The sequence below is a fragment of the Lentzea pudingi genome (genome assembly GCF_014646255.1).
Taxonomy (GTDB): Bacteria; Actinomycetota; Actinomycetes; order Mycobacteriales; family Pseudonocardiaceae; genus Lentzea; species Lentzea pudingi.
Genome location: NZ_BMNC01000006.1, coordinates 509,839 through 622,856 on the forward strand (window position 1 = coordinate 509,839; position 113,018 = coordinate 622,856).

Below are 113,018 nucleotides of genomic sequence, written 5' to 3' on the forward strand. Positions count from 1 at the left end.
GGCCGCCGTGCCTGCCCAGCAGGACGTCACCGACCTCGGTCACCTGGTCGGCGGTGAGCAGTCCCTCGGCGATCGGCGCACCCACGTCCGCGGACTCGGCGAGCGCGGACTCCAAGCTGTCCACGAACACCGCCGCCCGTGCGACCGCGCCGGACGGCAGCTCGCGGGCGTCCTTCGTGGACGCGCCGATCGCGTTGACGTGCACGCCGTCGGCGAGGTCCGCGGCGTCCAGCACCGGTTCCCCGCTGGAGGTGGTCGTGCAGACCAGGTCGGCACCGCGCACGGCCTCGGCGGACGAGCGGGTGACCTCCACGTCGATCCCGAACTGCTGGGACGCGTGCTTGGCGAACAGCTCGGCCCGATCCCGCGTCCGGCTGAACACCCGCACCCGGCGCAGCTCCCGGACCAGGTGCATGGCCTCCAGGTGGCCGCGGGCCTGCGCACCGGCACCGATGATCGCGAGGTCACCCGCGTCCGGGCGGGCCAGAGCCCTGGTGGCGGCCGCGGAGACGGCCGCGGTGCGGATGCCCGTCAGCGCCGCACCGTCCACAGTGGCCAGCGGATAGCCGGTCTCCTGGTCGAACACCACGACCACGCCCACGTGCACCGGCAGCCCGCGGGCGGCGTTGTCCGGCTTCAGCATGATCGCCTTGAGGCCGAAGCCGTACCCGGCGACGTGGCTGGGCATGCTCGCGAAGATCTCGTTGCCCGACTGCGGGCGCAGGATCGCCCGCAGCGGCTGGGTCACCACGCCCTCGCTGTACCGGCGCAGGACGTCGGCCATCGCCGGGATGGCATCGGCCATCGTGAGCGCCTTGCGCACCGCGGCGCCGTCCAGGATCAACAACATCGGTCAGACCTCTCCCTCTCCGGTCCCGCCGGTCAGTCCGGCGAGGCCACCCCCGCCGGCCACGAACACCGACCACACCATCCGGATCGGCCGGGTGGCGGACACGAACTCCAGCCCGTGGTTGCGCGCGGCCACCTCGGTGGTGAGCGCCAGGTCCACGAGGCGGTTGCGGGCGGCCTGCGCGGCGGCACTGGTGGACGACATCACCTCGATGTCACCGACGTTCAGGCCGACCGGCATCAGCTGGTGGATCAACGGCACCGGCGAGCGGTGGCTCGCGACCGTGGGCCGCGCGGGGATGTCCTGAACGCCGGGACGGCGCGCCAGTCCGTACAACGGGGTGTCCATGATGAACACCGAGGCCAGCGACAGCCGCAGGTCCATGTAGAACTCGTGCGCGTCCCGGTAGGCGTTCGCCACCACGAAGTGGCTGACGTGCCCGTCGCGGACGGCGTCGGCGCCCTGTTCGTAGGAGTTGAACAGCCGCACCACCGGCGGCCCCTCACCCAGTTCGCCCCACAGCAGACCGGCGGCCTGCTCGCTGCTGGTTCCGGCGGGCCCCAGCGTGCCGACCGAGGTCAGCCGGACAGCGGGTGCGGTGCCGACCGTCATCCAGCCCAGCGCCCGAGGCGTGGTCGTCATCGTGCTCATCGCAGTGCCTCCTCCAGCGCAAAGGTGGTGAGCCAGCCGCGGGTGCCGGGCCGGCGCCCGCGGACGGTCTCGTCATAGGTGTCGCGCAGAACGGTGCTCACCGGTCCGGGCCTGCCGTCGCCGACCGGCCGGCCGGCGATCCCGATCACCGGGCTGACGCCGCATCCGGTGCCCGTGAGGAACACCTCGTCCGCGCGCAGCAGATCGGTGCCGTCCAGTTCCGCCTCCGCGGTGGGCACGCCGAGATCGGCGGCCAGGGTCAGCACCGTGTCCCTGGTGATCCCCGGCAGCCGGTCGCCGTCCGCGGGCGGGGTGACGACCCGGCCGTCGCGCACCACGAACACGTTGGCGGTGCTCGCCTCCGCCACCCGTCCGCGGTCGTCGAGCAGGATCGCGTCGTCGAACCCGGCGGAGCGGGCCTCGTCGAGGGCGAGCGCGTTGTTCACGTACCCGCCGGTGATCTTCGCCCTGACCGGGATCGCGGAACGGGCAGGTCGTCGCCACGAGCTGACCAGGCAGCGAATGCCCTGTTCCGGCTGGTAGTTCCCCAGCGCGGAGACCACGATCGACAGCGCGTCGGAGACTCCGCTGAGCCCGACGCCCGGCCGGGTGCCCGGCAGCAGGCCCAGCTTGTACGCCACCGGCCGCAGGTAGACGTCGGTGGCGAGACCGTTGCGCCGCAACAGCTCGCCGACCACCTCCGTCAGCTCGTGCCGCGTCGCCCCGACGTCGATGCGCAGGAGCCGTGCCCCGGCGAGCAGCCTCTCCAGGTGGTCGTCCAGCCGGAAGACGGCGAGCTCGCCGGTGTCGAGCAGATGAGCCCGGATGCCTTCGAACACACCGGTTCCGTAGTGCAGACCCTGCGTGCTCAACGGCAGTTGCGCGGTCGCGGCGTCGACGAACGCCCCGCGGTGGTAGGCCACCGGCCCTGGCCGGGGAGTGCTCGTCACTGCGTCCTCCGCGACGCGATCTCCCGCGCGGCAACGGATTCAGCGGTGACCAGGACCCTGCGGTCGACGACCCTGGCGGCCTTCCAGCTGACCATGGCTCCGGTGGCGGTGACCGCGCCCGGCTCGCCGAAGCTCACGGTGAGCGTCGCGCCGAGACGTTCGCGGCAGGCACGGGCGGCCGCTGCCAGGCCGGGGTCGCCCGCGGTGAGCGTGCGCGGCTGGAACAGCAGGTGCAGCACGTCCCGGCCGGCCTCGCGGTCGATGGTGATCTGGTAGTCGACGAACCCACCGACATCTCGGAGCAGCAGGTCCTCCAGGTCGTAGCCGGAGATCACGTGACCGTTGATCTCGAGCTGGTCGCGGACCCGGCCGAGGACCTCCACGCGGGGCGCGGGAACGGTGGCGTCCCGGCCGGGCGGCCGTTCCCTGACCAGGTCGCCGGTGCGGTAGCGGACCAGCGGCTTCACCCCCTGGTAGAGGTTCGTGACGACGAGCTCGCCCTGGCGGACCCCCTCGGCGTCCGGCCGGGCCGGTTCGAGGGTCTCCGGGTCGATCACCTCGTAGAAGTTGACGAGTGGCGCCTGGTAGAGCGCGCCGTCCGCCCCGGACGCGGCCAGGATCGAGGCCTCCTGCGAGGCGTACAGGCAGTTGTAGGCCTTGGCGCCCCACAGGTCGCCGATGACCCGCAGCAGGCTGGGTGACACCAGTTCGCCGGTCATCATCAGCGTGCGCAGCTCGAAGTCCCTCGCCGGGTCCAGACCGTCGCGCAGCGCGGCCTTCGCGAGCGACAGCGCCATGCCGGGCGTGCAGAACAGGCCGGTGATCGGCAGCATCCGCATGACCTCGAGCGCCCGCGGGAAGCCGATCACCGGGGAGTGCGGCCACATCTTGGCGACCGCCAGCCCGAGGTTCCGGCACACGTCACCGAACGTGTCCCCGGTGGCGTGCAACTCCGTCGGGCCGGACACGCCGATGACCTGGTCGTCACCGAACTGCCGGAACACCGTCTCGTAGTACGCGGTGAGCACGGCGTTGTTGTGCAGGGTGTCGACGTTGTCGCGCGGGCACGGGGTGGCCGCGCCGGTCGTGCCGGTGGTCTCGTAGAAGATCCAGCCGTCGCTGACCTTCTTGGACAGCATGCCGAACTGCTCTCGCCGCAGATCGTCCTTGGTGGTGAACGGGATGTGCGAGATCGAGGCGCCGTCCAGCGCGACGATCGCGTCCGGGTCCACTTCGGACAGATGACGCCGGTAGAACGGCGAACGCTCGCGGGTGTAGCGGACGGTCTCGCGGAACGCGGCCAACTGGTGCGCGCGCAGCCGGCCCGCGTCCCAGTCGCCGGCCAGGAACCCGGTGAAGTCGCCGGCCAGTCGCGCGGTCAGCGCGGCGAGCTCCGGGTGGAAGACGGTGTACAAGGTTCCCCCATCACGCGGTGTGGTCTGAGCTCACGGTTGGTTGCGAGCTCACGGGTTCTACGACGTCGGCGATCACCCACGTGCTGATCTCCCGCCACAGGGCGGCCGATCTCCGGTGGAAGTCGTTCGTCAGGTAGCGGTGCAGGTCCGCCTCGTCCCGGAGCAGGCCGATCGCCACGAAGTCGCACGCGATGTCCCTTGTGGACACGTTGCGTCCCGCGCGCCACTCCACGAGCTCCGGGACGTGCACACCCACCTGGTGCGTGGACCACTCCGCCTCGACGGCCCGCTGGTCGTCCCAGGAGCAGCCGGGCTTGAACGTGAACAGGACGATGTGCCGGATCATCAGTAGATGACCCTCGACGCGGCGGTCAGCCGGGCGTGCCGCGACTTGCGCAGGTCCCTCGTGATGTTGAGGCGGCGCAGCCAGCGGTCGGTGCCGTCGTAGCGCGCCTTGAACGGCTTGCGGCCGTGCACCATCCGGTAGTTGTCGATGAACAGGATGTCGCCCGGTTCGAGCACGACTCCGCCCATCGCCTCGTCGATGGCCTCGCCGATCTTGTCGAGGGCGGCCTGCTCCTGCTCGCCCTGGACGCCCTGCATGTAGTGCGGGTCAAGGCAGACGTACGGGTCGTCCTCGGCACCGAACAGCACCGCGACGGGCTTCGGGCTGGCGAGAGCGCTCTCCACCCGTTCCCTGCTCCGGGCGAGGAGCCGGCCGAGCCTCGGGTCCTGCTGCTCCTCCCCTGCCCAGGACTGCGGCCGGTGCGAGTCGTCCGGGAGGATGAAGTAGCGCTCCAGGGCCAGGCTCTCCCTGGTCTCCTCGTCGAGCTTGACGTCCGCGATGTCCGCGGCGGTGGTCTCGACGCCGTCCGGGTTCCGCAGGCACATCAGGGCCAGGTAGTCGGCGCGCAGCGGGTGGAAGGCGTCCTCGGTGTGCCAGACGAGCGGCTGCTCGGAGCCCCAGCCGATCTGGTCGTCGCGGAAGCCCTTGATCGGGAACACGTCGTGCATGAGCAGGCCGTCCTGCTGCGTGCCCCAGCCGACCGGCTCGCCGAGCAGGCATCCGACGAGGTAGAACACCAGGTCGTACCTGGTGGTGGCGGTGGGGTTCGGCTTGTCGCGCCAGTCGGCGGGGGTGTCGCCCAGCGAGGAGTCGTCCACCGGGAGTCCGGAGAGGACGAAACTCCCGGACACCTCACCCGTGCGGTAGTCGATGATGGCGCGTCGCAGCCGACGAGGCAGTTCCTGGGCGTACACCAGGGCCTCGGCATGAAAACGTTCGTCTTCCACGGTGGCGTAGCGCAGTGCGAGGTCGTCCGCCACGCGCTGGATGTCCGCGACCTCTGTGCCGGTCAGCTGGAACCTGAGCACGAATTCCCCCTTGTTCACGACTTGTTCCGCAAACGAAAACAGGTCGAGCCTGGCATGGTGCCCTGCCAGGCTCGACCTGTTTAGCCGGAGAACTAAATTACTTGGTCATCGCCTCGACGAGGCTCGCAGGACGCAAGTCCGTCCAGTTCTCGGAAACGTAGGCCAGCGCGGTCTCCCGGTCCGTCACCTCGTGGACCACGGTCCACCCGGCGGGAACGCCGATGAATTCCGGCCACAGGCTGTGCTGGCCCTCGGCGTTCACCAGGACGAGGTAGCGGCCGTCTGGATCGTCAAAAGGGTTGGTGGTCATGAGGCAAACCTTTCCGTCCGCGTCAGCAGTGCGCCTTCCTGCTTGTGCAGTAGCGCTCGGCCGAGGGACGTGAGTGTGTGCAGGGCGGTATTGCGGTTTCGTGCGGTGGTGATGAGACCGGCTTTGCGCAACACGGTCGCGTGCTTGCTGGCGCCTGCCAGCGAAATTCCCAGTCGCTCGGAAAGCGCGCTGGTGGTGCAGCTCTCGGTGAGCACCCGCAGGGCCGCCGCACGGGTGGTGCCCACCAGCGCGCCCAGCGCCTGTTCACCCGCGTCCCAGGAGTCGTTCAGGCCCTCGACCCCGACCTCCGCGGCGCCCACCGAGAAGGCGAGCGTGGTCATCCCGCTCTCCTTCTCGTTCTCGATCAGCGCGTGCCGGCGGGCCTGCAGGAAGATCGCCGGACTGAGCAGCAGGCCCCTGCCACCGAGGTGAACGTCCCGGTCAGCGGCGTCGGCGATCACCAGAACCGGAGGGTTCCAGTAGAACCGGGGATGCAGGGACCCGAGCAGACCCTCCACCCCGCCACTGATCGTGATGCGCGCCTGAGCCTCCCGTTCGACCTCCAGCCGGTCACGCAGCTGCCCCCAGGAGGGCAGCACGACACTGCGGCAGAAGTCGAACACGGTCGCCGCGACCTGCTGGGCGTTGCGGTCTCCCGCGCCACCGGCGGACGCGGCCGCCGGTGTCCGCCGGTTGAGCATCCAGAGCAGTTCGGGAATCGGCTGGTACTCCTGGCTGAACTGCTGCATGTCCGCCAGCTTGTCCCCCAGCTTTCGCTGGAAGTGTTTGCGCAGTTCATGAAAAAGATGACCGCGCTGCCCGGACAACAGATCCAGGGCGAATATGCTTTCCGCAACCGGCCCCAATCCGGCCGTCATGCGTGTTCGTGCCAGATCATCAGCTGTGAAGTGAATACGCAGAACCACATTGCCCCCAACGTGTGCACTACTATGGGGTCTTCGTGCGGACTACCGGCGAGTAGCTATTACATCGCCCCCCGACCCCCCAAGGATCCTTACCCCGCAAGAACGCTATCACAGCCAGCCAGGAATCACATCGAAGCAACGATGCCCAACTCGCACGGTTCTAATACTATCGACCGTAGCGATATTCGACATTTTCGACCAATGCGATTTCCTCCTGAGTCAAGGGACCGCCGTTCGACGAAGCCGACTCCGCCGAACGGGCGATCGGCGTTGCGCTCGGGGGTGGAGCGCACGCCGACCGCCGCTCGCCGGTTGGAATCATTCCTTGGTTGTGACCAGGGACACAGGACGGTCTTTTGTCGCGATCGTGGCCGTGATTGCACTCGTCACCGCCACGATGCCAATGGAGCCAATTGCGACAATTGTCAACAGCGTCCAGGGGATGAACACGACGGTCGTGCCGATCGCCTTGTGCACGGCGCCTCCGATACCGACCAGCCCCGCTCCCGCGACCACACATCCGAGCACCAGGCCGATGACCGCCACGGCGACCGCCTCGACGACGGCCGTCCTGACCACCTGGCGCTGGGTCATGCCGGTCACCCTGGAGACGGCGAACTCGCGCCGCCGTTCGGTGCCGGCGATGACCACCGAGTTCACGACGGCCATCAGCGCGTACAGCCCGGCGAGCCCCATCAGGACGGTCAGGATCTTGACGTTGCCGTCCTGGGCGGTCTCCGCGCGCGCCGTCGCCCAGTCGGACACGGCCCGCACCTCGGCGAAGCCCGCCGCCCTGATCCGGTCGGCCACGTCGTCGGGGTCCTGCCCCTGCGCGACCTGGACGACGGTCTCGGTTGGCGCGCCCGCCCACACCTGCTTCGGCAGGGCCTGGCGCGGCACCAGGAAGCTGTCCCCCATCTCGAGCGTCTCCGGCAGGCCGCCGACCACGGTCAGCTGCAGCGGTTGCCCGGCGGCGTCCCCCGCGAGCACCCGGCCGGGGGCGATCCGGTCGGCGTTCCGGGCGGGGCCGGTGAACACCGTGCTGCCGGTCAGCGCGCCCAGGTCGCCGGACGACGGCGGAAGGGTGTGCGTGCGCGCGTAGTCCGCGGCGTCGACCGCGATGATCCCGCTGTAGAAGTTCCTCGTGATCACCCGCTTGTTCTGCGTCTTCTCCACGGTGATCGTGATGTCCACGGCGTTCTGCCGGGAGGCGACGGCCACGCCCTCGACGCCCGCGAGCCGTTCCGCCTCCTCGCCCGTGGACGACACGACCAGTTGGGCGTTCACCGACTTCTGCGCCTCCGCGCCACCCGCGGCGGCGAGCGAGCCGAACGTGCCCGCCAGCCCGAGCAGGAGCGCGACCAGCACGATCAGCGGGGAGGCGGTCGCGGCACTGCGGCGCACCCCGTCCCGCAGGTTGGCCTGCGCCAGGCCGACCAGGGTGCTGCCGGGCACGAGAACACCGAACAGCCAGGCCATGAACGGCACGACCAGAGGGCTCAGCATGCTCATGGCCACCGCGCCGAACATGGCGATGCCGAGCGCGGCCATCATCGCGCCGATCAGGTTGGCGCCCTGCGCCCACAGCACCATGGCGATCGTGCAGGCCGCGAAGGACAGTCCGAAGAACCACCGCGACATCGTCATCACCCTGGCGGCCTGACCCGTCTCCCGCAGCGCCTCCAACGGCCGGATCTTCGCCGCCCGCAGGGACGCCGTGAACACGCCGGCCAGCGAGACACCGATGCCGATGCAGCCCGCGACGATCACCGCCCACATCTCCCACGGGGCGGAGAACCCCTCGGGGAGCAGGCCGATCTCGACGAGCAGCCACGTCTGCGCGGCCTTCGCGATCACCCCGAACGGCACGCCGAGCAGGGCACCGACCACACCGAGCAGCAGCGACTCGGACAACAGCAACGCCCGCAGCTGACCGCGGCTGCCACCGGTGAGACGCAGCAGGGCGAGGTCACGTCGTCGCTGTGCGACGGTGAAGCTGAACGTGGAGCTCACGATGAAGACCGCGAGGAACATGGCGAGGAACGCCGTCATGCCCATGACCGTCGCGGCGGCCACGTAGCCCTCGCGGATCTTGTCCTCGGCCTGGCGCGGCAGTCCTGGCGGGACCTGCGGAGTTCCGGTGGCCACCAGGATCAGCATCGAGGCCTGCACCAGCGCGACACCGACGCCGACGCTGAGGATCGCGCCGACGAACAGCTCCCACCGTTCGCGGAACGTGCTGAACGACATCTGGAACATGGCTCAGCTCTCCAGCCGCGCGAGTCGCTCGGCGACGTCGTGGATGGTCGGCATGTGCACGCGGTCCACGATCTGGCCGTCCGCCAAGAAGATCACCGTGTCGGCGCTGGCCGCGACCGCCGGGTCGTGCGTCACCATGACGATGCTCTGGCCCACGGTCTGCACCATGGTGCGCAGCAGTTCCAGGACGATCTTGGCGGAGTGCGAGTCCAGCGCGCCGGTGGGTTCGTCGGCGAACAGCACGGCGGGACGGGAGATCATCGCGCGGGCGATGGCGACGCGTTGCTGCTGGCCGCCGGAGAGCTCACGCGGCCGGTGGCTCGCACGGTCGGCGAGCCCGACGCTCGCGAGGGTCTGGCGGACGTCGCTCTTCGACACCCTCACCCCGGCGAGCTTCGACGGGAACGCGACGTTCTGCTCGGCGGTCAGCGAGCTGATCAGGTTGAAGCTCTGGAACACGAAGCCGATCGTGCGGCGGCGCAGCTCGGTGAGCACGCTGTCCGGCGCCATGGTGATGTCGCGGCCGGAGAGCACGACGCGCCCGCTCGTCACCTGGTCCAGGCCTGCCGCGCAGTGCAGCAGCGTGGACTTGCCGGAGCCGGAGGGCCCCATGATGGCGGTCCAGGTCCCCGCCGGGCAGCTCAGGCTGACGTTGTCGAGCGCGGCGACACCGGTGTTCTTCGACCCGTACATCCGCGTGACCTGCTGCAGCTCCACAGCCGGATGACCCGCGTTCGGCACCCCCTGCCGCAGACCGGCGGAGAGGTGCTGGTTCCAAGACATGAAAACCCCCGTGTTCGGTGCAACGTTTGCAGCCAACCGCATCCAGGGGGTCGGGGTCACTGTCCTTAACTTCCGAGTTGGGGGTAGTAGAACCTCTACCCCCGAACGGGGAAGTCGATGTTGACTACGGTGGTCGTCGTGTCGGTACGCAGCGCTCGCACGATCTGGGAGTCGGTGGGACTTCGCCAGTTCCTCATCACCACGTGGCCCTGGCGCGGCCTGTCGTACGTGCTGACCACACCGGTGGTGTCGCTGCTCGCCGCGGGCCCGGTCGCCGCGCTGGGCCTGCCGTGGTCGTACCTGGTCTTCCGCTTCATCAGCCCGGACCCGGCCACACTGGGCGAGGTGGTGCTGGCGACCCTCGCCGGCCTGCTGCTCATCGTGCTCGCCGGCCCGCTGGTGGCGCTGCCCGTGGCCCAGGTGGAACGCCTGCGGCTGCGCCTGGTCCGCCTGGACCCGGCACCCTCGCCGCACAGCTCGTCCAAGGACGGCTGGCTCGGCTGGCTGCGCCGCCGCTACACCGAGGCTGCGACCTGGCGAGAACTCGCCTACCTGGTCGTCGTGACCCTGGCCGTCGCACCGAGCGCGATGTTGCTCCTGATCCTGTCGATGGTCGTCGCGCTCATCACGAGCCCGTTGCTGGTCACCCCGAACGCTCCGCTGGCCCTCGGTTTCGGCCGGGCGAGCACGGTGCCGGAAACGCTGCCGTACGCCCTGGCGGGCCTGGTGCTGCTCCCGGTGACGCTGTACCTCTTCGCCGGCCTGGCCTCACTCCACGCGACGATCGCCAGGGCACTGCTGTCCGGCGCGGCGGACGAACGCCTGCGGTCCGAACTGGTCGAGGTCTCCCAGTCCCGCGAACGCCTGGTGACCGCCTTCGAGGCGGAACGACGCCGGATCGAGCGCGACCTGCACGACGGCGCACAGCAGCGCGTCGTCAGCCTCATCCTGCAACTGGGCCTCGCGAAGCTGGAGATCCCACCGGGCTCCCCCGGCGCGGAACCCGTTGCCAACGCCCACGACCAGGCGAAGCAACTCCTGACCGAACTGCGCGAGTTCATCCACGGCATCCACCCGCAGGCCCTGTCGGACCTGGGTCTACCGGCCGCACTGCAAGAACTGGCCGACCGCTCGACCACCCCGGTGACGGTGGACTGCGCGGTCCCGAAACGACCACCGGGCGCGGTGGAGGGCGCGGGCTACTTCGTGGTGGCCGAAGCACTGAGCAACGCGAGCAAACACAGCGGTGCCACCGAAATCCAGGTGGCCGCCCACGTCCACCGCGACGTCCTCACCGTCGAGGTGACCGACAACGGCCGAGGCGGCGCAGACGCGGGCCGCGGCACGGGCCTCACCGGCCTGGCAGACCGAGCCGCGGCCCTGGGCGGCACCCTGTTCCTGTCCAGCCCGATCGGCGGGCCCACCACCGTGCGAGCGGAGTTCCCATGCAACACCAGATGATTCGCACCGTCCTGGCCGAGGACGGCGCACTACTACGTGAAGGCCTGGCAGCCCTGCTGGACAGGTTCGGCTTCCAGGTGGTGGCCGCAGTGGGCGACGCGGAAGCCCTGATGGCCGCAGTGGCCGAACACGACCCGGACCTCGTCGTCACCGACATCCGAATGCCGCCGGGTTTCTCCGACGAAGGCCTGCGCGCCACCGTACGACTCCGCCAGGAACGACCAGACCTGCGAGTGGTCGCCCTGAGCCAGTTCGTGGAAACCAGCTACGCCTCAGACCTCCTCGACTCCGGCGGAGGCGTAGGAGTCGGCTACCTCCTGAAGGACAGGATCGGCGATGTGCAGGAGTTCATCGCCATCCTCCACCGGGTAGCGGCCGGCGAAACCGTCGTGGACCCACAGGTGGTCCGCAAACTGCTCAAGCGCAGCAGCACCCCGCTGGCCACCCTCTCGAACAGGGAACGGGAGGTCCTCGGCCTGATAGCCGAGGGCTACTCCAACGCCGGCATCGCGGAGACCCTCGTCATCTCCGAAGCGGCCGTGAACAAGCACGTGGGCAACATCTTCACCAAGCTGGGCTTCACCCCGGGCGACGACCGCAACCGCCGCGTGCTCGCGACCCTCACGTACCTGCGTGACGGAGCACAGCCGAACCGCCCGTGACCACATGCCTCACGTCGTGGTCGCAACTTCGGTCTTCGTGCCGGCACGCCGTCGAAGCTCGTCGCGTTCAGCGTCCGGAATCGTCATCGACTCGGCGAGCACGGCGGCGAGCGCGTCCACCTGAGCGCTGTCGACGTCCGGGTGGAAGATCCACCGGATGTTCTCGTCACGCGTGATGAGGTCGACCACCGACCGTGAACCGCTATCCGGTGCCGCCGGCACTCGAACGTAGCGAACCTGGTCGAGCGGGATCTCCTGCTGGATCTCGGCTTGCTCGAGAAAGGTGTTCGTCGTCGCGAGGATGACACGGCGATCCGTGACAGCGACCAGTGTCCGGTCCGCGGCCTGGTCCATCACCGCCGCCAACACCCCCATCGCTCCGCCGACGATCGCGGAAATAGGACCGCCGTCGTCACCCTGCTCGGGAAAACCGAGGGCGCGGAGAACCTCACCGTCCTCGAAGAGCCACCGCAGGATGCGAAGGTAGGGCGCCGAATCCAGCGAATCGGGTCCACAAAGGACTTCCGGGACCGCGACCGGCGGCACCGGCGGATGGAGCGAATCCGCAAGAGGCTCGATCACCTCCAGAAGCCGGGCGGAAACCTCGCGGGCCGCCTTCGCGTCCTTCCGCTTGCCCGACAACGGCCAGGAGTCGGGACCGCGCAGCTCGGCCGTGATCCGAAGCTCCCGAGCCACCGCGTCGACGAGGCCAGTCATCTCGGCGAGCGTCGAGTCGAACTCCGCGCGGGTGTCGCGGGCGATGACCTCCGCGTACTGCGCCTCGGCGGCGTCTTCACATCCAGCCGCTCTCGCCCTCGCGGCACGCAGCGCGTGATACCCCGTCCACGCGTTGAGGGAGGACAACAGAGCGCGAACGTCGAAAGCAATGACCTCGGCGTTCGTCTGCAAGTACTCGCGATGGCTGCGCACGCCAACCCGACCGATCCGCCCGACGTGGTCGCGGACGTTTCCCTGGTAGAGCTCGAGCTGCTTGCGCAGCAGCGCGCCACTGCCCGCAACGTCATCCCACAACGACGCAGGGACCGACTCGATCTCCCGGGCCTGCTCGACCGCACGATCAACAGCAGCGACAAGCCCCGTCAGTTCGGCCCACTGCTCCTTGCGAATGGAGGTGAGGACCTGGTTCGTCACCGCGAGGTTGGTCCTGACGAGGCCCGACACCTCGCTCAACATCATCTCCAACGCCACCATGGCCAGCGCCGGCCCGACCGAGGCCACCACCGGCATCTTGCTCACCGCAGCCACGGGGTAGAAGCGGGCCTGGCTCATACTGCCGCCGGGACCCAGCACCGTTCCGAGGAACCCGCCGTCCTTGCCGGCGAGCTTCGCGCCGGCGTTCAGCAGAACCTGTGTCTTCTCGCCGATCCTGTAAAGACCTTGCACACTGGCGAACGCGTTCCCGAGATTGCCCGCCACGGTCGCCGCATTCCCAACCGAGGCAAGGATCGCTGAGATCTGCCTGCGGTCGGCAGCCGGCACGATCCCGAAGTCGATCAGATCGGGCTTCAGCTCCGGCGGGACCTCCCCGGCGAAGACCGCCACCCCGGGAAGCACCTCCACCAAGACCGTCGACGTCGTCGAGTCGATGTCCGAGCCAGACGAAGGATCGCCCCCGGCAGACGGGTCGGCGGTATCGCTCCGGCCGTCCTCCTCAGGCTCGGTGATCTCCATCGAGTCCGAAGGATCAGGCATGCGATCTCCTCCCACACGGGCACCTCGTCAGCGTTGACCGCCGAAGTCTACGGCTCAACGCTGTTACAAAACTGGACACTCTTAGGGCACGAGACAACAGAATTCGAACCGGCGAACCTTGACCCCGGACTGAGGGATCGCGATCTCCTGTACCGCTTGTCAGCCAACAAGTCTGTAGCGGGCAGGACCAACCCGCTCGAGGTCGGCGTACACGGTCGCATGGTGATCAGGGGCATTGACGCACATACGAGAAACGACGTGCGTACGCACGGTGCCTTCGGCGTAGCGGCTGCCACGTCGCCGGATCTCCGCGATGATCTCGGTCAGCGTGAACGTCCCGTCATGAGCATGCGCGGCAAGCATCTTCGCCGCCTCCAGAATCTCCTCCCGCGCATTGGCACCGGCGAGTAGCAGACCCAGCCGCGGATCAGCCTCGGCAACGGTGGCGTTCGTCCGGGAATCCACGGCCTGCTCACCCTCTGTGCCGGCAACGGCAAGGCAGAGGTAACGGAATGCGGCCTCACGCCCGCGTGCGTCCGTGACCGTCGAGTAGTCGCGCCAGAGACATTCGTACGTTCCAGTCAATGCGAGCGGCAAGTCTCGCTTGTGCGTGGTGCCCGAGCCGGCGTGCGCGGCCCAGCCGAGCGTGCCGGACAGCAAGCGGCCCTCGTGAAGGCGGAAGGAGGCGTCGATCGGGTCGAGTTTGCGTCCCGGCCGCCAGTAGCCGGAGTCGTTGGTCAACGTCACCGACCAACCCACGTCCGCCCATCCCTCAGCGACCAGCCGTTCCAGCCGCACCACGTCCTTGACCACGTCGTGGCGGCTGATGTCCTGCGCCGCCTGACTCGGCAGCTCGTACTTCTCGCCCGCGACCACACCGTTGAACCCCGCGAGGAGATACTTCAGCTCGATGGCAATCCTCACCCCGTCGACGTGCACGAGCAGATCCAGCCGGACGCCCCGAAACGGGCGAGTTTCCAACCTGATCGACGAGTCAGGGTTCATGCATCGAAACTGCCAGGCCAGGCCGTGTTGAAAGTCAGCCTCTGAATGGAAGATCGGTCTCTGCTCAGCCAGGCAGGACAACACCTGGTCCATCTGAACAGCCATGATCACCTCGGTCCGTCGCAGACACATCACCGCCGGCCGCGCCCACTGGACACGCTGTACCCGGCACTGCCTGCATCGCGCTGAGCCAGACCACCGTTATCACCACGTCTCAACACCTGCTCGTCAAGCGAACCACCAGCCCGACCGGATGCCGACCGATCAACGGCCGGACCAAGGTGTGGGCCGTCAGTGCACCACCGACCGACTACGTGATGCACCCCGATCGGCGAATGACCGTCAACGTCGTGCGCACCCTCACCGCGCTCGCCGCGTCCCTGCTCGACATCGCGATTGCCGCCCCCCGCATCACGTGCGGCGCGACCGCCCTACCAACCCACGAGCAACTGACCGAGCACCGCGGCGGGCACGGCGAGCAGGTACAGCGCGATCGGCCTGCGCGGTGCCCGTTCGATCGGGCGGGCCACGTCGCCGACCGAGCGGCCACGCTCCAGCGCCTCGGTGAGCAGAGCCGCACGGCGTCCCTTGCGCGCCTCGTAGGACTTGGAGATCTTGCCCCACAACCAGGCCTGGTCGAACTCCCAGACCTCCTCGGTGCCGTCGTCGAGGACGATGTGCATCCGGTTGAACTCCTCGTGCACGCGGGCGATCGCGTGCCAGCGATAGACCGACATCGTGAACCACCGCACCACGGTCAGTCCGCCGTCGGTCCACATGAGACGGGGGCGCAGGCCGGAGCGCCAGATCAGTTCCAGCAATGGCAGCGCCACCACGATGACGACCACCCAGGCGGGCAACCAGGCCGGGATTCGCACGATCTCCGATGCGGGCACGATCGCCGCCATGGCCGCGAGCATCACGGCGGCGAAGTAGTTGATCAGCTTGCTGCGGCGGATCTCGTTCACGAACAAACTCCCACCAGGTCAGCGGAGGCCGGCGAGTTCATCGCCGGCCTCCGGCCGACTCAACTCAACACTTCACTTCGATCAACGGTAACGGCCCCTGAACTTGGCCTGCCCCTTGGACCTGAAGATGCGCTTGCCGGCCCAGAGCAACGACGGCTGGAACCGGCTCTTCGCCTGGCCGTACCTCGTCAGGAACTTGAACCCGAACAGGCCGCGCTTGTGGGTCACCGCGGCGGGGAACCTCTTGGCCACGAGCTTCGCCGCACCGAACGCCTTCAGCGCGCCGAGCCCGCCCCAGATGCCGCCGCGGATCACGTGGCCCCACGGGTTCTCGTTGCGGCGGTTGACGTACCAGTTCGCCGCTCCGAGGCCCGCACCGACGGCCACACCGACACCGACCGCGCACCCGACGCCCGCCGTGCCGACGCACACGCCGGCGACCACGATTCCGGTGGCGATGCCCCGGACCCACTTGTTGTCCAGGCCCTTCTTCACCAGGTTCTTGGCGCCGTTCCAGGCCCTGCTGCACCAGCCGCACGACCACTTGCCGTCCAGATCGGTCTCGTTGATCGGGTTGGCGTTGGTGTAGTCGTAGTCGTTGGCGCTGCCGCCCTCCTCCGGGTCGACGGAGAGGAAGCGGCCGAGCAGCGGGCTGTACGGCCGGGCGCCCATCTGCACGATGGCCAGCGAACCGGAGTGCTCGTAAGGACGCTGGTGCTGACCGAGCCAGCCGTAGTCCATGTCGCCCGGCTGGTTGTCCGGCACGTCCGCGAGCGGCTCGCCGAACGGGCTGTACGTGCGCAGCCCGCCCACTTGCAGACCGCCGTCGTCGGTGGTCAGGCTGAGGTCGCCCCGGATGCTCGGGTGATCCCACTTGCGGGTGTCGGACTTGACCGTGAGCAGCACGCCGCCGGGCAACGAGATCGACCGGGACACGATCTTCTTCGTGGCGTCCATGGCGAAGTCGGCGGTGTCGCCGCTGCCCGTGAAGCCGTAGATCGTGTCGGTGTTCTCGGCGCCGGCGCTGGACACGCGGCGGACGATCCGGTCGAGCACGTCGCGGGTGTACGACACGTCGGCCGGTTCGGCACCGGTGGTGCGGGCGTGGATGTTGCGGTCACCGCCGTCCCACGACAGGTACGTGGTGGCGCCACCCGACTTGTACTCGGTGACCGCGCCGCGGTCGTTGTACCTGAGGTCGGTGACACCGGCCGCGCCGGTCGTGGTGAGCAGCCGGTCCGCCGCGTCGTAGCAGTAGCCGGTCTCCGCGACACCCGACGCCGTCTCGTCCAGCAACCGCACGCGGTTGGTGTTGAGGCCGGCGTTGGCCTGCGTGCCCGCGGGGCAGCCCGCGGGAGCGCTCGACGTGAAGTCGTAGGTGTAGTGGTGTCCCTGCACCCACGCCTCGACCATCCTGCCGGAGGTGTCGTACACGTAGTTCGGCAGACCGGGCCGTGCGTCCACGCCGCCGAGCGTCTCGTCGACGATCGTGCCCGCACGCGAACGGCCGACGGTGGACACGATGTCCTTGCCGTCCCTCGTCCGCCACTTCTGCGACACCGTCTTGCCCGCGCCGTCCAGCTGGATGTCGGACAGCGTGGTGCCGTTGGCGTAGGTCACCGAAGCGGTCTCGCCGGCGGCGTTGTACGTCGTCGTCGAGAGGACCTGCGCGTTGAGGCTGACGGTCAGCACCCGGCCGGCGTCGTCGTACGTGCTCGCCATGATCTGCGGCACGTCCGCCGGGTTCGGCGGGATGACCTTCTCCGCGCTGACGCGGCCGGCGAGGTCGTACGTCGTCTCCGTGCGCATGCCCGTGACGTCGGTGTAGGCCACGGTCCTGCCGAGCAGGTCGATCTCCGTGGTGACCGTGCCGTTGGCGTCGCTGATCGAGCTGACCAGCGGGTTGCCGTTGACGGCGTGGTTCGTGGTGATCACCCGCTCCGGCGCCGAGGCGTTGCTCGGCACCTTCTGCGTCACCACGCGGTCACGCGCGTCCAGCGTGTAGCAGAACCACGCGCCGGACGTCCCCTTCGCCACGACGCGGCCGGAGGCGTCGTAGATCTGCTCGTCGACCCTGGCGGTGCCGGAGGCGGGAGCGACCGAGGTGGTCTTCTCGGGCATGCCGCCCTGGTTGATCGCCTCGACCTCCGGGGTGCACGGGTTGTCCCTGGTTTCGGTGTCCCCGTAGAACTCGTAGGTCGTCTTCGCCCCGGTCGGCATGGTCTTCCCGGTCTTGCGCAGGTACCCGGTACCGGGAGCCTCGTGCGTGGCCTTCGAGACCAGACCGGCGGACTCGGTGCTGGTGGCGATGCCGTACGTCGGGTCGAGCCCGTCCTCGCCGTACCTCGTGACCGAGGACTGGTTCGGCACGCCGTGGGACTCGGAGGTGGTCTCCGAGGTCTTCAGGCCGTACAACGGCTTCAGGTTCGCGCCGGGCACGACCTGCTGCGCCCCGCCGGGCGTCGTCCAGTGCAGCTCGAACAGCGCGGTCGCCGCGCCGTCGTAGTACTCGATCCGCACCTTCTTCGTCGAACCGGCACCGGTGCTCTTCACCGTGCTCTCGCGCCACTTCGGCCCGGTGGCGATCCAGTCGTCGACGACGAGCTGGTCGTCGACCCACATCCGGACGCCGTCGTCGGCCTGCAGGCGGAGCTTGTAGTCGCCTGCCTCCGGGAACACGATCTCGCCGGTCGCCCGCATCGAGAAGTTGTCCACCGGAATGCCGGTGGCCGGCGCGTTGGAGCTGAAGTCGCGCGCCATCGTGCCGTCGGCGTTGCCCAGACCGGTCTGGTGGACCTTGGGCATGCCGGACAGGTTCGCGTTGTCGTAGAACGACGTGGCGAGGCCGTTGATGCCCTCGTCGTACGCGGTCCTGGTGTGCGGCACGGTGGTCGCGCACGCGGCGGTCGGCACCTGTCCGCTGAAGCAGGACGCGGGAGCCGGACCGTAGGAGTCGACCGGCCGGTCGTGGTTGTTGTAGACCGTGGTCGTCCTGCGGCCGGCCGAGTCGGTCGACGACAGCAGGAGGTCCTTCGGGCTCCAGGTCTTCGTCGCCGTCTTCCCGGTCGCGTCTGTTGTGGACAGTTCCCGGAAGGCCTCGTCGTAGGTCACCTTCTGGAAGAAGCCGATCGCGGGCGAGAGTCCTTCGACGTCCACGTAGCTGGTGCGGTTCGCGGTGTCGTAGCGGTACTTGTGCCTCGGCCGCTGTTTGCCCGGCGCGGGCACCTGGGCCACCACGTCGTTGGCGTACGGCTTGCCGTTGATCGTCGTGTAACCGAACGCGGCCGCGGCCTCGTGGTCAGGGCGGTTGGCGGGATCCGCCGCCACCCAGTCGTTGCCCAGCGCGTCCCGGGCGCCGGTGAGCAGACCGTCGGCGTTGTAGCCGTAGTCGTTGTTCTCCGCACCCGGATCCTCGATCCGCGCGAGCCTGCCCTGGTAGTACCAGAGCTTGGTCTCGGTGCCGTCCCAGTAGACGATGCGGCACAGCATCTGCGTCGGCGGCAACGCGTCCACGTGCGGCGGCTTCTGCGCGCCGCCGTAGCAGTCGTCACCGGCGCGGTTGTAGTGCAGCCGGTGCGAACGCTGGGAGACCGGGTCCTTGATCTCCTTCAGCCGTGACGGGAACCCGTCGTAGATGTTCTGCAGAGCGGAGGGCTTGCGGCTGTCCTGCACCGAGGACATCGACTCCAGCTTGCCGTCGGAGCGGAAGACGAAGATCTCCGCCCCTTCGGTCAGCGTGATGCGGCCAGCGGTGTCGAGCGACAGCACGCCGTCCTCGCCCTCGGGTGCCGTGTAGCCGCCCGCGCTCTTCTTGACGTACGTGTGCTTCGCGCCGCTGCCGTCGGTCAGCACGACGTTCTGGTCGGTGACCTTCGCCTCGGTGTAGGTCGACCCGTCGCCGTCGAGGTCGGCCGAGAGGGTCCAGCCCTTCGGCAGCGTCGGCAGGTCCGAGGTGTACAGCCAGTCGGCGGGCACGATCTGCGGCGAGACGTTGCCCTCGGTCGTGCGCACGAACAGGCGCAGGTACGCCCAGTGGGTGGCCTCCGCGAGCTCGACCTTGATCGGCACGCGCTGGCCCGCGGTCAGCGAGACGCTGCCGGCCACACCCCAGTTGACGTCACTGCAACAACCCTGGTCGTACACGGAGTTTCCGTTGACCCACACGCGCAACCGGTCGTCGTGCACACCGGCGAACTGGTAGGTGCCGGTCGCGGGTGCCTGGAAGAAGCCCTCCCAGCGGGCGACGAACCAGTCCTGCGGCAGGGCGGGTGCGAACGGGGACTTGTCGCCCCAGTCCACGTTCACCTGCGGCTCGGTGCGCACCAGCACGGGCTGCTGCTGCGGGTTGATCTCACCGTTGTGCGACAGGTCGGGGAAGTACGACGCACGCAGCCCCTTGGCGTCCTGCTGCTGCGAGTTGTACGTCATGGTGATGCCCGCCGAGCCACCCACGGTGTTGAACGTGGGCGACGACTGCTGGGCGGTCAGATTGCCGTTGGCCAGGTTCACCGTGACCGGGCCGAACGTGTCGGCGGGAGCGGGACCGCGGTCGCCGATCCGCTGGTCGATCTTGAAGTGGCGCACCGGGCTGGGCACCATCGCCACACCGCTGTAGGCGTGCGCCTGCCAGGTGTAGGACACACCGTCCTGCAGCACCGCCTGCGGGACCGTCCACGTCGGACTGTCGAGGCAGCCGGAGTCGACCACGACACCGGACTTGGCGTCCGGTCCGGTGGCGACCTTGAAGCAGTACTTGACCGGATCACCGTCCGAATCGGACACCGGGGTGACCGACAGCGTCGGCGCGAGGGTCGTGATCGCCTCGTGGTCGGCCGGCCCGACCGGCTGCGGCGCGGGAGGCGCGTTGCCGGTGTCGACCGTCATGGTCGCGGTCAGGTCCTTGTAGGTCCACGTGCCCGCCGCCTCGTGGCCGACGATGAGGAACGTCGCCATGTGGCGGATGTCGGCCACGTGCTGGAGGAACGAGCGCAGACCTTCTGCTTGGAAGGTGCCGACCTGCCCGAGCATCGTGGTGGCCATGTGCCCGCCGACACCGTTGAAGTCCATCGCGGAGGCGTGGTAGAGGTGCGCGGCCCACGTCTTGTCCGGGCTCATCGGCGACCGCTGGTTCGCGACGTCGACCTTCGCGCCCACGATCTTCTTGCCGTACATGGACTCGTAGTTGAACCGCATGGCGCTGCGCCAGTACTTGTCACCGTGGTCGAGCACGTTGCCGACCTTGATGCCGCAGTTGACGCACTTGTAGCCGTCCGACTTGTACGCCTCGGAATAGGTCACGCCGTAGGTGAACGTCGGGTCGACGCTGACCGGGTAGACCCGCTTGGGATCCTTCAGCCACGCCTCGTCCACGGAGACCGTGAGGATCCACTTGTCGCCGGACTTCTCCACCGCGTAACCGCCGCCGGTCCGCGCGGGCGGCCTGGTGTCGTTGTCGCCGGAGGAGTCCCAGGTGACCACGGGCGGCATCACGATCTTCGCCGTGCCCGCCGCGTCACGGAGCTCGACCGTGCCCTGCTCGGTCACGGCCGGCGTGAGCGTGCCGGTCCTGAGGGTGAACCGCCACTTGTTGGTGGCCGGTGGCTTCTTGAGCTTGATGGTCTCCTTGACCGACCCCGGCGTCACCTCGTACTGCAGGTCGGTGTCCGGTGTGACGTCCGCGTACTCCGCCGACTCACCGGAGACCTTGATCTCGGTGCCCCTGGCGGGCTTCTCCACGCCCAGCGCGACCTTGTTGCCCTCGAACTCGACCGTCACGAGCGACGGGTCGTCGGCCTTGGCGCCGAAGGTGGGCTTGAGCGGGTGCTGCCTGGCCTTGATCCGCCTGGTGGGCACGTCCGCCTGCAGGGTCGTGTCGACCTCGTGCCAGCGCCCGCCCGCGTCCTGGACGTTGCGCGGTTCGGTCGACTGCTTGATCGTCCGCGTGCCGTCCGGGTTCTCGTACTCGGTCTCGAACAACGACTGCCGCACGATCTTCGACCGCTCGGGGTCGAAGTGCGAGCCGGAAGTGCCCGCGGCCTTGCCCAGCGGCGTGAAGTCCGCCTTGGGCGTGGCAGGCGCCACGGGCTCGGCCTTCGGTGGTTCGCTGCGCAGGACCGGAACGTCTCGCACGTTGATCGACTTGTTCTTCTCCGGCGCCGCCGCCACCGAGGTGACCGGTGTCACGGCTGACGCGAGCAATGCCGTGACGACCACCGCGGTGATCGTGCGGGCAGCACGAATTGGACGCGCGCGAAGGCGCGCGCCTCTGAGAGGCGAGTGCAAGGTGACCCCCAGGTCGATGTCCCTCTTCTGGACGCCATGCGTCCATCCCGGATGAAGGGTGGAGCCTCGCCGGGTTTCCCGGCAATAGGCCGATCAGGGCATTCGGGGCCAGGGGGCTGTGCGCGGAGTGTGCGAGGCAACCGCAGGTGAATACGTGTGTGCGCAAGCATCAAGGCGCGGGAACGGAGCTGATCCACGACGGGCCGCCGGCAATGTTCTTCAACCGTCGTTCTTCAACCGTCCAGGTCATCGGCTGCGCATCGGATAACGCACGAGCATGGGGAAGTGGCATTGGCCTGGTCCGGCGGGGCACGCCGAGACTGGCGGCACCCTGCCACCGTCCCGAGAGGTTTCCCCGATGGCTGTGCGGATTCGGCGGACGTTCTCGTCGGCCACCCTGCTGTTGTGCGGCCTGTCCCTGTGTCCGGCCGTAGCGCACGCGGACGACACGATCGGCTCCGACGGCTACGTGCACGTCGCACCCAACGGTGTCGTGCTCGGCGTCGATCCCTACTACCCCACCGATGGCAACGGCGGTTATGACGTCGCCGGCTACACCGTCGACCTGTCCTACGATCCCGCCGCCCGGTTCCTCAACGCCAGGACCGTCGTCTCGGCCACGACGACGCAGCGGCTCAGCCGGTTCAACTTGGACCTGCGCGGGCTCACCGTGACGTCGGTGAGGGTGGACGGCGTGCGCGCGTCGTTCGTCCGCCGAGGCGAGCACGAACTGGTGATCACGCCCGCCGGCACGCTGGCGGCGGACACCTCGTTCACCGTCGAGGTGCTCTACTGCGGCCGTCCGCAACCGGAACACGCGCCCCGCGGTGTGACCGGGTGGCGCACCACGTGGTCGGGCGGCGTGCTCGCAGCCGGGGCGCCTCACTCGGCGTCCACGTGGTTCCCGGTGAACGAGACTTCAGCCGACAAGGCGACGTTCCACCTCAACGCGCGAGTTCCGGCTGGGTGGAGCGTGGTGTCGAACGGCGTGCGCAAGTCCGTCCACGAAGGACTCCACGCCTGGGAGGAGGACGTCCCGATCACACCGTCCGCCACGATGATCGCCATCGATCGGTTCAGCATCCGGGAATCCACCCTGCCTGGCGGCATCGCGGTGCTGGACGCGTTCGCGCCCGGTGCCGGCACCGCGCCGGCCAGGCACCTGCCCGAAATGCTGGAATTCCTGAACGGCAAGCTGGGTCCGTACCCCCTGCCGGTGACGGGTGGCGTGTACCTGCCTGACCGGCTCGCCTACTCGCATCCTTCACAGGGGCGCCCGGTGCACGGTGCTGCCGCGGGCCAGTCGGCGCTGGTGCAGGCCCTGGCATCGCAGTGGTGGGGAAACCAGCTCGCCATCAAGATGGGGAAAGACCAGCCGATGGTCGAGTCGTTCGCCCGGTACGTGGCGTGGTTGTGGGAGGAGAGCCGCGGCGGGCCCTCCGTCGAGCAGCGCTACCAGGACGCGTTGCGCCAGGCAGGGACGGACATTCGGTTCTGGGGGCGCAAACTGGCGGATCCGGGTGTGGGCCGGGAGTTCTCGGTCACGGACAAGGGTGTGTTGATGGTGCACGCGCTGCGCAAGCACATTGGTGACGAGAAGTTCTTCACGGTGCTGCGGGAGTACCCGGCGATCGCGGTGCTGCTCAACCAGGGCTGGTACGACTGGGAGCTCTACACGGCGGCGGTGGCGGATCAGGACCTCACAGCGTTCCACGAGGCCTGGGTTCACGGGACGACTCTGCCACCGGCGGAGCTCCGCTGACGTTACCTGGCATGACGGTGTGCCCTCCACGTCTGTGGAGGGCACACCGTCATGCCAGGTAACGGGAGTAGACCGGTGACGACTCGCACTCCAGCCGGTAGGCCAGCGCGGTCTCGGTGAGCACCTCGCGCGCGAAGCCGGCGAACTCGCTCTCCCTGTGCCACACCAACAGGAACCTCCGTGACAACGCGTCGTCGGCGAGCAGCCGGGCGGCGACTTGCTGATGCCCCTCGCACGCCGCCTGGGACAGTCCGACGGCGCCGTTGCGCACTGCGGCGACAGTCGTGCCGTACGACTCTGACACGTACCGCACGTGGGGCGTGAAACCCTTGCGCCGGCACGACCTGTGGAAGTACTCGTGGAAGCGGGAGGAGTCGGGCGGAGGGAGCACCCACTGCTCGTCCGCCAGTTGCTCGAGGCTGATCACCTTGTGCCGGGCCAGCGGATGGTCCTCGCGCAGCAGCACGAGCGTCCGGTCGTGAGCCACCACCGCCAGGTCCACGGACGCTGGCGCGACCGCTTCAAAGCCGGGGTAGTCCTTGACGACGCCCACTTCCAGCCGCCGCTGCGCCACCATCTCCACGACGAGGTCCCGGCACTCGCTGTCGAACAGCGATGCGCCGGGACCGTGCGGACGGTGGCTGTCGAGGATGGCGGGCAGGTGGCACAGCACGGGTGAGCAGACCCCGCCGACCCGCACCGGTTCGGCGGGGCTGGAACGGACCCCGATGTCCCGCACCAGACCTTCCATCATCGGCAGTACCGCGCTGATCCGGTCGAGCAGCAGTTCTCCGGTGGGGGTCGGCGTGACCGACGTGGTGTGGGAACCGCGATCGAACAACCGTTGTCCCAGGGCGTTTTCCAGCCGTTTGAGGTTGCCGCTGACGGCGGGTTGACTGGTGCCGAGCCGCACCGCGGCCTCGGACAAACTGCCGGTTTCACCGATCGCCCGCACGAGCCGCAGGTGGTGGACGTCGAGTTCCATGCCGTCACTTCCCCGTCAGCGGTGAGTGTCGACCCGGGATCCGGGCACCTGCCGGACGATTCCGGCTGTTTTGCCGATCGCAGCGTACAGCGCGAAAGCGACCACCACGGAGTTGATCGTCGGGATGCCGACCGGCACCAGGAAACCGACAGCCGTTCCCGCCGCCCAGCACACCAGCGCCGCCGGGACCCAGTCCGGCGGGTCTGCCGGCAGCTCTCCCCCGGACCGCGACTCGTCCAGTTCCGCACGCCAGGTGCGCACGACGAAGTACTCGGCGATCATGACGCCCGCGACCGGCGGCGTGATCACCCCGATCCACGTGAGGAACACCGTGAAGTGGTCGAGAATGCCCAGCGCGGACAGCAGGGTGCCCAGTGCCCCCAGCCACAACGTCGCGGTCGACCGGCTGATCTTCTTGCGCAGCAGCACGTCCACGGTGTTCACCAGGCCGAGCGAGGCCGAGTAGAGGTTCCAGTCGTTGATCTTCAGGATGGCCGTCACCATGATCAGCATGCCGATCACACCCGAACTGGACATCACGATGCCGACCACGTCCGCGCTGCGCGCCGCATGCGCCAGCAGCACCCCGGTCAGGCCGATCAGGTACTCGCCGAGCGTGACGCTGATCAGCGTCTGCTTCACGACGTCGGAGGTGCTCCGGTTGAACCTGGTCATGTCCGGAGTCATGACAGCACCCATGATGAACGCGCCGGCGACCAGCGTGGTGCCCTGGGCGAGGGTCAGTGCCGGGCCGGGCGCCGGCATGCCGACCAGGTCGCCGAGGTCGTGCTTGCGCAGCTCGGTGACGATCGTCCACGTGGTCAGCAGCAGGAAAGCGGGCACCGTGAGGTACGCCGTCCACGCCATGGTGTGAAAGCCCGCCACGACGATCGCGGTCACCGCGATGCCGCCGAGCACGGCCCACGCCCAGACCGGCGGACCACCGGCGAGGCGGTGCAGACCGTGCGCGAAGACGTCGTTCTGCACTCCGAACCAGCCGGCGAGGCTGAGCGTCACCAGCAGGCCCACCAGCGCGGAACCCCGTGCGCCGAACCCGGCCCAACGAGCCAGTACCGACGTCGACAGGTTCTCGCGCACGCCCGCGATCCCCATGAGGATGGTGACGACCTCGAGCATCACCGACCCGAGGGTGATGGCGAGTACCGCGTCCCAGAACGTCATCCCGAGTCCGAGGGTGGCGCCGAGGAGGAACTGGTGAAACGCGGACACCTGTCCGAACCGCTGCACCGCGACGGAGAACCAGGACCGCCTGGCCTCGTCCGGCAGCCGGCGCAACGAGTAGTCGTCGTGGGCCACGGTCACGTCACCTCGTCGCCGGCGCGCAGCAGGACGAAACCCTGCGCGGGGTTCGGCTGCCAGGCCAGTTCCCTCGCGTAGAGCCGTTCCAGGAACGCGACCCGCTGGTGGTAGGCGAACACCGAGCTGTCGACGCCCGCGATCGCCGGGGTGTCGATGAACATCGGCAACTCCGCCAAGAAGTAGCGGACGGCGCAGCGCAGCTGGTCGTCAGTGGGCGACTGCCCATCGGGCAACCGGCGGTCGAGCACCCAGCGGGTGGCCTCGAGGCAGTCCGCGGCGAAGGCGTCGTCGGTCAGGAACCACGCCCCCGCGTCACGCAGCAGTTCCCGGTACGAATCGTTGCGGGCGAGCGTCGTGCCGTCGAGCAGGTGCTCCTCGGGGTCCGGCACACCGGCGTCGCGCAGGGCCCGGAAGATCTTGTTCACCACGTACTGGCCCTGCCGCCCGGCCTTGCGCTGGGCCCGGCCGGGTTCATAGCCGAGGGCCTCCAAGGTGTACGCGGCCGCATGATCGGGCACGAAAAAATGGAAACGCTCGAATTCCCGCATCGCCCACCGGGCAAGTGCGGTAATACGATCCACCGTGAAGTAACTGTTGAACGGGCTCACCCCGACGCACACGTGCCGACCACTTCGCAGAGGGGCGGAACAGTGCTCGGTCAGCGGAGTTGTCAGCAACACCGTCGACTCCGAAAATGGTATTCACAGGGACAGGGAAATCCGGATTCGACCACTATCGGCAGAATCAGAACCGGTGGGTACTGCCGGACGGCCATGTCATCGGCTTATGCGCGATCCGTTCGGCCCCAACGGATGACAGCACGCGATCAGCCGTGTCTGATGGGTGACATGGAACTCCAAGTCCGGCACCTGCGGGTGCTGGTCGCCATCGCACGCGCCGGCAGCCTCAACCGGGCCGCGGGCGAGTTGCGGCTGGCCCAGCCCGCGCTCAGTCATCAGCTGCGCCGGATCGAGCAGATGGTGGGCGACCGGCTGTTCGACCGCGGTACGCGAGGCGTGCGCCCCACCCGGATCGGCGAACTGCTGCTCGCCCGCGCCGAGGCGATCATTCCGGCGTTCGACGAACTGGACCGCGACTTCCGCCGCCAGCAGCCGTCCGGTGGTGGTCTGCGGATCGGCTGGAACGACAGTGGGCTCCTGTCCGGTCTTTTCGACTGCGTCGAGCGCCTTTTTCCGGACCTGGAGCTCACGAGCCGCGCCGACCTGTCGCACGGCAGGCTGGTGTCCCAGGTCGCGAGCGGGTGCGTCGACCTCGCGCTGGCGATGATCTGCGGACCGCGGACGCTGGCCGTGCCCGATGGAGTACGTGCCGAAAGGGTGGCCACCGAGCCGTCCTTCGTGGCACTGCCGGCGCAGCACCGGCTGGCCGCGTCGCCGGTCGTCGACCTGAGCGATCTCGCGCGGGAGCGGTGGATCGTCTCCAGCTGTGGTGACGGTTGCCGCATCGTCTTCCGCGAGATGTGCCTGGCACACGGCTTCACCCCGCGCATCGCGCACGACGTGGACGCGTTGCGGCACCGGCTGGTGTCCGGGGCGCGTGGGGTGTGCCTGGTGCAGCCGACCACCTCGGAACTTCCCGGGGTGGCGATCCGGCCGCTGGCCGGAGATCCGATAACGGTGCAACACGTCCTGCTGTGGCGGGCGGACCACCTGCTCGACGACCGGTTCACCGAGCTGCACCACGCCGTCACCAGCGCCTACGAACAGCTCATGGCGCAAACCGACCGCTATCGCGAGTGGATGGATAACGGCACGACATAGCCCTCTGGCAGTGGGAGGGAATCTCGTACCCGGTCACACTCGAAATCGACGCGGACATCGCGCGAATCGTGCCGGGAAAGGGATCCTTCTATGTTGTCGTTGATCTCGCGAGAGGAACTGAAAAAAGGTATCGACGCGGGCACGCTGGTGGTTGTCGACACCATGCCCGCAGCCTATTACGAGGTGGAACACCTGCCCGGCGCGGTGAACATCCCCGGTTTTCCCTACGAGCAGGCGGCCGAGCTCACCGACCGGTACGCACCCGACGTGCTGCCGGACAAGACCGCCGAGATCGTCGTCTACTGCGCCAACGTGCCCTGTCGCAACAGCGAACTCGTGGGATCCCGGCTGCTTCGCCTCGGTTACTCGAACGTGCGCAAATACCGGGAGGGCATCGAGGACTGGGTCGGTGCCGGCCTCGCCACCACCACCGGTTGAGCACTCGCACTTCCCTGCCATCAAGGAGTTCTCATGTCCCTGCTCAAGAACTGGCTGCGCGCGAGCGTCGCCGCCGTGGCCGTCGTGGCCGCGGTGCTGGTGCCCCCACCCGCCCAGGCCACGCCGATGGCCGACGCCAACATCCAGGTCAGCGCGGAGAACGTCGTCAAGGTGACGTCCGCGAACCACAACCAGGTGATGGAGGCATCCAGGACCAAGCTCGTCGTCCTGGACTTCGGAGCCACCTGGTGCCCGCCGTGCCGCCAGCTCAAGCCGGTGATCGAGAAGCTGGCCGCGGAGTACGGCGGCCGGTTCCTGCTCGGCGAGGTCGACGCGGACATCAGCCGTGACCTCATGTCCCGCTACCGCATCCAGTACCTGCCCACGCTGGTGCCGATGCGCAACGCGGCCGAGCTGCCCGGCTCCCGCATGATCGGTTTCCGGGGCGAGACCGCGCTGCGGGCGTGGATCGACGCCCAGCTGGCCAAGGGCTGATCTCCCTCTTCCGCCCCGGCACGAGATCCTGCTGACCGTGCCGGGGCGGTTCCCACGTGAGAGGAACCCTTTGTCCCAGAACACGTTGCCTTGGCGTGCGCTGCTCGCACTGACGCTCACGGTGCTGCTCGGCTGTCTCACCGAGGTGCTGCCCGCGGGGTTGCTCCTGGCCATGTCGGAAGATCTCCGGGTGTCGCCGTCCGCCGCCGGGCAACTCGTCACCGTCTACGCCGTCACCACAGCGGCCACCGCTGTCCCCCTGACCGCACTCACCTCCCGGCTGCCCCGCAAACACGTACTGGTGGCACTCGTGCTCGGTTTCATCGCCACGAACCTCGTGATAGCCCTGTCCCCCAGCTACGGCGTCATCCTGTGTGCACGGGTGGCATCCGGCGCCATCACCGGCGTGATGTGGTCACTGGTCGCGGTGTACGCGATGCGGATCGCACCACCACGACAAGCCGGACGTGCACTCGCGGTCGCGATGGCGGGAACACCCGTGGGTTTCGCGGTCGGAGTGCCCGCCGGCACGGCGCTCGGCGACCTCGTCGGCTGGCGCTGGTCGTTCGCGGCCATGGGTCTGATCGCGGTGCCGTTGCTGTGCTGGATCCTGACCGTGCTGCCGGCGATCACCACCGAACGCGCCCGTCCCACGCGAGCCGCCCTCCCGATGCTGCGACCCGTCCTGGCAATGGTGTTCGTGTACGCCTTGGGACACAACATGCTCTACACCTACCTCGGCCCCACACTGGCCAGACTGGCACAGGAAAAGCTGTTGAGCACAGCTCTGCTGGTGTTCGGTGTCGCCGCCGTGTGCGGCATCCTGGCTGTCGGATCCACAATGGACCGCAATCCGCGCGCGGTGCTGGGCTGGTGCCCATTGCTGACCGCGGCCGGAATCGTGGTGCTGGCCGTGTCAGACGACGCCGCCACGACCCTGATGGCGTGCGCGGTGTGGGGCCTGGCCTTCGGCGGCGCTCCAACAGCGTTTCAATCGGTCACGGCTCTGATCGCGGGACGGGACGCGGACCGGGCCCAGTCGCTGACCATCGCGGCCTGGAACGGCGCGGTGGCAGGGGGTGCCGCGGTGGGAGGAGTGGTGCTGGACACCGCGGCACCCGCACTGACGTGGACGGCGGCCGCGCTGATGACCGTGCCGTTCTGGATGGCGACCAGACTTCCCTCCCCGACGGGAAACGCAGCGGACGTCCGCGGCTGACCAACTCGCACAAGGTGCGGCCGGCACCGACAGCACATCCTGCAAGCAGCGCATGGCCGAGTTTGTTGTGCCTCGGCGGACGTGATGCCGTTGTCCGGCGCGTCCGCGACCTTCAGGTGCAGTGTGCGTGCCCTGCTCGTGTGTAGTGCAGGTCTCAACCGCCGTCACCAGATACGCGTTGACGAACCGCTCACTGTGACGGTGATCGGATGCGGTTCGCCGTCTGTGCCATTACCCGCCGAGTGGCGGACTCCGCTGCGACACAGCAACTTAATGGATAGGGACTTCACAACTTCGACGTGACCGCCTCCTACGCCGGTCGCCCTCTGTCCAGTCACGGCCCGCTGACCGGAGATGAAGGCGGAACAGGGCCGGTTAACGCCAGGTCAGCGTCGTTCGACTAAGCCCACCCGTTCATGGTGACCCCATTTGATTTAGTCAAAACGAAGGAGCCAGTGCCTTCTGTCTGACTCCTTCATCAGCCTGTTGATCGTACAACGGATGATCGGCTGGAGATCGTTTCGAGCGCACGAAAAAGCCCGCCGAACTGGGCTTTCACCCAGAATCAGCGGGCTGATTCAAACCGTCGGGACGACAGAATTTGTGCCTCCGACCCCTTGACCCCCAGGCAAGTTCGCCACCGGGTGCTCCGATTTGGCCGACAACTCACCGAGCCCCGCGGAGACTCGACATCCACGAACCCCTGACCGGCACAAGGCTGCAGCAGCCTACAACCTCTGCCCTCTCAGCCGTCTGCGGCCGCCGTGCTGGCTACGCCCTCCGCACCGCGTCCGAGGTGCAAATACTCGAGACCCTTAAGCTGTGCGAGTGTCACTTGGAGCCCCAGATGTGCAGAACTACGGCGAGGTGTTCACTCTCCCCTGGGTGGTCGAGGTACTTCTCGACCTGACGGGGTACACCGAAGAGAGCGATCTCGGCTCGAAACGCCTGGTCGAGCCGTCTTGCGGCTCCGGGGCGTTTCTCGGCCTGATCGTGCAACGCCTCGTCAAGAGTGCTCAAGCCTGTGACCGCGACCTCTCGTCACTAGGTGACGCGATCCGCGCCTACGACCTCCAGTCAGAGCACGTGCAGGCTTCCCGTCAGCTGTGCCGCGGCCTCTTGGCTGAGGCAGGCGCGTCGGCACCTGTGGCGCATGCCCTGTCCGAGACATGGGTGCGGCATGCCGACTTCCTGCTCGCCGATCTGGACGACTACGCGCCGAATGTTGTCGTCGGCAACCCGCCGTACATCCGGTATGACGATCTCCCGGATCAACTCGCGGCCCGGTATCGCCGCACCTGGGCGACGATGCGTGGGAGGGGCGACATCTATGTGGGGTTCATCGAGCGCTCCCTTCGACTGCTCGCACCTGACGGCAAGGTCGGATTCATCTGCGCAGACCGGTGGATGCGGAACCAGTACGGTGCCGACCTGCGGGCGTTCGTCGCCAGCGGCTATGCGGTTGAACACGTCTGGACGATGCACGACGTGGAAGCGTTCGAACGGTCTGTCTCGGCGTATCCGGCTATCACGGTTCTTGGCAACCACGTCCAGGGTTCAGCCGTAGTCGCCGATACGACTGGCGAGTTCACGGATGCCAGTGCCAAGGAGCTGGTCGAAGCGACCAGCTTGAAGGACTTCCAAGAGTTCTCTGGCAACGGAGTGAAGGCTCATCGGCTTGACAGCTGGTTCGACGGTGGCGAGCTGTGGCCGACGGGCACACCCGCACGCCTGGCGCTGATCGAACATCTTCAGCACTTCGAGCCGTTGCACTCCGAGGACACTCAGACGAAAGTCTCGATCGGAATCGCGACAGGCGCGGACAAGGTCTACATCGTCAAAGACCCGAGCCTGGTAGAGGAAGATCGCGCGCTACCGCTCGCGATGCGCCGCGATCTCATGACCGGCGAGTTCAAGTGGCAGGGCAACTACCTCATCAACCCGTGGGATGACGACGGAAACCTCGTTGATCTCGCGGACTATCCACGGATGCACGACTACCTGTCAAGGCATCCTGTCCTGCTGGATCGATTCGTGGCGAAGAAGGATCCACAGAAGTGGCACCGCACGATCGACAAGGTGCACTCTGCCCTGATCCGCAAGCCGAAACTGCTTCTTCAGGACATGAAAACCACCATTCACCCCGTCTTGGAGAGGGGTGACCACTACCCTCATCACAACCTGTACTACATCGTCTCTGACCAGTGGGATATGGAGGTGCTCGGCGGCATTCTGCTGTCGCGGATCGCCCAGGCGTTCATCGAGGCATACTGTGTGCGCATGCGAGGCGGCACGCTTCGCTTCCAGGCTCAGTATCTCAAGCGCATCCGGGTTCCGCTGCCAGACCAGATCGACCCTGATACCCAGGACGAACTCCGCAGCGCTTTTCAGAATCGCGATGTCGAAGCAGCAACCCGAGCAGCGGCTTATGCCTATGACATTGACCTGAGGAACTACGACATCGAGCTGCAGAACGATGCTCTCATCACAATAGAAGACGACGACGAAAGCAGTAAATTGACACCGACGCACGACGACTACGATACCGCCGTAAAAGCGTTTTGGACTGGGCGCAGCCTCCAGGCGCAGAAGCAGCGCGACTCCGGAAAGCTCGACGCCGGCACCCGAGGATCGGTGACAGGCGGGCAACATCTGCTCCCACTACAGGAAGTGATCGCCCGGGAATTTGCTCCACTGAATGCTATCGACGGAGTCGAAGTACGCTACCAGGGAAGCCTGTCGATTCCAGGATACCTTCGGCGGACGAAAGACTGGGACATCGTTGTGAAGTACAACGACATCCTGGTGGCTGCCATCGAACTGAAGTCACAGGTCGGTTCTGTCGGAAACAACTTCAACAACCGCACAGAGGAGATGATCGGCAACGCGGTGGATCTGAGGCTCGCCTACGACGAGGGACTATTGGGCGCCCATCGAATCCAGCCCTGGCTCGGTATCTTCTTCGTGTTCGAGCAGCTCACTGACGCGCCACCCATCGTTCGAGACAAGGGCGCGACGCTGTACAGGCCAGACCAGGCCTTCGACAATTCCTCTTACATGAAGCGCTATCAGTTGCTCCTTCAACGGCTCGTCGACAAAAATTTCTACGACGCCGCGTGTCTTGTCAGCACAAGGCGTGACGAAGGGATCTACGACGAGCCGGTGTGCGAGGTGTCCGTCAAATCCTTCAGCACCGCCATTGCGAACCGAGTCGCTGAGATCCAGGAGTACGCCAGCCGACAGGCGCCAGAAGAACGCCAGTTCTGAGCCAAATACTTGACATTCGTCGTTCTGGCGTTGTCCCACTTGTAGCGTTCCGCCGTCCACGGCAGGCACGCTCGGAGACCATCTCCGAGACACCTGGCGGGACAGAAGGAGCGTTGCACCATGTCCAAGTTCTTTTCTTCTGTGGTCGAATTCGACACGGCCAGTGCGGACGAACTCGTGTGGGCCAGCTGGCGACGAGCCGGCTTCGTCGTCGAACACGCGAAGTTCGGTGAGCAGATCGACACCAAGGCTGTCGGCAACCGACTTGCCGAGATCTTCAAAACGCGACACGTCATCAAAGACCGCAAGCAGCTGAAGTCCGATCCTGACCGTGCGGCGTGGCGTGAAGACATCGTCGAGGAGTTCTTCGGCGACGAGCCTCTGCTGTACTCGGCGAGCAGTCCCGAGGAGGAGGCAGCTCGCGACCAGCTGGTCAAAATGGTGTGGGAGTACGCGAGCACGAGCCTTTCCAGCCCTCTCAACGTCGCGCTGGCAGAGCTCCACGGGTACGTTCTGCTGCAGGCGAAGGTTGCCAAGAGGCGTGCTCGTCCGGGTATGAAGGGTGTACCTGTGCCCAGTGAAGCCCGCTTCCTCACCGAGGACTTCGAGCTCATTCGCGACTACGGGATCACTCGCGGTCTGGAGAGCTGGCGTCGTGCGACCGAGCGCTTCGAGGCGTTGCTCAAGGAGTTCGGCAACCGTCAGCCCGAGCTCAGGCTCGCAATCGCCAAGACGGTGGCCAAAGAGATGCCGTCGGTCACCGGCGTCCTAGTGCACGCCGATCCGAAGGCGATCACTGCCGAGCACGGCACCGGCGAGGGCAAGGCTGAGGACTAAGCCCAGTGCCGACTCCGAACGCAGAATGGGTCGAGAAGGTGCGATCGATCATGAGCACTCCTCTCGACCCTGCCAGTGAACGCCGCGGCGTGCGCAAGTGGAGGCTGGGTGACGCGATGCTCGAGGTGCCCGCAGAACATCGCGATGCCGTCGCAGAGGCAATCGGTCTGGCGAAGGGGAATGCGCGGTCTTACTGGCGTACTGCGGAGGCCTGGCCACCAGACGCCCGCGGAACGTCTGCCGCCTGGACCGTCTACCGCGACCTAGCGAAGGACGATGACCGATTTGACCTGATAAAGCCAGGCATGACGGTGCGCAGCTTGTATGAAGCCAAGACTGGCCGTCAGATCGATCGACGTGCGACGCACAACTTGCCTGACGACGACCTCATAGACGAGGTGGTCAAGCTCATGCTTTCCCCACGTCGCGCGAGTCTTGTGCCGAGAATCCTGTCCCGCCTCAACACCTCCAAGGAGGGGCGGAAGGCGGCGAGGGACCGTCGATCGACTCATGCGCTCCGCCGTCTAGATGACGAGATCAGGCAGGTGCAGAAGGAGATCCGCAGGCTCCAGTCGGACAAGTCGCCGAGAACCCGATTCGTAGAGGTGCGCAAGCGCCTGCTCGAAACCGAGGTCAACGTCGAAGAGATCGGTTTGCTCGCCAACGACCCCGACGACCGCCAGTTCGCGGACGACGAGGACTGGCGTGATCTCGCCACACGTGTTTCCGAGCTCGCCGACACCGCCAGCCGGGTCGCGGCATCGATCCTCGATCGCACCGAAGCAGTGGAGGCGGACGGCTGGCTCGCGGCCGACGACCTGTGGTCGGTCAGAGAACTCTCGAGCAGTCACGCGTATGCCGTCGACGCCGAGATCGTGGACGCGGACTGAGGTGAGCCGCTAAGCAGTTCACACAGCCTGACCCACGAAATGGAGGTGGAAGCCGGCACCCGGCTTCCACCTCCGCAGCTGTCGACACACACGAGTCCTCGGACCGTCACAGAAGATCGCTGCGTGCGAGCCCGTATGCGTCCAGTGCCGCTGCGGTGGCCGCGTGTCCGTCGCGCATGAGAAAGGCTTCCCTCAGTGCTTGCTTGGTGCGATCCGTCAGTTCTGAGTGAGCAGGTACGCGAATCTGTTTGAGGTACTGCGACTGGAAGCGCAGCGTGCCTCCTCGCATGCGGACGGAGTAAGCCTCGATGAACATCTGAGCCACCTGCGACAGCAACAGTCCACCCAGCACTTGCATATCCCACTGATCTGACACGATGTAGTAGAGGCTGTGGTGCGGGTAGTAGCCACCCTCCTCCAAGATAGGACTGAGCGAGGGCTGCAAGTCCTGCACCAGGAGCTTCTCCCGGACGACAAGATCATGGTTGACCTTGTCGATGGTGCGATACCAGCCCCTCGGATGAGCTTTGGCCGTGTGACGGGCCGTGAGCCGCGCCCGATGGCGGGTCAGGTACGCCTCAAGCCCAGGAAATCCAGCGAGGTCGATCAGCTGACCGTCATGGCGCCAAGGATTGACCAGGCACCTCCGGCTCCACCGGAAGGCACCTGCATGGTTGTCGTGCGCAGTCGCCAACCGCAGCAACCGATCGGGTTCGATTCCGTCCAGCTCAGGATCGCCCTCCCTCAACACGTAGATGCTGTCGGCGCCGGTCGTGACGCCAATGCCAACACGTGTTCCTGACTCAGGATCGTGCAGCGGCGCGAAGTTGTTGTTGAGGTGTTTGATCAACGATGTGCGGCGGGATCTCCGGCCGGCCACATCTCATCACCGGGGAACCACCCTGGGAACCTGAACGCCCGGTACCCGACGCCTTTCGTCTCCGCGCTGCTTGGGCGCAGCGTCCACGCTGTCAACTCTTGCGCACCGGCCTCTGTGAACTGCCGGGTGGTCTCCGCGACGACCGCCTCGCCCTGCGCTCCACGGCTCAGAATCGTGATCGCCGGGTAGGCGGAAACCGACTTCTCAAAAGCATTCACGTCGTGCATGCTCCACACGGCCTCCACCCGGTAGTCGCGAGCAACGAGCTTTCTCAACTCCCCGCCATACTGATTTCGCATCCACCGATCGGAGCAGATGAAGGCAAGACGCCCGCCATCAGGCTTGAGTGACCGCAGCGCACGTTCATAAAAACCGACATACACGTCGGCTCGCCCCTTCATAGTTGGCCATCTCGAACGATATTGCAGCCGAAACTCGTCTTCCACACTCTCGAACCGGATGTAGGGAGGATTTCCGACGATCACGTCGACATCGGCTTCCTCCTGACCTTCGATCAGATCGGCGTTGGCACGCGCGGACAACAGGTAGTCGCGGCGACGTACCCAGTGATGCGCGAGCTCGCGCGCTACTGCCTCTCTGACGCCGAATCGCCGAAGCACAGCGATCAGCGCGGCACGACATCGCTCGACATGGACGTCTTGCACGTCAAAGGCCTGCACGGCCGATCTCGCGGAGTCGTCGAGGACACGCCCCCGGTCAACCACGCTCGCCGCCAGCCGTTCTACAGCTGGAACCAGGAACGCGCCGGCTCCACACGCAGGCTCCACCAACTTGAGCCCAACCAGTTCCCGGTCAGCGGTGTACCCGACGAGGTCGAGCATCACCTCGGCAACCCAACGTCGGGTGAAGACCTCCCCGTGCTCGATCGCCCCAGCGGAACGAATGTCGACCGACCGCGCATCTCCTGCCGAGAACTTCTTGATCCGAGCCGGACTGATTGCACGGAACTTCACACCCACACCATGCTCCCTTGATCGAATGAAACGTCCTAGCCGCCTCGCGAAGTCGCGTTGCGCCATCAATCCATGAGAGCACGGGCCACCGACAGTGCCGCTGCTCCAGACTGCTTTCGACACCAAGACAGCGCGGACATGACGCAACCAGTAGTCATAGCTTGGAAGAAATTTCGCACAGGATCACACGAAAGAGTGACGCAAGAGCTCGCCATCACCGCGCTCCGGCTTGTGTCCGAACACCTTTTCTCGCACGACCTCTTCCTCCTGCGACTTCCCGAAAACAGATCGCATCGCTGGGACGACCTGGCTTCTAGCGGACGACGCCCGGTCTGGAAACGACCGCTCTCGATCGTCCCGTTGAACGACGTGATCACCGCTGTCGTCCCGAACTGCGTCGCGGCCGCCAGCACCCGGCCCCGGTGTGGCACGCGTAGCCCGGCAGCAACGGCTGGGCCCTGATGCCCGGCCGCAAAACAGCGGACGACATGTACAAGCCGCTCTACGACCCCGGACCCGACAAGGCCGAACCTCGATTCCACGTGGATCAGCGGAAGCACTCGGAACCTGTCGGTCTGGGTGAACGGTGGCACCGACTACTGGTGCACCAGTGACCCCGGTACCGGGTGGACCGAGGTCTGGCGGGACTGCTGACCCGGACCACACGCGCTGCGGGACCAACGCGACATTCGGTCCCGCAGCACTTCGACCGCGGCCGTAGCACCGAAGACCTCGCCGCCGAGCTGGTGCTGCGCGCCCAACTGGGCTTCGGCTCGACCATGACCGCGTGGCGGCGGTCGCGTGACCGGCACCGAGCCGAGGCCTGGCAGCTGCTGCACGAGAATCTGCTCGCCGAGCTTAACGCCGCGGACTCGCTGGACTGGTCGCGGGCGGTGATCGACAGCTCGCACGTCCGTGCCCTCAAAGGCGGCCCAAAACCGGGGGAGCCCGGTCGACCGCGCCAGAACGGGCTCGAAGCACCACCTGATCCCCGGTGGACATGCCATCTCACTGACCGGCGGAAACCGCAACGACGTCACCGAACTGATCCCGCTGATCGACCAGATCCCGCCGGTACGCAGCAAATGCGGCCGGCCACGGTTCCGGCCAGACGTGGCAGCAGCAGCCGGGGACTTCGGCGGACCGCTCCGCGTCACCATTCCCAATCGCTGGTGTGCACCCGCTCCACCCATTCGACGGGGTCCAGCCACGTAACACTCCACGTGCCGATGCCCGCGTTCAGCACCGGCGGCTGGGTCTTGCCGAGCGGGACCGCGCTCAGCGAGTCGGTGACGGCGCGTGCGGCCCAGCCGATGTCGAGCCAGTGCTCGGTGCGGTCGACGACGTGCCGCCGGCCGATGGCGCAGTTGACCCCATCGCGGCCATGCCGCGATGGGGTCAATGCAGTGCAGCACGCGAACCAGCCGCGCGCCGTCTAACAGCCCGCAGGCCTGCATCACGATCTCCGGGCCGAGGGGTTTCAGCGCCCGCGCGTACTCGTCGATCAGCCGTTCCAACACACTGCCGGTCTGGTGCAACGCGAACTGCACGCGCATCGCGTCGTCCGTCCTGCCCGCCAAAGCGTTGCGGTGCCCGACCATCCTCCTGGCGAACTGGAGTGCGATCGCCCGTGTGTCCACGTCATCCTCACCCGAGTTCGTCGGCGATCGCGTCGTCCTGCGCGCGATAGGGCCGTGCTAGGCGCGCGGTCGACCGCGCCAGTCTCCGCGTTGCGGCCGGCCCCGTCGACCTGCCGGTGCAGCGCAGAACCGAACGTCTTTAGCCCGAAGGCGAATCCGGTCTCCTCGCCGATCAGACGGCCGCGAGACTCAGGGCCGGAGCCAGGATGCGGGAAGTAGATGTCACCGTCCCGGCCGAAGTCGTGCCCAACCTCGACCGCGGACAGCCCTGGATAAAGCGGATGCAGCGGAGAACATGCCGCACGCTCGAACTCTCCCGGTGACGTCCTCGGGTCATCCAGCGCTCGATTGATCTGGGCAATGAGATCCACCGCACAAGGGTAGGCGGGATACCGGCTCGTTGATTGCAAGACCTCATTGACAGCGACGAGTCGCCTCAGCAGCGATTTCGCAGCCAGCAGCCTCGACGATCAGACCAGACAACCTGTGTTTAGGAGGAACACTGCAACAGGGGTCGGAACGAAGACGTTTGAGCAGGTTCACGGCTTCGACCTGACCTCATCCGCTACTCGCTGACGCGAAGCCCGTCACAGCTCGTTCGCCGAAGGTGGAGTCAGTTCGGACCGGGTTGACGCCTGTTCAGCAAGTTCACCCGTTCGTGGTGACCCCATCTGACGTTAGCCAAAACGAAGGAGGCGGCGCCTTCTCCTTGGCTCCCTCATCGGCCTTTTGATCACGAAAATGATGATCAAGCAAAGCTCGTTTCGAGCGCACGAAAAAGCCCGCTGACCTGGGCTTTCACCCAGAATCAGCGGGCTGATTCAGACCGTCGGGACGACAGGATTTGAACCTGCGACCCCTTGACCCCCAGGAAGATCATGCGCCCTGACCTGCAAAAACAGCGGACTCCAGAATCAAGTGACTGATCCGGTCTCGCTGTTTTCTCCGGTGTCGCTGGGGTTGTGGTCCACAGGTGGTCCACACGGAAGCTGCCGCGCCACACCAAGTCGCAGATGCCTGGTTCAACACCGGGGGCACAGACATCGATGCGTCAGCTAGGTCCTGCGAGACCATCGCTAAGCCAGCACGAAAATGGACGAACATCGGATGGATGGCTCAAATTAGAGATCGTCTTCATCCTCCCCTGGATACCCACCGTGACTCTCGATTTCCGGCGGACTGGCGCTCGGCGACGCATCATCGATATTTTCCGACAGCTCTTCATTGAGATTTGTTACCGCTTTTTCTAGCGCCTTCCTGGCAGCTGCTCGCTTATCATCAGAGGTTGCCTCATCCACAGCCTCGGTGTAGCGGATAACCGCAGTTAACGCCTCAATTATGCGATGAGTAAATGAGCTCTCCAACTTTCGGGCGCGCTCAGCGAAATTCTCCTCCATCTCCGAAAGTCGGCGATAATGTTGCTCTTCACCGTGACGAACGACGTCCCGATACTCCGACACAAAACGGCTGGAAACCGCTTCAATCTCTCTATCTATGACCGAAAATCGTCCATCAAAAGCCGCAGTCCTTTCACGAAGGTCCGCCACGTCGCGAACAAGCCTGTTCACACTTTCATCTAATCGCTGAATGGACCCAGCCGACCTTTCGGATGACTCTTCAATTCGCTTGCCCAAAAGTCCAGCGATAACATAGAATGCACCGGCCACCAACGCGGACGCGCTAGCAACCACCGTGATTAAAACAGATGCCGGAATCAATTCCTCCCCTTCCGCGTCGTCCAAAAACGGGAACAACCTGCACCTATATCGCCTACCAATGTCTCCTGTTACCACACACCTAGGATCACCAGGTAGAGCGAAGATCCACAGCTGATCGACGTGTGTCAACGAGTTGGCTCACGCTTGCTGCAACATCGGGGATGATCACAACTCGATCGCCCTGAGAGGCCCCGTGCCGGTCGCGCAGAGTCGAGGCAGCCGACAACCGGCGCTCCATTCATGCGGCGCCACAGGATGACTCAGAGCCCGCTCAGATCCACGCTCGCGCGCTACGCCCACGTAGCCGGGTAGTCGGCGCCGGTCGCGTCATCGGCCGCCCGGCCGACGGCGACCCGGTCGCGGCCGATCAGCGAAAACACCTGTAGCGCAAGGCGTCTGGCCAAGGTTGCAGCTACTCCGCTCCGCCCATGTTGCAGCAAGACGAAGTCGGCTCGGTCGTCACGTCGGTCGCCGGATATCCCGCAGCTGCGCGAGGTACTCCTCCGCGGCTTCCTCACCCGTGAACTGGTGGGCCAGCACGTCGGCGAGATCCTGCGAGACCATCGCCAACGAGGGCAATGACTTCCGGTCGCCAGAAAGCGCGCGGCGACCGTGATCGAGGGCCTCCTCAAGGTCCCCTTCGCGTGCTGCCGCAACACCGAGCGTGATGCGCGCTTCAGCGATGCGCATCGGCGCTCGCGCCCGGCCGGTGTAGTCGGTCGCCCCTCGGATCACTTCATCAGCCAGAGCCCTTGCCAGCCGATCGTTTCCGGTGTGGCGATAGCAATCCATTGCGTAGAAGTCGAACTTCAGCGGATCGACCACGAAGTGGTTGTCGGTGTTCTCGGGGTAGGGCATGCCGTCCAGGAGCACACGACCGCGTTCAAGCGTCGCGGTCATCTCGTCCTCGCGCCCCATGCGCGCAAGGGCCTTCGCCTGCTGAGCAACGAGTTGGACGGCCACACTGTGGTTGCCCGCAGCGGCGATGCCGGCGTCGGCAGCGGCAAGCACGCTTCGATAGTCGTTTGACGTCAGGGCAAACCAGGCTCGCATTTCGTGAGCCCACCCGAGGATGCCAGGACTGCCAACGTCCTTGCCGAGGCTAAGCGCCACCTGGCGAGTCGCTTCAGCAGCACGCCGGTCCCCCAGGTCATACTCAAGGCAGCCGACAAGCAGCGCCAGCCAGCCCGCAAGTTCCAGGGTGTCGCGGCGCTGCCTGAAACTCAGTCGCTGCTCTTGCATCTCCACAATGCGGCGTAGCCACTGCCGCCCCTCAACGATCAACTCCGAAGCGGGCTGGCTGGCGTACTCCGAACACAGCTTGTCGACCGTAATGCGCAAGCCGTCCATCGTGGCTTCGTTGAGGTCCGACACCTGCAACCGGCTGACAATCTCCAGCGTGTCCATGCCCGTGACGGTGAGCAGGTCAGTGACCGCCGGCTGACCCTCTGGAGGGAAGATCGCGGCGGTTACCGTGCCGAGAGCGCCCGCAATAAGCGGGGCATAGCCGTCCTTGCGTGGCTTGTTGTCGCCGCGCTCCCAAGCCTTCCAGCGCCGTTCAAGGTGTTCAGATGCGGGCAGCTGCCGATCGGCGTGGCGACGCATGGCCTCAGCCGCGGCTACCTGAGACATGCCGCGTGCCTCGCGGAGTGCACGAATGCGCCTCGCCCACTCTGGCAGCTGCTCACCCATGCCCGCTCCCCTGCGATCGAGTGCCGTCTCCTCCGAGTGTGGCACCTGCGGGAGGGGACACGACCAGTGTCACGAGGTGACACGGCTGCATCACCACGTTACGGAAGCGACCCCGCTCATGACACTGTGAAGTCGTTTGGTTTCGATGGAACGTAGTCAACGTGACCACAGCAACTACAGCTCACACCAGCACGCGGGAGCAGAGTGCGCTAGCTCTCCCCCAGCTTGCGCTCGACAGCCTCAACGCGGGCGGTCAGTGCCTCAACGGCGCGCTGAAGGTTCGCGATCACGGAATCGTCGGCAGCCTCAGGAAGTGGCTTAGTGCGCACGAACGCACCCTGTCCCTGCCTCGTCACGATCAGGCCTTCGCTTTGCAGCAAGGAAAATGCGTGCTTGACGGTGCCGACAGCCACACCGACTTCAACAGCGATCTTGCCGTGACTCGGCAGTTTGTCACCAGGAGCCAGGCCCCCTGCCGCGATGACACGGCGAAAGTGATCAGCGATCTGCTGGAACGGCGCACGCGAGTCGTTCGGGTCGAGTTTCAGCACGTCAGCAAGGCTACAACCTAGCCAACGATGATGACCATGCAACACCTAGTTGACTAAGTTGTCTACGTTGGCTAAGTTCGCTCTTGTCGCGGTCGTCTCAGGCCGCAGAACTCCAGAAAGCCCCGACCGGTGCGGGAACACCAGCCGGGGCGCACATCGGACACGTTGGAGCGCGACGATGCAGGTTGAGGCTACCCGGCTGTACCGGGTCAAGGCAGTGGCAGACATGTTGGACGTCTCTCAGGCGACGATCTACCGCGCAGTGGAATCGGGCAAGCTCCGCGCAGTTCGGATGGGTGAAGGCGCAGGCGCCGTGCGCATCTCCGGTGACGCCATCAACGAGTACGTGGAGGCGTGCACCATCCGCCCCGTGATCACGGCGGAGGTGGCCTGAAATGGCGCAGTCGACGGTGGGGCGCATCATCCAAGAGCGTCGCCAGCAGCTGGGCATGACGCAGGTCGAGCTGGCCGCGCGGTTGCTCCGAGACCAGACGTGGGTGTCGAAGGTGGAGACGGGCGCCCGCCAGATTCAGCGCCTGGACGATCTGCGGTACGTGGCTGAGCAGCTGGACATTGCGCCGGAGCGGTTCGGTCTGCTCCCGATCACGGCGGAGGTGGCCTGAGATGGCATCCACTTCGATCACCCGTGAGGACTGCCGCGCGTTGCGCGAGGGCCTGGACGCTCTGGGGGCGTCGATCGACCGTTTGATGGTGCTCCGGCGCCGTGAGCTTGCCGAGCGTCGTCGGCGGTTCACGGCGACACGAGAGCTGGTGACCGCATGAGCGCCGCTGTGGCCCGCCTGGCGCCCGCTGCGGTGACGTGCCGCACCGCGAAGCGGACGCCGCTGAGGCGCGTGTTCTCGCCGTGTTCGTTCCGGTTCTCCGACGCCAACGCCACGACCGGCCGATCCTTTGCCCAGTCGCGGTTTCACGAGCTGCCGCAGCAAGTGGCCAGCGTCGTCACCGACCGCCTGCACCTGACGCTGGATGTGTGGGATGCGCTGGTCCAGGACGGTGAGGTGCACGGGTTCGTCGGTGCGGAGGCGGTGTTCGAGGTGTGGCAGACCCGCGAGGGCTGGCGGTCTCGGCAGTTCGCGCGGCCGGGTACCGAGGTGCTGGACGTCGAGGACGACGGGGTGTGGTTCTGATGGCTGCCAACGCTTCTGAGTTCGTGCCGGAGATCGAGCTGTCCGCCTACGAGCGGGAACGCCCGGTGTTCGAGGCGGACATGGCCGAGGTGCGGCGGGTGCGGTTCTACGCGCCCGGTCACCGGTGGCCGCTGGTGCTGGACGGCGCCGAGATCGCCGCCGCGCTGCACAAGGCGGTCGGGCCGCTGCCGCAGGACGTGGACGAGCTGGCGGAGATCGCGTTCTGGAGCGTGCAGCACTACGGCCTTGACGCCGTGGCGGGGTTCGCCCAGGCCACGCGGGACATGCTGGCGCGCACGGAGTCCGGGCAGCTGTCCGGCACCGATCACGCCGTGTTCCTGGTGTGGTGGAACAGCGTCGACCGGTATCGGGCCTGTGTGCGGGCGGCCGGGCGGTTGTGCGCCTACGCGCCGCGTTCGCCGCGTGTGCTCCCGCCCGTGGACGATGAGAAGCCGTGGGAGTTGGCGTGATGGCCATGGTGGGGCTGGACCGGGAGACGCTGGTGGCAGTGCTGTATGTGGCGCCGTTCGACCCGGCCGCCTACACGGCGACGCAGCTGCGTAGGTACGCCGAACTCGTCATCGCTGACCCGGGCTGTGAGATCGGCATGCTCACCGAGGGCCTGCGCCAGGCCAGCCAGGTGGGCAGTGTCTGGCTGGACGCCGGCCGGTTGCGGGTGTGCGAGGCGGTGGCCGACACGGTGCTGTCTACCGGCCAGCAGCGGGCGACGGGTGCGTCGCACGGCCAGGCGGGGGTGGCGTGACGCGCGCGCACCTGGGCAAAGAGGGTGTCGAGCTGTCGGCCAGGTTCCGTGTCGGCAGGCGCGGGCCGACGGTGATCGCGGCGCGGTTCAACATCCCGTTGCGGTTCGAGGACCTGGTCTCGATCCTCTACTCCGCGCCGCTGACCGGTGAGCAGCTGGCCGACGCCGACCGCATCCGCGAGACGGTGCTAGACGTCCTGCTCAACCAGGGGGCGAACAAGGTCGCCGCCGACAAGGCCCGGTTGGAACGGGCGATCGAGAGGCGCGCTGCCGACGTCGACCAGCCCCGGCTGATCACGTGCAAGCGGCGGGTCACCGAGCTGTTCCTCACCGCGGACAACGGGTTGCGGGACTCGCGTGAGCGGTCGGCGATCCTGCGCCGCACGGGCTGACGCGTCGCTCACGCTTCGTGATCACTCGTAGGCCCGACGTCAATTGACGTCAGACGCGCGGATTCTCGCGCACTCGCGTCCTACGCGTGCGTGTGTGTGCGTACGTGCGTCGCGCGCGCGCCAGACGTTGCCTGACAACGGTTCTGACGAACTTCCGTCCCCTCGGGACGATCACCCTCGGTCACCTTTGGAGAGGTCTACGCGCATGGCACCGGACCCCGCACTGGACGGGACACCAGCCCCCGAGCCGCCCGCCGGCCGATGGCTGCGTCCCGTCCGGGACACCGGCACCGACGCAGCACCCGACTTGGACGAGCTGGAACAGCTGGCCGCCCACGCCCGCGAACGCGTTGCCCAGGTGCGGCTGTGGCTGCCGCAGATCGAGGAGGCGGTGTTCGACTGCTACCTCGGCAACCTGGCCGCCCAGCTCGACCCGCACACCGAAGCCGACCAGATCGGCGTCCTGGCGACGCTGCTCGGTGCCGCCGGGGCGCACCTTGGTCCCGGCCCGCACCTGCAACTGGGCTACGAGCGGCACCCGCTGCTGATTTGGCCAATGCTCATCGGGCAGACCGGCGTGGGCAAGAAGGGCACCGCCTACAACGCCGCGAAAGCCCTGCTGTCGTTCACCGACAACGACTTCGTGGCCCAGAACATCCACTCCGGACTGTCCAGCGGCGAAGGTCTGGCGTCGGTGTTCGCCGCCGACACCGAGCCCGGCAAGGCAGGCCGCAAGCCGCGGTTGCTGCCCGACGGGGACTGCCGCCTGCTGGCCTACGAACCCGAGTGGGGAACCGTCATGGCCCGCATGCGCCGCGAGGGCAACACGTTGTCCGCGACGCTGCGCGCGGCCTGGGAAGGCGGCAACCTCTCCACCCTCAACGTGGACGCCCGCGTGGCCCGCCAGTCGCACATCAGCATCAGCGCCCACATCACCCCGAAAGAGTTCCGCGAGAAGGTCTCCGCCGCCGACATGGCGGGCGGCACCTACAACAGGTTCCTACCCATCGCGGTCGCGCAGTCCAAGCTGCTCGACACACCCACGCCGGCCGATCCGACGCTGATGCTCCAACTCGGAGCCTCACTGTTCGACCGGCTCCGGCACGCGGGCAACGTCGGCCCGGTCGGCTTCACCGACGCCGGAGCGCTGGCCTGGCGACGGCTCTACATCGAGTTCGCCAGCCGCGACGGCGACACCGAGACACCCGTCGAGGAGTTCGTCTCACGCGCCGCACCGCACTGCCTGCGCATCGCCGCCATCTACGCCCTGCTCGACCGCGCCGACCGCATCGGCCCGGCCCACCTGGCCGCCGCCTCCGCGCTGGTGCGGTACTCGATCGCGTCCGCTCAGGCCGTTCTCTGTCCTGACGAGGCGATAGCTGCTCTGGCCGCGTTCATCGCTGAGGCCGGACCAAACGGCCGCACCAAGCGCGACATCACCACCAAGTTCAGCAAGAACAGGGCCGCCACGGAGCGATACCGCCGTGCCCTCGATGCCCTCACCGAGGCCGGGCGGGTCAAGGTCATCAAGCGGCCTCGGGCAGACGGTCGGCCCGGCCGTGGCACTGAGGTCTACCTCATCGAGCCAGCAACCCCCGGAACTTTGGGAACTTAGGAAGTTTGGCCTGTGACCAGCGCAAACGCAGATACCTAAGTTCCGCAGGCGGGAACTTAGGTCCACACAAAACCGCAGGTCAGCCCCCAAAGTTCCTAAGTTCCCAAAGTTCCCGCCAATTCACCTCGAAGGGATCACCATGGCCGCCAAGCGACCACCGATCGGCGTCAAGCTGTCGGTCGACATCGAGCACTTGCCTGACCGCCCGACGCCGTACCGCGCTCGCGTGCGGTGGACCGATCCGGTGACCGCCCAACGTTCCTCGCGTTCCCACTCATGTGGGACCGAGGACGAGGCTGTGGCGTGGATCGAGGGCATGCAGCGCGCCGCGGCCGGTGGCGTCGACCCGAACGCGGCGATGATGACGCTGGCGGAGTACGGCACGCCGGACGTTCTGAAGCTCGCGTTGCGAGGCCTGGAGGACAAGACGCTGCCGCCGTACGTGTCCGGCTGGAAGCTCCGCATCGTGCCAGCGCTGGGACACCTCCCGGTTCGGATGATCACGGCGGGCGCGGTGGACCGCGCCGTGATGGATCCGGAGACGGGCTGGATCGCGGAGGAGTGCAGCGTGTCCGTCGTCAAGAACACGCTGGCCATGCTCGTTCGGATCATGGAGCAGGCAGTTCGGGACGGCATCATCGATCGCAACCCGGCGCGGATCAAGGGCTGGCAGAAGCAGTACGCGCGCGTGGAAGACGAGCTGGACGACCCGCGCTCACTCGCGCTGCCAGACTGGCCGACTCTGCTACGTCTTGCCGACGCGCTGGCCGCTCGTTCGGCCGGCGAGTACGACGGCTGGCGCGACGTCGTGCTGTTCGCGGCGTGCACGGCCGCGCGCATCGGTGAGGTGTCGGGCTGCCGGGCGCGGGACATCAACCGGGACGACTGGACATGGACGGTCCGGCGCCAGACGACCACGGCGCCCGGCGGCCTGGTCGACAAGGGCACCAAGGGAAAGCGCGCCCGGTTCGTGCCGCTGATCGAGGAGATTCGCGAGATGGTGGAGCGTCGGATCGCGGCGACGGATGGCACGAAGGACGCGCGGCTATTCGTCGGCCCGCGCGGTGGCCGAATCACCACGGCCGTCCTGCGCGACGCAACACACTGGGACGAGGTCGTGACGAAGCTCGGGTTCGACCACCTCAAGCGGCACAGCCTGCGGCACACCGGCCTGACGTGGATGGCCGACGCGGGCGTGCCGGTCCATCACCTTCAGAAGATCGCTGGGCACGGCTCGATCACGACCACACAGCGATACCTGCACCCGAACCACAACGCGGTCACTGACGCGAGCAAGCTGCTGTCTGCACACCTTCAAAAAACGACCGTGAAGCCGCAACTTCGTGTCGTATAGCGCTCGAATCGCCTATACCACTAGCTTGGCGAAGAGTTCCTCGAAGCGATCCAACGTGTCGGCATCAACCTGCCCGAAGAATGAATCCAGGTCCTTGGTTAGCTGGTGCGCTGGCCAAGCGTGATCAAACTTTCCCCGAGTAAGTTCAATGCGCCGCAAGATCGGCTCAGGAGTCTGCGGAAGATCCGATTCATCGACGGGCGCAAGCGTTCGATTGTAAAGCCACAGGTAATCTTTAACCGTGAACAAATCTTCGATGTCGGCAGTGCCCGGAAGTTCGGGAATTTCACCGAGAATCACAATCTTCCTACGATCAACACCAACCGATTTTGCAACCCGATGAATCCGATCAGAAACTTTGTTGGTCTCCGCCCCATCAACGAGTGCACGCACATCGAGACGCCGCCCAAACAGGGCAATAAATGCTGGCATGTTGGTGACACCACCGATTGGGATGATCGAGATACGAGGATCCAAACCGGCTCGCCCAAGCGACGTCAAGTGGGCAGACATCCTCATGAGATAGACGAAGTCACTGCTTCCCTCAACAACGAGGTGTGGACCTCGACCAAGAAAAAGATGTTGAGCCACCGTATAGCCGATCGCAGCCTCGACAGGCAGGACCGTGCCTCGATCCGCCGATAGGTCAACCGGCGTGATGACGACACCGAGTTCGGGTTCTTCAGTCGTCGCCCGGTCGTGCACAGCACGCATCGTCTCGTACTTGGTTGGATCAAGCATGTGCTGCGAGTGCGTGGTGTAGAGCACCTGCTGATGAGTACCTAGTTCATCAAAGATGTACGACACGAAGTCCCGCTGAGCCTCGCCATGCAAACTGGTACCTGGCTCATCCAGAAGAACCACGACACGCTTATCTGAGTCCTGGTAGACACTGAACGCGGCAAGGAATGAGAAGAACCACTGAAACCCGGCGGAGCGGGTGGCGAAGTTTGTATCGACGTCGTGCCGGGCATCGTGCAGTTCTACCTTGAGGAAGCGGTGACGAATATCCCTGCCGTCCGCAAACTTGCCAACGATTGGCATATCAGTGTCGAATCGAACCGAAAGGGCAGGGTTCTGCTTCCAATACTTCATCACCTGGCGAGTTAGGTCAGAACTAGCCGCCTGCAGCTCAGCCTTGCGAGTAACGTACTGTTCGTCGAGAAAACTCTTGGGGTCCTGCCCTGCCAACTCCAACAAGGCAATCATGGTCTCGTCGCCCTGCTGGATATTATCGTTTTCGACACGCCCTGCCAGCTCCTCCAAGTCAGTTTCACCCTGAAGAAGCTCATAATTCGAAAAGTAAAAGAACTTTGGCAGCAGAGCAGTGATCTCCACGATCTGGGCGTTGGACAACTCCCAGTCGTCAAGCAAAACCTTGTACTTTCCCAGCTCGTCAGCGAGATGCTCCAGCGCGGTGCCCCGCGGGATGTTTCCACTCTGGCGGTACGACGCGCTCAACTCTGCGGCACGAGCGCGCACAGCCTTGATGTCCGGGGAAGCAGCCAGGTCGGCGATATCCTCATGATCGACACCGACCGCACCGCCAGCCGTCTCCACGACCTTCGACAACGGGCACGTGACATCCACCCAGAGGTCGTTGCCATAAGTCCGCCCCGCGCGCACTTCTGTACCTGCCGGCGGCTCGAACCCAAGGATGCCCGCAACTTGCGAGACCTCGCCGCCTTCCAGGGAGAACCAAGCAACGATGGGCTCGACCTCATCGAGATTGTCTCGACGACGATCGCGCGCAAGGCGACGACGCGGGTACTCGACAGCAAGATCAAAGCCGTCGGGGCTGTTGGCTGGATTGAGCCGGTGCAGCGCTTTGAGGACTGTGGTCTTACCGGACTCGTTCTTGCCGACAAGGCAAGTCACGTGGGGCTCCACCTGCATCGTCTGCGCGTCGGTGAAGTTGCGAAATCGCTCAACTTTGATCTTTTCCAAGCGCATGTGATGCGTCCTCGTCCTGGATAGCGGCAGCAGGGCGGATACGCTACCCGCCGGCCGCGACACGAGCGATCGGATTGGTACAGCGACACGAGCACCAAGATGACGCTGATGAACATGCAACAACCGCGCGGCGAACCAGCTTCAGGTCCACAACTGGTCCACAAACGACCTGCACGGCAGATCCTGGCAAGATCAAATATTCGAATGACAAAAGCCCGTCTGATCAGGCCATATGCCTTGATCAGACGGGCTTCCGTCGACCGTCGGGACGACAGGATTTGAACCTGCGACCCCTTGACCCCCAGTCAAGTGCGCTACCAAACTGCGCCACGTCCCGGCCACACTCCCGGTTTCCCGGCGTGCATGAGAAATCCTACAACACCGGGGACAGAGATCAAAAACGACCCCCGCAACCGCCCGCTAGCTGCGGAAATACGGCGGGGACCCGAAGTTCGGGTCCCCGCGTCCCTCGGTCCGACCGATCCCCCGATCCTCGACCGACACCCCGAACTATGCGGTGGCGGCGTCTCGGGTGCTACCTCCGAAAGTCGAGTCTCGTCCGTCAACCTTCGGCTTACCGGGCGGTAGGACCGCGCTGACGCTGAAGCCTCCGTCTGCCCTGTAGGAGGTGGTCAGGGTGCCGCCGGCCAGGCGTACTCGTTCTGACAGGCCGTGCAGGCCGGCGCCTCCGCCTTCTGCCAGTGCTGGTAGGTCGCCTGGGCCGTTCACCACTGAGACTCGGACTGGGGTGGATCGGTCCACCGTCACTGTCACCGAGGCGCCTGGGGCGTGTTTCGTCACGTTGGTGAGGGACTCTTGGACCACTCGGAAGAGAGCTCTGGAGACGGCTGGCGACAGGGCTGTGTCGCCTGTTTCCGACAGGGTCACGGTGACGCCTGCTGTTCGGGCTCTGTCGATGAGTTCTTGTAGCGACGGGTAGGTCGTGTCGGAGTTGAGGAGGCCCAGGGCTGCTCGCATTTCGGAGAGGGATTCCTTTGCCAGCGCACGTAGTCGTAGTGCTGTCTCGCGGACTGTCTGGTCGGTGGCGGTGGCGGCCAGGGCTGCGGACTCCACTGCGATGAGGGTGGCGTGGTGGCCTACCGCGTCGTGGATCTCGCGGGCTATCCGGGCTCGTTCCGCGGCACGAGCCGAGGTCTCTTGGGCCTCTAGTTCTGCTGCTCTTGCTCTGCGGGTTTCGTAGAGGGACTGGGTCAGTTCCTTGCGGGTGGTGAGGAGGGCGCCGAGGGCGGTGGGGGCTGCTGCCAGGCCGAAGGCGAAGGCTGTGGCGAGGAGCAGGGGGCCTGGGGGGATCGTCTCGGTCAGCAGGACCGGGGCTATCGAGGCCGCTGTCAGCAGGAGGACCCAGAAGACTTGGACCGGGATCGACTTCTCCCTGCTGCCCAGGCGGTACTGGGCCACGAGGGTGGGGACCCAGCCCAGGCCGCCTGCCACCGCTGGGACGCAGACGAGGGACGCGAGCCACGGCCAGCGCAGGCGGAGAGGGAGGAGCAACGCGGCGGCCACCGCTGCCCAGAGGGACCACGCGAACGGGCGGTCTTGGGTCAGGAGGACTACGCCTGTGGTCGTGCCTACGGTGAGGAGCTCGCGCGCCACTGGTTTCACCAGACACCGACCTGGTGGGCGACGAGGGCCGCCTGCACCCGGTTCTCCACGCCCAGTTTGGTCAGGACGGTGGAGACGTAGCTCTTCACCGTCGCCTCGGAGAGGCAGAGGTTCTCGGCTATCGAGTGGTTCGAGCGGCCGGCGGCCACGAGTTCCAGGACCTGGCGTTCGCGGGCCGACAGCGAGTCCAGCTGCCGGTTGGCGCGGAAGCCGCGGAGTCTGGGGAGCAGGCGCGCGGTTATTCGCGGGTCCAGGACGGCTCCGCCTGCTGCCAGGTCCATCACGGCGCGGACCAGGGCTTCGGGTTCTGCGTCCTTCAAAAGGAAGCCCTGTGCGCCCAGGTCCAGTGCGGTGGCGACGTAGTCGTCGAGGTCGAACGTGGTCAGTACGGCTATCGCGGGCGGGGTGGCCCAGGTTCGCAGTCGGCGGACTGCTTCCAGGCCGTCCACGCCGGGCATCTGGACGTCGACCAGCACCACGTCCGGCAGGTGGGTCAGGGTCGCTTCCACGAGTTCGGCGCCGTCGGCTGCCTCGCCCACGACCTCCACTCGTCCGTCGGCTTCGAGGAGGACCTTGAGGCCCCGCCGCAGCAGGGCCTCGTCGTCGGCTAGCACCACTCGTACGGCCACGAACCCAACCAACCGCACCCCGTCACAAAGGGCAACCAGCCGGTCGGGTCGTCATCCGGAAACCAGGGAAACCAGAGAAACTAGGAACTACGGAGAACTACTTCTTGGAAGCGCCGGCCTTCTTCTTCTCGCGCACGCGCACGGAGATGCGGACCGGGCTGCCCTCGAAGCCGAACTCCTCGCGCAGGCGGCGTTCGATGAACCGGCGGTACGACGCCTCGAGGAAGCCCGTCGTGAACAGCACGAACGTCGGCGGGCGGGTCGAGGCCTGCGTCGCGAACAGGACCTTCGGCTGCTTGCCGCCGCGGACAGGCGGCGGGGTCGCGGAGATCAGTTCGGTCAGCCACTGGTTCAGGCGGCCGGTCGGGACTCGGGTGTCCCACGAGTTCAGCGCGGTGCGCAGGGCCGGGGCGAGCTTGTGCACGGCGCGGCCGGTCAGGGCCGAGATGTTGACCTTGTCCGCCCACGGCACGCGGACGAGGCCGCGCTCGAGTTCGCGGACCATCTCGTTGCGGCGGTCCTCGTCGACGAGGTCCCACTTGTTGAACGCCAGCACGCACGCGCGGCCGGACTCGACGACCATCGTCAGGACGCGCAGGTCCTGCTCCGCCAACGGTTCGTGCGCGTCCAGCAGCACGACCGCGACCTCGGCGGTCTCGATCGCGGACTTGGTGCGCAGCGAGGCGTAGTACTCGGCGCCGCCGGAGAACTTGACCCGCTTGCGCAGGCCGGCGGTGTCGACGAAGCGCCAGATCTCGCCGTCGAGCTCCACCAGCGAGTCGACCGGGTCGACGGTGGTGCCCGCGACCGAGTCGACGACCGAGCGGTCCTCGCCCGTCAGGCGGTTCAGCAGCGACGACTTGCCGACGTTCGGCTTGCCGACGAGCGCCACGCGACGGGGACCGCCGCGGCCGCCTCCGAAGTCGTCGCGCGGGGTCTCGGGCAGCCTGTCGAGGATCACGTCGAGCAGGTCGCCGGAGCCGCGGCCGTGCAGGCCGGAGACCGGGTACGGCTCGCCGAGGCCCAGCGACCACAGCGACGCGATGTCGGCCATCAGCCTGTCGTCGTCCACCTTGGACGCGCACAGGATCACGGGCTTCTTCGACCGGCGCAGGACCTTCGCGACGGCCTCCTCGGTCGACGTCGCGCCGATCGAGCCGTCCACGACCAGCAGGATCACGTCGGCGGTCGCCATCGCGAGCTCGGCCTGCGCGGCCACGGAGGCCTGCAGCCCGACCGCGTCCGGCTCCCAGCCGCCCGTGTCGACCACGGTGAACTTGCGGCCGTTCCACAGCGCGTCGTACGCGACACGGTCGCGCGTCACGCCCGGTACGTCCTGCACCACGGCCTCTCGGCGGCCGATGATGCGGTTGACCAGCGTGGACTTGCCGACGTTCGGCCGTCCGACCACCGCGAGCACGGGCTGTGGCGGCGCAGACTGCTCGCCCTCACCGCCGTCGAGGTCGTCGAAGGCTGACCAGTCGGCCTCGTCCTCCCAGGTGCCGTCCAGGTCCGTCATCGTCTTCCCTCATCACTCATGCGTTGTCCATCGAGTTCGGCGACCAGTGTCGCCAGGCGATCGCGCACCTGCTCGGTGGCAACGCCGAGGGCCGCTCGCCCCTTCCCGTCGGGAAGGTGGAACGGCTCACCGATCAGCACGTCGACCTCGGGCCTCCAGCCCTTGGCCTGGTAAGTCCCGCGGCAGGCGATCGGCAGCACCATCGCGCCGGACGTCTTGGCCAGCCACGCGGCGCCGTTCTGCGCGCTCGCCACGTCGCCCTCACCGCGGGTGCCCTCGGGGAAGACCCCGATCACACCACCGGCTTTGAGCACGGACAACGCGCTGGTCAGCGCAGTGCGGTCGGCCTCTCCCCGCTTCACGGGGATCTGCCCGATCTTGCCCAGGAGGTAGCCGACGACGCCCTTGAACATCTCCTGCTTGATCAGGAACGTCACGCGCCGGGGCAGCACCCCGAACAGGATCGGCCCGTCGGCCATCGAGCTGTGGTTGGCGACGACGACCACGCCGCCGCTCAAGGGTACGCGGTCACGTCCGTGCACCCGAATCCGGAACTGCCAGGCGTAGGGAACCCGCCCGATCCAACGCCCCAGGTCGAACAGCCAGGGCACCGTCCCCCTGGGAACGCTCACCCGGTCACCCGCAGCCCACCGCGTTCCACGAGTTCCAGCAACGCGGCGATGGTGCCCGCGAGGTCGAGGTCGGTGTTGTCGAGCACGACCGCGTCGCCGGCCGCCTTCATCGGCGACACCGCGCGCGTCGAGTCGTACTTGTCGCGCCGCTGCACGTCGGCCAGTGCGGCGTCCACAGTGGACACACGTCCGGCGGCGCTGTCCTGCTTGGTCCTGCGCGCCGCACGGGCTTCCGCCGACGCCGTCAGGTAGACCTTCAACGGGGCGTCGGGCGTCACGACGGTGCCGATGTCACGGCCCTCGACGACGATGCCGCCCACGTGGTCGACGGCGTCCGCGATGATCGCGCGCTGCTGGGCCACGAGCAGTTCCCGCACGTGCCCGGTCGCGGAGACGGGCGAGACCGCGAGCGACACCTCGGGCCCGCGGATGTCGGACGACACGTCGGCGCCGTCGAGCGTGATGCCCGGCCGCTGCGGGTCGGTGCCGACGACGAGCACGGCGTTCTCCGCGACCGCGACGACCTTGTCGGCGTCGGCCGGGTCGACGCCCGCGCGCAGCACCGCCAGCGCGATCGCCCGGTACATCGAGCCGGTGTCGAGGTAGCGCGCGTCCAGCGCCATCGCGAGGCGCCTGGCCACGGTGGACTTGCCGGTGCCGGCCGGTCCGTCGAGAGCGACCACACCGCGCAACTGACCCTGGCCCACAGCAGCTCCCTCCGAGACACCCACGGTTCACATTGTGCCTGGTGCGGACGCTCACACCGCAGGCGGGACAGTCCACGCAGCACGCGGTCCTCCGATGCGGGCGAGATCGTCCTGTTGGGTGAAGGGCTTTCTCGAGGACCGGCTGCGCGGTGTACGGTGCGGTCAGGCGGCTGCGGCAGCCTTGAGGCAGCTCCGACGTCCCGGCTGGAGCAGGTGCCTTCTAAGCGCGTCATCGGGCGCGTACCGCGACTCATCAGCGTGCTGCGCGGGGTCTCCCCTCATGACTCGGCAGCGCCGGCCGGGCGGCTGCTGCGGAGGCTTCTGTGGTTCGGACACGACCGAATTCGCTGCGAACGCGCTTGGAGCTGCGTTCGATGTGCACGGGTGAGCCTGTCAACGTCGCGCGGCGTCAGCTCCTCGAAGAGGGCGGACCGCTCATTCCCGCCGCCGTCAACGGCCAGCACCAGTTCGAAGCGGCCCTGCTACCCATCATCAAGGCGGCGAGCGCCGAGTTCGCGCGCGACCGGCGACCTGGGTGGACCGGCGCGGCGGTCAAGGAAACGAGGCTGCGCACCGACTCGCTTTCGCTCCACGTCGCCGACGAGGTGCTGGACCGGGTTCTCGCCGCGGCACTGCCGGTCGCGACCTCCTCCGGCCTGCGAGGAATTCCAGGGCTTCGTCCCGAGGCTGGACGGGACTTCCTGGATCTGAACGTGGTCGACACGGACGGAGATCGCACCGGGCACATCCGTCTGCTGGGCGTGGCACCCAGACGATGGCGCTCGCTGCAGCAACAGCTCGAGCGGAGGCAGCAAAGACCTGAACCCGTGTGGAAGCGACGCACCGGCCTGCACGACGCCGAGTGGCGGTCGCTCGACAACGCGGCCACCGCACCTACCGACCTGATGAGCGCGGTGCTTCGCCGTTTCCCGCTGTGGCGGCATTCCGCCTGGCTGGACAGTGCCGTCGACAACGGAGGCCTGCGCGTGCGCTGGCAGCACGGTCTGCCGGACGAGGTCGTGATCGCGATCCTCACCGAGTCGTTGTGCCGGATCCCTGGGGTGACTGCCGTCCGGGAACAGCTCTCGGACCAGATGCGCAGCATCCTGCTCTCGTACGCCGAGGTCGCCGCCAACACATCGCACGAGGATGCGTGGGCCTGGGTGCAGTTGCAGGCGCTCGACCTCGCGGCGTCTGCCGCTCTCGACTCCACAGAGTTCGCACTGCTGCCGGAGGTATGGGATCACCAAGAAATGAGGGATGCGTTGGCACGCAGGGAGATCAGTCTCGTGTACCGGCTCCTGCGACGCCACGGCGTCTCAGCGGAACAGATCTCCGCGCTGACCGGGCAGTCGACGGCGGAAGTGGCTGAGGTGCTCCAGGGCCGCCAGACCATGGCGTGGGACGCCCTCAGCCAGATCGCACGTGGATTGGGCGTGCCACGGGGATACATGGGCCTGGCCTACGACGAGCTGATCGCGGTCCGGCTGGCCAAAGAGTCAGAAGCTCCGAAGTTGGCGCCGAAGGTGGACTCCAGCGAGTCGGAGAAGCGACGAAAATTCCTCGCGCACGCCGCCGCGGTCACCGTAGGCGTAACGGCGTTCGGCGGTTCCTCGTGGGCTTCGTCGCCCACGTCAACCTCTTCGCCCAGTCACATCGGTACCGGCGACGTGCGGCAGGTCGAGGCTGCGGTGCGAGCGCTGCGTTCGTTGAAAGACAACTACGGGGCAGGTTCGGGTCACGACGCCGTGCTCGCCCAGTTGTCGTGGGCACGCGGCATGCTCAAGTCGAAGGCGAGTCAGAAAACGCGGCAACGACTTCAGATCGCCTTGGCCGAGCTTCACGATCTGGCGGGGTGCATGGCGTTCGAGAACGGCCTGCGCACGTCCGCGCTCGAGCACTTCACCCGCTCGCGTGACCTGGTGCGACTCAGCCAGGAAGAAGGCCTCATCGCCGGCGTCCTGGACAGACTGGGCGGCGGCCGCCTGGTGATCGCCGGAGACCACCGGCCGGGGGCTGGCCAGCTTCGCGTCGAGCAGGGATCCCATCTCGGTCCTCGCGTGAAGGAAGCCTGGCGAGCGGCACGGGACACCTTCGGCCCTCAGTTCTCCCTGCACGACCTGTTGAACAGCGACGAGGGAGTGGACTTCCTCCGTTGACCGGAGCCGGTTCCCCGCTCCGATCGGGCGGGGAACCGACAGCCGCTCGCTGTGCATCAGTCGGTGTAGGAGACGCGTGCCGGAGGAGTCGTCAGACGAAGAGAAGCCGGAAGGCAGACCGGACCCGGACAACGAGCGAGCGAAGGATCGAAGAGTCCTGGTTCTCGGGAGCTTGATCCAAGTCGCCGTGCTGGTCGCTGATCTGGCCGACCTTGTGTCCAGGTGGTGATGGGGGTGGCACCCGCGACCGGGTGCCACCTGCCGGCCCACGGTATCGATCGGTGGAATCCGCACAAGGCACGCATGGCCCGCGCCGATCTGGTGTGCGCATGACCCGATTACTCGAAAGGGCTCCAGTGACCACCACCGAACAGCACAGCGCCGTCGAGGCGTTGCTGCACCGCACGCTCGCCGCGCACAAGTCGATGTTCCTCGCCACGGCGGGTTCGGACGGCTCGTGGGTGAGCGGCGTCTACTTCGCCGAGGACGGGCCGCACACGCTCGTGCTCGTGCTGGAGGAGCGCGGCCGGACGCTCAAGGCGATCAAGGAGAACCCCGAGGTGGCGCTGGTCGTGTCGACCGGGTCGCCGATGGAGCCGTTCCTGCAGGCCCAGGGCACGGCCGTGGTGGTCGACGGGGCCGAGGACGAGGCCGTGCGCCGTCACCTCGTGGCCAAGGTGCCCGAGGTCGCGCCGTTCCTCGCCACGCCGATCCGCACGGTGAAGGTCTCGGTGCCGGTGTGGCGGGTCACGGACATCCCCAACGGGTGGTTGCCGGGCAAGGACTTCAGCGCCTGAGGTCGCCGGAGCCCCGCTCGTCCGGGCGGGGCTCCGCCAGCCGGTGGAACTCCTCTTCGGAGATCGGCAACGTCTCCCCGCTGAACGAACCGCTCGAGTACTTCCAGCCGTCCGGCGTCCACCGCTCGTACTCGAGTTCGTACGGGTTCGGCAGTTTCCTGACCAGGAACAGGACGTTGGCGAAGTCGTAGACGTCGTCCTGCCCGCGGAAGACCGCCTGGTAGTCGTGAGCCTGACCGCGGAACCTGCGCGATCGCCCCATCAGTGTGGCGACGTAACGCGCGGTGCTGAAGCCGCGGGCGCTGAGCTCCTCGACCCACCAGGTCGGCTCCAGCCGCCCGAGCAGGTCGGTGGGCTGCCAGCCGAGGTCGTCGGTGGCCTCGTCGCCCGATCCGGTGCGGCGCATCACCACGTGGCGGTAGAACCCGTCCTCGGCGGTGAGGCCGAGCCAGACGTCGAAGTACCTGGCCTCGGCGGTGTCCCTGCCCCGGCTGATCCGCTCGGCGTCCTCGCGGCCGACCGGCAGCACGTGCTTCTTCCGCGGTGCTTTGCCCAGTACCCACTCGCCGTCTTGCAGGTACGTCTCGAAGTCGCCTTCGCCGCTCGCGGGGCACCGCAACAGGGCGTGTGCGCGATCGACGTCCACGACGTCGCCCAGTCGGTCGAACTCGGCGAAGTAGTAGTGGCCGTCCACGGGTTCGGCTCGCCGCCGTGCCGCCAGCAGCGCGATGATGCCGGCGAGGCCGTCCCGCTCGAAGGGTGCCAGCTGCACCGCGAACCGGTGTTCTGGCGCCAGCTCGTCGACCACGGCGTACGCGGACCGCATGTCGACCACGTCGGCCTGCTGCCGGAACACCGCGTAGCCACCGCCCTCGAACCCGTCCCGCGACTCCGGCGGTTGCTCGGGCCGCTGGGCGTCGGTCCGGCGCAGGAGGTGCTCGACCTCGGCCGGGGTCACCTCGCGGTAGCTGTCGTAGGAGTCGCGGTCCGAAGTCCTGGACAGGCCGCTGCTCCGGCTCCACCTGCGGTGGCCCTCGTACCGCTGCTCGTCGTAGCCGGTGACGGAGCGGTAGAGCCCCTCCGCCAGGTCGATGTCGGACGTGCCACGCCCGTCTTCGAACAACGCGTAATAGCGGTATTCGGCCAGATACGGCTGGAACACGCGATCACCCCCTTATCGAGTACAACCGGCATCCGGGACGCACACTGGGCCGAGGTCGCGCCACGCCGTCACCTCAGCGTGAATCGTCCGCTGTCCGCGTCGACGTACCGATGCGTGTCGAACCAGCGCTCGCCGACCTCGTCGCCCCGCCAGCCCGGCCGCACCCGCCCGAGCACGTCAGTGGGTCGCCAGCCCAGGTGGCCGGCGGCCTCGTCGGCCGATCCGGTGCGACGAACGAGTTCGCACTGGTTCCCGAAGCCGGACCGGACGTCGAAGTACCGGATCGCGGCGGTCTCCCTCGCCGCGCTGACCCGCCTCACGTCCTCGCGGCCGACCGGCAGGGAGTGCTCGTCCCGCGGCTCCTTGCCCGGCAGCCACTCGTCCTCGCGCAGGAACGTCTGCCACCCGCCGTCACCGTCAGCGGGGCACCGGATCAACGAATGCGCGCGGTCGAGGTCCACCACGTGGCCGAGTTCCTCGAACAGCGCGAAGTAGTGGTGGCCGTCCACCGGTTCGGCTCGCCGCCGGGCCGCCAGGAGGACGAGGACCGCCTCCTGTTCGTCCCGCTCGCCCGGATCCACCGGCGAGGCCGGCCGGGCATCGGCCCGTCGCCGGAGAAGCTCCACCTCGGCCGCGCTCGCCTCGCGGTAGTCCTCGTAGGAGTTGCGGTCCTCGGTGGCCGACAGGGCCCGGCTCCGCCGCCACACGCCGTGGCCTTCGTACTCCTGCTCGTCGGACACGGTGACAGAGCGGAAAAGTCCCCTGGCCTTGTCGATGTCGTGCATGTCGCTCTGGGCCTCGAACAACGCGTAGTAGCGGTACTCGGCCAGATACGGCTGGAACACGCGATCACCCCCAGATGATCGCCCCACTTTATCGGGCACGACCGGCATCCGGGACGCACACTGGGCCCTCCGGCCTGGAGGCACCCGATGAAGCAGCTGCCCCAGGTCACCCGCAAAGCCGTCGACCTGCTTCTGGACGTGCGGCAGCGGTTCGCGATCCCCGTCGTCATCAGCGGCTGCGTCGGGCCGCGCGGGGACGCCTACCGGCCCGAGTCGATCATGAGCAGGGACGAGGCGCGCGGCTACCACTCAGCCCAGATCCGGGTGCTCGCCGACACCCCGGCGGACCTGGTCACCGCCATGACGCTGACGAACGTCCCCGAGGCCACCGGCATCGTCGACGCCGCAAGGGAAGCGGGCGTACCGGTCGTCATCTCGTTCACGGTCGAGACGGACGGCAGGCTGCCGAGCGGGGACTCGCTGGGCGACGCGATCGAGGCCGTCGAACGCGACACGGACGGTTACGCGGCCTACTACATGGTCAACTGCGCGCACCCGGCCCACATCGCGCCGGCGCTCGACCCCGAGGCCACCTGGGCGCCGCGGTTGAGAGGCGTCCGGGCCAACGCGTCGAAGCTGAGCCACGCCGAGCTCGACGAGGCCGAGGTGCTGGACAGAGGCGATCCCGAGGAGCTCGCGGACGACTACCGGCGGCTCAGAGAACGCTTCCCGCAGCTCACGGTCCTCGGTGGGTGCTGCGGCACCGACCACCGGCACGTCGACGCGATCAGCCGCGCGTTCAGTGGTTGAGGTCGGTTCGCAACGCCGACGCCCCGCGCAGGTAGACGTGCTTCACCGACGACCGCGGCAGGTCCGTCTCGACGTGCGCCAGCAACCGGATGACGCGCGGCATCGCCCCCGGCACCGCGATCTCGGTCGCGGACAGCAGCGGCACGTCCGAGAGCCCTGCCTGGCGCGCGGCGTAGGCGGGGAACTCGGACACCAGGTCCGGTGTCGCGGTGAGCACCACGCTGATCAGGTCGTCGGCCGTCAAAGCGTTGCACGACAACACCTCCCGCACCAGCTCGGCCGTGGCCTCCAGCAGCAGGTCGCGCGAGTCCGCGTCGATCTGCGTGGCTCCCCTGATCGCTCGCACCGCCATGCGATCGACCCTAGCAGTGGTCCGAAGTGGACTTCAGCGGTCGACGACGATGTTGGGGAACTTCGCGCTCAGCCCGAGCAGGTTCACGACGTAGGCGCCCCAGCCGCCGCCCAGCAGCACCAGGCGCCGCTCCCCCAGCGCCGTCGCCGTCTCGATCAGCACGTGCAGGCCGCTCGAACCGATGAACGTCAGTCCGGTGAAGTCCACCACCACGTCGCCGTCGCCGGACGCGCGGGCGAGCGCGAGCTCCGCGCGCAGCAGGTCGCTGGTGTTCAGGTCGACCTCGCCGGTGAGCGTCACCAACGCGCCTTGGCGACGTACGTCCAACAGGCCTGACTGGGGTTCCATCTTGAGTGCCTCGGGTGTCGGGATGCAGCAGGTCGCGCACCGCTGCGGGTGCACCGGTTTCGCCAGGTGGGCGTCGGCGACGTGAGTGGCCGGCTCGATCGCCGGAACGACCACGACCGGGCACGCCGAACGTTCGCGCCGCCGCCGCGAACCTCGTCCCTTCACCATGAGACGTCAGCAAGTCGGCGATCGCCAGTGCCGGTCGACTCTGAAGAGACTCCTCCGCGGCCGCGATCACGTCGCCGGCGTGCGCACGCCCCAGCATCGCCGGCGCGGCACCCGGTCTCCCGTCTCGGCGCAGCACCACGCCTGGTTCGCGGCGGGTCCACCGTGGTGCAGGTGGACCCGCCCCCTCCGGTCACGGATGTTCGCCACCAGATCCTCGTCCTGGGCGAAATTCAGGACGAGGAGGAAGTCGCGGCGCACGGCGGCACTGGCCGAGTGCGCGAAAGCCTTGTCACACCGCGACAACAGCGGGTCGGCGGCAACTAGGGTGACGCGTCGTCGTGCATGCGACAATTTTCAACGCGTGCCCGACAGTCGACCAGGGCCGAACGAACTCGCCGGGCAGGGCCCTACGGTGCCAGGTCGGCCAGCAGAAGTCCGCTCCGCGGCTTGGGCGTGAAGTAGGTGCTCTTGCGCGGCATCTTGGTGCCCGCCAGCACTTCCCGCAGCGGGACGGGCGCGATCAGCAACACCGCCTCGGCTTCCACGGACGGGTCGACGACCGCCCGCACGCACGGGCTCTCCGGGTCGAGCCCGAGCGCCTGGTCCAGCAGCAACGACTCCACCACGGCGTGGTCGACCCCCTGCCCCGCTGGCAGTTCGACCCGCAGCACCTCGTCGGGGCACCGCACCACGACCACGCCCGGTTCCGGATCCACGACGTACGGCAACGACGACACCGTCAGCCCGGCCCGTTCCCACGCCGCCACCAGATCGGACGCGCCCAGCCCGCTGCCGACGATCGCGCGGTGGATCGGACCGACCCGCAGCCCCGGTCCGGACGTGACGAGCGCCAGCAACCCGGCGAGCCCCGCCTCCCGTGCCGCCGCGACCCGGTGGTTGCCGTCCGCGACGAGCAACGGGTGCGCCCCCGCCGCCTCGATGAACGCGTCCTGCTCCGCACCCGGCCCGACCAGCCACACCCAGTGCCGCCGCCCGCCCGAGTCCACGAGCGACACGGCGGGCTCCCCGGTCATGCCGAGCACGAGGTCCGTCAGCCCGTCGTGCGGGGTGATCGGAACGAGCATGGCCGCGCTCGTCGCGATGCCCAGCGACGCCAGCACCTGCCCGCGTTCGGCGACGACGTCCGGATAGACGTCCTCGGTGTGCTCGATGCCGTCCGGGTCCACCAGGCACAGCAACCCGCACGCCGTCCCGTCCGGACCGTCCACCCGGTACGGCGCTACGACGTCGGTGACCTCGACGTACGCCCTGCGGATCAACGCGGCCAGTTCGGCGCGTGCGGCGGGCAGCGCGTCGAGCAGCCCGGTGCCCGCGGCCAGCGCGGCAGGCGTGCGGTGGGGGTGCTGGACGGCCAGCAGCGTGCCGTGCGGGGCTCTCGCGAGCGCGCCGATCACCTGGCCGGGTTCGGCGAACTCGTCGACGTCCGGGCCGGGCACGCGTTCGCGCACCACCCAGCCGCGCCGCACCGGACGGACTCGCAGCGCCGTCGTATCTTCTTGGAACATCCACGTATCATGATCTGTGTGAACGTAGAGATCACGCCCCTGCCGGGCATCGGGACGCGTCAGGACTTCACCATCCGCGCCGGGCGCCGGGTCGGCGTGATCACGTATCGGGACGGCCGGTTCGAGCTGATCCTGTCCAAGGCGTCGGATCCCGACTCCTGCGCCGCCTCGATACCCCTCTCACCGGAGGAGGCGGGCACGCTCGCGGGCCTGCTCGGCGCGCCGCAGCTCGTCGCCCACCTGCGCGAGGAGACCCGGGACATCGCGGGCATCACGACGCGTCAGCTCCCGGTGACGGCGTTCGTGAACCACACCCTCGGCGAGACCGCCCTGCGCACGCGGACCGGTGCGTCCATCGTGGCAGTCGTGCGCGCCGGCAACGCTCACCCGTCGCCCGGCCCCGACTTCATCTTCGAGAACGGTGACCTCGCGGTCGTCGTCGGTACCGCGGAGGGCCTCGACGCCGCCGCTGAGATCTTCCACGGCGGTTAAGCACAGTGCATGAGACAACCATTGCCATGATCCAGCTCGGCGCGGTGTTCTTCGGCCTCGGTCTGCTGGGTCGTGTGGCTCGACGTGCCGGAATCTCCCCGATCCCGCTGTACCTGATCGGCGGGCTCGCGTTCGGCAAGGGTGGTTTGATCCCCTTGCACGGCATCGAGGAGTTCACCCACCTCGCCAGCGAGATCGGCGTCGTGCTGCTCCTGCTGCTGCTCGGCCTCGAGTACTCGGCCTCGGAACTCACCACCGGGCTGAAGAAGTCCTGGATGGCGGGCGTGCTCGACCTGGTGCTCAACGCGGCGCCGGGCGCGATCGCCGCCTACCTGCTCGGCTGGGGCACCGTCGGCGCGCTCGCGATGGCGGGCGTCACGTACATCTCGTCGTCGGGCATCGTCGCGAAGGTCCTCGGTGACCTGGGCCGGCTGGGCAACCGCGAGACGCCGGTCGTGCTGTCCGTGCTCGTGTTCGAGGACCTGGCGATGGCCGTGTACCTGCCGGTGCTCACAGCCGTGCTGGCCGGTGTGAGCTTCCTCGGCGGACTGACCTCGGTCGGCATCTCGTTGCTCGCGATCACCGTGGTCCTGGTGGTGGCGTTGAAGTACGGCCGGTTCATCTCGGCCATTGTGGACAGTCCCGACCACGAGGTGTTCCTCCTCAAGCTGCTCGGCTCGGCCTTGCTCGTCGCGGGCGTCGCCTCGCAGTTGCAGGTCTCGGCGGCGGTCGGCGCGTTCCTGCTCGGCATCGCGATCTCCGGGTCGACGGCCGAGAACGCGACGCGTCTGCTCGAACCGCTCCGCGACCTCTTCGCCGCGATGTTCTTCGTGGTGTTCGGGCTGAACACCGACCCGGCCTCGATCCCGCCCGTGCTCGGGATCGCGGTGGCGCTGGCCGCCGTCACGACCGCCACGAAGGTCTTCACGGGCTGGTGGGCGGCGCGTCGTCAGGGCATCGGGAAGATGGGCCGCATGCGTGCGGGGGTCGCTTTGGTGGCGCGCGGCGAGTTCTCCATCGTCATCGCCGGCCTGGCCGTGGCGTCCGGTCAGGTGCACAACGACCTGGCGGCGCTCGCGACCGCGTACGTGCTGCTCATGGCGATCCTCGGGCCCATCGCGGCCAAGTACGTTGAGCCAATCGGTGAATTCTTTCAGCGCAGAAGGCAAATGGCCTGAAACAACAGCCCCGATGTGACGACTCTCTAGTGAGGGCTAGACGGAGAGTAGGGGCGAAGCGTCATGACCGAACCCGCGGAAGTGGAGACCACAGGCCGATTCCTGGTGCTGCTGCAGGAGGACGCCGTCGAAGAGGGGCTGGCCGAACTCGGTGCGATCGCCGGGTTCGACCCGAACACCGGTGAGATCGGCTCGGACACGCTGCAGGTGTTCCCGGAGCTCGGCGTCGCCGTGGTGTCCGGCGACCCGAACCTGCTGGGCGAGCTGAACGGCGCGGCCGACCGGCCCGGCCCGGTCCAGATCGTCGAGCCGGAACGCGTCGTGCACGTGTTCCAGGACGACGACGCCGCACCGGCCGCGGAGTCCGAGGTGCAGGCCGTGGACGAGTCCGTGCTGACCTGGGGGCTGCAGGCGGTCGGCGCGGACGTCAGCACGGCCACCGGCAAGGGCGTCAAGATCGCGGTCCTGGACACCGGCTGGGAGAAGAACCACCCGGACTTCACGGCCCGCGCGATCACCACGAAGTCGTTCATCACCGGCGAGGACGTGCAGGACGGCCACGGCCACGGCACGCACTGCATCGGCACGTCCGCGGGCCCGCGCAAGCCCGCCACCCTGCCCGGCTACGGCGTCGCGCACGAGGCCGAGATCTTCGCGGGCAAGGTCCTGTCGAACGCGGGCTCCGGCTCCGACGGCGGCATCCTCGGCGGCATCGACTGGGCGGTCTCGAACGGCTGCGCGATCATCTCGATGTCCCTGGGCGCCGACGTCCCGGTGAACACGCCGTACTCGCAGATCTACGAGACCGTCGCCCAGCGAGCCCTGGCCAAGGGCACGCTGATCATCGCCGCGGCGGGCAACGCGTCCTCCCGCCCGGCCCGCGTCGCGCCGGTCGGCCACCCGGCCCGCTGCCCCAGCATCATCGCGGTGGCGGCGATCGACGTGAACCGCGCGATCGCGTCGTTCTCCTCGGGCTCGGCGGACAAGATCGGCCAGATCGACGTGTGCGCACCGGGCGTGGACGTCTACTCGTCGTTCAAGCTCCCGCAGAAGTACTCCCGCCTGCGCGGCACGTCGATGGCGACGCCGCACGTGGCAGGCGTGGCGGTGCTGATCGCGGAGAAGACCGGCGCACGAGGCTACGAACTGTGGGCCCGCCTGGTCGGCACGGCGCTGCGCCTCCCCCTGCCGTCCACCGACATCGGCTCCGGACTCGTCCAGGCGCCATGACCGCTTCGGTGGACCAGGTGATGGTCTCCGTGAAGGACGGCAGCCTCCCGCGGGTCCTCGACGACCTGCGGGAGGCGGGCCTGGTGGTCGACACGGTCCTGGAAGCCCTGGGCGTGGTCACCGGCACCGCCGAGGTCAGGGCCATCCCGGCCCTGCAGGCCGTACCCGGCGTCATCGACGTCGAACGGCAGTGGCGCGTGCAGCTCCCGCCGTACTGACTAGGCTCTCTGCTGACCCCACACGCGGCTGATCGAACACGTGTTCTATGCTGTGCGCGGGGTCACGTCGCTGCGCAGAGAGGAACCTGATCGTGTCGGACACGCTCACCGAGGTGCAGGCAGTCGAGGAGACCGTCGTGGAGACGGCAACCCCCGAGGCCGAGGCCCCGAAGCCCGTCGAGGCTCCCAAGCCCGCCGAGGCTCCGAAGGCAGAGGCCCCCAAGGCTGAGAAGCCGAAGGCCGGCCGCCCGAAGAGCACGGCGAAGAAGACTCGCACCGTCGAGCTCACGCTCACCGTCACCGGCACCGCCGAGGGCGAGTGGCAGGCAGACCTGGTCCACGGCACGCAGCGCGTCGTGTCGGGCCTGGTCATCCCGGCCATCGCCGTCGCCAAGGCGGCCAAGGAGCTGCACGAGGACATCGCCACGGGCATCGAGTCGGTGCTCGAGGCGGCGCGCGACCAGCACCGCACCCGCATGGAGGAGCTGGAGGCCGAGCTGGCCAGGGTGAAGGCCCAGCTGGCGGAGCTTTCCGAGTAAGTCCGGAGCTCAGCACGCCAAAGGGCGGCCCGCACAACGCGGGCCGTCCTTTCGCATGCGCAGGGCCGGAGGCGGAGGGATGCGCGGCAAGGGATCACCGCAGGCTCACGCAAGGGTCCCCTTGAGACTTGGCTCCCCCGCGACCCAACGTACAAGGCGGCACCGACAAGATCGGAAAGCCAGATCGAGCGCGATGCCGGAGGCGAGCCGTCCTTCGGTCCGCGATGCCGAAGGCGAGCCGTCCTTAGCAAGCGCACTGGGCGGTGGGGTCCCATCACGAGTCGCGCCATAGCACTTGCTGCACCTGAGGGGTGAGGTCAAGTCGACACGCTTTTCGTCGACTTGACCTCACCCCTCAGGTGTGGCCCGCTCTTGGCTCGGCTCGTGATGGGACCCCACCGCCAACGCACACAACTACGCAACCGGCAGCCGCTCAAAGCAACAGGCGTGCCATCTACCCGCAGACAGCGCTGGCCCCCTGATCAGATTGCCGGGGGTCTGGGGGCAGAGCCCCCAGGGAAAGCACGCAACCGCAACAGGCCGCCCGCAACAGCACCCCTCGCACTATCGCGACGGGTCCAAAACCAGCTTCCCAGCAGTCCGACGAGCCCTCAAATCCTCGTGAGCCTGCCGAACCTCCCCCAACCCGTACTCCCCACCAGGAACAGCCTTCAACTTCCCATCCACAACAAGCTGAAACAGCTCAGCCATAGCCCGATGCGCCAACGTCCCATGCTCGGCGTCGCGCACCTTCAGGGCGTGGGGCAACCACATACCCGCAACGGCCGTGGAGTGCACCAACAACGCCCCAAGGTCGACCGGCTTCGGCCTCTCCCGCGAGGCCATCCCATAAAACGCAAGCCGCCCAAACGGAGCCAACGCAACCAACGACTGGTCAGTGGTAGCACCTCCAGTCATGTCCAACACGACGTCAACCCGCCGCCCACCATTGGCTTCCTTCAACGCGGCAGTCATGTCCTCTGAACGGGAGTCGATCGCGACATCAGCCCCAAGATCAAGCGCCAGCTTCCGCTTCTCCTCAGAAGAAGCGGTGGCGATGACCCGCCCCGCACCCCACAACTTGGCCAACTGCACCGCGATAGTCCCCACCCCACCAGCAGCGGCGTGCACGACAACCGACTCACCGGCCTCCATGTGAGTCGACTTCCGCAGCAGCAACCAGGCAGTAGCCCCCTGCACGATCAACGACAACGCCGTCAGATCGTCCACACCATCGGGAACGTCGAAGGTGGTGAGCGCAGGCGCCACAGCCTTCTCCGCGTACCCACCGGAGTTCTTGGTCAGCGCCACAACCCGGCGACCATCAGCAGTAACCCCGACGACCTCACCACCAGGCACCAGTGGCAGCGTCATCTGAGCTAGGTACGAGTTCTCCGCCTGATGCGTGTCGGCGTAGTTCAACCCAGCCCGCGAAACGGAGATCAGCACCTCCCCCTCCCCAGCAACGGGATCGGGCAGCTCCACCTGCTGCAACACCTCGGGCCCACCGAACTCGGTGATCTGGATGGCACGCACGGTCAGTTCTCCTCAAGCGCGATGGAAACGGGGTCCAGGGAGGCAGCACCGATGCGCGAGCCGTCGGCGTTGCGGGGCCCGGGCGGGTTGCGGAACCCGAACGGCTCCGACGGACGGCCGGCCTGCACGAACCAGGCCTCGCCCGTGCCCGAACCCTCCACAATGGACATGAAGCCGTCCACGACGGCGGACACCGGGATGATCGGCATGCCGATCTCCTCCAGCGTCGACCGCAGCGGCACGATGATGTTGGTGTCGGCGAAACCAGGACACAACGCGTTCACGCGCACGTCCGGATACGCGCCACCGAGCGAACGCACGAGACCGACGACAGCGGCCTTGTTGGCTCCATAGACAGGATCGCCAGGCATGGCCATAAGACCGGCCATCGAGGCGGTGGCGATGATCTGGCCGCCGCGCTTGCGCACCTCGGGCAACGCGTAGTGGGCACCGTAAACAACCCCGTCGAGGTTGATGGCCATCGCACGGCGGTACGTCTCGACGTCGAAGTCGTCGCCCAGCGAGCACCCGGTGCCGATGCCGGCGTTCAAGAACGCGATGTCGAGCCCACCGAACTCCCGGACGGCGACGGCCACGGCCTCGGCCGAGTCCTGAGCCTGAGTCACGTCGCACCGCACGAACACGCCGCCGATCTCATCGGCTACGGCTTTGCCCTGGTCGGCGTCCACATCAGCGACCACGACGTGCACGCCGAGCGATGCCAGACGCCGGGCGGACGCGGCGCCGATGCCGTTGGATCCGCCGGTGATGAGCGCGACCTTGCCGGTGAAGTCCACGGGCACCTGCCTCCTCGAATTGCCACATTCCGACCAGTCGGTATGGTCGTCCGCACAGACCTGGACGTCAAGCGGACTGATAGGTACGTTACTAAGCGCTTGCTTAGCTCACCACACCGAAAACCGAAGGAGGACCCGTGGCCGACAGGGTTGCGATCGTCACCGGCGCGGCTCGTGGCATCGGTGCCGCGGTCGCGCAGCGCCTCGCCGCGGACGGCCTGGCCGTCGCGTTGCTCGACCTCGACGAGCAGGGCGTGCTCGACGGCGCCGACAAGATCGTCGCGAGCGGTGGGCGCGCCATCGGCCTCAAGGTCGACGTGGCGGACGAGGAGCAGGTCAACGCCGCGGTCACGAAGGTCGCCGAGGAGCTCGGCGCGCCGACCGTGCTGATCAACAACGCGGGCGTGCTGCGCGACAACCTGCTGTTCAAGATGACCTCCGCGGACTGGGACACGGTCATGAACGTCCACCTGCGCGGTGCGTTCCTGATGAGTAAGGCCGTGCAGGCGTTCCAGACGAAGGAAGGCTTCGGCCGCATCGTCAACCTGTCCAGCACGAGTGCTCTCGGCAACCGCGGCCAGGCGAACTACTCCGCCGCCAAGGCCGGTCTGCAGGGCTTCACGAAGACCCTCGCGATCGAGCTCGGCAAGTTCGGCGTCACGGTCAACGCGATCGCGCCCGGTTTCATCGCCACCGAGATGACCAAGGCGACGGCCGAGCGCATGAAGATCTCGTTCGACGACTTCCTCACCGGTGCGGCGCAGGCGATCCCGGTCGCGCGCGTCGGTCAGCCCGAGGACATCGCGCACACCGCGTCGTTCCTCGTCAGCGAGGGTGCCGGGTTCGTGTCCGGCCAGGTCATCTACGTCGCCGGCGGACCGAAGGACTGAGGACCATGCGCGCTTTCGAGACCATCAACGAGCTGGTCGCCGCCAAGGGCGAGCACCTCGGGTTCGGCGAGTGGCACGAGGTCACGCAGGAGCAGGTCAACCTGTTCGCCGACGCGACGCTGGACCACCAGTGGATCCACATCGACGTCGAGAAGGCCGCCAAGGGCCCCTTCGGCGGACCCGTAGCGCACGGCTACCTGACGTTGTCGCTAGTGCCGTACCTGGTGCGGGACGTCTACACCGTGAAGAACATCAAGATGGGCGTGAACTACGGCAGCAACAAGGTCCGCTTCCCGCAGCCGGTGCTGGTCGGCGCCAGGGTGCGCGGCGGGGTCGAGCTGCTGGACGTCACGGACATCGCGCTGGGCAAGCAGCTCGTGACCAAGGTCGTCATCGAGATCGAGGGCAGCGACAAGCCCGCGTGCGTCGCCGAGATCGTCAGCGTGATCGTGCCCTGATCAGGGCTGGAGGCTGCGGATCAGCAGGTCCGCGTAGTGCTCCGCCAGCCGTCCGGGCGGCATGTCGCCGTCCGGGCGGTACCAGGTGCCGAGCTGGTGCAGCGAGCCGAAGAAGTAGTACGTGGCCACGTCGGCGGGCACGTCGGCGCGGAACGTGCCGTCCTGCTGGCCCTCCTCGACCAGCCCGCGGAACTTCTCGTGGTAACGCCGCCGCTCCGCCCGCACCTCCTTCTGCTTCTCGGCCGAGAGGTGGTTCATCGAGCGGAAGAACACCTTGGCGGCGTCGAAGTCGTCGACGCTGGTGACGATGACGTCGATCGCGGCCTCGCGCAGCCGTTCGGTGACGGGCCCGGTGCTCGACGCGATCTTCTCCAGGTGTTCGGTCTGCAAGCGCAGCAACCGCCCGTAGATCTCGTGCAGCAGGTCGTCCTTCGACCCGAAGTAGTGGTACATAGCGCCTTTGGTGACACCGGCGTGCTCCACGATCTCCTGCACGGCGACGCGTTCGTACCCCTTGTCCGCGAACAGGCGGGTGGCGGCGTCGATCAGTCTTTCAGGCACGGTCACGTTCGGAGCGTACCTCCCGACCAAGGAGAATCCAGGCAATGATCAGCAGCTGGACCGTGGTCGCCGACCGCGGCGACCTCACCGAAACCGAAGTGCTGCACGACGAACGCCCAGAGCTCGCCGAACTGTCGGACTGCGAGGTGCTGCTCCGCGTCAGCCGGGTGGGCCTCACCGCCAACAACGTCACGTACGGCGTGATCGGCGACCTCATCGGCTACTGGCGCTTCTTCCCCGCCGGCAGCGACGGCCAGGGCGTGGTCCCGGTCTGGGGCTTCGCCGACGTCGTCGACTCCACATTGGACGCACTGCCCACCGGCACCCGCGTCTACGGCTACCTGCCGATGGCGAGCCACCTCGTCGTGCGCGCCCGCCTGACCTCGTCCGGTTTCGTGGACACCGCCGACCACCGCGCGGACCTGCCGGCCGTCTACAACAGCTACCTCGTCACCTCGCAGGACCCCGCGTACGACGAGTCGCTAGAAAACCTGCAGGTCCTGTACCGGCCGCTGTTCCTGACGTCGTTCCTGCTGGCCGACCGGCTCGTGGACAACGACTTCCACGGCGCCCGCACGGTCGTGATCTCGTCGGCGTCCAGCAAGACGGCGTTCGGCACCGCCCAGTGCCTGCGTGACCGTGGAGTCCGGCTGGTGGGGCTCACCTCGCCCCGCAACGTGGAATTCACCGAGAGCCTCGGCCTCTACGACACCGTGCTCCCCTACGGCGCTTCGGTGGACGTCGAACCTTCGGTGTACCTGGACTTCAACGGGTCGGACGACGTCCGGTCGGCGCTGCACGACCTGCTGGGCACCTCGCTGGTGAAGGACATCTCGATCGGGCTGACCCACCAGACGGCGTCGCAGGACCCGCGTTCGGAGTTCTTCTTCGCGCCGGAGCAGTTGCGCAAGCGCACCGCCGACTGGGGCTCCGACGGGCTGGCTCAGCGGTTCGGGGAGGCCTGGCGGGGCTTCACGGCGCAGGCGGGTAGCTGGGTGGGCGTGGTCGAGCACAGCGGGCCGGAGGAGTTGGTCGAGGTGTGGCGGGCGGTGGTGGCGGGCAAGACGAACCCGAACACGGCCGATGTGATCACTTTCTGAGCTGGTCTGCGGCCTTGACCAGTGCAAGGAACGCACCCCAGGCGGGCGCCACGACGGTGGCGTCCGCCTGACCCTTGGAGTCACGGATGCGAGCAGCGGAGCCGTCCAGGGCGATCTCCACGCAGTCGGAACCCTGCGCGCCATTGCTGCGGCTGCTCTTGCGCCACATGTCAATTCCTACCTCTCGGCAGCCAACCTCCCGACCCACTCGGCGGACTCGTCTGGAGTCAGCGCCAGCTTCGAGAGGTGCTTGAAGACCAGTTTACTGGCCTTCACCTGCGCAACATTCTCAACGTGCGCGGCTCCAGCGGGATGCTCCACGTAGAGCACTGTCATATCACCGGGGTAAGCGAAGTCCAGCAGGAGGAACGATCCGTTGTACCCGTCGTTCAGACCTGCGACGCTCGGCAGTACCTGCACCGACACATTGAGCCGCGCACCCACGTCATTGATGTGCAGCAACTGCTCACGATCTGCCTGAGCGAAGGCCGGTTCGGCGATGATCGCGTGATAGCTCAGCTCTCCGGCGAGCCGTTCCTGCCGTCGAATGCGAACCGCGACCTCGTTCTCGATCCACTTCCGTGATCGCTGAACCTGCCAGCCCTGGAACACCGCCCGCATGTAGCTCTCGGTCTGCAGCAGACCGGGGATGTAACCCAGGGAAAACGCGCTTACCCGAATGGCGTCGTGCTCCAGGCTGATGTAGCCGAGGTCCTCGATGCCGTACGGATGCCACCAGCCCTTCTCGCTGGCCCGTTCCCACATCTCGATGTACGGCGCCTCTTCCGCCACCAGCACCCCGTAGAGGTCGAGCATCGCGCGCATGCCGTGGTACTCCGGCAACTGGCCGTTCTCGATGCGGCTCAGCTTCTGGTAGTTGTACCGGAGGCGGTACGCCGCCTCGCGCTGGCTCAGCCCGCTCCGTTCGCGCAGCCTCTTCAACGCGTCACCGAGGCGAACCTGCCGGAACGTGGGGTCGGACATACCCCAAACGTTACGGACGAGATCTGACATTCGTGAATCACGCCGGCGAGTTCCGTTGAGGACCGTCCACCTCATGGAGTACGTCCACAGCATCCAGTACCACCGGCGCGGCCAGAACGGCCGGCTCACCCTCGCCTACGTCGAGGCCGTGACAGATCATGGTTGGTACATAAGGAATGAAGCCGACTGGAAGTCCCGCTACACGGTCGCCTGCGCGACCGAGTACCTCACGCGAATGTCAGCGGATGCGGGCACGTTCGCCATCACGGTGTGGAGGGACGCCACCCGTGTCTGCACGGTCGGCATCGACTGGAATCCTCCGAACAGGTGATCTCACCGCCGGAGCAGACCGGCCAGCAGCCCCGCGATGTTGAACGCGTCGTCGTGGCCGCGGTGGTGCGTGCCGTCGATCTTCTTCCCGGCGAGCCGCACCGCCTCGGCCATGCCGACCTCCCGCGGCAACGCGTGCACCAGCGCGAACAACGTCTTGACGTTCAGGTGCCGCGGTCCGAACGGGTACCGGACACCGAAGTCCGCGCACTGCCGTTCGAACATCTTCCGGTCGTAGTCGCCGTACGAGGCCCAGACCCGGCGGTCCGACCGGTACTCCTTGCGCAGCAAGGCGCAGGCCTCGGCGAACGAGACACCGTCGGCGACCTGCGACGTGGTCAGCGTCGTCAACTGCGTGCAAAACGGACTGACCGACGACCGCGAGGGCCGCACCAGCACCGAACGCCGCTCACCCCGTACCCCAGACGCCACCGAGAGCGGGCAGATCCCGATCTCGATGATCTCCGAGGTCTCACCGGGCGGCGGCGCGCCCTCCCAGCACGTCGACTCCACGTCGACGACCAGCACTTCATCCAACGCGATCACGCGCTGATCGTCCCCCACGCGTCTACTGGAATACGACGACCGGCAGTACCACGATCTCGCCGGTGGCCGCGTTCCACGACTGGACCTTGCCCAGGCAGCGCGCGTTGAACTGGCCGGGCGGCAGCGTGTCGCGCAGGCTCGCGTTGTCGCACTCCACCCGTACCTTGTGCTCCCCGACGGGCGCGATCAGCACCGCCGGGTCCTGGCCCGCAGCGGCCTCGAACCGGCCGTGCAACGAGACGTAGTCGCGGATGTCGTTGAGCCGCTTGGCTTTGGACCGCCGCCACGCGTCGTCCGCGCGGATCGTTGCGTTCGTCAGGTCGACGTCGACCACGCCGTGGCCCGCGCGCAGGCCGGCCAGCACCACGCCGATCACGTCGATCTCCGTGGCCGGCTTCTCGTAGGTGTCGGTGTTCTGCTCGACCACCGAGCCGTCGACGCCGATGCCGAACTCGCTCGGGCCGACCTGCAGCTTGCCGTTCTTGGTGACGGTGATCTGCTTGACGAACTGGCGGGTGACGGCGTCGTCGTAGCGGCCGATCTTGCAGAGGTTGATCATCCGCTGGCCGTGCACGTAGAACAGCAGGCCGGGCACCTCGGGTTCCGGGTCTCGACGGCGCAGCCACTGCCACGCGAGCACGCCGACCACGACCAGCGCGACGACTGTCGCCGCCCACACCAGGATCCAGCCCCACGAGACCGACCACCAGAGCGCCCTATCGACAGCCACGGATCTCCCTCACCGCCTCCAGCAACGACTTCGCGCCCGCCTCCACGAGACGGCCGCCGCTCGCCTGCGCGACCCGGTCCAGCTCGGCCGTCGAGGCCTCGCCGAACCGGATCGGGAACACCGGCACCTCTCCCCTGCCCACGCGCAGGAACTCGTCCACCGACGGGCCCGCGTTGTTCTCGCCGTCGGTCATCAGCACCACCGCCGCCTCACCCCGGGCCAGTTGCAGGGCGCGGTCCAACGCCGCCCAGATGGCCGTGTTGTCCCTCAGGTCGTCGGACGCCACGACGGACAGCAACGCGTCGAGGTCTTCGCGGCCTCGCACGGTGATCGAGCGTTCCTCCAGCACGGTGCCCGCGAACCGGATGATCGTCACGGTCTCGCCGACGTAGAAGCGGTCGAACCCGTTGAGCGACGCGAACGCCTCCCGCAGCCCGGCGAGCCGCGCGCCCCGCATGGATGTCGAGTAGTCCAGCACGAAGACCACCTGACGCCCGTCGCCCGCGCGGTCGTGGAACAGCAGCAGCCGGTCGATCACCTCGGATCTGTCCGGGAAGTAGAGCGCGGTGCCGAGGTCGGCGCGCAGCTTCTCGTTGCGCTGCACGGAAGGGTCGACGGGGCGGCGCCAGGTGCGGTCGGCGATCATCTGCTGGGCGGCGGGCGCTCGAAGCCACTCGACCACACGGTCGTACGTGGCCCGGTGCTCGGGCTTCAGCAGCATGAGCGGGTAGTCCGACAGGATGATGCCGTCACGCGGGTAGACGATCTCCAACGGCTCCGGCAAGGAGGCGTTCAGGGACAACAACTCCGACTCGTGCGCGACCACCCCGTCCACATCGGACCGGCGGGTGAACTCGCCGACCGGGTCCGGCACGTCGAACGCGCGTCCCGCGAGGAATCCCTGCAGCCGGTCGCAGCTCACGTCCTCGGGCCGCAACGGCGCACCGGTGCCCGCGGCCGCCGTCGCGACGCCGATCAACGCGGCCATCCCGCCACCGGACACGCGCGGATCGGCCATGCCGTACCGGAACTGGCCCAGCGCGGCGCGGTCCGCGACGTCCGCCCACGTCGGCCGCTCCCCCAGCACTGCTCGCTTCGAGGCTTTCACGCCGAGCACCACCGGGGACGTCATGACGCTCGTCGCCAGCTCGGGCTCGGCACCCCGCAACCGCAGGAACCTGTTGGTGGACAACCACGCCAGGTCGAACCCGGCGAGCGACGAGCTGGCCTCGACCGTGCCGCGGTGCTCGACCGCCAACTCGACGCCGGTGGCCTTCTTCAGCTCCGCCAGCACCGGCCCGAGGTCGGCCAGTTCGGTGCTCGCCAGCACCTTCAGGCGCACCGGCGGCGGGGTGCTCGGCGTGCACGCCGCCAGCAGGAGCAGCAGCGCGAGCAGAGCCCTCATTTGCAGTCGCCGACGACGTCGAGCATGCGCTCGAACAGCTCCGCCTTGGGCAGCTGCACCCTGCCCTCCTCGCCGGCGGGCGGCTCCGGGAGCCCGCGGCCGGCGATGTAGCCGCCGAAGTCGGCGCCGGTCTCCCCGTTCCAGCCCAGCGAGTGGAAGCCCAGCTCGACCGCGCGCTGCCGCAGTTCGGGGTCGTTCATCATCAGCTCGCCGATGCGGTCGCCCTCCGGCGTGAACGAGATCAGCTCGGGCGTGCTCTGGTGCTGCTTCTTCGGGTACAGCAGCACGCGTTCGGTGTCGATGCTCTTCTGCCGCAACTGGTACGCGATGTACTGGTGCTCGTAGATCACGGCGATGACGGCGTGCGTGCGGCCCTCCGGCACGAAGTACTTCGGGGCCATGTCCTCGCCGGCCTGGCCCTGCGCGTCGACGTACGGCTTGACGTCCAGCGCCAGCTTCTCCGCGGCCTCGACGGTCTGCGGTGGCTCGTCACCGAAGGCGGTCGCGAAGAACCCGACGAGCGTCGCGCCCGAGTAGGCCTTGCAGGGATCCGGCGACTGCACGATGACCCGGTTGCCGTTGGCCAGGCCGAGCTGGTTCCACCGCGTGGCGTCGTCGGCCAGCTTCTTCAACGCGGCCATGTCGAGGTTGTAGTAGAGAGGCTTCTCGCTCTGGCCGTGCGGTTGCGCGACATTCGCCTCTTTCAAGGCCTCGGCGTACTCGCGGAACGTGGCCAGCACGACGGGGGTGAAGAACGGCCGGTACGGCACGACGTGCTTGCCGGCCCGGCGCGACTTCACGTGCTCGTTCGCCACATGTCCCGACGGGAACACGAAGTGGTACGAGTCGAGGTCGGGCTTGTCGGCCAGGTCCCGGGAGCCGATCGGCGTCACGTGCACCTGGTAGCCGCGCGCCATCAGGATGCGCTTGACCTGCTCGTCCTGGAAGAAGTCGCGCTTGGACGCGAACAGCGCCCGCACCACCGTGACAGACCGGAACGGGCCGGTGATGTGCCCTGACACCAGCAGCACCACCAGCCCGCACACGAACACCGCCAGCGGCGGCACGAACCACAGCAGGAACCGTCTTCGCGGGTCGACGACCTTGAACTCGGGCTCCCGCACGGCTCCCCCTGGAGTCAGACGATCACGGCACCACCGTCGACGACGAGCGTCTCGCCAGTAACGTAACCGCCCGCCGGGGAGGCCAGGAAGAGAACGGCCGCGGCTAGTTCCTCCGGGTCACCGATTCGCCCGGATGGCAGAGAGGCCTGCATCTTCTCGAGGTACCCGGGCGGGTACTGGTCGGTCATCTCCGAGGAGAAGAACCCCGGGCAGATCGCGTTCACCCGGATGCCCTTGCGCCCGGTCCACTGCTGCGCCAGGTCCCGCGTCAGGCCGAGCAGACCGGCCTTCGACGCCGAGTACGCGGCCTGCGGGATGCCGCCGGTGACTAGGCCGAGCACGCTGGAGATGTTGATGATCGAGCCGCCGGACTTCATGACCGACGCGGCGGCCTGAGCCATCCAGTAGGCGCCGTTGAGGTTCACGTCCATGACGCCGCGGAACTCCTCCGGCGTCTCGCGCGACGCCGGGACGGCCGACGCGACACCGGCGTTGTTCACGAGCACCGCGACCGTGCCGAACTCGGCTGCCGCACGGGCGACCTCGCGGCAGTCCTCGGGCTTCGAGACGTCGGCCTGCACGACCAGAGCGCGCTGTCCGACCGCCTCGACCAGGGCTGCCGTGTCCTTCAGCTTGTCCGCGCGACGGGCGGCGAGCACGATGTCCGCGCCCGCCTCGGCGAGGCCGCGAGCGAACGCGACGCCGAGACCCGAGGACGCGCCGGTGACGATCGCGACCTTCCCGTCGAGACGGAACTTGTCGAGGATTCCCACTACGAAAGCCTTTCCAGGATGATCGCCATGCCCTGACCGCCGCCGACGCACATCGTCTCGAGGCCGAACTGGGCGTCGCGGGCCCGCATGCCGTTGATCAGCGTCGTCATGATCCGCGCGCCGGTCGAGCCGAACGGGTGGCCCAGCGCGATCGCCCCGCCGTGCACGTTGAGCTTGTCGATGTCGATGCCCAGCGCGCGCTGGGACCCGAGCACCTGCACGGCGAACGCCTCGTTGATCTCCACCAGGTCTATGTCCGAAATGGACAGACCGGCGTGGCCCAGCGCCTGCTTCGTGGCCTCGACCGGGCCGAGGCCCATGATCTCCGGCGAGAGGCCGGAAACACCCGTGGACACGATGCGCGCCAACGGGGTCAGCCCGAGCTCGCGTGCCCGCACGTCACTCATGATCACGACAGCGGCCGCGCCGTCGTTCAACGGGCAGCAGTTGCCGGCGGTGATCGTGCCCTCGGGCCGGAAGACGGGCTTCAGCGACGACACGGCTTCCAGGGTCACCCCGGCGCGCGGGCCGTCGTCGGTCGAGACGACCGTGCCGTCGGGCAGCGTCACGGGCGTGATCTCGCGGGCGAAGAACCCGTCCGCGATCGCCTTCTCCGCGAGGTTCTGCGACCGCACGCCGAACTCGTCCTGGTCGTGCCGCGAGATGCCCATCTGCGTCGCGACGTTCTCGGCCGTCTGGCCCATCGCGATGTAGTAGTCGGGCAGCTTGCCTTCGAGCCGCGGGTCGGTCCACGGCGTGTTGGACGCGGCCGTGTCGAGAGTCCGTTGCTGCGCCTCGGCGAACAGCGGGTTGAACGACGGCGCGCCGGCGTGCATGTACCGGGAGACGCACTCGACGCCGGCCGAGATGAACGCGTTGCCCTCCCCCGCCTTGACGGCGTGGAAGGCCATCCGCGCGGTCTGCACCGAGGACGCGCAGAACCGGTTGACCGTCGTGCCGGGCAACGAGTCGTGCCCGAGCTGCACGGCGACGCGGCGCGCGATGTTCTGGCCGTGCTCGTCCTGCGACTCGGCGCATCCGAGGTGCAGATCGGTGATCTCGGACGCCGGGATGTCGCCCAGCGCGGCCGAGATCACCTGCGCGGCCAGGTCGTCCGGCCGCAACGACGCGAGAGACCCCTTGCGGGCACGGCCGATCGGCGACCGGGCGGTGGAGACGATGACTGCTTCAGGCATGCCGTTCTCCCTACAGGCCCAGGTCGCGGCCGATGAGTTCCTTCATGATCTCGTTGGAGCCCGCCCAGATCTTCGTGACGCGGGCGTCCATCCACGCGCGGGCGACGCGGTACTCGGTCATGTAGCCGTAGCCGCCGTGCAGCTGCACGCAGGCGTCGATGACCTCGTTCTCGATGTCGGCGCTCCAGTACTTCGCCTGCGCCGCCTCGACCGGGCTCAGCTCGCCGCGGACGTGCTGCATGGTCAGCGTGTCGATGAACGCCTGCGAGACGTCCAGCTTCGTGCGCAGCTCGGCGAGCAGGAACTTGTTGTGCTGGAACTTGCCGATCGCCTGGCCGAAGGCCTTGCGCTCCTTGACGTACTCGAGCGTCTCGTCGAAAACGCCCTGCGCGTGCGCCAGGTTGGAGATGGCGCCACCGATCCGCTCCTGCGGCAGGCGTTCCATCATGTAGATGAAGCCCTGGCCCTCGTCGCCGATCATGTGCTCGGCGGAGAGGCGGACGTCGGAGAAGAACAGCTCCGCGGTGTCGGACGGGTGCTGGCCGACCTTGTCGAGCTTGCGGCCGCGCTCGAAACCGGGCATGCCGTCCTCGACGGCGAACAGCGTGATGCCGCGCGCGCCCTTGGACGGGTCGGTGCGGGCCGCGACGACGATCATGTCGGCGGTGTAGCCGTTGGTGATGAACGTCTTGGAGCCGTTGAGGATCCAGTCGTCACCGTCGCGCACGGCGTTGGTCTTCAACGCGGCGAGGTCGGAGCCGCCGGACGGTTCGGTCATCGCGATGCCGGTCTTGATCTCGCCGGTGCACATGCCGGGCAGCCAGCGCTGCTTCTGCTCCTCGGTGCACAGGTCGACGAGGTAGGGCGCCACGACGTCGCCGTGGATGCCGAGCGACGACGCGACCGCGGCGTTGACCCGGCACAACTCCTCGGCGAAGACGGTGTTGAAGCGGTAGTCGTTCGCGCCGCTGCCGCCGTACTCCTCCGGGATCTCGAGACCCAGCAGGCCCTGGCGTCCGGCCTCCAGCCACACGTCGCGGTCGATCACCCGCTGCTCGATGAACTTCTCGACGTTCGGGGTGATCGTGCGCTCGACGAACGCCTTCGCCGACTCCCGGAACGCGGCGTGATCCTCGTTGAACAGCGTCCGCTGCACGACTAACCTCCATACTAAGCGGTTGCTTAGAGCTAAGCGCACGCTTAGCGTGCAGTACGATCCATCACCTGTCAACACGCTGGGAGCCACCCGATGACGACGACCGGACTGGACGGGTTCGCGCTGCTCGACAAGACGTGGAGCACGGTCACGCCCGAGGCCGCCCGCCGGATGCTCATCGCGGCCGTCCAGGCGTTCGCAGGCAAGGGATACCACGCCACGACGACCCGGGACATCGCCTCGCTGGCCGGGATGTCACCCGCGGCGGTGTACATCCACTACCGGTCCAAAGAGGAGCTTCTCTTCAACATCTCGCTCGTCGGCCACGAGACCTCGCTCGCGCTGCTGTCGAGCATCGAAGGCGACGGCGCGGTGGAGCGGCTGAGGAACGCCGTGGCGACGTTCGCGGGATGGCACGCGGAGTTCCACACGACGGCGCGGGTGGTGCAGTACGAACTGGGCGCGCTCTCTCCCGAACACCACGAGCAGGTGGCGGAGCTGCGCCGGCAGATCGAGCAGCGGATGCGGTCCTACATCGCGGACGGCGTGGAGGAGGGCGTGTTCGACGTTCCCGACCTCAAGGGCGCGACCCTGGCCGTGCTGTCGCTGTGCATCGACGTCGCGCGCTGGTACCAGCCGGGCGGGAAGCGGACCCCGGACGAGATCGGCGCGATGTACGCCGACCTCGTCCTGCGGATGGTCCGGCCTAACTGACTGATTTCCTGCCGTACATCCCGGCGACGACCGAGACGCCGATCGCGGCGACCACGATCTGGACGATCAGCTCGATCCAGTCGATGCCGGGCGTGTCCTCCACGCCGAGCAGGCGCGCGATCCACGTCCCGAGGAACGCGGCCGCGATGCCGACGATGATCGTCAGCCAGATCGGGATGCTCTGCTTGCCCGGCGCGAACAGCCGGCCGAGCACGCCCAGGATCAGACCGATGACGAGCGCACCGATGATGCTGCCGATGCCCATGTCCGCCTCCTCCGCGATGATTTCGGATCTTGGCCGAGATCATCCCTTCAGAGGACGGATCCTGCAGCATGAGGCGTAGTGCGTTCGACCGTTCGGGTGTTACCAGCGGCTGCCGGAGACCTGGCTCATCCACTGGTTGATCGTCGCCGTCCAGTCCGTGCCGACGGCCTGCTGGTGCGACACGGCGAAGCGGCCGTACGCGTCACCGCCCGCGCGGAGCAGCCCGGCGCGCTTGTCGGCCTCGAGGATCACGTGCAGCTCGCCCGGCGTCGTGACGAACGTCAGCTCGACCTGCTTGACGCGGCCCGCGAACTGCGGCGGCGGGTAGAACTCGATCTCCTGGTAGAACGGCAGCTGCTGCGGCACGCCGTGGATGCGGCCCTTCTCGTTGTCCGCCTTGGTGAAGCGGAAGCCCATGTGCCCGAACGCCTGGAGCACGGCGTCCTGCGACGGCAGCGGGTGCACCCAGATCGGGTCGAGGTCACCGGGGTCGACGGCGCCGCGGACCTCCAGCTCGGTGCGCAGGCCGAGCTGCATGCCGTTGAGCTGCATGCCGCCCACGACGTTGAGCGGGCACTCGAACGGCACCGGGACCTGGAACGGCAGCGAGAGGTTCTGGTGCGGCTGGGCCATGATGCGCTGGCCGACGGAGAACTTGTGGAACTCCATGTTGGTGTTGTACTCGTTGTCGCCGCTCTCGATCTCGACGCGGGTGAGCAGCGCGAGCGTGACGTGGTCGATCTCGGCCGGGTGATCGCCGCCGGCGATGCGCACCTCGCCGGACAGCACCTCGCCGGGCCTGACGTTGGGGTTGGTCAGGACCGTGTCGACAGTCGGCCCGCCCACGCCGAACGCGCGCATCATCCTCTTGAACACCACTGCGGCCTCCTGAAGCCCTTGCTGTTTGCGGGGAGTCTGCCAACTGGATCGCCCGTTTGCGGCGAAGTGTTCCGTTGACGCCTCAGTACCCCGATCGGTTCCGTATGGACTTCCGTTGACTTCAGGTGGCAACATGCGATCGCCGTCACATACTAAGCGGTCGCTCAGGAGGTAAGCCGTGCTGCTCGTCGCCAACCGGGGTGAGGTGGCTGTCCGTGTCCTGCGCGCCGCCGCTGACCTGGGGATCCGCACCGTGGCGGTGTACGCGGAGGACGACGTTTCCTCGCTCCACGTGACCCTCGCGGACCGGGCCGTGGCGCTGCGCGGACCCTCGCCGTACCTCGACGCCGACCAGTTGCTGGACGCGGCCGAGGGGTGTGTCGCGGTGCATCCGGGGTGGGGGTTCCTGTCCGAGAACGCCGAGTTCGCTCGGGCGTGTTCCGCTCGTGGACTCGCTTTCGTCGGGCCTTCCGCTGACGTTCTGGAACTGCTCGGTGACAAGCGGCGAGCACGGGAGTTGGCCGCGTCGCTGGGGATTCCGGTGCTGGACGCGGAGCACGGCTCGTTCCCCGTGATGGTGAAGGCGGTCGCCGGGGGTGGCGGCAAGGGCATGCGGGCCGTGCTGCGCCCTGAGGACCTCGACAGCGCGGTCGAGGCGTGCCGGGCGGAGGCGCTGGCGGCGTTCGGGGTCGGCGACGTCTACCTCGAACGACTGATGCCCTCCGCCCGGCACATCGAGGTGCAGCTCGTCGGGACCGCGGTGATCGGCGACCGCGACTGCTCGCTGCAGCTGCGGCACCAGAAGGTCGTCGAGATCGCGCCCGCTCCCCTGCTGGACCCGGTGCTGCGCAAGGCCCTGCACTCGGCGGCCGTGGCGATCGCGTCCGCCGTGGACTACCGGGGCGTCGGGACGGTGGAGTTCCTGGTGTCCGGGGACTCGTTCGCGTTCCTGGAGGTCAACCCGCGGCTGCAGGTCGAGCACACGGTGACCGAGATGGTGTCCGGGGTGGACCTCGTGCGCACCCAGCTGCTGCTCGCGTGGGGCGGCGACGTCGACTACACGCCCCACGACCGCGGCGCCGCCGTGCAGGTGCGCCTGAACCAGACCTCGGGCGGCGTGCTGTCGTCGTTCGCGCCGCCGTCCGGGCCTGGGGTCCGCGTCGACACGCACGGGTACGTCGGTTACCGGGTCGGCACGCGGTACGACGGGCTGCTCGCGAAGCTCGTGGTGCACGGCGAGGACCTGGACGTCGCCCTGAACCGCGCGCGGCGCGCGTTGGGCGAGTTCCGCGTCGAGGGCGTGTCCACGAACCTGGAGTTTCTTCGGGGGTTGCTGGCTCGCGACATCGTCGGCGCCACGACCGACTTCATCGTCGAGGAGCCCACGTCGGGCATGCGTGCTCCGCTGGCCGGCACGGTCGTCGCCGTCGATGGCACTTCCGTCGTGCTGGAAGCGATGAAGATGCAGCACGTCGTGCGGGTGTCCGGCGAGGTGCTGGTGTCGGTGGGCGACACCGTGTCCGAGGGACAGCTGCTGGCGTCCGGCGCTGGCGAGTCCACTGAGGACTCTGTTGTGGTCGACCTGGAGCACGTGCGCGCGGACCTGGCGGAAGTGCTGGTGCGCCACGACTTCGAACGACCTGAAGCCGCTGCTCGACGGCATGCCCGCGGTGGGCGGACCGCCCGCGAGAACATCGCGGACCTCTGTTCGGACTTCGTCGAGTACGGCGGGCTCGCGATCGCCGCACAACGCCGGCGCCGGTCTCTCGAGGACTTGATCGAACGCACGCCTGCTGACGGCATGGTGGCCGGTATCGGTGTCGTGAACGGCTCACGGGTCGTGGCGATGTCCTACGACTACGCCGTGCTCGCTGGCACACAGGGCCTGCGCAACCATCAGAAGAAGGACCGGCTCTTCGCGCTGGCACAGCAGGAGAACCTGCCGGTGGTGCTGTTCGCCGAGGGTGGCGGCGGACGGCCCGGCGACACCGACCACAGCATGGTCAGCGGCCTCGACTGCGGCTCGTTCCACGCGTTCGCGCAGCTCAGCGGGCAGGTGCCGTTGATCGGAGTGGTGGCGGGGCGGTGCTTCGCGGGCAACGCGGTGCTGCTGGGCACGTGCGACGTGATCATCGCGGTGGAGGGCGCGAACATCGGCATGGGCGGCCCGGCGATGATCGAGGGCGGCGGGCTCGGGGTGTTCCGGCCGGAGGACATCGGGCCGTTGGACGTGCAGGTGCCCAACGGCGTGGTGGACATCGCGGTGGGGTCCGAAGAAGAAGCGGTGGCCGTCGCCAAGAAGTACCTCTCGTACTTCCAGGCTCCCGCAGGCGTCCCCTCGGCGAGTGCGCAGCCTTCGCCCGCGCGCCCAGGGGGACCCCTGAATTCAATTATCCCAGACAGCACCGACAATTTTGGGCCGTCCAGCAACGGGCTGGACAGCGGCGGGCAACCCTGGAGCTGCGCGGACCAGCGCCTCCTCCGCCACGCCGTCCCCGAGAACCGCCTGCGCGCCTACGACGTCCGCGCCCTCATCACCACCCTCGCTGACACCGGCAGCGTCCTCGAACTCCGCGAGGGCTTCGGCAAGGCGATCATCACCGCCCTGGTCCGCGTCGAAGGCCGCCCGATCGCCCTGATCGCCAACGACCCCAAGGTCAATGGTGGAGCGATCGACGCCGACGCCGCGGACAAGTGCGCCCGCTTCCTCCAGCTCGCCGACGCGTTCGGCATCGCGGTCGTCTCCCTCACCGACACCCCGGGCTTCATGGTCGGCCCGGACGCCGAGCGCACCGCCACCGTCCGCCACCTGACCCGCATGGTCGTGACGGGCGCGAACCTCACCGTCCCCTTCGGACTCGTGGTCCTGCGCAAGGCGTACGGCCTCGGCGCGCAGGCGATGGCGGGCGGCAGTCTCAAGGTCCCGCAGTTCGCCGTCTCCTGGCCCACCGGCGAGTTCGGCCCGATGGGCCTCGAAGGCGCCATCAAACTCGGCTTCAGGAAAGAGCTCGACGCCATTGAGGACCCGCGAGAGCGCAAGCAGCGCTACGACCAGATGGTCGCGATGGCCTACGAGCACGGCAAAGCCCTCAACGTCGCCTCGGTCTTCGAGATCGACGACGTGATCGACCCGGCCGACACGCGCCGCTGGATCGCCACGGCGCTGGCCCCCTCGACTTCCCGCTCTGCCGGGGAGAAACGCCCGTTCATCGACACGTGGTGAAGGAGAATCCGTGGTCAGCGTCGCCCCTGCGGAACAGAAGACCTTACGCCGGCTGATGGCAGCCGGACTCGTTGGTTCGAGTCTTGAGTGGTACGACTTCTTCATCTACGCGACAGCCGCGGCCCTGGTGTTCCCCAAGTTGTTCTTCCCGGAGGCGACGCCGATCGTGGCGTTGCTCCTGTCGTTCAGCACGTTCTGGGCGGGCTTCATCGCGCGCCCGATCGGCGGCCTGGTGTTCGGGCACGTCGGCGACAAGGTCGGCCGCAAGCCGGCACTCGTCATCTGCCTCGCGCTGATGGCGGGCGCCACGTTCCTCATCGGCCTGCTGCCGACGACGGCGACCATCGGCGTCGGCGCGCCGCTGCTGCTGGTGTTGCTGCGGTTCCTGCAGGGCATCGCGGTCGGCGGGCAGTGGGGCGGCGTCGTCCTGCTGCTGACCGAGTCCGCAGGGCCTAAAAAGCGCGGCTTCGCGGGCACGTTCGGGCAGGCCGGTGTGCCGATCGGCGTGCTGCTGGGCAACGTCGCCTTCATCAGTGCCACGACGTCTCTCTCGCCCGAGGCGTTCGCGTCGTGGGGCTGGCGTGTGCCGTTCCTGGCGAGCGCGCTCCTCTTCCCCGTGGTGCTGTTCATTCAGCTCAAGGTCGAGGACAGCCCGGTCTTCAAGGAGATGCAGCAACGCCGTGCGGACGCACCGGCCGTGAAGCACGCACCGCTGAAGGAGGCCCTCCGGACGCACCGCAAGCCGATCCTGCTCGGCGCGGGCCTGATGTTCGCGTCCAACGCGATCTTCTACGTGTCGATCGCGGGCGTCCTGTCCTACGCGACCACCACGCTCGGCCTCAGCCGTGAGTCGGTGCTCGTCGTGAGCCTGCTGTCCTCTCTCGTGAGCATTCCGGTGATCCTTTACGCCGGGCACCTCTCGGACCGCATGGGACGCCGTCCGCTGATCATCGCGGGCACGGTCGGCCTCATCGTGTGGGCGTTCCCGTACTTCCTGCTCGTGGACACCGGCTCGCTGCTGTTGCTGTTCGTCGCGAACACGGTCGGAGGCATCGCGTCCTCTCTCGTGTACGGGCCGATCGCCGCTTACCTGGGTGAACTGTTCGAGGCGCACGTCCGGTACTCGGGCGCCTCTCTCGCGTACCAGCTGGCGTCGATCCTGGTCAGCGGCGGCACACCGTTCGTGATGACGGCCCTGCTGGGCGCGACCGGGACGTCGATGTCCGTGTCGGCCTTCCTGCTGGTCATGGGCCTGTGCACGCTCGTGTCGGTGATCAAGCTGCCGGAGACCCACCAGCCGGAACGGGCCTGATCAGAGGCTGTGAGGGCCCGATCTAACGGACAAATCGGGCCTTCACAGTCAAGACCTCTGCGGAACCTGGAGCCGATGCCGTACGTTGGCGCGTCGTGACCACTCTCATGGCGCGCTTGAAGCAGCGGATGCGCAGGTTCGCGCAGAAACCGGGCTCTGTCGACCTCACCCCGTTCCAGGCAATGCTCGAGGACGTGGAGAAACACGCGGACGCCTTCAAGGCGTTCAGCGACGAGGAGCTGACGGCCCACGCCGAGAAGCTGCGCGGGGAGAGCACGGACACCGAGCTCGTGGCGCTCACCCGGGAGGCCGCCGAGCGCGCCATCGGGCAACGCCCGTTCGAGGTGCAGGTGCTGGGCGCGCTGGGCCTGCTGAGCGGCCTCGTCGTCGAGATGGCGACCGGTGAGGGCAAGACGCTCGCGGGTGCCATGGCCGCGGCCGGGTTCGCGATCAAGGGCAAGCGCGTCCACGTGGTCAGCGTCAACGACTACCTCGCCCAGCGCGACGCCGAGTGGATGGGCCCGCTCTACGGGCTGCTCGGGGTCTCCGTCGGCTGGATCAACGGCAGCTCGAAGGCCGAGGAGCGCCGCGAGGCCTACCAGCGCGAGGTCACGTACGCGCCGGTCAGCGAGATCGGCTTCGACATCCTGCGCGACCGGATCGCCACGGACCCCGACGACCTGATCGTGCCCGAGCCCGAGGTCGCGCTGATCGACGAGGCCGACTCGGTGCTCGTCGACGAGGCCCGCGTGCCGCTGGTGCTCGCCGGCTCGACCTCCTCGGAGGCGGCCGACCCCGTCATCGCGGACCTGGTGAAGCGGCTGCGGCAGAACCTGCACTACGAGATCGACGACGAGGAGCGCAACGTCTTCCTCACGGGTGCGGGCTCCGAGGCCGTCGAGCGCGCGCTCGGCGAGATCGACCTGTACTCGCAGGAGCACGTGACGTCCACGCTGTCGAAGGTCAACGTGGCGCTGCACGCGCAGGTGCTGCTGCACCGCGACGTCGACTACATCGTGCGTGACGGCAAGGTGCACCTGATCAACGACACTCGTGGCCGTGTCGCGAAGCTGCAGCGGTGGCCGGACGGCCTGCAGGCAGCGGTCGAGGCCAAGGAGAACGTCCAGACCACGGAGTCGGGCGAGATCCTCGACTCGATGACGGTGCAGGCGCTGCTCTCGCGCTACCCGACGCGCTGCGGCATGACCGGTACCGCCGTCGCCGTCGCCGAGACGCTGCGGGAGTTCTACGAGCTGGAAGTGCTCGTGATCCCGCCGAACAAGGAGAACATCCGCGAGGACGAGCACTTCCGCCTCTACGCGACGCTGGAGCAGAAGGAGGAGGCGATCGTCGAGGAGATCAAGACGGTCCACGAGACGGGCCGCCCGATCCTCGTCGGCACGCTCGACGTCGCGGAGTCCGAGCGGATCTCGTCCAAGCTGCGCGCCGCCGGCATCGAGTGCGTGGTGCTCAACGCGAAGAACGACGCCGAGGAGGCGTCGATCATCGCCGACGCCGGCTCGTACCAGCGCATCACGGTCTCGACGCAGATGGCCGGTCGCGGTACGGACATCCGCCTCGGCGGCCACGAGGGCGAGGACCACGACCGGATCGCCGAGCTCGGCGGCCTGTACGTGATCGGGTCCGGCCGCCACTCGTCCTCACGCCTGGACGACCAGCTGCGCGGCCGTGCCGGCCGGCAGGGCGACCCCGGCGGTTCGGTGTTCTTCTCGTCCATGCAGGACGAGCTGATCACCCAGTACGCGCCGGACGCCGAGGACCCGTCCGAAGTGGACAACGACGGCCGGGTGCACGACAAGGGCCTGCTGCACACCTTCGAGCACGCGCAGCGCGTGGCCGAGGGCGTGGACCTGGAGATCCACCGCAACACGTGGCGCTACAACAAGCTGATCGAGCACCAGCGCGACCTGCTGCTCAAGCACCGCGACGTGGTGCTGCGCACGGACGCGGCGCTGGAGAAGGTCGGCAAGAAGGAAGGCGTGTCCGACGAGGTGGCCGGCGAGGCAGCCCGCAAGATCACGCTGTTCTTCCTCGACGACCTGTGGACGCACCACCTGACGTTCCTGTCGGACCTGCGCGAGGGCATCCACCTGCGCGCGCTGGCCCGGCAGAACCCGCTGGACGAGTTCCACCGCGAGGCCATCCCGGCGTTCAACAAGATCGTGCCGGAGTCCTGGGAGCTCACCAGGGAGAAGTACGAGGCGGCCAAGATCACCGACGACGGCTACGACCTCACCGACGCCGGGGTGAAGCGCCCGAGCTCGACGTGGACGTACCTGGTGCACGACAACCCGTTCGGCTCCGGGCTCGAGGAGACGATGAAGGGTCTCGTGAAGATGGTGCGCGGACAGCGCCGCTGACAGTCACTTTTTCCCGGGGACGACGAGGTCGTCCGCGGGTCTGGCGGGCCGGGGCAACGTCTCGGCCCGCCTGACGTTCACGGGCGCCGTCGTGGCCGTGAACGTCACGGGCGCCGTGGCGGCCGCGGTCATCTCCTCGGTCAGCTTCTTGATCTCCGCGAGGATGTCAAGGTGCTGCTGCGACGGCGGAGGTCCCACGAAGTTGGACCTGTCGTGCGCCGTCCGCTCCGCGCGTTCGGCCAGAAGCCGGATGCGGCGCAGGTGTTCGTGCTCCCCGTTGGGGAGCAGAAAGTCCGTCTGCTCCATCACCCGTGCCAGCTTTCGCGTGCACGGGTGACCAGTCGATCCCCTAGTCGGCTGATTCCAGTTTGCGGACGAGCCAGTCGTGGAAACCGCCGATGTGGTGCTCCGAGGGCACCAGCACCCCGCCATGCGCATAGGCACGTGAGGCCATCGCGGGCTGACATCGCTCGCAGGCTTCGAAGTCCTGTTCGTTCACCCGGTGGAACAGCTCGACCGAGCGAGAGACGTCACGGCCGGTGTCGACCACTTCCTTGGCGTAGAGCCAATCGCACTCGACGACCGTCCGGTCCGCCGCCAGCGGGTACATGCGGTGCAGGATCACGTGGTCCGGCACGAGGTTGATGAACACCTGCGGCCTGATGGTGATCGCGTAGTACTTCCGGTCGCGTTCCTCTTCCAGGGCAGAGAGTTTCTCGAACCCCTCGCCGCCGTCGACGGTGAAACCCTTGATCTCGTCACCGAACTCCGCGCCGTGCCCGACGTAGTACTGGGCCGCGTAGCCGCCGGCGAACTCGGGCAGCACCTCGGTGAGCTCGGGGTGGATCGTCGCGCAGTGGTAGCACTCCATGAAGTTCTCGATGATCAGCTTCCAGTTGGCCTTGACGTCGTAGACGATCCGCCTGCCCACGGACAACCGGTCGATCTCGTACCCGTCGATGCCGTCGAGTGAGCCCAAACGTTCTGTCACGGCACTGAGGACGTCGTCCTCGAAGCTCGGAGGATTCTCGGCGAGATTCACCCACACGTAGCCGAGCCATTCGCGCAAGTGCACCTTCGTCAGTCCGTACGCAACGCGATCGACGTCCGGCATAGAGGTGAGATTGGGTGCGGCGATCAGGTTTCCGTCCAACGCGTAGGTCCAGGCGTGATAAGGGCACTGGAACGCCCGTTTGACGCTGCCGGCCTCGTCGACGCAGATCCGCGCGCCGCGATGCCGGCAGACGTTCAGGAACGCGTTGAGACCGCCCTTGCGGTCACGGGCGATGAGCACGCTCTCCCGTCCGACCTGCACCGTGCGGAAGTCGCCTGGGTTCGGGAGGTCGCCCGACCTCACCGCGCAGAACCACATCTCCTCGAAGATGTTCGCCTGTTCCCGCGCGAAGATCGCGGGGTCGGTGTAGTAGCGGCCCTCGAGGGTCGGGATCAGGCTGCCGGTCATTCTCCGCCTCTCAGACGAGCAGGGTCGAACAGGCCGATCGGGTGCCGCGTGGCCCCGTCGATCACGAGGTCGGCGAGGATCTCGCCGACGACGGGCACGAACTTGAAGCCGTGCCCCGAGAAGCCGCACGCCACCGTCACGTCGTTCTCGCGGGCGATGACGAAGTGCCGGTCGGCGGTGTTGGTGTACATGCAGGTCGTGGCGCGCCGGAACGTGCCGGCGAGGCCGGGCATCGGTGACCTGGTGGCGCGCACGATCGCCTCGACCTCGTGGGCGTGCACCGTGCGGTCGATGGTCTCGGGCGTGCAGATCTCGCCGCCGTGGTGGAACGCGACCTTCACCGCGCCGTCGTGCTCGGGGAAGCCGTAGAAGTTCGTGCCGTCCGCACGGTCCCAGATGTAGATCGGGTGGTCCCGGAAGTCGTCGTGGGGATCGAAGTAGAACTGGACCTGACGTTCGATCTCAAACGGGATTCGTAGTCCTCCCAACAGTTCCGGTGCCCACGGACCAGGACACACCACGACGTGCCCTGCCTCGTAGGCGCCGCGGGTCGTGGTGACCTTCCCCGCCTCCCAGTGCGTCACCGGCTCCTCGAAGCGCAGTTCGGCACCCGCACGTGCGGCGAGCGCGAGGTGGCCCCACACGGACGTCTCCGGCACGACGAAGCCCGCGCCGGGTTCGTACAGCCCGATCTCGTCGTCGGCCGGTCTCAGCGCGGGGAAACGCCGGCGGAGCTGGGACGCGTCGAGCAGCTCGTGTGTCAGACCGAACTGCTCGACGCTCGCCCGGCTACCCGTGATGGCGCCGCTGTCCTGACCGCCGACGATGAGCCCGCCGACGCGGTGGAAGATCCGCTCGCCGCTGTCGCACTCGATCTGGTCCCACATCTCGTGGGCCCGCAGCAGCAACGGCACGTACGCGGGATCCTCGAAGTAGGCCTGCCTCGTGATGCGCGACCCGCCGTGGCTCGACCCGCGAGCGTGGGCGGGCGTGAACTTCTCCAGTCCCAGCACGCGCTTCCCGCGCTGGGCGAGCCGGTACGCGGCGGCACTGCCCATGCCGCCGAGCCCGATGACGACGACGTCGTAGGTCACCCGCGGAGCCGCTTCATCTCGGGGTCGAACAACGGTTCCTGTGCCGGCCGGGCCTTGACCCGTTGCCCGAAGTACTCGATCTCGACCTCGTCGTCGATCTCGCTCGGCAGCCAGGCGTAGGCGATGTTGAGGCCGGTCGTGTACCCGTAGGCGGCGCTCGTGACGTAGCCGACCGGTTCGCCCTGGTGGAACACGGGTTCGCTGCCGAGGACGACGCTGTGCGGGTCGTCGATCGTGAGGCACGTGAGCTTCTTGGTCGAGGTGAGGTTGTGCAGGGACCCCTTGCCGAGGAACTCCTTGTCCTGCCGCACCGCGAATCCCAGCCCCGCCTCGAACGGGTCGTGCTCGGTCGTCACGTCCGTGCCCCACGACCGGTAGCCCTTCTCCAGGCGCAGGCTGTTGAACGCGCCGCGCCCGGCGGCGATGACCCCGTGCCCCTGCCCGGCCTCCCACAGCGTGTCCCAGAGCTTCGGACCGAGGTCCGCGGTGGTGTAGAGCTCCCAGCCGAGTTCGCCCACATAGGACAGTCGCAGCGCCGTCACCGGGACGTTCTTGATGAACGCCTTCTGCGCGGTGAAGTAGCCCTTCCGCGTGTCGAGGGTGTGCGGGATGTCGTTGATCAGGTCACGGGCTTTGGGACCCCACAGGCCGATGCAGCACGTTCCGGCCGTGATGTCCCTGATGAAGACGTCGTCCGGCGCGTGCCGGGTGAGCCAGTCGAGGTCGAGGTTGCCGTTCGCGCCGACCTGGAACGTCGTGGCGTCGAGGCGCGCGATCGTCAGGTCGCTGCGCACGCCGCCCTGCTCGTCCAGCAGCAGCGTGTAGACGACCGCGCCGGGCTTGCGGTTGAGGTTGTTGGTCGTCATGTGCTGCAGGAACTCGAGCACTCCCGGCCCGCCGACCTCCAGCCGTTTCAACGGCGTCATGTCGAACAGCGCGACCCGCTTGCGCGTCACCAGTGCCTCGGCCCCGCAGATCGGCGACCAGAACCGGCTCGCCCACTCACCTCGTGCGGGCACCTCGGCGACCTCGGGGAGATCGGCGTTGGCCTCGTACCAGTGCGGCCGTTCCCAGCCGGACGCCTCCAGGAAGCACGCGCCGAGCTCCTGTTGACGGCCGTAGAACGGGCTCGTGCGGATCGGCCGCGGGCTTTCCATGGGCTGCAACGGGTGCAGCACGTCGTAGACCTCGACGAAGTTCTGGCAGCCGCGTTCCAGCACGTAGTCCGGCGCCAGCTGCACCTGCTCGAACCGGTTGAGGTCGCTCGAGTGCAGGTCCAGCTCCGGCTGCCCGTCGACGATCCACTCGGCCACCGACCGCGCGACACCGGCGGAGTGCGTGATCCAGACGGCCTCCGCGACCCAGAAGCCCTTCAGGCCGGGGTGCTCGCCCAGCAACGGCATCCCGTCGCTGGTGAACGAGAACAGCCCGTTGAAGCCGCGGTCGACGCCGGCCTCGGCCAGCGCGGGGATGAGGTTCACCGCCGACTCCCAGGACGGCTCGAAGTCCTCCTTGGTGAACGGCAGCTCCGAGCCGGTGATGTCGTGCGCGGGGATCGGCATGGGCTTGTGCCCGTACGCGCCGATGCCCAGCGCCTGGCCGTGCGAGCGGAAGTACAGGTCGGCTTCCTGGTGGCGCAGGATCGGCTGGCGTGCCAACGCCTCCGCGTCAGCGTTCAGGTCGCCGGTGAACGCGTACTGGTGGGCCATGGGCACGAGCGGCACGGTCAGCCCGACCATCTCGCCCAGCACCGGCCCCCACATCCCGGCACACGAGACCACGATGTCGGCTGCGAAGACATCGGTCTCGGTCCGCACCCCGGTGACCCGGTCGCCGGCGGTTTCGACCGCGACGACCTTCTGCCCGAACTCGAACCGCGCCCCGCGTTCGATCGCGCGCCGGGCCTGGACCTCGGCGGCCTGCACCGGCCTAGCGAGGCCGTCGGTGGGGATCAGGAACCCGCCGAGCACCTGGTCGCGGTCGAGCAACGGGTGCAGCCGCGCGACCTCGTCCGCGTCGATCAGGCGGCTGTGGACACCCCACGACGTGGCCCAGCCGTGCCGGCGGCTCAGGTCCGCGAGCCGTGTCTCCGAGGTCGCGATCTCCAGGCCGCCGACCTGGTCGAAGCAGCCCAGCGCGGTGTACTTCTCGACGGTGTAGCGAGCGAACTGCGTCATGCTGCGGCAGGAGTTGGTCTGGAAGACCAGGCCGGGCGCGTGCCCGCTGGACCCGCCGGCCGCGAGCCCCGCCGCCTGGTCCAGAACCGTGACGTCGGTGAAGCCTCTTTCGGTGAGCTCGTCGGCCAGCGCGCACCCGACGATCCCCGCCCCCACGAGCACCACGCGAGGCACTGCACCAGGCATCAGGACACCCCTTCGCCACAGTTGCGAGTAACAGAACTCGTTCCGCTATCTGCAACAAATTGCGGCTCGCGGGTCCGGCTGTCAATACCGCCGTTCGCGCGATCAACGTCGGTTGGTCCGCGGAACCGGGCAAACGGGTAGGTTCCGCGCATGGACTCGATCACCCTGCACACGATGGCGCGCAGGTACCTGATGAGCCGCAACGAGAAGCTGCACGCCGAGTACGCCGAACTCCCGAACGACGGCCGGTTCCTCCTCGGCTACACGAAGGAAGCCAAGCAGATCTACCCCCGGTACAACGTGGTGGACGCGATGCTCTCCGAGGTCGAACGCCTGGACCCCGACGACCTGCCCTCGCCCGACGTGGTGGCCGACGCCCTCAGCACCGCCGCCGCGACGGCCCAGTCGGCCTTCACCACCCGCCTGAGCCGGACCGAGAAGAAGGCGACCGCCGAGGAACGCGAGCTGTTCGGCGAAGCGATCCAGGTCTGGTCGAACGACGAGGACCTCGCGGTGGAGCCGCTGCCCTACTGGCGCGTCCTCCGGGACGAAGAGGCAGAGGGATGGCACCACCGGTTGGCGGAACGGTGGGACGCGCAGGGGACCACATGGCATCCGATGATCGGCGGGGACGTCCCGGCGGGCGTGCTCGTGGTGAGCGCCGCCGCGGTGACGGAAGGCCCCGGCACGGAAAAGGTCCGCGACGCTCTGCGGGACATGGGGGTGCACCGGGTGGTCGAGCTCAGGGAGCACGGTGATCCGGGCTCCCTCATCGGCCTCGACGCGTTCGAACCGACCTACACCGGAGCTGAGGGGATCTGGACCGACGAGACTCTCGACTGGGTCGCGTACGCCTCGCACGAGTCGTCGGTGGCGTTCGGCGGCACACTCGCCGAACGCCTCCGCACCTCCTGGCCGGACCACGCCGACTGGGGCTGGGCCCCCTGGTCGGATCAGCCGGCGAAGTAGCCGAGCTGCGCCGAGAGGTCCGCCGCCGCCGTCGACATCGTCGGCACGATCTGGCCGACCCGCTCCCGCGACAACCGGTACGACGGCCCGGACGCGCTCATCGCCGCCACCACCTCACCCCGGTGCCCGCGCACCGGCACGGCCACCGCGTGCAGCCCGAGCTCCAGTTCCTCGAAGCACGCCGCGTACCCCTGCGACGCGACCTCCTCCAGTTCCGAGAGCAGCCGTGACGCGTCCACGACCGTGTTCTCGGTGTAGGAGTCGAGCGGCAACGACGCGAGGCGCGCGCGCTCGTCCGCCGGCAGGTAGGCGAGCAGGACCTTGCCGGACGAGGTGGCGTGCAGGGGCGTGCGCTGGCCGATCCAGTTCACGGCGGAGACGGCCGCGGAGCCGCGGGCCTGGGTGATGTTGATGGCGACGCCGGCGTCGTGCACGGCGATGTTGACGGTCTCGCCGAACGAGTCCGCGAGGGTCTGGCAGACGGGCTGGCCCAGCTTGGTGAGGTCCATGCGGCCGGTGGCGGCACCGGCCAGCCGGACCACGCCGAAACCGATGGCGTACTTGCCCCTCTCACCGAGCTGCTCCACCAGGCCTCGTGACTCCAGCACGGAGACGAGTCTGGACACCGTGGACTTGTGCACACCCAGCTCACCAGCGATTTCGGTGATACCGGCCTCGCCTTGGGCCAGCAGTTCGAGCACGCTGATGGCCCTGTCGACGGACTGCACCTGAGCTGCCGAGTCGGAGTTGCCCATCGCGCAACAGTAATCGACAGGCAAAACAACCTGCTGGACTATTGACGGCGGGTCTCCGGAGCCGCACATTGTGTTGCGTCATTCGGAACGTGTGTCGCGTCACGCAACGGAGGCCGACGATGATCCGCGCCTGCGCTCTCATGGACCTGCCCCCAGGGGAGGCGGTTCGCATCGTCGGCCCTCATGCGCCGATAGGCCTATTCAACGTCGACGGCGTCATCTACGCCATCGACGACACCTGCACCCACCAGGACGCGTCGCTGAGCGAGGGCTGGCTGGAAGGCTGCTTCGTGGAGTGCCCGCTGCACGCCGCGAGCTTCGACCTTCGCACCGGCGAGCCCACCGGTCTCCCCGCCAAGAGACCGGTGAAGACCCATCCCGTCCTTGTGGAGGATGGAGAGGTCTATGTCGATGTCGAAGTGAACAAGGACGTGGCGTGAAGACCATCGCGATCATCGGCGCCTCACTGGCCGGTCTGAGGTCGGCGCAGGCACTGCGCCAACAGGGGTTCGACGGACGGATCGTCGTCGTCGGCGACGAGGTCCACCTCCCCTACGACCGGCCCCCTCTCTCGAAGGACTTCCTCCTCGGCAAGGTCGAGGCGGTGCCGCTCGCGGACCAGGAGGACCTCGACGCGCTGAACGTGGAGTGGCGCCTCGGCGTGCGGGCGACCGGGTTGCTCTCCGCCCGGGAGGTCTCGCTCAGCGACGACTCGACGGTCGAGGCCGACGGCATCGTCATCGCGACGGGTGGCCTGCCGCGCACGATTCCCGGCACACGCGTCCTGCGCACGCTGGACGACGCGATCAAGCTCCGCGAGGCGTTCGGCACCGCGCAGCACGTCGGCATCATCGGCGCCGGCTTCATCGGGGCTGAGATCGCCTCCAGTGCGCGCGCTCTGGGCAAGGACGTCACGGTCGTCGAAGCGCTCCCCACGCCTCTCACGCGTGTCCTGGGCGCCGAGATGGGTGCCGCATGTGGACACCTGCACGGCGACCACGGATCAACGTTGATCACGGGAATCAATGTTGACTCGGTCAACGTCGACGGCGGAATCAACCTCGCTGATGGACGGATCGTCCACGCCGACGTCGTCGTCGCGGGCATCGGCGCGCGGCCGGCGACGGACTGGCTCACCGGCGGACCGGTCAACCTCGACAACGGCGTCCTGTGCGACGCCGGCGGCGTGACGAACGTGCGGAACATCGTCGCGGTCGGCGACGTCGCGAACTGCGCGGGACACCGCGCCGAGCACTGGACGAGTGCGACCGAACAGGCACAGGTCGCCACCCGCAACCTGCTCGCGGGCGAGACCGTCGCGACGCACACCGGCGGCGGTTACGTCTGGTCCGACCAGTACGGGGTGCGAATCCAGTTCATCGGGCGAGCGACGGACGACGTTCGCGTCGAAGATGGGTCCATCGAGGACAGGAAGTTCGTGGCGACCTATCGAGACGGTGACAACCCCGACGACGTCGTCGGCATCGTGGCCATGAGCAACGCACGACTCTTCACCCGGCTCCGCCGGAACCTGAAGTAACGGTCGTCACGGTTTACCGCCACCGGCGACCGGATATATCCGAGTGTCCTTCGTGGACACACGATCCAGGGAGGCAGTCCGTGTCGCCGGTGCGGCAGATCATCAACCCCTTCGACCAGAGCGTCATCACCGAGGTCGAGGAGCAGACCCGCGACCAGGCCCTGGCGGCGATCGCCAGGGCGAGAACCGCCTTCGACCACGGCGACTGGCAGCACTCGAGCCCCGAGCACCGCGCCGCCGTGCTGAACCGAGTCGCGGACCTCCTGGAACGCGACAAGGAGGACATCGCCCGCACCGAGACGCTCGACACCGGCAAGACGCTGGTCGAGAGCCGCATCGACGTGGACGACGTCGCCGCAGTGTTCCGCTACTACGGCAACCTCGCCGGACTGCTGCACCCGAAGATCGTCCAGGGCGTCCCGGACGGCGTCATCAGCCGCATCGACTACGAGCCCGTCGGCGTGTGCGGCCTGATCGCCCCCTGGAACTACCCGCTGCTGCAGGTGTCGTGGAAGATCGCGCCGGCCCTGCTCGCGGGCAACACGCTGGTGGCCAAGCCCAGCGAGATCACGCCGCTGAGCACCATCAAGCTGTTCGAGCTCCTGCAGGAGGCCGGGCTGCCCGACGGCGTCGCGAACCTCGTCCTCGGCACCGGGCCCGAGGTCGGCGCGCCGCTCTCCGAGCACCCCGACGTCGACCTGGTCTCGTTCACCGGCAGCCTCGCGACCGGCCAGCGGATCATGGCGTCGGCCGCGAAGACCGTGAAGAAGGTCGCGCTCGAGCTCGGCGGCAAGAACCCGAACATCGTCTTCGCGGACGCCGACATCGACGTCGCCGTCGACTACGCGCTCACCGCCGCGTTCTTCCACGCGGGCCAGGTCTGCTCGTCCGGCACGCGGCTCATCGTGCACAGCAGCGTCTACGACGACTTCGTGGGCGAGGTCGCGCGCCGGGCCGACCTCATCAAGCTGGGCAACGGTTTCGACGAGGACACCGAGTCCGGGCCGCTCGTCTCCGCCGAGCACCGGGCCAAGGTCGAGAGCTACGTCGAGATCGCGAAGCAGGAGGGCGCGACCCTCAAGGCCGGCGGCAGGCGTCCCGAAGAGGCCGAGCTGCAGAACGGTTTCTTCTTCCGCCCCACCGTCTACGCGGACTGCACGCGGGACATGAAGCTGGTCCAGGACGAGACGTTCGGCCCGATCATCACGGCCGAGCGCTTCGAGACCGAGGAGGAGGCGATCATGCTCGGCAACGACACCGAGTACGGCCTCGCCGGCGGTGTCTGGAGCCAGGACCTCGAGAAGGCGCAGCGCGTCGTGAAGAAGCTCCGCCACGGCACGGTCTGGGTCAACGAGTTCGGCCCGTACCTGCCGCAGGCCGAGTGGGGCGGATTCAAGCGCTCGGGCGTCGGCCGCGAGCTCGGCACCGCGGGCCTGCACGAGTACACCGAGCCCAAGCACGTGTACCAGAACCTCAAGCCTGAAGCCCAGAACTGGTTCGCGCGAAGGGACTCCAAGTGACCGCGTACGACTACGTGATCGTCGGCGGCGGAACGGCGGGCTGCGTGCTCGCGGCGAGGCTCACCGAGGACGAGAACGTCACGGTCGCGGTCATCGAGGGCGGCCCGTCCGACGTCGGTGACGAGAAGATCCTGAATCTGCGCAACTGGATCAACCTGCTCGAGACCGAGTACGACTACGACTACCCGACGGTCGAGCAGCCGCGCGGCAACTCGCACATCCGGCACAGCCGCGCGAAGGTGCTCGGCGGGTGCTCCAGCCACAACACGCTGATCTGCTTCCAGCCGCTGCCGCAGGACCTCGACGACTGGGGCCACGGCTGGACGTGGGACGCGGTCGGCCCGTACTGGGACAAGGTCCAGCTCAACATCATCCCGGTGGCGGAGAAGGACCGGAACCCGATCGCCGAGGACTTCGTTGCCGCCGCGCGGCAGGCCACGGGCGTCCCGGAGATCGACGACTTCAACGCCGAGCCGTTCCAGGACGGCGTGGGCTTCTTCTCCATCGCGTACCACCCGGAGAAGAACAACCAGCGTTCTTCGGCGTCCACGGCGTACGTGCACCCGATCCTGGAGCGCAAGAACCTCACGCTGCTCCTGAACACGTGGACCAGCAAGATCGAGTTCGACGGCACCCGCGCGATCGGCGTGCACACGGACAAGGGTTATGTCGAGGCCGACAAAGAGGTCCTGCTCTGCGCGGGCGCGATCGACACGCCGCGGCTGCTGATGCTCTCGGGCATCGGTGACGCCGAGCACCTGAGCAGCATCGGCATCGAGCCGAAGCACGACCTGCCCGGCGTCGGCGAGAACCTGCTCGACCACCCGGAGTCGGTCATCGTCTGGGAGACCACGAAGCCGCTGCCGGAGAACTCGGTGATGGACTCGGACGCCGGCCTGTTCATCCGGCGCGACTCCTCCGACCCGCGGCCGGACCTGATGTTCCACTTCTACCAGATTCCCTTCACCACCAACACGGAACGCCTCGGCCACCCGGTGGTGGAGCACGGGGTCTGCATGACGCCGAACATCCCCAGGCCGCACAGCAAGGGCAAGCTGTGGCTGAAGTCCAGCGACCCCGCCGAGAAGCCCGCGCTCGACTTCGGCTACTTCACCAACCCCGACGGGTACGACGAGCAGACCCTGGTCGACGGGTTCCGGATCGCGCGCGAGATCGCCGGGCAGGAGCCGCTGAAGTCGTGGCTCAAGAGGGAGATCGCACCGGGCCCGGACATCACGAGCGACGAGGCCCTCTCGGAGTACGGCCGGAGAGCGGCCCACACCGTCTACCACCCGGCCGGCACGTGCGCCATCGGGTCCGTTGTGGACGGTGACCTCAAGGTCATCGGACTCGAAGGCCTCCGGGTCGTCGACGCGTCCGTGTTCCCCACCATGCCCACCGTGAACCCGATGGTCACGGTGCTCATGATTGGAGAACGCGCCGCGGACCTGATCAAGGAGGCGTGAGTGACGACAGCGGAAGACAGGCTCAAGGATCTCGGCTACACCTCGGAGTTCAAGCGGGACATGAGTCCCTGGGCGAACTTCTCGCTGGGCTTCACCTACCTCTCCCCCGTGGTCAGCACGTACACGCTGTTCGGCGTCGCGCTCGCCCTGGGCGGCCCGCCGATGATCTGGAGCTTCGTCGTCGCGGGCATCGGCCAGTTCCTGGTCGCGCTCATCTTCGGCGAACTCGTGGCGCAATACCCGGTGGCAGGCGGCGTGTACCCCTGGGCGCGCCGCCTGTGGGGCAAGCGCTGGGCGTGGATGACCGGCTGGGTGTACATGATCGCCCTGCTGGTCACGATCGCGTCCGTCAGTTACGGCGCGGGTCCTTACCTGGCAACGCTTCTGGGCTACACGGCCAACGTCGGCAACACGGTGCTGTGCGCGATCGCGATCATCGTGGTCTCGACGCTCATCAACTACGCCGGCACGAAGGTGCTGAGCTGGGCCGCGATCTTCGGGTTCGCCGCGGAGATCGTCGGCGCGCTCGTGGTCGGCATCTGGCTGCTCGTCGACAACCGGGTGCACGGTCTGGGCGTGCTGTTCGACAGCTTCGGCGCGCAGGGCTCCGGCAGCTACCTGCCCGCGTTCTTCGCGGCGGGCATCATCGGTCTCTACCAGTACTACGGCTTCGAGGCGTGCGGTGACACCGCGGAAGAGGTCAAGGACCCCGGCCGCGTCATCCCGAAGGCCATGCGCCGCACCATCTACATCGGCGGCGCGGCGGCCACGTTCGCGTGCCTGTCGCTGCTGCTCGCGGTGCCGGACTTCGGCAAGGTCATCTCCGGTGAGGACGCCGACCCGGTCACGAACATCCTGACCAACGCGTTCGGCCCGGTCGGCTACAAGATCGTGATCGGCGTCGTGCTGATCTCGTTCCTGTCCTGCACGATGTCGCTGCAGGCAGCGGCATCGCGCCTGACGTACTCCTACGCCCGCGACAAGATGGTGTTCGGGCACAGGGCACTCGCGAAGTTCAACAAGAAGCGCCACATCCCACCGTACGCGCTGGCGCTGGCCGGCATCATCCCGGCGGTCATCGTGGTCGCGTCGATGCTGTCCACGAACGCGCTGGACAAGATCGTGTCGTTCGCGACGCTCGGCATCTACCTGGGCTTCCAGATGGTCGTGTTCGCGGCGCTGCGGGCGAGGCTCAAGGGCTGGACGCCGTCGGGCGAGTTCACGCTCGGCCGGTGGGGCCTGGTCGTCAACGTGCTGGCGCTCGCGTACGGCGTCGCGGCGATGGTGAACATGGTGTGGCCGCGCACCCCGGACGCGCCCTGGTACGACAACTACGTCGTGATCCTCAGCGGCACGCTCGTGGTCGGCATCGGCCTGGTCTACATGCTGATCGCCAAGCCGTTCGGCAACTCCGACGCGGCGGCGGGCGACGCGGTGCCGGACTCAGCCCTGCAGACGAAGTAGCCGCAGGGCGAGCTGCACCTCCAGCACGCGGTCCGGCGACTGCCAGTCGCCGAGCAGCGACGAGACCCGGTCGAGCCGTTGCGTGACCGTGTTGACGTGGAGGTGCAGCTCCGCCTTGGCACGGCTCAGGTTCGCGCCGCAGCGGAAGTAGACCTCCAGCGTGTGCACCAGTTCCGTGCCGCGCTCGGAGTCGTAGTCCAGCACCGGGCCGAGCACCGACCGCACATAGCCCGAGACGTCGGCCCGGTCGCCCAGCAGCACGCCGACGAACCCGAGGTCGTCCATCGTCGCGGCGTCCTTCTCGCGGCCCAGCTGCCGCAACGCCTTCAGGCACCGCCGGGCCTCCTCGTAGGCCGCCGCGATCGCCACCGGTCCCGCGACCGGCCCGCACGCGCCCACCGTCGCGTCCAGCGCCTTCGCCACCTCGCGCGCCACGTGCGTGGACACCGAGGGCAACGCCAGCACGACGTCCCGGCCGCGCGACCCGGCCAGTCCCCTGTGGACGGACGCGTAGTGCGTCGCCCCGGAAAGGTTCCCATCGGCGACCAGCACGACGTGCGGGTCGGAGAGCTCGACGCCCACCCGCCGTGCCCGCGCCAGCAGCCCGACCGCGTCCCGGCCGTCCAGGATGTCGGTGATCAGCTCACCGCGGACCTTGTTCTCCGCCTCGGCCACGGTTCGCCGCAGCAGCAACAACAACGCCGTGACCGCCGCCGACCGCTCGAACACCCGCCGGTCCGCGTCGGTCAGATCCGGGCGGCCCGCCAACGCGATCCCGCCCAGCAGCTCCGATCCGGCCAGCACCGCGCACACCCACTCCCCGGAGAGCAGCACGGCACGTCCCGCGGCCCGCACGGCGGCGGGCGGCACGGTGTCGAGCACCTCGACCGGTCCGCCGAGCAACTCCCCCACCGCGGCGGCGACCTCGGCCGAGGAACCACCGCGCAGCACCAGGTCCGTGAGCCGGTCGTGGGCCTCCTCGGCCCGTTTCATGGCCTCGTTGTGAGACTGGATCGTCGCGAACAACGACGCCGTGTCGATCGCGATGGCCGCGTGGTCGGCCAGCGACTGCAGCAGCGCGACCTCCTCGGCGGGGAACTCGCGCGTGGTCCGGTCCGCCGCGTAGAGCACGCCGATGACCTTCGAGTCGAGCTTCAGCGGCACGCCCAGGATCGCCGTCAGGCCCTCGTCGTGCACCGCCGAGTCGATCGGGTTCGTGTGGTTGAACCGGGCGTCCCCGAAGTAGTCGGACGTCGCGTACGGGCGCGCGGTCTGCGCGACCAGCCCGCCGAGCCCCTCGCCGAGTCCGAGCCTGACCTTCTGGAACAACGGCGAGAACGACCCGTCCGTCACCCGCATGTAGGTGCCGGCCGGGTCGTTCATCGACAGGTAGGAGACGTCGGTGCCGAGCAGCGTCCGCGCTCGGCGCACGATCGAGCGGAGCACCGCGTCCGGGTCTCGCATGCCCGCGAGCTCGGACGCGGTCTCGAACAACGCCGCCAGTTCGGCCTCACGCCGTCGTGTCACACGGTTACCCTGTCACGTTCCTCCAGATCCGCACCACGGGTCTCCCGGGCGAACGCGATCGCGACCACCGTGATCACGCAGGTGATCAGCACGTAGACGGCGATGGGGAACGAGGACTTGTACGCCTGCAGCAACGCGGTCGCGATGAGCGGGGCCAGCGCGCCGGCCACGATCGACGCGAGCTGGTAGCCGACCGACGCACCCGAGTAGCGGACCCGTGTTCCGAACAGCTCCGAGAAGAACGCGGCCTGCGGGCCGTACATCGCGCCGTGCAGCACCAGTCCGACCGTCGTCGCCACCGTGATCAGGACGGGGTCGCGGGTGTCGAGCAACGCGAAGAACGCGAAGATCCACGCGGCCATGCCGACCGCGCCGACGAGGTAGATCGACCGCCGCCCGAACCTGTCCGAGAGATGACCCCACACCGGGATCGTGATCAGGTGCACCGCCGACGCGATCAGCACGGCGTTGAGCCCCACCGACTTCGACAGCCCGAGCCCGGTCACGACGTAGACCAGGATGAACGCCGTGATCACGTAGTACGACACGTTCTCGGCGAACCGCGCGCCCATCGCGATCAGGACCTCGCGCCAGTTGTGCTTGAGCAGCAGCAATGCGGGCGCCTTCTCCGGCTCGGAACCCTTCTCCTTGGCCGCCTTCTCCTGCGCCGCCAGGAAGATGGGCGACTCGGACACCGACAGCCTGATCCACAGCCCGATCACCACGAGGACGCCGGAGAGCAGGAACGGGACCCGCCAGCCCCACGCGAGGAAGGCCTCGTCCGACTGCACCGCCGCGAGCACCGCCAGCACACCGGTCGCGAGCAGGTTCCCGCACGGCACACCGGCCTGCGGCCACGAGGCCCAGAACCCGCGCCGCTTCGGGTCACCGTGCTCCGACACGATCAGCACGGCACCGCCCCACTCGCCACCGAGCGCGAAGCCCTGCACGAGCCGCAGCAACGTCAGCAGCACCGGTGCCAGCACACCCACCGACGCGTACGTCGGCAGCACGCCCATCAGCATCGTCGCGCCACCCATCAGCAGCAACGACAGCACCAGCAACTTCTTGCGGCCCAGGCGATCCCCGTAGTGGCCGAAGACGAGGCCACCCAGCGGCCGTGCCAGGAAGCCGATCGCGTACGTGGTGAACGCGAGCAGCGTGCCCGTCAGCGGGTCCGCGGTGGGGAAGAACAGCTTGTTGAACACCAGGGCGGCTGCCGAGCCGTAGAGGAAGAAGTCGTACCACTCGACAGTTGTCCCGATGAGCGAAGCGCCTACCACTTTTTTGATCATCGACAACTCCTCATTGAGCTGACCAGCCGCCATCGACGGCCAACGACGTACCGGTGACAAAACTGCTGCCGCACAACCACAGCACGGCGTCGGCGACCTCGGAGGGTTCGATCAGCCGCTTCACCGCGCTGCGCTGCAGGAAGATCTGGGACGAGACGTCGTCCTCGGAGATGCCGTGCAGGCGCGCCTGATCGGCGATCTGCTTCTCCACCAACGGGGTCCGCACGTATCCGGGCGCCACGCAGTTCGACGTCACGCCGTGCGGAGCGCCTTCGAGAGCAGCGACCTTGGAGAACCCCTCGAGGCCGTGCTTCGCGGCGACATAAGCGGATTTGAACGCGGACGCGCGCAGTCCGTGCACGCTGGAGATGTGGATCAGCCGGCCCCAGCCGCGGTCGTACATGTGCGGCAGGACGTGCTGGGTGAGCCGGAACGCCGCCCCCAGCATCAGCTCGACCATCGCCGAGAAGCGCTCGGCGGGGAACTCGTGGATGGGCGCGACGTGCTGCACGCCGGCGTTGTTGACCAGGACGTCGATCTCGTCGGGCAGCGCGGCCACGGAACCGGTCAGGTCGACCACGTGACCGACACCACCAAGCTCCTCCGCGAGAGGGAGTACCTGGGGGTCGCGGTCGACCAGGTGGACCTTCGCGCCCTCGGCGGCCAGTGCGCGGGCGCAGGCCAGGCCGATACCGCTCGCGGCTCCGGTGACCAGCGCGCTGTGACCCGTGACACTCGACATAGCCGGAAACGGTAGGCGTCACACGGCGTCATCGACATGTGGTGCACCCATATAACGCCTGGTCACAAGATGGCTTTAGCCAACATTTAGCGTCTCTGAGGCATATCTGGCAAGAAGACCGGGTATAGAGGCGTAAGCTCCCGTCACCTGAACGGGGGAAGATCCGTACGAGGGGGATGCACGATGTCCACGACGCCTATTTACGACGACCTCCTGCGCGAGCTCGAAGGCATCGCACAGGAGGCCGGTCCGACCGCTTCGGAGCCCACGCCCGAACCGGTCAAGTCGTAAGAACTACTTCGGAGGGGCGATCAGCTCGGCCGGCACCGGCTCGTCCTTGCTGATCAGGTCGAACAGCTGCGACGCCTTCTCCTTGTTCCACTGCACGACCGACTGGCCGCCGATCGTCGGGGTCCCCCCGACCGGCACGGTCCCGCTCGCCGCGCCGCTCATGTTGAGCGCGACGCTCAGCAGGTGCCACAGGTGGTCGTCCTGGTTGACGGACACCGAACCGGAGGCCGCGTTCATCAGGGGGATGGCGCGGAACGGGTTCGCGAGCGTCGCCGGGCTCTTCACCTTCTCGAAGAGCGCGTTGAGGAACTGGCGCTGGTTCTGCACGCGCTGCAGGTCGGCCGTCGCGAACGCGCGGGTGCGCACGAACCCGAGCGCCTGCGGTCCGTCGAGCTCCTGGCAGCCCGCGGGCAGGTCGATGCCGGCCAGCGGGTCCTTGATCGGCTGGTCGAGGCAGATGTCCACGCCGCCGACCGCGTCGACCATGTCGGAGAACCCGCCGAAGCCGATCTCCATGTAGTGGTCGATCCGCACACCGGTCGCGCCCTCGACGGTCTGCACGAGCATCTGCGGGCCACCGAACGCGTACGCCGCGTTGACCTTGTTGCGGCCGTTCCCCGGGATCGCGACGTAGGAGTCGCGCGGGATCGACAGCAGCACCGGCTTGGCCGCGCTGTTGTCCGGCAGGTGCAGCATCATGATGGTGTCGGTGCGCCGTCCCGCCGCGTCACCGGTGGCCAGCGCGTCCCTCTGCTCCTGCGTCAGGCCGTCCCGCGCGTCCGATCCGACGAGCAGCCACGTGGTGCCCGGTGTCTCGGCGGGCCGGCCCTCGTAGTCGGGCAGCGCGTTGATCCGCGTCAGCGTCGAGTCGACGTAGAACCCGAATCCGACGGTGCCCAGAACCAGGACGAGCAGCAGCACCAAGATGACGCGTCCAGGACGCCTCTTCTTCTTCATCGGCCGCTGCGGCGGCATGGGACGCCGCGGCTGCTGGTAGCCGTGGTGATACCCAGCGCTCATGTGTCGCCAACCCCGATCGCTTTAGTTCCGCTTTGCAACTAGGGACGTCGTTCGTCCCTCCAGGTTGCGAGGAAACCTACCTGGGTGGCAGCACCAACGCCTCGAACAGGCGGTCTGCCTCGGCCGACGGGTCGTCGGTCCAGCCCGTGTGGGTCGGCGAGGTCTGCACGATCGTGCTGCGCGGCGCGGTCAGCCAGCGGAACCGCTGCCCGATCGTCGTCCGGCTGACCGGCCCGGCCGCCGCGCTGCCGTCGCACGAGTTCGTCAGGTGCGCCAGCGACGACTCGAGCACCTCGACGTCGAGGTGCGGGTCCAGCACCCGCAGCCGGTCACCGTCCACAAAGGTCTTGGCACACAGGAAGTCCAGTGGCGCGCAGTAGACGAGGACGCCGACGTTCATGAACTCGCCCCGCTCCTGCCGCGGCACCGCGCGCAGCAGCGCGTACTCAAACACGTGCGGCACGCGCGGCCTCCAGCGAGTCGACCCAGCCGCGGTTCCGCAGGCGGTAGGTGAAGAAGTCCTTGTAACGCTGGCGAAGTTCCACCGGATCGCCTTCGAGCCACTCGTCGGGCACCAGCGCGAGCACCTCGTCGAGCACCTCCGGCGTGACCTTAGCGGCCAGCTCGGCGTCCACTTCGGACAGCGTACCCGCGTTGGGCAGCATCGCGTGGTCCGACGAGTCGTAGCGATATTCCTTGGTGGCCGGGCGTTCCTCGCTCCACGAGTAGTGGAAGTACAGCGCGGCGCCGTGGTCGATCAGCCACGGTTCGCGGTGCCACAGCAGCATGTTCGGGTTGCGCCAGCTGCGGTCGACGTTGAGCACCAGCGCGTCGAACCACAGCAGCCGCGTCGCGAGCTCGGTGCCGGGGTCGCGCACGACCGGGTTGAAGTCGAACGAGCCGGGCAGGTAGTCGAGTCCGAGGTTGAGGCCGCCGCTCGCGCGCAGCAGCTCCTGGACCTCCTGGTCGGGTTCCGCGCGGGCCAGCTCCGGGTCGAGGCGCACCAGGACGATCTCCGGTATCCGGAAGCCCAGCCGCCGCGCGAGCTCGCCGACGACGATCTCGGCGACCAAAACCTTCACGCCCTGCCCGGCGCCGCGGAACTTCACCACGTACATACCCAGGTCGTCGGCCTCGACCAGTCCCGGCATCGACCCGCCCTCGCGGAACGGGGTGACGTACCGGGTGGCCGTGACCTCCCTCAGAGAACTCCCTGCCACATTCACTGGCGCATGATCACACGAACGCCCGCCCGAAGCCGAGCCGAATACGGGCTGCTAGGAGGCCAGCGCCGCGAAGTAGGCGGCCTGACCTGCCTTGTTCGGGTGGCAGGAGTCGGCGGTCGGGCTGACCAGCCCGTGGATCCACGGCTCGTCCGCGCACACGCCGTGGTCCGCAAACGCTTCCCTCACGTCCACGTGGCGCGCACCGGCGCGTTCGGCCGACGTAGGAACCGGCGCCCGCACCGGACGCGTAGGAGTCGCCGAGTGCGACGTACTCCGGCGCGATCGGTACGGGTGCCAGCAAAGCGACAGCGAGTACTCCGGCCATCAGACTCAGACAGCCGGAGTACCACTGTGGACGGTCGAGCTGATGGGGTCAACCCAGTCGGGTGGGCAGCACGCAGACCGGGATCGCGGTCTGCAGGGCCGTGCCGGACGGGGTCAGCCCGCCCGTGGCCTTGTCGACCTTGAACGACGTGACGTTGTTCGAGTTCTGGTTGGCCGCGAACAGCAACGACCCGGTCGGGTCGAACGTGATGTGCCGCGGGTACTTGCCGCCGACCGCCGTGGTGCCGGCCAGGGTGAGCCCGGTGGCGCCGACCGTGAAGTGCGCGATGCTGTCGTGCCCGCGGTTCGACAGGTAGACGTGCTTGCCGTCGGCGGAGACCAGCACCTCGGCCGGGTAGTTCGTCGGACTACCAGACGGCACGGTCTTGAGCACTTGACCCGGTGTGAGGGTCCCGTTCGCGTAGGAGCAGGTCACGATGGTCGAGTCCAGCTCGTTCGCGACGTACGCGGTCTTGCCGTCCGGGTGGAACGCGATGTGCCGTGGTCCGGCGCCCGGCTTGACCTTCGCCTGCGAGACCTGGGTGAGCTTCCCGCCGGTGAACGAGTAGACGAACACGGAGTCCGCGCCCAAGTCGACGGCGGCGGCGTACTTGCCGGCCGGGTCGAACACGATGTGGTGGGCGTGCGGGCCCTCCTGGCGTTCCTTGTTCGGCCCGGACCCCTTGTGCTGCACCTTCTGTGTGCGCGCGCCGAGGCTGCCGTCCGCGTTCACCGGGAAGACGCTGAGCGAGCCGGACGAGTAGTCCGCCGTGATCAGGTACTTCCCGGACGGGTCGAGCGTCAGGTGGCACGGGTCGGCGCCACCGGTCGCCTGCTTGTTGATCACTTTCAGCGTGACCGCGTTGATCGCGGTGACCTCGCCCTTGGTGTTCTCGTTGACGGCGTAGAGGAACCTGCCGTCCCGCGACTCGATCACGAACGACGGGTTGACCACGCCGGTGATCACGCCTGTGGTCCTGAGCTGCCCGGACACGGAGTCGTAGGTGCCGATGCCGATGCCCTTGGCACCGCCGCTCCACGTCGTGTAGGCACCGAAGAACACTCTCCGGGTGGCGGCGGCCGCCTCAGCGGTTCCTCCGGTCATCAGCAGTCCAGCTCCTACGCCCATGGCTCCGAGAAAACGTCGCCGGTCCACAACCACGTCCGCACCTCCGGTAAGACTTTGCGGCGGCGGCGTAGCCCACACTGGCCTAGACCATCACGGCCAGGCAATAGGCGCAATCAAGATTGCACCTATTGCAACGGGTCGTTCGAGATCAAGCGGGCCTTCTCGGCCTCGAGGTCGTAGGCGGGTGCCGGGAACTTCGGGGCCATCTCGCGCATGGTCTCCAGCAGCAACCGGCTGATCGCCCAGTTCCGGTACCACTTGCGATCCGACGGGACGGCGTACCAGGGCGTGTCCCGGCAGTTCTTGAGCGCCTGCGTGTAGGCGTCCTGGTACTTCGACCACTTCGAGCGGACGTCGATGTCGGCCGGGTTGTACTTCCAGTTCTTCCTCGGGTCGTCCAGGCGCGCGAGCAGCCGTTCCTTCTGGACCTCCGGCGAGATGTGCAGGAAGCACTTGATCAGCGTGACGCCGGAGTCCGCGAGTTCGCGCTCGAAGGCGTTGATCTCCTTGTAACGCCCGCGCAGCTCCGCGGCCGTGAGCAGACGTTCTACTTTGGGCACGAGGACGTCTTCGTAGTGGGAGCGGTCGAACGCGCCGATGCGCCCCTTCTCGGGCAACACCTTCTTGATGCGCCAGAGGAAGTGCTGACGGCTTTCGGCGGGGGTCGGTTTCTTGAACGACGCGATGCGTACACCCTGCGGGTTCACCAGACCCATGACGTGGCTGACCACGCCGCCCTTGCCCGAGGTGTCCATGCCCTGCAGCACGAGCAGGACCGCGCGGGAGTCCTCCGCGTACAGCGCCTCCTGCAGACCGTCCAGCTCCTCGCCGGTGGCGACCAGGTCCTCGGCCGCCTCCTTCTTGGTCTTGGGGCCGATGGGCCGGCCTGCCGGGTCGAGGGTGGAGAGGTCCACCTCATCGAGTCGCAGGGCATCACGAACCGACTTCTTCGCCATCAACTGACCGTAGCGATTCACCGCCCAGTCTGCCTGCTGTGCACGAAACAACCACTGATTGATGCATCTACGCAACGAACTGAGGCAGTACGCAATGCTTCACGGTCGAAATCGCTTGTCCGCGCCCCTAGCCTTGGAGGATGACCGCCATCGCTGAGCACAACGCCACCACCAGCGCTGACTACGTCGCCCTCGACGAGGAGTGGAGCACGCACAACTACCACCCGCTGCCGGTGGTCATCTCGCACGGCGAGGGTTCGTGGGTCACCGACGTCGAGGGACGCCGCTACCTGGACTTCCTGTCCGGCTACTCGTCGCTGAACTTCGGGCACCGCCACCCCGCCCTGGTGGCCGCCGCCGTCGAGCAGCTCGGCCGCGTCACGCTGACCAGCCGCGCGTTCCACCACGACCAGTTCGGCCTGTTCTGCCAGGAGCTGGCCGCCCTGACCGGCACCGAGATGGTGCTCGCGATGAACTCCGGCGCCGAGGCCGTCGAGTCCGCGATCAAGGTCGCGCGCAAGTGGGCCTACCAGGTCAAACGCGTGCCGGAGGGCACCGCGGAGATCATCGTCGCCGGGTCCAACTTCCACGGTCGCACCACGACGATCGTGTCGTTCTCGACCGACGACACCGCTCGCAACGACTTCGGTCCGTTCACGCCCGGCTTCAAGGTCGTGAAGTACGGGGCGCTGGACGAGATCGAGTCCGCGATCACCCCGCGGACCGCCGCCGTGCTGCTGGAGCCGATCCAGGGCGAGGCCGGCGTGGTCGTGCCGCCCGCCGGGTACCTGGCCGGGATCCGCCGCCTGTGCGACGACAACGACGTGCTGATGATCGCCGACGAGATCCAGTCCGGGCTCGGCCGCACCGGCGAGCTGTTCGCGCTCGACCACGAGGGCGTGCGCGCCGACCTCTACACCCTCGGCAAGGCGCTGGGCGGCGGCATCCTGCCGGTGTCCGCGGTGGTCGGGTCGCAGGCGGTGCTGGGCGTGCTGAAGCCCGGTGAGCACGGGTCGACGTTCGGCGGCAACCCGCTCGCGTGCGCCGTGGGCCGTGGTGTCGTGCGGCTGCTGGCGACCGGTGAGTTCCAGCAGCGGTCGCGCGACCTGGGCGCCTACCTGCACGCGGAGCTGAACAAGCTGGTGGGCCACGGAGTGGCGGAGGTGCGCGGGCGCGGGCTGTGGGCCGGCGTCGAGATCGCACCCGGCGGGCCGGTCGGGCGCGCCGCGTCGGAGGCCCTGGCCACGCGGGGGGTCCTGTGCAAGGAGACGCACGCGTCGACGTTGCGCGTCGCGCCGCCGCTGGTGATCACCCGCGACGAGATCGACCTCGGTGTGCGGGCGATCGCAGAGGTCGTTCGTCCCGTTTAGAGTGATTTCCGCTCGTAGCCAGGTCACAAATGCGGCGGATGAGCCTCCTGGTTCGTCCGCCGCATGCATCATGACTCTTATGGGTGAACGGGTGCGAGCTGAAGCCGCTGCGGCTCTAGGCCGTTGGATCGAGCCTGAAGAGGTCTACGCCGAGGGGCGCGCGTTGCGGTCCTCAGTGGACTTCAAGGCGCACCGCACGATGTCGCTCGCCCCGGACCGCCCGTCCGTGCTGGAGTTCCTGCGGGCCACCAACGAGGGCCGGCTGGAGAACCTGGTCCCGTTGCGGGTCGGCCGGATGCTCGGGAACCCGTTCGCGTTCTTCCGCGGCGCGGCCGGGCTGCAGGCGGGCGATCTCGCCGCCGGCTGCTCGACCGGCCTTCACGCTCAGTTGTGCGGTGATGCACACGCAGCGAACTTCGGGCTCTACGGCACGCCCGAGGGCCAGATCGTCATGGACATCAACGACTTCGACGAGACGCTGCCCGGCCCGTGGGAGTGGGACCTCAAACGGCTCGTGGCGTCGCTGGTGCTGGCCGGACGCGTCGGTGGTGTGTCGGACAAGGGCTGCCGCGACGCCGCCGAGGACGCCGTGAGCGCCTACCGGGACACGATCAAGCACCTCGCGGAGCTCCCGTTCCTGGACTCGTGGACCGCTCTGGGCGACGAGTCGACGCTGTCGAAGGTGAAGGCCGACGACCTGCTCAACGACTTCTCCAAGGCCGCCGAGAAGTCGCGCAAGAACACCAGCGCGAAGTTCGCCGCGAAGTGGACCGCGCACGACGGCGAGAAGTGGCGGTTCGTCACGAACCCGCCGACGTTCACCGAGGCCACTCCCCCGACGAAGGCGGCGGTGATCGCCTCGCTGCCGTCCTACGTGGACACCCTGCGCGAGTCGCGGACCAACCTGATCATGCGCTACGGCGTGTCGGACGTGGCGTTCCGCGTCGTCGGCACCGGCAGCGTCGGCCTGCGCAACTACCTGATCCTGTTGCACGGCAACGGCTCCGAAGCGCTGGTGCTGCAGGCCAAGGAAGCCCGGCCCTCCGCCTTGCAGCCGTTCCTCGACGTCGAGCCGCCCAAGCACGAGGGCAAGCGGATCGTGCACGGCGCCCGGCTCGTCCAGGCGGAGACGGACATCCTGCTGGGCTGGACGACCATCGAGGGCCGCCACTTCATCGTGCGGCAGTTCCGCAACCGCAAGGGCGAGATCGACCCGACGAGGCTCAAGCGCGACGACCTCGACGACTACGGCCGCTTCGCCGGCGCCCTGCTGGCCCGCGCGCACACGCGTTCACTCGACCCGCGACTGCTCGCCGGGTACTTCCAGAACGGCGGCGGCGACGACCTCGACGAGGCGTTCGCCAAGTACGCGTTCGACTACGCCGACCAGACCGAGGCGGACCACGAGGAACTGACGAGGCTGGTCAGGAGCGGGAAGCTGCCCGCGCTCGTCGAGGACCGCTGACGCGCCCTCAGGCCCCCGCCCGCGAGGTGACCTAGCCTGGCGGTATGAAGATCCGCCGCGCCGCCTCCCCCGACGACGTGTTCGCCGCCGCGCACCTGTTCGACGCGCCGCCGCGGCCGGACGCGACCGCTCGGTTCCTGGCGCAGGATCACAGCCACCTGCTGATCGCCTACGTCGCCGACCAGCCCGCCGGGTTCGTGTCCGGGGTGGAGACCACGCACCCGGACAAGGGCACCGAGATGTTCCTCTACGAGCTGGGCGTGGACGACGCCTTCCTCCGTCGCGGCATCGGCACAGCTCTGGTGGAGGCGTTGAAAGCCCTTGCGGTGGAACGGGGTTGCTACGCGATGTGGACCGGCACCGCCGCGGGGGACGCGGCGGCGCAGGCCACCTACAAGAGGGCGGGCGGGTCGGTCGACGACGGCGCCTTCGTGGGCTGGGACCTGGAGGCCTAGACCCTAGGTGTACTTGGCCAACACGTTGGTGACGGTGTGTCGGCTTGATCATGGGTGAGGCCTCCGGG

The 113,018-nt window shown here is 67.7% G+C and carries 106 protein-coding genes, 1 tRNA gene and 1 pseudogene (1 of these 108 running past the window's edge); 45 read left to right on the forward strand and 63 right to left on the reverse strand.

The features are described from left to right. The 10 genes from IEY88_RS24270 to IEY88_RS24315 all read right to left on the reverse strand — a co-directional run. Window positions 1-850, reverse strand: the 5' portion of a protein-coding gene (locus IEY88_RS24270; RefSeq protein ID WP_229693693.1) for an ornithine cyclodeaminase family protein. 146 nt of this gene lie to the left of the window's left edge; only the first 850 of its 996 coding nucleotides appear in the window; it begins with the start codon at window positions 848-850; the stop codon falls past the left edge of the window. A 3-nt stretch (window positions 851-853) separates the two neighbouring features. Beyond that, complete coding sequence (locus tag IEY88_RS24275; protein WP_229693694.1) at window positions 854-1,501, reverse strand: hypothetical protein; 648 nt, start codon at window positions 1,499-1,501, stop codon at window positions 854-856. Further along, window positions 1,498-2,451, reverse strand: coding sequence for a branched-chain amino acid transaminase (locus IEY88_RS24280; protein ID WP_229693695.1), 954 nt, complete (start codon window positions 2,449-2,451; stop codon window positions 1,498-1,500). Before IEY88_RS24280 ends, IEY88_RS24275 begins: the two co-directional genes overlap by 4 nt. Next, entirely contained in the window at window positions 2,448-3,866 is a 1,419-nt protein-coding gene (locus tag IEY88_RS24285; RefSeq protein WP_189157097.1) for a phenylacetate--CoA ligase family protein, read from the reverse strand. The genes IEY88_RS24280 and IEY88_RS24285 overlap by 4 nt, the downstream gene beginning before the upstream one ends. Window positions 3,867-3,876: 10 nt before the next feature. Further along, complete coding sequence (locus IEY88_RS24290; RefSeq protein ID WP_189157098.1) at window positions 3,877-4,212, reverse strand: Dabb family protein; 336 nt, start codon at window positions 4,210-4,212, stop codon at window positions 3,877-3,879. Next, on the reverse strand, window positions 4,212-5,258 hold the full coding sequence (gene gntD, locus IEY88_RS24295; RefSeq protein WP_189157099.1) for a guanitoxin biosynthesis L-enduracididine beta-hydroxylase GntD: 1,047 nt from the start codon (window positions 5,256-5,258) through the stop codon (window positions 4,212-4,214). Before gntD ends, IEY88_RS24290 begins: the two co-directional genes overlap by 1 nt. 79 nt (window positions 5,259-5,337) lie before the next feature. After that, window positions 5,338-5,550: an MbtH family protein gene (locus IEY88_RS24300; protein WP_189157100.1), complete on the reverse strand. Its 213-nt coding sequence runs from the start codon at window positions 5,548-5,550 to the stop codon at window positions 5,338-5,340. Then, window positions 5,547-6,428: a winged helix-turn-helix domain-containing protein gene (locus IEY88_RS24305; protein WP_189157101.1), complete on the reverse strand. Its 882-nt coding sequence runs from the start codon at window positions 6,426-6,428 to the stop codon at window positions 5,547-5,549. The genes IEY88_RS24300 and IEY88_RS24305 overlap by 4 nt, the downstream gene beginning before the upstream one ends. A gap of 366 nt (window positions 6,429-6,794) precedes the next feature. Then, window positions 6,795-8,735: an FtsX-like permease family protein gene (locus IEY88_RS24310; protein WP_189157102.1), complete on the reverse strand. Its 1,941-nt coding sequence runs from the start codon at window positions 8,733-8,735 to the stop codon at window positions 6,795-6,797. A gap of 3 nt (window positions 8,736-8,738) precedes the next feature. Beyond that, the gene (locus IEY88_RS24315; RefSeq protein ID WP_373294173.1) at window positions 8,739-9,428 is read right to left on the reverse strand and encodes an ABC transporter ATP-binding protein; all 690 of its coding nucleotides are present in this window, start codon (window positions 9,426-9,428) and stop codon (window positions 8,739-8,741) included. A gap of 228 nt (window positions 9,429-9,656) precedes the next feature. Here IEY88_RS24315 and IEY88_RS24320 point away from each other — a divergent pair, with 228 nt between their 5' ends. Together IEY88_RS24320 and IEY88_RS24325 are read left to right on the forward strand one after the other, a co-directional pair. Further along, entirely contained in the window at window positions 9,657-10,979 is a 1,323-nt protein-coding gene (locus tag IEY88_RS24320) for a sensor histidine kinase (protein WP_229693696.1), read from the forward strand. Further along, window positions 10,976-11,641 (forward strand): response regulator, encoded by a 666-nt coding sequence (locus IEY88_RS24325; RefSeq protein WP_444543338.1) that lies wholly within the window; start codon window positions 10,976-10,978, stop codon window positions 11,639-11,641. Before IEY88_RS24320 ends, IEY88_RS24325 begins: the two co-directional genes overlap by 4 nt. Window positions 11,642-11,650: 9 nt before the next feature. Here IEY88_RS24325 and IEY88_RS24330 read toward each other — a convergent pair whose 3' ends face one another. The 4 genes from IEY88_RS24330 to IEY88_RS24345 all read right to left on the reverse strand — a co-directional run bounded on the left by IEY88_RS24330 (window position 11,651) and on the right by IEY88_RS24345 (window position 21,540). After that, a complete protein-coding gene (locus IEY88_RS24330; protein WP_189157106.1) occupies window positions 11,651-13,354 on the reverse strand; it encodes a hypothetical protein in 1,704 nt (567 codons plus the stop codon). A 159-nt stretch (window positions 13,355-13,513) separates the two neighbouring features. Beyond that, window positions 13,514-14,464: a DUF7669 domain-containing protein gene (locus IEY88_RS24335; protein ID WP_189157107.1), complete on the reverse strand. Its 951-nt coding sequence runs from the start codon at window positions 14,462-14,464 to the stop codon at window positions 13,514-13,516. A 326-nt stretch (window positions 14,465-14,790) separates the two neighbouring features. Further along, window positions 14,791-15,327, reverse strand: coding sequence for a PH domain-containing protein (locus IEY88_RS24340; RefSeq protein WP_189157108.1), 537 nt, complete (start codon window positions 15,325-15,327; stop codon window positions 14,791-14,793). 81 nt (window positions 15,328-15,408) lie between these two features. Next, the gene (locus IEY88_RS24345; protein WP_189157109.1) at window positions 15,409-21,540 is read right to left on the reverse strand and encodes a PA14 domain-containing protein; all 6,132 of its coding nucleotides are present in this window, start codon (window positions 21,538-21,540) and stop codon (window positions 15,409-15,411) included. A 427-nt stretch (window positions 21,541-21,967) separates the two neighbouring features. On the opposite strand from IEY88_RS24345, the gene IEY88_RS24350 reads away from it, so the two are divergent. Further along, window positions 21,968-23,371 (forward strand): M1 family metallopeptidase, encoded by a 1,404-nt coding sequence (locus tag IEY88_RS24350; protein ID WP_189157110.1) that lies wholly within the window; start codon window positions 21,968-21,970, stop codon window positions 23,369-23,371. Window positions 23,372-23,420: 49 nt separating this feature from the next. Here IEY88_RS24350 and IEY88_RS24355 read toward each other — a convergent pair whose 3' ends face one another. Genes IEY88_RS24355 through IEY88_RS24365 form a run of 3 tightly spaced genes read right to left on the reverse strand, consistent with a single transcriptional unit; the run spans window position 23,421 to window position 26,356 of the window. Beyond that, window positions 23,421-24,356, reverse strand: a complete 936-nt coding sequence (locus IEY88_RS24355) for a LysR family transcriptional regulator (protein WP_189157111.1) — start codon at window positions 24,354-24,356, stop codon at window positions 23,421-23,423. Between the two features lie 15 nt (window positions 24,357-24,371). Next, window positions 24,372-25,673 carry a purine-cytosine permease family protein gene (locus tag IEY88_RS24360; protein WP_189157236.1) on the reverse strand — a complete coding sequence of 434 codons (1,302 nt, stop codon included), beginning with the start codon at window positions 25,671-25,673 and terminating at the stop codon, window positions 24,372-24,374. Window positions 25,674-25,675: 2 nt separating this feature from the next. Further along, on the reverse strand, window positions 25,676-26,356 hold the full coding sequence (locus IEY88_RS24365) for a tRNA-dependent cyclodipeptide synthase (protein WP_189157112.1): 681 nt from the start codon (window positions 26,354-26,356) through the stop codon (window positions 25,676-25,678). A gap of 168 nt (window positions 26,357-26,524) precedes the next feature. Between IEY88_RS24365 and IEY88_RS24370 the strand changes: the two genes are divergently transcribed. The 7 genes from IEY88_RS24370 (at window position 26,525) to IEY88_RS24400 (ending at window position 34,603) form a co-directional block, all read left to right on the forward strand. Next, window positions 26,525-27,457, forward strand: coding sequence for a LysR family transcriptional regulator (locus IEY88_RS24370; protein ID WP_189157113.1), 933 nt, complete (start codon window positions 26,525-26,527; stop codon window positions 27,455-27,457). 90 nt (window positions 27,458-27,547) lie between these two features. Further along, window positions 27,548-27,895, forward strand: a complete 348-nt coding sequence (locus IEY88_RS24375; RefSeq protein WP_189157114.1) for a rhodanese-like domain-containing protein — start codon at window positions 27,548-27,550, stop codon at window positions 27,893-27,895. A 33-nt stretch (window positions 27,896-27,928) separates the two neighbouring features. Further along, window positions 27,929-28,390 carry a thioredoxin family protein gene (locus IEY88_RS24380; RefSeq protein ID WP_189157115.1) on the forward strand — a complete coding sequence of 154 codons (462 nt, stop codon included), beginning with the start codon at window positions 27,929-27,931 and terminating at the stop codon, window positions 28,388-28,390. Window positions 28,391-28,460: 70 nt separating this feature from the next. Further along, window positions 28,461-29,609, forward strand: coding sequence for an MFS transporter (locus tag IEY88_RS24385; protein WP_229693698.1), 1,149 nt, complete (start codon window positions 28,461-28,463; stop codon window positions 29,607-29,609). 849 nt (window positions 29,610-30,458) lie between these two features. Further along, window positions 30,459-32,876 carry a PaeR7I family type II restriction endonuclease gene (locus IEY88_RS24390; protein WP_229693699.1) on the forward strand — a complete coding sequence of 806 codons (2,418 nt, stop codon included), beginning with the start codon at window positions 30,459-30,461 and terminating at the stop codon, window positions 32,874-32,876. A gap of 120 nt (window positions 32,877-32,996) precedes the next feature. Further along, window positions 32,997-33,713 carry a hypothetical protein gene (locus IEY88_RS24395; protein ID WP_189157117.1) on the forward strand — a complete coding sequence of 239 codons (717 nt, stop codon included), beginning with the start codon at window positions 32,997-32,999 and terminating at the stop codon, window positions 33,711-33,713. 50 nt (window positions 33,714-33,763) lie between these two features. Continuing rightward, complete coding sequence (locus tag IEY88_RS24400) at window positions 33,764-34,603, forward strand: hypothetical protein (protein WP_189157118.1); 840 nt, start codon at window positions 33,764-33,766, stop codon at window positions 34,601-34,603. 106 nt (window positions 34,604-34,709) lie between these two features. Here the strand turns inward: IEY88_RS24400 and IEY88_RS44395 are convergent, their stop codons facing one another. Both IEY88_RS44395 and IEY88_RS44400 read right to left on the reverse strand, forming a co-directional pair. Further along, entirely contained in the window at window positions 34,710-35,453 is a 744-nt protein-coding gene (locus IEY88_RS44395; protein WP_229693700.1) for a TaqI-like C-terminal specificity domain-containing protein, read from the reverse strand. Continuing rightward, window positions 35,450-36,463 carry an Eco57I restriction-modification methylase domain-containing protein gene (locus IEY88_RS44400; RefSeq protein ID WP_229693701.1) on the reverse strand — a complete coding sequence of 338 codons (1,014 nt, stop codon included), beginning with the start codon at window positions 36,461-36,463 and terminating at the stop codon, window positions 35,450-35,452. Before IEY88_RS44400 ends, IEY88_RS44395 begins: the two co-directional genes overlap by 4 nt. 767 nt (window positions 36,464-37,230) lie before the next feature. On the opposite strand from IEY88_RS44400, the pseudogene IEY88_RS44405 reads away from it, so the two are divergent. Further along, window positions 37,231-37,567 (forward strand): annotated as a pseudogene (locus IEY88_RS44405) (IS5/IS1182 family transposase); the annotation flags it as partial. Between the two features lie 43 nt (window positions 37,568-37,610). Here IEY88_RS44405 and IEY88_RS24410 read toward each other — a convergent pair. The 4 genes from IEY88_RS24410 to IEY88_RS24425 form a co-directional block, all read right to left on the reverse strand. Next, entirely contained in the window at window positions 37,611-37,859 is a 249-nt protein-coding gene (locus IEY88_RS24410; protein ID WP_189157119.1) for a hypothetical protein, read from the reverse strand. Between the two features lie 1,359 nt (window positions 37,860-39,218). Further along, complete coding sequence (locus IEY88_RS24415) at window positions 39,219-39,851, reverse strand: hypothetical protein (RefSeq protein WP_189157120.1); 633 nt, start codon at window positions 39,849-39,851, stop codon at window positions 39,219-39,221. Between the two features lie 423 nt (window positions 39,852-40,274). Continuing rightward, on the reverse strand, window positions 40,275-41,507 hold the full coding sequence (locus IEY88_RS24420) for a helix-turn-helix domain-containing protein (RefSeq protein WP_189157121.1): 1,233 nt from the start codon (window positions 41,505-41,507) through the stop codon (window positions 40,275-40,277). A gap of 209 nt (window positions 41,508-41,716) precedes the next feature. After that, window positions 41,717-42,058 carry a GntR family transcriptional regulator gene (locus IEY88_RS24425; protein ID WP_189157122.1) on the reverse strand — a complete coding sequence of 114 codons (342 nt, stop codon included), beginning with the start codon at window positions 42,056-42,058 and terminating at the stop codon, window positions 41,717-41,719. A 178-nt stretch (window positions 42,059-42,236) separates the two neighbouring features. Between IEY88_RS24425 and IEY88_RS24430 the strand changes: the two genes are divergently transcribed. From IEY88_RS24430 to IEY88_RS24470, 9 genes are all read left to right on the forward strand, one after another. Then, window positions 42,237-42,452 carry a helix-turn-helix domain-containing protein gene (locus IEY88_RS24430; RefSeq protein WP_229693702.1) on the forward strand — a complete coding sequence of 72 codons (216 nt, stop codon included), beginning with the start codon at window positions 42,237-42,239 and terminating at the stop codon, window positions 42,450-42,452. A gap of 1 nt (window position 42,453) precedes the next feature. Beyond that, complete coding sequence (locus tag IEY88_RS24435; protein WP_189157123.1) at window positions 42,454-42,681, forward strand: helix-turn-helix domain-containing protein; 228 nt, start codon at window positions 42,454-42,456, stop codon at window positions 42,679-42,681. Between the two features lies 1 nt (window position 42,682). Then, the gene (locus tag IEY88_RS24440) at window positions 42,683-42,841 is read left to right on the forward strand and encodes a hypothetical protein (RefSeq protein ID WP_189157124.1); all 159 of its coding nucleotides are present in this window, start codon (window positions 42,683-42,685) and stop codon (window positions 42,839-42,841) included. After that, entirely contained in the window at window positions 42,838-43,206 is a 369-nt protein-coding gene (locus IEY88_RS24445) for a hypothetical protein (RefSeq protein ID WP_189157125.1), read from the forward strand. Before IEY88_RS24440 ends, IEY88_RS24445 begins: the two co-directional genes overlap by 4 nt. Next, window positions 43,206-43,676, forward strand: coding sequence for a hypothetical protein (locus IEY88_RS24450; RefSeq protein ID WP_189157126.1), 471 nt, complete (start codon window positions 43,206-43,208; stop codon window positions 43,674-43,676). The genes IEY88_RS24445 and IEY88_RS24450 overlap by 1 nt, the downstream gene beginning before the upstream one ends. After that, window positions 43,661-43,969, forward strand: coding sequence for a hypothetical protein (locus tag IEY88_RS24455; protein ID WP_189157127.1), 309 nt, complete (start codon window positions 43,661-43,663; stop codon window positions 43,967-43,969). The genes IEY88_RS24450 and IEY88_RS24455 overlap by 16 nt, the downstream gene beginning before the upstream one ends. Beyond that, complete coding sequence (locus IEY88_RS24460; RefSeq protein WP_189157128.1) at window positions 43,966-44,361, forward strand: hypothetical protein; 396 nt, start codon at window positions 43,966-43,968, stop codon at window positions 44,359-44,361. Before IEY88_RS24455 ends, IEY88_RS24460 begins: the two co-directional genes overlap by 4 nt. Window positions 44,362-44,566: 205 nt before the next feature. Next, window positions 44,567-45,976, forward strand: coding sequence for a DUF3987 domain-containing protein (locus IEY88_RS24465; protein ID WP_189157129.1), 1,410 nt, complete (start codon window positions 44,567-44,569; stop codon window positions 45,974-45,976). A 139-nt stretch (window positions 45,977-46,115) separates the two neighbouring features. Continuing rightward, a complete protein-coding gene (locus IEY88_RS24470) occupies window positions 46,116-47,330 on the forward strand; it encodes a tyrosine-type recombinase/integrase (RefSeq protein ID WP_189157130.1) in 1,215 nt (404 codons plus the stop codon). A gap of 12 nt (window positions 47,331-47,342) precedes the next feature. Here the strand turns inward: IEY88_RS24470 and IEY88_RS24475 are convergent, their stop codons facing one another. From IEY88_RS24475 to cmk, 7 genes are all read right to left on the reverse strand, one after another. Then, window positions 47,343-49,283 (reverse strand): ATP-dependent nuclease, encoded by a 1,941-nt coding sequence (locus tag IEY88_RS24475; protein WP_189157131.1) that lies wholly within the window; start codon window positions 49,281-49,283, stop codon window positions 47,343-47,345. Between the two features lie 263 nt (window positions 49,284-49,546). Beyond that, window positions 49,547-49,620 (reverse strand) — tRNA-Pro (locus IEY88_RS24480). A 173-nt stretch (window positions 49,621-49,793) separates the two neighbouring features. After that, window positions 49,794-50,702 carry a sensor histidine kinase gene (locus IEY88_RS24485; protein WP_229693703.1) on the reverse strand — a complete coding sequence of 303 codons (909 nt, stop codon included), beginning with the start codon at window positions 50,700-50,702 and terminating at the stop codon, window positions 49,794-49,796. A gap of 200 nt (window positions 50,703-50,902) precedes the next feature. Then, window positions 50,903-51,535 (reverse strand): response regulator, encoded by a 633-nt coding sequence (locus IEY88_RS24490; RefSeq protein ID WP_229693704.1) that lies wholly within the window; start codon window positions 51,533-51,535, stop codon window positions 50,903-50,905. A 97-nt stretch (window positions 51,536-51,632) separates the two neighbouring features. Further along, window positions 51,633-53,054, reverse strand: coding sequence for a ribosome biogenesis GTPase Der (gene der / locus IEY88_RS24495; RefSeq protein WP_189157134.1), 1,422 nt, complete (start codon window positions 53,052-53,054; stop codon window positions 51,633-51,635). Continuing rightward, window positions 53,051-53,686 carry a lysophospholipid acyltransferase family protein gene (locus tag IEY88_RS24500; RefSeq protein ID WP_189157135.1) on the reverse strand — a complete coding sequence of 212 codons (636 nt, stop codon included), beginning with the start codon at window positions 53,684-53,686 and terminating at the stop codon, window positions 53,051-53,053. The genes der and IEY88_RS24500 overlap by 4 nt, the downstream gene beginning before the upstream one ends. Then, complete coding sequence (cmk, locus tag IEY88_RS24505; RefSeq protein WP_189157239.1) at window positions 53,683-54,369, reverse strand: (d)CMP kinase; 687 nt, start codon at window positions 54,367-54,369, stop codon at window positions 53,683-53,685. Before cmk ends, IEY88_RS24500 begins: the two co-directional genes overlap by 4 nt. A 398-nt stretch (window positions 54,370-54,767) precedes the next feature. On the opposite strand from cmk, the gene IEY88_RS24510 reads away from it, so the two are divergent. Both IEY88_RS24510 and IEY88_RS24515 read left to right on the forward strand, forming a co-directional pair. Further along, window positions 54,768-56,552: an NsdA family TPR-like regulatory protein gene (locus IEY88_RS24510; RefSeq protein ID WP_189157136.1), complete on the forward strand. Its 1,785-nt coding sequence runs from the start codon at window positions 54,768-54,770 to the stop codon at window positions 56,550-56,552. A gap of 356 nt (window positions 56,553-56,908) precedes the next feature. Then, a complete protein-coding gene (locus IEY88_RS24515; RefSeq protein WP_189157137.1) occupies window positions 56,909-57,349 on the forward strand; it encodes a pyridoxamine 5'-phosphate oxidase family protein in 441 nt (146 codons plus the stop codon). On the opposite strand, the gene IEY88_RS24520 is transcribed toward IEY88_RS24515, so the two are convergent. Both IEY88_RS24520 and IEY88_RS24525 read right to left on the reverse strand, forming a co-directional pair. Continuing rightward, window positions 57,339-58,511, reverse strand: coding sequence for a hypothetical protein (locus IEY88_RS24520; protein WP_189157138.1), 1,173 nt, complete (start codon window positions 58,509-58,511; stop codon window positions 57,339-57,341). The genes IEY88_RS24515 and IEY88_RS24520 overlap by 11 nt on opposite strands. 68 nt (window positions 58,512-58,579) lie before the next feature. After that, the gene (locus IEY88_RS24525; protein ID WP_189157139.1) at window positions 58,580-59,356 is read right to left on the reverse strand and encodes a hypothetical protein; all 777 of its coding nucleotides are present in this window, start codon (window positions 59,354-59,356) and stop codon (window positions 58,580-58,582) included. Between the two features lie 87 nt (window positions 59,357-59,443). Here IEY88_RS24525 and IEY88_RS24530 point away from each other — a divergent pair, with 87 nt between their 5' ends. Beyond that, window positions 59,444-60,106 (forward strand): homocysteine S-methyltransferase family protein, encoded by a 663-nt coding sequence (locus tag IEY88_RS24530; protein ID WP_189157140.1) that lies wholly within the window; start codon window positions 59,444-59,446, stop codon window positions 60,104-60,106. On the opposite strand, the gene aroH is transcribed toward IEY88_RS24530, so the two are convergent. The 3 genes from aroH to IEY88_RS24545 form a co-directional block, all read right to left on the reverse strand. Next, complete coding sequence (gene aroH / locus IEY88_RS24535) at window positions 60,096-60,458, reverse strand: chorismate mutase (RefSeq protein WP_189157141.1); 363 nt, start codon at window positions 60,456-60,458, stop codon at window positions 60,096-60,098. The genes IEY88_RS24530 and aroH overlap by 11 nt on opposite strands. A gap of 33 nt (window positions 60,459-60,491) precedes the next feature. Then, window positions 60,492-60,974 carry an STAS domain-containing protein gene (locus IEY88_RS24540; protein WP_189157142.1) on the reverse strand — a complete coding sequence of 161 codons (483 nt, stop codon included), beginning with the start codon at window positions 60,972-60,974 and terminating at the stop codon, window positions 60,492-60,494. A gap of 407 nt (window positions 60,975-61,381) precedes the next feature. Continuing rightward, window positions 61,382-62,500: a DUF1015 family protein gene (locus IEY88_RS24545; protein WP_189157143.1), complete on the reverse strand. Its 1,119-nt coding sequence runs from the start codon at window positions 62,498-62,500 to the stop codon at window positions 61,382-61,384. A gap of 18 nt (window positions 62,501-62,518) precedes the next feature. Here IEY88_RS24545 and IEY88_RS24550 point away from each other — a divergent pair, with 18 nt between their 5' ends. From IEY88_RS24550 to IEY88_RS24570, 5 genes are all read left to right on the forward strand, one after another. Then, window positions 62,519-62,992: a cation:proton antiporter regulatory subunit gene (locus IEY88_RS24550; RefSeq protein ID WP_189157144.1), complete on the forward strand. Its 474-nt coding sequence runs from the start codon at window positions 62,519-62,521 to the stop codon at window positions 62,990-62,992. A gap of 26 nt (window positions 62,993-63,018) precedes the next feature. Continuing rightward, the gene (locus IEY88_RS24555) at window positions 63,019-64,170 is read left to right on the forward strand and encodes a cation:proton antiporter (RefSeq protein ID WP_373294172.1); all 1,152 of its coding nucleotides are present in this window, start codon (window positions 63,019-63,021) and stop codon (window positions 64,168-64,170) included. Window positions 64,171-64,233: 63 nt separating this feature from the next. Beyond that, window positions 64,234-65,400, forward strand: coding sequence for a S8 family peptidase (locus IEY88_RS24560; protein ID WP_189157146.1), 1,167 nt, complete (start codon window positions 64,234-64,236; stop codon window positions 65,398-65,400). Continuing rightward, the gene (locus IEY88_RS24565) at window positions 65,397-65,618 is read left to right on the forward strand and encodes a hypothetical protein (RefSeq protein WP_229693705.1); all 222 of its coding nucleotides are present in this window, start codon (window positions 65,397-65,399) and stop codon (window positions 65,616-65,618) included. The genes IEY88_RS24560 and IEY88_RS24565 overlap by 4 nt, the downstream gene beginning before the upstream one ends. A gap of 92 nt (window positions 65,619-65,710) precedes the next feature. Beyond that, window positions 65,711-66,157 carry a DUF6319 family protein gene (locus tag IEY88_RS24570; RefSeq protein WP_229693706.1) on the forward strand — a complete coding sequence of 149 codons (447 nt, stop codon included), beginning with the start codon at window positions 65,711-65,713 and terminating at the stop codon, window positions 66,155-66,157. A gap of 564 nt (window positions 66,158-66,721) precedes the next feature. Here the strand turns inward: IEY88_RS24570 and IEY88_RS24575 are convergent. Both IEY88_RS24575 and IEY88_RS24580 read right to left on the reverse strand, forming a co-directional pair. Further along, the gene (locus tag IEY88_RS24575; protein ID WP_189157148.1) at window positions 66,722-67,693 is read right to left on the reverse strand and encodes a quinone oxidoreductase family protein; all 972 of its coding nucleotides are present in this window, start codon (window positions 67,691-67,693) and stop codon (window positions 66,722-66,724) included. A gap of 2 nt (window positions 67,694-67,695) precedes the next feature. Further along, window positions 67,696-68,496, reverse strand: a complete 801-nt coding sequence (locus IEY88_RS24580; protein WP_189157149.1) for an SDR family NAD(P)-dependent oxidoreductase — start codon at window positions 68,494-68,496, stop codon at window positions 67,696-67,698. Between the two features lie 131 nt (window positions 68,497-68,627). Here IEY88_RS24580 and IEY88_RS24585 point away from each other — a divergent pair, with 131 nt between their 5' ends. Next, window positions 68,628-69,380 (forward strand): SDR family oxidoreductase, encoded by a 753-nt coding sequence (locus IEY88_RS24585; RefSeq protein ID WP_189157150.1) that lies wholly within the window; start codon window positions 68,628-68,630, stop codon window positions 69,378-69,380. 5 nt (window positions 69,381-69,385) lie between these two features. Then, window positions 69,386-69,838 carry a MaoC family dehydratase gene (locus IEY88_RS24590; protein ID WP_189157151.1) on the forward strand — a complete coding sequence of 151 codons (453 nt, stop codon included), beginning with the start codon at window positions 69,386-69,388 and terminating at the stop codon, window positions 69,836-69,838. Here the strand turns inward: IEY88_RS24590 and IEY88_RS24595 are convergent, their stop codons facing one another. Beyond that, window positions 69,839-70,405 carry a TetR/AcrR family transcriptional regulator gene (locus IEY88_RS24595; protein WP_229693707.1) on the reverse strand — a complete coding sequence of 189 codons (567 nt, stop codon included), beginning with the start codon at window positions 70,403-70,405 and terminating at the stop codon, window positions 69,839-69,841. A 38-nt stretch (window positions 70,406-70,443) separates the two neighbouring features. Here IEY88_RS24595 and IEY88_RS24600 point away from each other — a divergent pair, with 38 nt between their 5' ends. Then, entirely contained in the window at window positions 70,444-71,499 is a 1,056-nt protein-coding gene (locus tag IEY88_RS24600; protein WP_189157153.1) for a DUF2855 family protein, read from the forward strand. Here the strand turns inward: IEY88_RS24600 and IEY88_RS24605 are convergent. Further along, the gene (locus IEY88_RS24605; RefSeq protein ID WP_189157154.1) at window positions 71,489-71,668 is read right to left on the reverse strand and encodes a DUF397 domain-containing protein; all 180 of its coding nucleotides are present in this window, start codon (window positions 71,666-71,668) and stop codon (window positions 71,489-71,491) included. The genes IEY88_RS24600 and IEY88_RS24605 overlap by 11 nt on opposite strands. 8 nt (window positions 71,669-71,676) lie before the next feature. Beyond that, window positions 71,677-72,483: a helix-turn-helix domain-containing protein gene (locus IEY88_RS24610; RefSeq protein ID WP_189157155.1), complete on the reverse strand. Its 807-nt coding sequence runs from the start codon at window positions 72,481-72,483 to the stop codon at window positions 71,677-71,679. 73 nt (window positions 72,484-72,556) lie between these two features. Here IEY88_RS24610 and IEY88_RS24615 point away from each other — a divergent pair, with 73 nt between their 5' ends. Beyond that, complete coding sequence (locus tag IEY88_RS24615; RefSeq protein WP_189157156.1) at window positions 72,557-72,814, forward strand: hypothetical protein; 258 nt, start codon at window positions 72,557-72,559, stop codon at window positions 72,812-72,814. Window positions 72,815-72,816: 2 nt separating this feature from the next. Here the strand turns inward: IEY88_RS24615 and IEY88_RS24620 are convergent, their stop codons facing one another. From IEY88_RS24620 to IEY88_RS24650, 7 genes are read right to left on the reverse strand one after another with little or no spacing between them, the layout of a single operon-like run. Then, window positions 72,817-73,359 (reverse strand): 3'-5' exonuclease, encoded by a 543-nt coding sequence (locus tag IEY88_RS24620; RefSeq protein ID WP_189157157.1) that lies wholly within the window; start codon window positions 73,357-73,359, stop codon window positions 72,817-72,819. 22 nt (window positions 73,360-73,381) lie between these two features. Continuing rightward, a complete protein-coding gene (locus tag IEY88_RS24625; RefSeq protein ID WP_189157158.1) occupies window positions 73,382-74,089 on the reverse strand; it encodes a hypothetical protein in 708 nt (235 codons plus the stop codon). Further along, on the reverse strand, window positions 74,076-75,494 hold the full coding sequence (locus IEY88_RS24630; protein ID WP_189157159.1) for a vWA domain-containing protein: 1,419 nt from the start codon (window positions 75,492-75,494) through the stop codon (window positions 74,076-74,078). Before IEY88_RS24630 ends, IEY88_RS24625 begins: the two co-directional genes overlap by 14 nt. Then, entirely contained in the window at window positions 75,491-76,618 is a 1,128-nt protein-coding gene (locus tag IEY88_RS24635) for a hypothetical protein (protein ID WP_189157160.1), read from the reverse strand. Before IEY88_RS24635 ends, IEY88_RS24630 begins: the two co-directional genes overlap by 4 nt. A gap of 14 nt (window positions 76,619-76,632) precedes the next feature. Continuing rightward, window positions 76,633-77,391: an SDR family NAD(P)-dependent oxidoreductase gene (locus IEY88_RS24640; protein WP_189157161.1), complete on the reverse strand. Its 759-nt coding sequence runs from the start codon at window positions 77,389-77,391 to the stop codon at window positions 76,633-76,635. After that, a complete protein-coding gene (locus IEY88_RS24645) occupies window positions 77,391-78,587 on the reverse strand; it encodes an acetyl-CoA C-acetyltransferase (protein ID WP_189157162.1) in 1,197 nt (398 codons plus the stop codon). The genes IEY88_RS24640 and IEY88_RS24645 overlap by 1 nt, the downstream gene beginning before the upstream one ends. Before the next feature lie 10 nt (window positions 78,588-78,597). Further along, window positions 78,598-79,743, reverse strand: a complete 1,146-nt coding sequence (locus IEY88_RS24650) for an acyl-CoA dehydrogenase family protein (protein WP_189157163.1) — start codon at window positions 79,741-79,743, stop codon at window positions 78,598-78,600. Between the two features lie 93 nt (window positions 79,744-79,836). Between IEY88_RS24650 and IEY88_RS24655 the strand changes: the two genes are divergently transcribed. Further along, the gene (locus IEY88_RS24655) at window positions 79,837-80,457 is read left to right on the forward strand and encodes a TetR/AcrR family transcriptional regulator (protein ID WP_189157164.1); all 621 of its coding nucleotides are present in this window, start codon (window positions 79,837-79,839) and stop codon (window positions 80,455-80,457) included. On the opposite strand, the gene IEY88_RS24660 is transcribed toward IEY88_RS24655, so the two are convergent. Both IEY88_RS24660 and IEY88_RS24665 read right to left on the reverse strand, forming a co-directional pair. After that, window positions 80,450-80,722 (reverse strand): GlsB/YeaQ/YmgE family stress response membrane protein, encoded by a 273-nt coding sequence (locus tag IEY88_RS24660; protein WP_189157165.1) that lies wholly within the window; start codon window positions 80,720-80,722, stop codon window positions 80,450-80,452. The genes IEY88_RS24655 and IEY88_RS24660 overlap by 8 nt on opposite strands. A gap of 99 nt (window positions 80,723-80,821) precedes the next feature. After that, the gene (locus IEY88_RS24665; protein WP_189157166.1) at window positions 80,822-81,601 is read right to left on the reverse strand and encodes a sporulation protein; all 780 of its coding nucleotides are present in this window, start codon (window positions 81,599-81,601) and stop codon (window positions 80,822-80,824) included. Window positions 81,602-81,779: 178 nt separating this feature from the next. On the opposite strand from IEY88_RS24665, the gene IEY88_RS24670 reads away from it, so the two are divergent. The 3 genes from IEY88_RS24670 to secA2 all read left to right on the forward strand — a co-directional run bounded on the left by IEY88_RS24670 (window position 81,780) and on the right by secA2 (window position 88,517). After that, the gene (locus tag IEY88_RS24670) at window positions 81,780-84,824 is read left to right on the forward strand and encodes a carboxyl transferase domain-containing protein (protein ID WP_189157167.1); all 3,045 of its coding nucleotides are present in this window, start codon (window positions 81,780-81,782) and stop codon (window positions 84,822-84,824) included. A 55-nt stretch (window positions 84,825-84,879) separates the two neighbouring features. Further along, window positions 84,880-86,136: an MFS transporter gene (locus tag IEY88_RS24675; RefSeq protein ID WP_189157168.1), complete on the forward strand. Its 1,257-nt coding sequence runs from the start codon at window positions 84,880-84,882 to the stop codon at window positions 86,134-86,136. Window positions 86,137-86,231: 95 nt separating this feature from the next. Beyond that, the gene (secA2, locus tag IEY88_RS24680) at window positions 86,232-88,517 is read left to right on the forward strand and encodes an accessory Sec system translocase SecA2 (protein WP_229693708.1); all 2,286 of its coding nucleotides are present in this window, start codon (window positions 86,232-86,234) and stop codon (window positions 88,515-88,517) included. A 3-nt stretch (window positions 88,518-88,520) separates the two neighbouring features. On the opposite strand, the gene IEY88_RS24685 is transcribed toward secA2, so the two are convergent. The 4 genes from IEY88_RS24685 to IEY88_RS24700 are packed head-to-tail and all read right to left on the reverse strand — an operon-like array spanning window position 88,521 to window position 93,436. Then, a complete protein-coding gene (locus tag IEY88_RS24685) occupies window positions 88,521-88,823 on the reverse strand; it encodes a hypothetical protein (protein ID WP_229693727.1) in 303 nt (100 codons plus the stop codon). A 43-nt stretch (window positions 88,824-88,866) separates the two neighbouring features. Next, window positions 88,867-89,979, reverse strand: coding sequence for an aromatic ring-hydroxylating oxygenase subunit alpha (locus IEY88_RS24690; protein ID WP_189157170.1), 1,113 nt, complete (start codon window positions 89,977-89,979; stop codon window positions 88,867-88,869). After that, window positions 89,976-91,073 carry an N-methyl-L-tryptophan oxidase gene (gene solA, locus IEY88_RS24695; RefSeq protein WP_268241262.1) on the reverse strand — a complete coding sequence of 366 codons (1,098 nt, stop codon included), beginning with the start codon at window positions 91,071-91,073 and terminating at the stop codon, window positions 89,976-89,978. The genes IEY88_RS24690 and solA overlap by 4 nt, the downstream gene beginning before the upstream one ends. Continuing rightward, entirely contained in the window at window positions 91,070-93,436 is a 2,367-nt protein-coding gene (locus tag IEY88_RS24700; protein ID WP_189157171.1) for a GcvT family protein, read from the reverse strand. The genes solA and IEY88_RS24700 overlap by 4 nt, the downstream gene beginning before the upstream one ends. Before the next feature lie 150 nt (window positions 93,437-93,586). Here IEY88_RS24700 and IEY88_RS24705 point away from each other — a divergent pair, with 150 nt between their 5' ends. Continuing rightward, complete coding sequence (locus IEY88_RS24705; RefSeq protein ID WP_189157172.1) at window positions 93,587-94,405, forward strand: hypothetical protein; 819 nt, start codon at window positions 93,587-93,589, stop codon at window positions 94,403-94,405. On the opposite strand, the gene IEY88_RS24710 is transcribed toward IEY88_RS24705, so the two are convergent. After that, complete coding sequence (locus IEY88_RS24710) at window positions 94,390-95,160, reverse strand: IclR family transcriptional regulator (protein ID WP_189157173.1); 771 nt, start codon at window positions 95,158-95,160, stop codon at window positions 94,390-94,392. The two genes, IEY88_RS24705 and IEY88_RS24710, sit on opposite strands and share 16 nt — an antisense overlap. Window positions 95,161-95,279: 119 nt before the next feature. On the opposite strand from IEY88_RS24710, the gene IEY88_RS24715 reads away from it, so the two are divergent. The 5 genes from IEY88_RS24715 to IEY88_RS24735 all read left to right on the forward strand — a co-directional run bounded on the left by IEY88_RS24715 (window position 95,280) and on the right by IEY88_RS24735 (window position 101,150). Then, window positions 95,280-95,600 (forward strand): bifunctional 3-phenylpropionate/cinnamic acid dioxygenase ferredoxin subunit, encoded by a 321-nt coding sequence (locus IEY88_RS24715; protein WP_189157174.1) that lies wholly within the window; start codon window positions 95,280-95,282, stop codon window positions 95,598-95,600. After that, complete coding sequence (locus IEY88_RS24720) at window positions 95,597-96,700, forward strand: NAD(P)/FAD-dependent oxidoreductase (protein ID WP_189157175.1); 1,104 nt, start codon at window positions 95,597-95,599, stop codon at window positions 96,698-96,700. Before IEY88_RS24715 ends, IEY88_RS24720 begins: the two co-directional genes overlap by 4 nt. Window positions 96,701-96,780: 80 nt before the next feature. After that, a complete protein-coding gene (locus IEY88_RS24725) occupies window positions 96,781-98,220 on the forward strand; it encodes an aldehyde dehydrogenase family protein (RefSeq protein WP_229693709.1) in 1,440 nt (479 codons plus the stop codon). Further along, window positions 98,217-99,686, forward strand: coding sequence for a GMC family oxidoreductase (locus IEY88_RS24730; RefSeq protein WP_229693710.1), 1,470 nt, complete (start codon window positions 98,217-98,219; stop codon window positions 99,684-99,686). The genes IEY88_RS24725 and IEY88_RS24730 overlap by 4 nt, the downstream gene beginning before the upstream one ends. Next, window positions 99,687-101,150 (forward strand): APC family permease, encoded by a 1,464-nt coding sequence (locus tag IEY88_RS24735; RefSeq protein WP_229693711.1) that lies wholly within the window; start codon window positions 99,687-99,689, stop codon window positions 101,148-101,150. Here the strand turns inward: IEY88_RS24735 and IEY88_RS24740 are convergent. From IEY88_RS24740 to IEY88_RS24775, 9 genes are all read right to left on the reverse strand, one after another. After that, a complete protein-coding gene (locus IEY88_RS24740) occupies window positions 101,130-102,677 on the reverse strand; it encodes a helix-turn-helix domain-containing protein (RefSeq protein ID WP_229693712.1) in 1,548 nt (515 codons plus the stop codon). The genes IEY88_RS24735 and IEY88_RS24740 overlap by 21 nt on opposite strands. Next, a complete protein-coding gene (locus tag IEY88_RS24745; protein WP_229693713.1) occupies window positions 102,674-103,972 on the reverse strand; it encodes an MFS transporter in 1,299 nt (432 codons plus the stop codon). The genes IEY88_RS24740 and IEY88_RS24745 overlap by 4 nt, the downstream gene beginning before the upstream one ends. Window positions 103,973-103,982: 10 nt before the next feature. After that, window positions 103,983-104,714 carry a 3-hydroxybutyrate dehydrogenase gene (locus IEY88_RS24750; protein ID WP_189157177.1) on the reverse strand — a complete coding sequence of 244 codons (732 nt, stop codon included), beginning with the start codon at window positions 104,712-104,714 and terminating at the stop codon, window positions 103,983-103,985. Window positions 104,715-105,008: 294 nt separating this feature from the next. Further along, the gene (locus tag IEY88_RS24755; RefSeq protein ID WP_189157178.1) at window positions 105,009-106,025 is read right to left on the reverse strand and encodes an LCP family protein; all 1,017 of its coding nucleotides are present in this window, start codon (window positions 106,023-106,025) and stop codon (window positions 105,009-105,011) included. Window positions 106,026-106,101: 76 nt separating this feature from the next. After that, window positions 106,102-106,488 (reverse strand): DUF3037 domain-containing protein, encoded by a 387-nt coding sequence (locus tag IEY88_RS24760; RefSeq protein WP_189157179.1) that lies wholly within the window; start codon window positions 106,486-106,488, stop codon window positions 106,102-106,104. Then, window positions 106,472-107,251: a HipA family kinase gene (locus tag IEY88_RS24765; protein ID WP_189157180.1), complete on the reverse strand. Its 780-nt coding sequence runs from the start codon at window positions 107,249-107,251 to the stop codon at window positions 106,472-106,474. The genes IEY88_RS24760 and IEY88_RS24765 overlap by 17 nt, the downstream gene beginning before the upstream one ends. Window positions 107,252-107,302: 51 nt before the next feature. Further along, window positions 107,303-107,437, reverse strand: coding sequence for a hypothetical protein (locus tag IEY88_RS45155; RefSeq protein WP_268241263.1), 135 nt, complete (start codon window positions 107,435-107,437; stop codon window positions 107,303-107,305). Between the two features lie 187 nt (window positions 107,438-107,624). Then, a complete protein-coding gene (locus tag IEY88_RS24770; RefSeq protein ID WP_189157181.1) occupies window positions 107,625-108,680 on the reverse strand; it encodes a lactonase family protein in 1,056 nt (351 codons plus the stop codon). Window positions 108,681-108,829: 149 nt separating this feature from the next. Continuing rightward, window positions 108,830-109,660: a PPK2 family polyphosphate kinase gene (locus IEY88_RS24775; RefSeq protein WP_189157182.1), complete on the reverse strand. Its 831-nt coding sequence runs from the start codon at window positions 109,658-109,660 to the stop codon at window positions 108,830-108,832. A 140-nt stretch (window positions 109,661-109,800) separates the two neighbouring features. Between IEY88_RS24775 and rocD the strand changes: the two genes are divergently transcribed. From rocD to IEY88_RS24790, 3 genes are all read left to right on the forward strand, one after another. Next, entirely contained in the window at window positions 109,801-111,030 is a 1,230-nt protein-coding gene (rocD, locus tag IEY88_RS24780) for an ornithine--oxo-acid transaminase (RefSeq protein WP_189157183.1), read from the forward strand. A 79-nt stretch (window positions 111,031-111,109) separates the two neighbouring features. Next, on the forward strand, window positions 111,110-112,495 hold the full coding sequence (locus IEY88_RS24785; RefSeq protein WP_189157184.1) for a DUF2252 domain-containing protein: 1,386 nt from the start codon (window positions 111,110-111,112) through the stop codon (window positions 112,493-112,495). A 44-nt stretch (window positions 112,496-112,539) separates the two neighbouring features. Beyond that, window positions 112,540-112,950, forward strand: a complete 411-nt coding sequence (locus tag IEY88_RS24790; protein ID WP_189157185.1) for a GNAT family N-acetyltransferase — start codon at window positions 112,540-112,542, stop codon at window positions 112,948-112,950. Window positions 112,951-113,018 lie beyond the last annotated feature (68 nt).

Excerpts from the sequence above, each read along its gene's own strand:
- IEY88_RS24775 (WP_189157182.1), bottom strand. The coding sequence starts at position 109,660 with ATGGCGAAGAAGTCGGTTCGTGATGCCCTGCGACTCGATGAGGTGGAC.
- IEY88_RS24655 (WP_189157164.1), top strand. The coding sequence starts at position 79,837 with ATGACGACGACCGGACTGGACGGGTTCGCGCTGCTCGACAAGACGTGG.
- IEY88_RS24630 (WP_189157159.1), bottom strand. The coding sequence starts at position 75,494 with ATGAGGGCTCTGCTCGCGCTGCTGCTCCTGCTGGCGGCGTGCACGCCG.
- IEY88_RS24685 (WP_229693727.1), bottom strand. The coding sequence starts at position 88,823 with ATGGAGCAGACGGACTTTCTGCTCCCCAACGGGGAGCACGAACACCTG.
- IEY88_RS24560 (WP_189157146.1), top strand. The coding sequence starts at position 64,234 with ATGACCGAACCCGCGGAAGTGGAGACCACAGGCCGATTCCTGGTGCTG.
- IEY88_RS24700 (WP_189157171.1), bottom strand. The coding sequence starts at position 93,436 with ATGCCTGGTGCAGTGCCTCGCGTGGTGCTCGTGGGGGCGGGGATCGTC.
- IEY88_RS24445 (WP_189157125.1), top strand. The coding sequence starts at position 42,838 with ATGAGCGCCGCTGTGGCCCGCCTGGCGCCCGCTGCGGTGACGTGCCGC.
- IEY88_RS24610 (WP_189157155.1), bottom strand. The coding sequence starts at position 72,483 with ATGTCCGACCCCACGTTCCGGCAGGTTCGCCTCGGTGACGCGTTGAAG.
- IEY88_RS24510 (WP_189157136.1), top strand. The coding sequence starts at position 54,768 with ATGTGCACGGGTGAGCCTGTCAACGTCGCGCGGCGTCAGCTCCTCGAA.
- rocD (WP_189157183.1), top strand. The coding sequence starts at position 109,801 with ATGACCGCCATCGCTGAGCACAACGCCACCACCAGCGCTGACTACGTC.
- IEY88_RS24450 (WP_189157126.1), top strand. The coding sequence starts at position 43,206 with ATGGCTGCCAACGCTTCTGAGTTCGTGCCGGAGATCGAGCTGTCCGCC.
- IEY88_RS24430 (WP_229693702.1), top strand. The coding sequence starts at position 42,237 with ATGCAGGTTGAGGCTACCCGGCTGTACCGGGTCAAGGCAGTGGCAGAC.
- IEY88_RS24440 (WP_189157124.1), top strand. The coding sequence starts at position 42,683 with ATGGCATCCACTTCGATCACCCGTGAGGACTGCCGCGCGTTGCGCGAG.
- IEY88_RS24690 (WP_189157170.1), bottom strand. The coding sequence starts at position 89,979 with ATGACCGGCAGCCTGATCCCGACCCTCGAGGGCCGCTACTACACCGAC.
- IEY88_RS24335 (WP_189157107.1), bottom strand. The coding sequence starts at position 14,464 with ATGGCTGTTCAGATGGACCAGGTGTTGTCCTGCCTGGCTGAGCAGAGA.
- der (WP_189157134.1), bottom strand. The coding sequence starts at position 53,054 with ATGACGGACCTGGACGGCACCTGGGAGGACGAGGCCGACTGGTCAGCC.
- IEY88_RS24745 (WP_229693713.1), bottom strand. The coding sequence starts at position 103,972 with ATGATCAAAAAAGTGGTAGGCGCTTCGCTCATCGGGACAACTGTCGAG.
- IEY88_RS24380 (WP_189157115.1), top strand. The coding sequence starts at position 27,929 with ATGTCCCTGCTCAAGAACTGGCTGCGCGCGAGCGTCGCCGCCGTGGCC.
- IEY88_RS24555 (WP_373294172.1), top strand. The coding sequence starts at position 63,019 with ATGATCCAGCTCGGCGCGGTGTTCTTCGGCCTCGGTCTGCTGGGTCGT.
- IEY88_RS24325 (WP_444543338.1), top strand. The coding sequence starts at position 10,976 with ATGATTCGCACCGTCCTGGCCGAGGACGGCGCACTACTACGTGAAGGC.
- IEY88_RS24605 (WP_189157154.1), bottom strand. The coding sequence starts at position 71,668 with ATGTGGCGCAAGAGCAGCCGCAGCAATGGCGCGCAGGGTTCCGACTGC.
- IEY88_RS24590 (WP_189157151.1), top strand. The coding sequence starts at position 69,386 with ATGCGCGCTTTCGAGACCATCAACGAGCTGGTCGCCGCCAAGGGCGAG.
- IEY88_RS24370 (WP_189157113.1), top strand. The coding sequence starts at position 26,525 with ATGGAACTCCAAGTCCGGCACCTGCGGGTGCTGGTCGCCATCGCACGC.
- IEY88_RS24715 (WP_189157174.1), top strand. The coding sequence starts at position 95,280 with ATGATCCGCGCCTGCGCTCTCATGGACCTGCCCCCAGGGGAGGCGGTT.
- IEY88_RS24470 (WP_189157130.1), top strand. The coding sequence starts at position 46,116 with ATGGCCGCCAAGCGACCACCGATCGGCGTCAAGCTGTCGGTCGACATC.
- IEY88_RS24330 (WP_189157106.1), bottom strand. The coding sequence starts at position 13,354 with ATGCCTGATCCTTCGGACTCGATGGAGATCACCGAGCCTGAGGAGGAC.
- IEY88_RS24660 (WP_189157165.1), bottom strand. The coding sequence starts at position 80,722 with ATGGGCATCGGCAGCATCATCGGTGCGCTCGTCATCGGTCTGATCCTG.
- IEY88_RS24290 (WP_189157098.1), bottom strand. The coding sequence starts at position 4,212 with ATGATCCGGCACATCGTCCTGTTCACGTTCAAGCCCGGCTGCTCCTGG.
- IEY88_RS24475 (WP_189157131.1), bottom strand. The coding sequence starts at position 49,283 with ATGCGCTTGGAAAAGATCAAAGTTGAGCGATTTCGCAACTTCACCGAC.
- IEY88_RS24315 (WP_373294173.1), bottom strand. The coding sequence starts at position 9,428 with ATGTACGGGTCGAAGAACACCGGTGTCGCCGCGCTCGACAACGTCAGC.
- IEY88_RS24710 (WP_189157173.1), bottom strand. The coding sequence starts at position 95,160 with ATGGGCAACTCCGACTCGGCAGCTCAGGTGCAGTCCGTCGACAGGGCC.
- IEY88_RS24565 (WP_229693705.1), top strand. The coding sequence starts at position 65,397 with ATGACCGCTTCGGTGGACCAGGTGATGGTCTCCGTGAAGGACGGCAGC.
- IEY88_RS24785 (WP_189157184.1), top strand. The coding sequence starts at position 111,110 with ATGGGTGAACGGGTGCGAGCTGAAGCCGCTGCGGCTCTAGGCCGTTGG.
- IEY88_RS24275 (WP_229693694.1), bottom strand. The coding sequence starts at position 1,501 with ATGAGCACGATGACGACCACGCCTCGGGCGCTGGGCTGGATGACGGTC.
- IEY88_RS24600 (WP_189157153.1), top strand. The coding sequence starts at position 70,444 with ATGATCAGCAGCTGGACCGTGGTCGCCGACCGCGGCGACCTCACCGAA.
- IEY88_RS24615 (WP_189157156.1), top strand. The coding sequence starts at position 72,557 with ATGGAGTACGTCCACAGCATCCAGTACCACCGGCGCGGCCAGAACGGC.
- IEY88_RS24705 (WP_189157172.1), top strand. The coding sequence starts at position 93,587 with ATGGACTCGATCACCCTGCACACGATGGCGCGCAGGTACCTGATGAGC.
- IEY88_RS24540 (WP_189157142.1), bottom strand. The coding sequence starts at position 60,974 with ATGGTGAAGGGACGAGGTTCGCGGCGGCGGCGCGAACGTTCGGCGTGC.
- IEY88_RS24375 (WP_189157114.1), top strand. The coding sequence starts at position 27,548 with ATGTTGTCGTTGATCTCGCGAGAGGAACTGAAAAAAGGTATCGACGCG.
- IEY88_RS24350 (WP_189157110.1), top strand. The coding sequence starts at position 21,968 with ATGGCTGTGCGGATTCGGCGGACGTTCTCGTCGGCCACCCTGCTGTTG.
- IEY88_RS24750 (WP_189157177.1), bottom strand. The coding sequence starts at position 104,714 with ATGTCGAGTGTCACGGGTCACAGCGCGCTGGTCACCGGAGCCGCGAGC.
- aroH (WP_189157141.1), bottom strand. The coding sequence starts at position 60,458 with ATGGCGGTGCGAGCGATCAGGGGAGCCACGCAGATCGACGCGGACTCG.
- IEY88_RS24530 (WP_189157140.1), top strand. The coding sequence starts at position 59,444 with ATGAAGCAGCTGCCCCAGGTCACCCGCAAAGCCGTCGACCTGCTTCTG.
- IEY88_RS24645 (WP_189157162.1), bottom strand. The coding sequence starts at position 78,587 with ATGCCTGAAGCAGTCATCGTCTCCACCGCCCGGTCGCCGATCGGCCGT.
- IEY88_RS24435 (WP_189157123.1), top strand. The coding sequence starts at position 42,454 with ATGGCGCAGTCGACGGTGGGGCGCATCATCCAAGAGCGTCGCCAGCAG.
- IEY88_RS24395 (WP_189157117.1), top strand. The coding sequence starts at position 32,997 with ATGTCCAAGTTCTTTTCTTCTGTGGTCGAATTCGACACGGCCAGTGCG.
- IEY88_RS24420 (WP_189157121.1), bottom strand. The coding sequence starts at position 41,507 with ATGGGTGAGCAGCTGCCAGAGTGGGCGAGGCGCATTCGTGCACTCCGC.
- IEY88_RS24755 (WP_189157178.1), bottom strand. The coding sequence starts at position 106,025 with ATGAGCGCTGGGTATCACCACGGCTACCAGCAGCCGCGGCGTCCCATG.
- IEY88_RS24545 (WP_189157143.1), bottom strand. The coding sequence starts at position 62,500 with ATGTTCCAAGAAGATACGACGGCGCTGCGAGTCCGTCCGGTGCGGCGC.
- IEY88_RS24465 (WP_189157129.1), top strand. The coding sequence starts at position 44,567 with ATGGCACCGGACCCCGCACTGGACGGGACACCAGCCCCCGAGCCGCCC.
- IEY88_RS24400 (WP_189157118.1), top strand. The coding sequence starts at position 33,764 with ATGAGCACTCCTCTCGACCCTGCCAGTGAACGCCGCGGCGTGCGCAAG.
- IEY88_RS24300 (WP_189157100.1), bottom strand. The coding sequence starts at position 5,550 with ATGACCACCAACCCTTTTGACGATCCAGACGGCCGCTACCTCGTCCTG.
- IEY88_RS24355 (WP_189157111.1), bottom strand. The coding sequence starts at position 24,356 with ATGGAACTCGACGTCCACCACCTGCGGCTCGTGCGGGCGATCGGTGAA.
- IEY88_RS24675 (WP_189157168.1), top strand. The coding sequence starts at position 84,880 with ATGGCAGCCGGACTCGTTGGTTCGAGTCTTGAGTGGTACGACTTCTTC.
- IEY88_RS24310 (WP_189157102.1), bottom strand. The coding sequence starts at position 8,735 with ATGTTCCAGATGTCGTTCAGCACGTTCCGCGAACGGTGGGAGCTGTTC.
- IEY88_RS24305 (WP_189157101.1), bottom strand. The coding sequence starts at position 6,428 with ATGACGGCCGGATTGGGGCCGGTTGCGGAAAGCATATTCGCCCTGGAT.
- IEY88_RS24770 (WP_189157181.1), bottom strand. The coding sequence starts at position 108,680 with ATGACCGGAGGAACCGCTGAGGCGGCCGCCGCCACCCGGAGAGTGTTC.
- IEY88_RS24790 (WP_189157185.1), top strand. The coding sequence starts at position 112,540 with ATGAAGATCCGCCGCGCCGCCTCCCCCGACGACGTGTTCGCCGCCGCG.